The 111,975-nt window shown below is 68.6% G+C and carries 106 protein-coding genes and 3 pseudogenes (2 of these 109 only partly in view); 55 read left to right on the top strand and 54 right to left on the bottom strand.

Features of this window, described 5'->3' with window-relative positions:
* The 11 genes from LK409_RS19535 to LK409_RS19485 form a co-directional block, all read right to left on the bottom strand.
* Window positions 1-783, bottom strand: the 5' portion of a protein-coding gene (locus tag LK409_RS19535; protein ID WP_033446832.1) for an ABC transporter ATP-binding protein. Its footprint begins 30 nt before the window's first position; 783 of the gene's 813 nt are visible here — the first part of the coding sequence; it begins with the start codon at window positions 781-783; its stop codon lies beyond the left edge, outside the window.
* A 104-nt stretch (window positions 784-887) separates the two neighbouring features.
* The gene (locus LK409_RS19530) at window positions 888-1,511 is read right to left on the bottom strand and encodes an MlaC/ttg2D family ABC transporter substrate-binding protein (protein ID WP_003815780.1); all 624 of its coding nucleotides are present in this window, start codon (window positions 1,509-1,511) and stop codon (window positions 888-890) included.
* Window positions 1,512-1,544: 33 nt separating this feature from the next.
* Window positions 1,545-2,324, bottom strand: a complete 780-nt coding sequence (locus tag LK409_RS19525; protein ID WP_033448904.1) for an MlaA family lipoprotein — start codon at window positions 2,322-2,324, stop codon at window positions 1,545-1,547.
* A gap of 99 nt (window positions 2,325-2,423) precedes the next feature.
* Window positions 2,424-2,930, bottom strand: a complete 507-nt coding sequence (gene mlaD / locus LK409_RS19520) for an outer membrane lipid asymmetry maintenance protein MlaD (protein ID WP_010929466.1) — start codon at window positions 2,928-2,930, stop codon at window positions 2,424-2,426.
* Between the two features lie 12 nt (window positions 2,931-2,942).
* Window positions 2,943-3,728, bottom strand: coding sequence for a lipid asymmetry maintenance ABC transporter permease subunit MlaE (gene mlaE / locus LK409_RS19515; protein WP_003815775.1), 786 nt, complete (start codon window positions 3,726-3,728; stop codon window positions 2,943-2,945).
* Window positions 3,725-4,561 (bottom strand): ABC transporter ATP-binding protein, encoded by an 837-nt coding sequence (locus LK409_RS19510; protein WP_010931636.1) that lies wholly within the window; start codon window positions 4,559-4,561, stop codon window positions 3,725-3,727. The genes mlaE and LK409_RS19510 overlap by 4 nt, the downstream gene beginning before the upstream one ends.
* A 154-nt stretch (window positions 4,562-4,715) precedes the next feature.
* Entirely contained in the window at window positions 4,716-5,699 is a 984-nt protein-coding gene (locus LK409_RS19505; protein WP_010929465.1) for a Bug family tripartite tricarboxylate transporter substrate binding protein, read from the bottom strand.
* A gap of 81 nt (window positions 5,700-5,780) precedes the next feature.
* Window positions 5,781-6,419 carry an OmpW/AlkL family protein gene (locus tag LK409_RS19500; protein WP_003815769.1) on the bottom strand — a complete coding sequence of 213 codons (639 nt, stop codon included), beginning with the start codon at window positions 6,417-6,419 and terminating at the stop codon, window positions 5,781-5,783.
* Window positions 6,420-6,663: 244 nt separating this feature from the next.
* Complete coding sequence (locus LK409_RS19495) at window positions 6,664-8,130, bottom strand: glutamate synthase subunit beta (protein WP_010929464.1); 1,467 nt, start codon at window positions 8,128-8,130, stop codon at window positions 6,664-6,666.
* Between the two features lie 8 nt (window positions 8,131-8,138).
* The gene (locus tag LK409_RS19490) at window positions 8,139-12,878 is read right to left on the bottom strand and encodes a glutamate synthase-related protein (RefSeq protein WP_010929463.1); all 4,740 of its coding nucleotides are present in this window, start codon (window positions 12,876-12,878) and stop codon (window positions 8,139-8,141) included.
* A gap of 344 nt (window positions 12,879-13,222) precedes the next feature.
* Window positions 13,223-13,987: a hypothetical protein gene (locus LK409_RS19485; RefSeq protein ID WP_003815763.1), complete on the bottom strand. Its 765-nt coding sequence runs from the start codon at window positions 13,985-13,987 to the stop codon at window positions 13,223-13,225.
* Window positions 13,988-14,170: 183 nt separating this feature from the next.
* On the opposite strand from LK409_RS19485, the gene LK409_RS19480 reads away from it, so the two are divergent.
* From LK409_RS19480 to rpoH, 4 genes are all read left to right on the top strand, one after another.
* Window positions 14,171-15,277: an S-(hydroxymethyl)glutathione dehydrogenase/class III alcohol dehydrogenase gene (locus LK409_RS19480; protein WP_003815761.1), complete on the top strand. Its 1,107-nt coding sequence runs from the start codon at window positions 14,171-14,173 to the stop codon at window positions 15,275-15,277.
* Between the two features lies 1 nt (window position 15,278).
* A complete protein-coding gene (fghA, locus tag LK409_RS19475) occupies window positions 15,279-16,127 on the top strand; it encodes an S-formylglutathione hydrolase (RefSeq protein WP_003815759.1) in 849 nt (282 codons plus the stop codon).
* A gap of 60 nt (window positions 16,128-16,187) precedes the next feature.
* A complete protein-coding gene (locus tag LK409_RS19470) occupies window positions 16,188-16,877 on the top strand; it encodes a hypothetical protein (RefSeq protein WP_010929461.1) in 690 nt (229 codons plus the stop codon).
* 107 nt (window positions 16,878-16,984) lie between these two features.
* Window positions 16,985-17,908 carry an RNA polymerase sigma factor RpoH gene (gene rpoH, locus LK409_RS19465; protein ID WP_003815756.1) on the top strand — a complete coding sequence of 308 codons (924 nt, stop codon included), beginning with the start codon at window positions 16,985-16,987 and terminating at the stop codon, window positions 17,906-17,908.
* 359 nt (window positions 17,909-18,267) lie between these two features.
* Here the strand turns inward: rpoH and LK409_RS19460 are convergent, their stop codons facing one another.
* Complete coding sequence (locus LK409_RS19460) at window positions 18,268-19,488, bottom strand: ISL3-like element IS1001 family transposase (RefSeq protein WP_010927279.1); 1,221 nt, start codon at window positions 19,486-19,488, stop codon at window positions 18,268-18,270.
* 128 nt (window positions 19,489-19,616) lie between these two features.
* Entirely contained in the window at window positions 19,617-20,429 is an 813-nt protein-coding gene (locus LK409_RS19455) for a phosphodiesterase (protein ID WP_003815754.1), read from the bottom strand.
* Between the two features lie 177 nt (window positions 20,430-20,606).
* Between LK409_RS19455 and LK409_RS19450 the strand changes: the two genes are divergently transcribed.
* On the top strand, window positions 20,607-23,150 hold the full coding sequence (locus LK409_RS19450) for a cation:proton antiporter (RefSeq protein ID WP_010927217.1): 2,544 nt from the start codon (window positions 20,607-20,609) through the stop codon (window positions 23,148-23,150).
* 189 nt (window positions 23,151-23,339) lie between these two features.
* Here the strand turns inward: LK409_RS19450 and LK409_RS19445 are convergent, their stop codons facing one another.
* Window positions 23,340-24,173 (bottom strand): NUDIX hydrolase, encoded by an 834-nt coding sequence (locus LK409_RS19445; RefSeq protein ID WP_003818093.1) that lies wholly within the window; start codon window positions 24,171-24,173, stop codon window positions 23,340-23,342.
* Window positions 24,174-24,441: 268 nt separating this feature from the next.
* Between LK409_RS19445 and coxB the strand changes: the two genes are divergently transcribed.
* The 5 genes from coxB to LK409_RS19420 all read left to right on the top strand — a co-directional run bounded on the left by coxB (window position 24,442) and on the right by LK409_RS19420 (window position 28,650).
* Window positions 24,442-25,599 (top strand): cytochrome c oxidase subunit II, encoded by a 1,158-nt coding sequence (gene coxB / locus LK409_RS19440; protein WP_041937320.1) that lies wholly within the window; start codon window positions 24,442-24,444, stop codon window positions 25,597-25,599.
* Window positions 25,600-25,709: 110 nt separating this feature from the next.
* Complete coding sequence (gene ctaD / locus LK409_RS19435; RefSeq protein WP_003815745.1) at window positions 25,710-27,317, top strand: cytochrome c oxidase subunit I; 1,608 nt, start codon at window positions 25,710-25,712, stop codon at window positions 27,315-27,317.
* 34 nt (window positions 27,318-27,351) lie between these two features.
* Entirely contained in the window at window positions 27,352-27,474 is a 123-nt protein-coding gene (locus LK409_RS19430) for a cytochrome oxidase small assembly protein (RefSeq protein WP_003815743.1), read from the top strand.
* A gap of 13 nt (window positions 27,475-27,487) precedes the next feature.
* Entirely contained in the window at window positions 27,488-27,712 is a 225-nt protein-coding gene (locus LK409_RS19425) for a DUF2970 domain-containing protein (protein ID WP_003815740.1), read from the top strand.
* Between the two features lie 62 nt (window positions 27,713-27,774).
* Window positions 27,775-28,650 (top strand): cytochrome c oxidase subunit 3, encoded by an 876-nt coding sequence (locus LK409_RS19420; RefSeq protein ID WP_003815738.1) that lies wholly within the window; start codon window positions 27,775-27,777, stop codon window positions 28,648-28,650.
* 109 nt (window positions 28,651-28,759) lie between these two features.
* Here the strand turns inward: LK409_RS19420 and LK409_RS19415 are convergent, their stop codons facing one another.
* Entirely contained in the window at window positions 28,760-28,960 is a 201-nt protein-coding gene (locus LK409_RS19415; protein ID WP_003815736.1) for a twin transmembrane helix small protein, read from the bottom strand.
* Window positions 28,961-29,020: 60 nt separating this feature from the next.
* Here LK409_RS19415 and LK409_RS19410 point away from each other — a divergent pair, with 60 nt between their 5' ends.
* The 5 genes from LK409_RS19410 to LK409_RS19390 are packed head-to-tail and all read left to right on the top strand — an operon-like array spanning window position 29,021 to window position 32,973.
* On the top strand, window positions 29,021-29,767 hold the full coding sequence (locus tag LK409_RS19410) for an SURF1 family protein (RefSeq protein WP_041937319.1): 747 nt from the start codon (window positions 29,021-29,023) through the stop codon (window positions 29,765-29,767).
* 25 nt (window positions 29,768-29,792) lie between these two features.
* Window positions 29,793-30,413 carry an SCO family protein gene (locus tag LK409_RS19405; protein ID WP_010929457.1) on the top strand — a complete coding sequence of 207 codons (621 nt, stop codon included), beginning with the start codon at window positions 29,793-29,795 and terminating at the stop codon, window positions 30,411-30,413.
* A 2-nt stretch (window positions 30,414-30,415) separates the two neighbouring features.
* Window positions 30,416-31,447: a COX15/CtaA family protein gene (locus LK409_RS19400; protein WP_010929456.1), complete on the top strand. Its 1,032-nt coding sequence runs from the start codon at window positions 30,416-30,418 to the stop codon at window positions 31,445-31,447.
* A gap of 10 nt (window positions 31,448-31,457) precedes the next feature.
* A complete protein-coding gene (gene cyoE / locus LK409_RS19395; RefSeq protein ID WP_003815729.1) occupies window positions 31,458-32,351 on the top strand; it encodes a heme o synthase in 894 nt (297 codons plus the stop codon).
* A gap of 19 nt (window positions 32,352-32,370) precedes the next feature.
* On the top strand, window positions 32,371-32,973 hold the full coding sequence (locus LK409_RS19390) for an SCO family protein (protein WP_003815727.1): 603 nt from the start codon (window positions 32,371-32,373) through the stop codon (window positions 32,971-32,973).
* Window positions 32,974-33,144: 171 nt separating this feature from the next.
* Here LK409_RS19390 and LK409_RS19385 read toward each other — a convergent pair whose 3' ends face one another.
* Window positions 33,145-33,366, bottom strand: coding sequence for a DUF3717 domain-containing protein (locus LK409_RS19385; RefSeq protein ID WP_003815725.1), 222 nt, complete (start codon window positions 33,364-33,366; stop codon window positions 33,145-33,147).
* Between the two features lie 127 nt (window positions 33,367-33,493).
* Here LK409_RS19385 and LK409_RS19380 point away from each other — a divergent pair, with 127 nt between their 5' ends.
* The 8 genes from LK409_RS19380 (at window position 33,494) to LK409_RS19345 (ending at window position 42,099) form a co-directional block, all read left to right on the top strand.
* Entirely contained in the window at window positions 33,494-34,138 is a 645-nt protein-coding gene (locus LK409_RS19380; RefSeq protein ID WP_003815724.1) for a glycine zipper 2TM domain-containing protein, read from the top strand.
* Between the two features lie 215 nt (window positions 34,139-34,353).
* On the top strand, window positions 34,354-35,067 hold the full coding sequence (locus tag LK409_RS19375) for a PhaM family polyhydroxyalkanoate granule multifunctional regulatory protein (RefSeq protein ID WP_003815722.1): 714 nt from the start codon (window positions 34,354-34,356) through the stop codon (window positions 35,065-35,067).
* A gap of 74 nt (window positions 35,068-35,141) precedes the next feature.
* Window positions 35,142-36,515, top strand: a complete 1,374-nt coding sequence (gene glmU, locus LK409_RS19370) for a bifunctional UDP-N-acetylglucosamine diphosphorylase/glucosamine-1-phosphate N-acetyltransferase GlmU (RefSeq protein ID WP_003815721.1) — start codon at window positions 35,142-35,144, stop codon at window positions 36,513-36,515.
* Complete coding sequence (locus LK409_RS19365; RefSeq protein WP_010929455.1) at window positions 36,512-37,897, top strand: MFS transporter; 1,386 nt, start codon at window positions 36,512-36,514, stop codon at window positions 37,895-37,897. The genes glmU and LK409_RS19365 overlap by 4 nt, the downstream gene beginning before the upstream one ends.
* 111 nt (window positions 37,898-38,008) lie before the next feature.
* The gene (locus LK409_RS19360; RefSeq protein ID WP_010929454.1) at window positions 38,009-39,331 is read left to right on the top strand and encodes a UDP-glucose dehydrogenase family protein; all 1,323 of its coding nucleotides are present in this window, start codon (window positions 38,009-38,011) and stop codon (window positions 39,329-39,331) included.
* Window positions 39,328-40,389 carry a glycosyltransferase family 4 protein gene (locus LK409_RS19355; protein ID WP_010929453.1) on the top strand — a complete coding sequence of 354 codons (1,062 nt, stop codon included), beginning with the start codon at window positions 39,328-39,330 and terminating at the stop codon, window positions 40,387-40,389. The genes LK409_RS19360 and LK409_RS19355 overlap by 4 nt, the downstream gene beginning before the upstream one ends.
* A gap of 427 nt (window positions 40,390-40,816) precedes the next feature.
* Window positions 40,817-41,119 carry a helix-turn-helix domain-containing protein gene (locus LK409_RS19350; RefSeq protein ID WP_226376449.1) on the top strand — a complete coding sequence of 101 codons (303 nt, stop codon included), beginning with the start codon at window positions 40,817-40,819 and terminating at the stop codon, window positions 41,117-41,119.
* 98 nt (window positions 41,120-41,217) lie between these two features.
* A complete protein-coding gene (locus tag LK409_RS19345) occupies window positions 41,218-42,099 on the top strand; it encodes a DMT family transporter (RefSeq protein WP_010929452.1) in 882 nt (293 codons plus the stop codon).
* Here LK409_RS19345 and LK409_RS19340 read toward each other — a convergent pair.
* The 7 genes and pseudogenes from LK409_RS19340 to LK409_RS19310 all read right to left on the bottom strand — a co-directional run.
* Window positions 42,096-44,471 (bottom strand): molybdopterin-dependent oxidoreductase, encoded by a 2,376-nt coding sequence (locus tag LK409_RS19340; RefSeq protein WP_010927213.1) that lies wholly within the window; start codon window positions 44,469-44,471, stop codon window positions 42,096-42,098. The two genes, LK409_RS19345 and LK409_RS19340, sit on opposite strands and share 4 nt — an antisense overlap.
* A 19-nt stretch (window positions 44,472-44,490) precedes the next feature.
* A complete protein-coding gene (locus tag LK409_RS19335; RefSeq protein WP_003815714.1) occupies window positions 44,491-45,327 on the bottom strand; it encodes an IclR family transcriptional regulator in 837 nt (278 codons plus the stop codon).
* Entirely contained in the window at window positions 45,324-46,121 is a 798-nt protein-coding gene (locus LK409_RS19330; RefSeq protein WP_010929451.1) for a citryl-CoA lyase, read from the bottom strand. Before LK409_RS19330 ends, LK409_RS19335 begins: the two co-directional genes overlap by 4 nt.
* Window positions 46,118-48,307 (bottom strand): acetate--CoA ligase family protein, encoded by a 2,190-nt coding sequence (locus tag LK409_RS19325; RefSeq protein WP_010929450.1) that lies wholly within the window; start codon window positions 48,305-48,307, stop codon window positions 46,118-46,120. The genes LK409_RS19330 and LK409_RS19325 overlap by 4 nt, the downstream gene beginning before the upstream one ends.
* Window positions 48,308-48,358: 51 nt before the next feature.
* Window positions 48,359-49,345: a Bug family tripartite tricarboxylate transporter substrate binding protein gene (locus tag LK409_RS19320; RefSeq protein WP_003815708.1), complete on the bottom strand. Its 987-nt coding sequence runs from the start codon at window positions 49,343-49,345 to the stop codon at window positions 48,359-48,361.
* Window positions 49,346-49,426: 81 nt separating this feature from the next.
* Window positions 49,427-50,737 carry an acyl-CoA dehydrogenase family protein gene (locus tag LK409_RS19315; protein ID WP_226376448.1) on the bottom strand — a complete coding sequence of 437 codons (1,311 nt, stop codon included), beginning with the start codon at window positions 50,735-50,737 and terminating at the stop codon, window positions 49,427-49,429.
* 49 nt (window positions 50,738-50,786) lie between these two features.
* A pseudogene (locus LK409_RS19310) lies at window positions 50,787-51,230 on the bottom strand (DNA alkylation response protein); the annotation flags it as partial.
* A gap of 257 nt (window positions 51,231-51,487) precedes the next feature.
* Here LK409_RS19310 and LK409_RS19305 point away from each other — a divergent pair.
* Complete coding sequence (locus tag LK409_RS19305; protein ID WP_010929449.1) at window positions 51,488-53,605, top strand: 3-hydroxyacyl-CoA dehydrogenase NAD-binding domain-containing protein; 2,118 nt, start codon at window positions 51,488-51,490, stop codon at window positions 53,603-53,605.
* A gap of 29 nt (window positions 53,606-53,634) precedes the next feature.
* Window positions 53,635-54,819: an acetyl-CoA C-acyltransferase gene (locus LK409_RS19300; RefSeq protein ID WP_033451441.1), complete on the top strand. Its 1,185-nt coding sequence runs from the start codon at window positions 53,635-53,637 to the stop codon at window positions 54,817-54,819.
* 21 nt (window positions 54,820-54,840) lie between these two features.
* Here the strand turns inward: LK409_RS19300 and LK409_RS19295 are convergent, their stop codons facing one another.
* Window positions 54,841-55,329 carry an Lrp/AsnC family transcriptional regulator gene (locus LK409_RS19295; RefSeq protein WP_003815701.1) on the bottom strand — a complete coding sequence of 163 codons (489 nt, stop codon included), beginning with the start codon at window positions 55,327-55,329 and terminating at the stop codon, window positions 54,841-54,843.
* A 149-nt stretch (window positions 55,330-55,478) separates the two neighbouring features.
* Here LK409_RS19295 and glmS point away from each other — a divergent pair, with 149 nt between their 5' ends.
* Window positions 55,479-57,311: a glutamine--fructose-6-phosphate transaminase (isomerizing) gene (glmS, locus tag LK409_RS19290; protein WP_003815700.1), complete on the top strand. Its 1,833-nt coding sequence runs from the start codon at window positions 55,479-55,481 to the stop codon at window positions 57,309-57,311.
* Window positions 57,312-57,446: 135 nt separating this feature from the next.
* On the opposite strand, the gene LK409_RS19285 is transcribed toward glmS, so the two are convergent.
* A complete protein-coding gene (locus LK409_RS19285) occupies window positions 57,447-58,442 on the bottom strand; it encodes a LysR family transcriptional regulator (RefSeq protein ID WP_041937318.1) in 996 nt (331 codons plus the stop codon).
* Between the two features lie 111 nt (window positions 58,443-58,553).
* Here LK409_RS19285 and LK409_RS19280 point away from each other — a divergent pair, with 111 nt between their 5' ends.
* Genes LK409_RS19280 through LK409_RS19270 form a run of 3 tightly spaced genes read left to right on the top strand, consistent with a single transcriptional unit; the run spans window position 58,554 to window position 62,379 of the window.
* On the top strand, window positions 58,554-59,609 hold the full coding sequence (locus LK409_RS19280) for a Bug family tripartite tricarboxylate transporter substrate binding protein (protein WP_010929447.1): 1,056 nt from the start codon (window positions 58,554-58,556) through the stop codon (window positions 59,607-59,609).
* Between the two features lie 7 nt (window positions 59,610-59,616).
* Window positions 59,617-61,365, top strand: a complete 1,749-nt coding sequence (locus tag LK409_RS19275; RefSeq protein ID WP_010929446.1) for an acyclic terpene utilization AtuA family protein — start codon at window positions 59,617-59,619, stop codon at window positions 61,363-61,365.
* A 39-nt stretch (window positions 61,366-61,404) separates the two neighbouring features.
* The gene (locus tag LK409_RS19270; protein ID WP_010929445.1) at window positions 61,405-62,379 is read left to right on the top strand and encodes a tripartite tricarboxylate transporter substrate binding protein; all 975 of its coding nucleotides are present in this window, start codon (window positions 61,405-61,407) and stop codon (window positions 62,377-62,379) included.
* A gap of 10 nt (window positions 62,380-62,389) precedes the next feature.
* Here the strand turns inward: LK409_RS19270 and LK409_RS19265 are convergent, their stop codons facing one another.
* The 3 genes from LK409_RS19265 to LK409_RS19255 are packed head-to-tail and all read right to left on the bottom strand — an operon-like array spanning window position 62,390 to window position 64,776.
* On the bottom strand, window positions 62,390-62,845 hold the full coding sequence (locus LK409_RS19265) for a PaaI family thioesterase (protein ID WP_010929444.1): 456 nt from the start codon (window positions 62,843-62,845) through the stop codon (window positions 62,390-62,392).
* Window positions 62,846-62,857: 12 nt separating this feature from the next.
* Window positions 62,858-64,066 (bottom strand): CaiB/BaiF CoA transferase family protein, encoded by a 1,209-nt coding sequence (locus LK409_RS19260; RefSeq protein WP_010929443.1) that lies wholly within the window; start codon window positions 64,064-64,066, stop codon window positions 62,858-62,860.
* Window positions 64,067-64,068: 2 nt separating this feature from the next.
* Complete coding sequence (locus tag LK409_RS19255) at window positions 64,069-64,776, bottom strand: haloacid dehalogenase type II (RefSeq protein WP_010929442.1); 708 nt, start codon at window positions 64,774-64,776, stop codon at window positions 64,069-64,071.
* A 229-nt stretch (window positions 64,777-65,005) separates the two neighbouring features.
* Between LK409_RS19255 and LK409_RS19250 the strand changes: the two genes are divergently transcribed.
* A complete protein-coding gene (locus tag LK409_RS19250) occupies window positions 65,006-65,950 on the top strand; it encodes a LysR family transcriptional regulator (protein ID WP_010929441.1) in 945 nt (314 codons plus the stop codon).
* 15 nt (window positions 65,951-65,965) lie between these two features.
* Here the strand turns inward: LK409_RS19250 and LK409_RS19245 are convergent, their stop codons facing one another.
* Entirely contained in the window at window positions 65,966-66,934 is a 969-nt protein-coding gene (locus tag LK409_RS19245; RefSeq protein WP_010929440.1) for a Bug family tripartite tricarboxylate transporter substrate binding protein, read from the bottom strand.
* A gap of 365 nt (window positions 66,935-67,299) precedes the next feature.
* On the opposite strand from LK409_RS19245, the gene ctaD (LK409_RS19240) reads away from it, so the two are divergent.
* Both ctaD (LK409_RS19240) and LK409_RS19235 read left to right on the top strand, forming a co-directional pair.
* The gene (gene ctaD, locus LK409_RS19240; protein WP_010929439.1) at window positions 67,300-68,895 is read left to right on the top strand and encodes a cytochrome c oxidase subunit I; all 1,596 of its coding nucleotides are present in this window, start codon (window positions 67,300-67,302) and stop codon (window positions 68,893-68,895) included.
* A 27-nt stretch (window positions 68,896-68,922) separates the two neighbouring features.
* Window positions 68,923-69,468 carry a DUF2244 domain-containing protein gene (locus tag LK409_RS19235; protein ID WP_003815472.1) on the top strand — a complete coding sequence of 182 codons (546 nt, stop codon included), beginning with the start codon at window positions 68,923-68,925 and terminating at the stop codon, window positions 69,466-69,468.
* A 32-nt stretch (window positions 69,469-69,500) separates the two neighbouring features.
* On the opposite strand, the gene LK409_RS19230 is transcribed toward LK409_RS19235, so the two are convergent.
* Window positions 69,501-70,211 carry a GntR family transcriptional regulator gene (locus LK409_RS19230; RefSeq protein ID WP_003815471.1) on the bottom strand — a complete coding sequence of 237 codons (711 nt, stop codon included), beginning with the start codon at window positions 70,209-70,211 and terminating at the stop codon, window positions 69,501-69,503.
* Between the two features lie 198 nt (window positions 70,212-70,409).
* Between LK409_RS19230 and LK409_RS19225 the strand changes: the two genes are divergently transcribed.
* Both LK409_RS19225 and LK409_RS19220 read left to right on the top strand, forming a co-directional pair.
* Window positions 70,410-71,606: a pyridoxal-phosphate-dependent aminotransferase family protein gene (locus LK409_RS19225; RefSeq protein ID WP_059565505.1), complete on the top strand. Its 1,197-nt coding sequence runs from the start codon at window positions 70,410-70,412 to the stop codon at window positions 71,604-71,606.
* Window positions 71,607-71,614: 8 nt separating this feature from the next.
* Window positions 71,615-72,691 (top strand): serine hydrolase domain-containing protein, encoded by a 1,077-nt coding sequence (locus LK409_RS19220; RefSeq protein WP_010929437.1) that lies wholly within the window; start codon window positions 71,615-71,617, stop codon window positions 72,689-72,691.
* Between the two features lie 43 nt (window positions 72,692-72,734).
* Here the strand turns inward: LK409_RS19220 and LK409_RS19215 are convergent, their stop codons facing one another.
* A complete protein-coding gene (locus LK409_RS19215) occupies window positions 72,735-73,619 on the bottom strand; it encodes an MBL fold metallo-hydrolase (RefSeq protein WP_003815464.1) in 885 nt (294 codons plus the stop codon).
* Window positions 73,620-73,631: 12 nt separating this feature from the next.
* Window positions 73,632-74,627: a Bug family tripartite tricarboxylate transporter substrate binding protein gene (locus tag LK409_RS19210; protein ID WP_010929436.1), complete on the bottom strand. Its 996-nt coding sequence runs from the start codon at window positions 74,625-74,627 to the stop codon at window positions 73,632-73,634.
* Between the two features lie 104 nt (window positions 74,628-74,731).
* On the opposite strand from LK409_RS19210, the gene LK409_RS19205 reads away from it, so the two are divergent.
* From LK409_RS19205 to LK409_RS19195, 3 genes are all read left to right on the top strand, one after another.
* Complete coding sequence (locus tag LK409_RS19205) at window positions 74,732-75,688, top strand: LysR family transcriptional regulator (RefSeq protein WP_010929435.1); 957 nt, start codon at window positions 74,732-74,734, stop codon at window positions 75,686-75,688.
* 110 nt (window positions 75,689-75,798) lie between these two features.
* Entirely contained in the window at window positions 75,799-77,112 is a 1,314-nt protein-coding gene (locus LK409_RS19200) for a DUF3300 domain-containing protein (RefSeq protein WP_010929434.1), read from the top strand.
* The gene (locus tag LK409_RS19195; RefSeq protein ID WP_010929433.1) at window positions 77,109-77,939 is read left to right on the top strand and encodes a DUF2950 family protein; all 831 of its coding nucleotides are present in this window, start codon (window positions 77,109-77,111) and stop codon (window positions 77,937-77,939) included. Before LK409_RS19200 ends, LK409_RS19195 begins: the two co-directional genes overlap by 4 nt.
* Window positions 77,940-77,948: 9 nt before the next feature.
* Here LK409_RS19195 and LK409_RS19190 read toward each other — a convergent pair whose 3' ends face one another.
* From LK409_RS19190 to LK409_RS19175, 4 genes are all read right to left on the bottom strand, one after another.
* Window positions 77,949-79,091, bottom strand: a complete 1,143-nt coding sequence (locus LK409_RS19190; protein WP_010929432.1) for a GGDEF domain-containing protein — start codon at window positions 79,089-79,091, stop codon at window positions 77,949-77,951.
* A 94-nt stretch (window positions 79,092-79,185) separates the two neighbouring features.
* On the bottom strand, window positions 79,186-79,773 hold the full coding sequence (locus LK409_RS19185; RefSeq protein WP_010929431.1) for a methylated-DNA--[protein]-cysteine S-methyltransferase: 588 nt from the start codon (window positions 79,771-79,773) through the stop codon (window positions 79,186-79,188).
* Window positions 79,774-79,793: 20 nt separating this feature from the next.
* Complete coding sequence (gene alkB, locus LK409_RS19180; protein WP_010929430.1) at window positions 79,794-80,444, bottom strand: DNA oxidative demethylase AlkB; 651 nt, start codon at window positions 80,442-80,444, stop codon at window positions 79,794-79,796.
* Window positions 80,445-80,455: 11 nt separating this feature from the next.
* Complete coding sequence (locus LK409_RS19175) at window positions 80,456-81,181, bottom strand: 2OG-Fe(II) oxygenase (protein WP_010929429.1); 726 nt, start codon at window positions 81,179-81,181, stop codon at window positions 80,456-80,458.
* 144 nt (window positions 81,182-81,325) lie between these two features.
* On the opposite strand from LK409_RS19175, the gene LK409_RS19170 reads away from it, so the two are divergent.
* Window positions 81,326-81,826: a DUF523 domain-containing protein gene (locus tag LK409_RS19170; protein ID WP_010929428.1), complete on the top strand. Its 501-nt coding sequence runs from the start codon at window positions 81,326-81,328 to the stop codon at window positions 81,824-81,826.
* Between the two features lie 3 nt (window positions 81,827-81,829).
* Here the strand turns inward: LK409_RS19170 and LK409_RS19165 are convergent, their stop codons facing one another.
* From LK409_RS19165 to LK409_RS19120, 8 genes and pseudogenes are all read right to left on the bottom strand, one after another.
* Window positions 81,830-82,618: a heme ABC transporter ATP-binding protein gene (locus tag LK409_RS19165; RefSeq protein ID WP_010929427.1), complete on the bottom strand. Its 789-nt coding sequence runs from the start codon at window positions 82,616-82,618 to the stop codon at window positions 81,830-81,832.
* Window positions 82,619-82,632: 14 nt separating this feature from the next.
* Complete coding sequence (locus tag LK409_RS19160) at window positions 82,633-83,577, bottom strand: FecCD family ABC transporter permease (protein ID WP_010929426.1); 945 nt, start codon at window positions 83,575-83,577, stop codon at window positions 82,633-82,635.
* Window positions 83,578-83,620: 43 nt separating this feature from the next.
* Window positions 83,621-84,484, bottom strand: a complete 864-nt coding sequence (locus tag LK409_RS19155; RefSeq protein ID WP_010929425.1) for a heme/hemin ABC transporter substrate-binding protein — start codon at window positions 84,482-84,484, stop codon at window positions 83,621-83,623.
* A complete protein-coding gene (locus LK409_RS19150; protein ID WP_003815440.1) occupies window positions 84,481-85,527 on the bottom strand; it encodes a hemin-degrading factor in 1,047 nt (348 codons plus the stop codon). Before LK409_RS19150 ends, LK409_RS19155 begins: the two co-directional genes overlap by 4 nt.
* 57 nt (window positions 85,528-85,584) lie before the next feature.
* Window positions 85,585-88,197: a TonB-dependent receptor gene (locus tag LK409_RS19145; RefSeq protein ID WP_010929424.1), complete on the bottom strand. Its 2,613-nt coding sequence runs from the start codon at window positions 88,195-88,197 to the stop codon at window positions 85,585-85,587.
* Window positions 88,198-88,329: 132 nt separating this feature from the next.
* A pseudogene (locus LK409_RS22830) lies at window positions 88,330-89,165 on the bottom strand (DUF4880 domain-containing protein).
* Between the two features lie 35 nt (window positions 89,166-89,200).
* The gene (locus LK409_RS19125) at window positions 89,201-89,710 is read right to left on the bottom strand and encodes a sigma-70 family RNA polymerase sigma factor (protein WP_010929423.1); all 510 of its coding nucleotides are present in this window, start codon (window positions 89,708-89,710) and stop codon (window positions 89,201-89,203) included.
* Between the two features lie 173 nt (window positions 89,711-89,883).
* Window positions 89,884-90,054: a hypothetical protein gene (locus tag LK409_RS19120; protein ID WP_225665520.1), complete on the bottom strand. Its 171-nt coding sequence runs from the start codon at window positions 90,052-90,054 to the stop codon at window positions 89,884-89,886.
* A gap of 334 nt (window positions 90,055-90,388) precedes the next feature.
* Here LK409_RS19120 and LK409_RS19115 point away from each other — a divergent pair, with 334 nt between their 5' ends.
* The 4 genes from LK409_RS19115 to LK409_RS19100 are packed head-to-tail and all read left to right on the top strand — an operon-like array spanning window position 90,389 to window position 92,274.
* Complete coding sequence (locus tag LK409_RS19115) at window positions 90,389-90,706, top strand: 2Fe-2S iron-sulfur cluster-binding protein (protein ID WP_010929422.1); 318 nt, start codon at window positions 90,389-90,391, stop codon at window positions 90,704-90,706.
* Between the two features lies 1 nt (window position 90,707).
* A complete protein-coding gene (locus LK409_RS19110) occupies window positions 90,708-91,007 on the top strand; it encodes a hypothetical protein (protein ID WP_003815427.1) in 300 nt (99 codons plus the stop codon).
* Window positions 91,008-91,025: 18 nt separating this feature from the next.
* Window positions 91,026-91,331: a 2Fe-2S iron-sulfur cluster-binding protein gene (locus LK409_RS19105; protein WP_003815425.1), complete on the top strand. Its 306-nt coding sequence runs from the start codon at window positions 91,026-91,028 to the stop codon at window positions 91,329-91,331.
* 10 nt (window positions 91,332-91,341) lie between these two features.
* Window positions 91,342-92,274 carry an ornithine cyclodeaminase family protein gene (locus LK409_RS19100; protein ID WP_010929421.1) on the top strand — a complete coding sequence of 311 codons (933 nt, stop codon included), beginning with the start codon at window positions 91,342-91,344 and terminating at the stop codon, window positions 92,272-92,274.
* An 8-nt stretch (window positions 92,275-92,282) separates the two neighbouring features.
* On the opposite strand, the gene LK409_RS19095 is transcribed toward LK409_RS19100, so the two are convergent.
* Window positions 92,283-93,005 carry a GntR family transcriptional regulator gene (locus LK409_RS19095; RefSeq protein WP_003815421.1) on the bottom strand — a complete coding sequence of 241 codons (723 nt, stop codon included), beginning with the start codon at window positions 93,003-93,005 and terminating at the stop codon, window positions 92,283-92,285.
* Window positions 93,006-93,103: 98 nt separating this feature from the next.
* Window positions 93,104-93,847: a sulfite exporter TauE/SafE family protein gene (locus LK409_RS19090; protein WP_003815420.1), complete on the bottom strand. Its 744-nt coding sequence runs from the start codon at window positions 93,845-93,847 to the stop codon at window positions 93,104-93,106.
* A gap of 229 nt (window positions 93,848-94,076) precedes the next feature.
* Here LK409_RS19090 and LK409_RS19085 point away from each other — a divergent pair.
* From LK409_RS19085 to LK409_RS19045, 9 genes and pseudogenes are all read left to right on the top strand, one after another.
* A pseudogene (locus LK409_RS19085) lies at window positions 94,077-95,491 on the top strand (hypothetical protein).
* Window positions 95,492-95,610: 119 nt separating this feature from the next.
* A complete protein-coding gene (locus tag LK409_RS19080) occupies window positions 95,611-96,342 on the top strand; it encodes a TenA family transcriptional regulator (RefSeq protein WP_003815418.1) in 732 nt (243 codons plus the stop codon).
* 44 nt (window positions 96,343-96,386) lie between these two features.
* Window positions 96,387-97,847 carry an aldehyde dehydrogenase family protein gene (locus tag LK409_RS19075; protein ID WP_003815417.1) on the top strand — a complete coding sequence of 487 codons (1,461 nt, stop codon included), beginning with the start codon at window positions 96,387-96,389 and terminating at the stop codon, window positions 97,845-97,847.
* 24 nt (window positions 97,848-97,871) lie between these two features.
* Window positions 97,872-98,351 carry a GlcG/HbpS family heme-binding protein gene (locus LK409_RS19070; RefSeq protein ID WP_003815416.1) on the top strand — a complete coding sequence of 160 codons (480 nt, stop codon included), beginning with the start codon at window positions 97,872-97,874 and terminating at the stop codon, window positions 98,349-98,351.
* An 18-nt stretch (window positions 98,352-98,369) separates the two neighbouring features.
* Window positions 98,370-99,380 carry a 2Fe-2S iron-sulfur cluster-binding protein gene (locus LK409_RS19065; protein WP_010929420.1) on the top strand — a complete coding sequence of 337 codons (1,011 nt, stop codon included), beginning with the start codon at window positions 98,370-98,372 and terminating at the stop codon, window positions 99,378-99,380.
* A gap of 118 nt (window positions 99,381-99,498) precedes the next feature.
* The gene (locus LK409_RS19060; protein ID WP_003815414.1) at window positions 99,499-100,239 is read left to right on the top strand and encodes an ABC transporter substrate-binding protein; all 741 of its coding nucleotides are present in this window, start codon (window positions 99,499-99,501) and stop codon (window positions 100,237-100,239) included.
* Window positions 100,240-100,430: 191 nt separating this feature from the next.
* A complete protein-coding gene (locus LK409_RS19055; protein WP_003815413.1) occupies window positions 100,431-101,420 on the top strand; it encodes a YVTN family beta-propeller repeat protein in 990 nt (329 codons plus the stop codon).
* Window positions 101,404-102,210: a polysaccharide deacetylase family protein gene (locus LK409_RS19050; protein WP_010929419.1), complete on the top strand. Its 807-nt coding sequence runs from the start codon at window positions 101,404-101,406 to the stop codon at window positions 102,208-102,210. Before LK409_RS19055 ends, LK409_RS19050 begins: the two co-directional genes overlap by 17 nt.
* 2 nt (window positions 102,211-102,212) lie before the next feature.
* The gene (locus tag LK409_RS19045; RefSeq protein WP_010929418.1) at window positions 102,213-103,208 is read left to right on the top strand and encodes a sterol desaturase family protein; all 996 of its coding nucleotides are present in this window, start codon (window positions 102,213-102,215) and stop codon (window positions 103,206-103,208) included.
* 6 nt (window positions 103,209-103,214) lie between these two features.
* Here LK409_RS19045 and LK409_RS19040 read toward each other — a convergent pair whose 3' ends face one another.
* The 4 genes from LK409_RS19040 to LK409_RS19025 all read right to left on the bottom strand — a co-directional run bounded on the left by LK409_RS19040 (window position 103,215) and on the right by LK409_RS19025 (window position 107,322).
* On the bottom strand, window positions 103,215-103,730 hold the full coding sequence (locus LK409_RS19040) for an acyl-CoA thioesterase (RefSeq protein WP_003815410.1): 516 nt from the start codon (window positions 103,728-103,730) through the stop codon (window positions 103,215-103,217).
* A gap of 67 nt (window positions 103,731-103,797) precedes the next feature.
* On the bottom strand, window positions 103,798-105,216 hold the full coding sequence (locus LK409_RS19035; protein WP_010927153.1) for a DUF1254 domain-containing protein: 1,419 nt from the start codon (window positions 105,214-105,216) through the stop codon (window positions 103,798-103,800).
* Between the two features lie 149 nt (window positions 105,217-105,365).
* On the bottom strand, window positions 105,366-106,352 hold the full coding sequence (locus tag LK409_RS19030) for an MBL fold metallo-hydrolase (protein ID WP_010929416.1): 987 nt from the start codon (window positions 106,350-106,352) through the stop codon (window positions 105,366-105,368).
* 40 nt (window positions 106,353-106,392) lie between these two features.
* Window positions 106,393-107,322, bottom strand: coding sequence for a LysR substrate-binding domain-containing protein (locus LK409_RS19025; protein ID WP_010929415.1), 930 nt, complete (start codon window positions 107,320-107,322; stop codon window positions 106,393-106,395).
* A gap of 129 nt (window positions 107,323-107,451) precedes the next feature.
* Between LK409_RS19025 and LK409_RS19020 the strand changes: the two genes are divergently transcribed.
* The 4 genes from LK409_RS19020 (at window position 107,452) to LK409_RS19005 (ending at window position 109,300) form a co-directional block, all read left to right on the top strand.
* Window positions 107,452-107,718, top strand: coding sequence for a DUF2917 domain-containing protein (locus tag LK409_RS19020; protein ID WP_041937315.1), 267 nt, complete (start codon window positions 107,452-107,454; stop codon window positions 107,716-107,718).
* The gene (locus tag LK409_RS19015) at window positions 107,715-108,314 is read left to right on the top strand and encodes a 2-hydroxychromene-2-carboxylate isomerase (RefSeq protein WP_010929413.1); all 600 of its coding nucleotides are present in this window, start codon (window positions 107,715-107,717) and stop codon (window positions 108,312-108,314) included. Before LK409_RS19020 ends, LK409_RS19015 begins: the two co-directional genes overlap by 4 nt.
* 66 nt (window positions 108,315-108,380) lie before the next feature.
* On the top strand, window positions 108,381-109,145 hold the full coding sequence (locus LK409_RS19010; RefSeq protein ID WP_003815396.1) for an SDR family oxidoreductase: 765 nt from the start codon (window positions 108,381-108,383) through the stop codon (window positions 109,143-109,145).
* Window positions 109,142-109,300 (top strand): hypothetical protein, encoded by a 159-nt coding sequence (locus tag LK409_RS19005; protein ID WP_162835032.1) that lies wholly within the window; start codon window positions 109,142-109,144, stop codon window positions 109,298-109,300. The genes LK409_RS19010 and LK409_RS19005 overlap by 4 nt, the downstream gene beginning before the upstream one ends.
* 20 nt (window positions 109,301-109,320) lie before the next feature.
* Here LK409_RS19005 and trpC read toward each other — a convergent pair whose 3' ends face one another.
* The 4 genes in view from trpC to trpE are tightly spaced (at most 55 nt apart) and all read right to left on the bottom strand, a layout consistent with a single transcriptional unit that may run on beyond the window.
* On the bottom strand, window positions 109,321-110,109 hold the full coding sequence (gene trpC, locus LK409_RS19000; RefSeq protein WP_003815394.1) for an indole-3-glycerol phosphate synthase TrpC: 789 nt from the start codon (window positions 110,107-110,109) through the stop codon (window positions 109,321-109,323).
* Entirely contained in the window at window positions 110,106-111,137 is a 1,032-nt protein-coding gene (gene trpD / locus LK409_RS18995) for an anthranilate phosphoribosyltransferase (protein ID WP_003815392.1), read from the bottom strand. The genes trpC and trpD overlap by 4 nt, the downstream gene beginning before the upstream one ends.
* 18 nt (window positions 111,138-111,155) lie before the next feature.
* The gene (locus tag LK409_RS18990) at window positions 111,156-111,719 is read right to left on the bottom strand and encodes an aminodeoxychorismate/anthranilate synthase component II (RefSeq protein WP_003815390.1); all 564 of its coding nucleotides are present in this window, start codon (window positions 111,717-111,719) and stop codon (window positions 111,156-111,158) included.
* A gap of 55 nt (window positions 111,720-111,774) precedes the next feature.
* Window positions 111,775-111,975: the 3' end of an anthranilate synthase component I gene (gene trpE / locus LK409_RS18985; protein WP_041937314.1), read on the bottom strand. The gene runs 1,320 nt beyond the window's last position; 201 of the gene's 1,521 nt are visible here — the last part of the coding sequence; the start codon falls outside the window, past its right edge — the gene reads right to left on this strand; its stop codon occupies window positions 111,775-111,777.

The following is a 111,975-nucleotide window of genomic DNA, read 5'->3' as shown; positions in this document are numbered from 1 at the left end:
GCGCGGCTCGGCCGGGTCGTCCTGGTGCATGATGCGCACGAACGCGTCTTCGAGATCCACGCCGCCGACCCGCGCCAGCAGCGCCTGCGTGGTGTCCAGGGCGACGATGCGTCCCCCTTTGAGCATGGCGATGCGCGTACAGAGCGCTTCGGCCTCTTCGAGGTAGTGCGTGGTCAGCATGATGGTGTGGCCGGCCTTGTTCAGGCGCGAAATGAACTCCCACAGGGTGCGGCGCAGGTCCACGTCCACGCCGGCGGTCGGCTCGTCCAGCACGATGACCGGGGGGCGGTGCACCAGGGCCTGCGCCACCAGCACGCGGCGCTTCATGCCGCCCGACAGCGCGCGCATGTTGGTATCGGCCTTGTCGGCCAGGCCCAGGTTGAACAGGATTTCGTCGATCCAGTCGTCGTTGCGGCGCAGGCCGAAATAGCCGGACTGGATACGCAGCGTCTCGCGCACGGTGAAGAACGGGTCGTAGACCAGCTCCTGCGGCACCACGCCCAGGGCCCGGCGGGCGGTCTTGTAGTCGGCCACGACGTCGTAGCCGCACACGCTGGCGCGGCCGGTGGTGGCGTGCGCCAGGCCGGCCAGGATCGAGATCAGGGTGGTCTTGCCGGCGCCGTTGGGGCCGAGCAGGCCGAAGAACTCGCCGTGCTCGATCTGCAGGCTGACATCGTTGAGCGCCTGGAAGCCCGGGGCGGCCGGCTGGCCGAAAAGCTGCTTCCAGCCGCGCCGGCGCGGCTGGTAGATTTTTGAGACGTGTTCGAGGCTGACGGCTGACATAAAGCGGGAAGTGCCCGGAAAAAAGAGCGAATTCCCCATTATAGAGGGGGCCTCGCCGTTGCCGGGCAATGTCCCTGGCCAGCCGGGGTTTTGCCGTCGCGGCCTTACTGGTTGCGCTGGTTCAGCGCCTGGATCAGGCCGTCGATCCCGTTCTGGTTGATCTGCTGGGCGAACTGGTTGCGATAGTTCTCGATCAGCCAGATGCCCTCGACGTTCATGTCGTAGATGCGCCAGCCCTGCGGCGTCTTCTCGAGGCGGTAGTCGACCTGTACCGGCTGGCTGTTGCTCTGGCTGATCAGCGAACGGACCACGACGTCGTCGGCGTTGGGGTCGCCGCGAAACGGCAGCAGCTTGATGGTGGTGCCGTTGTCGACCTTGGTGAGCGCGCCGCTGTAGGTCCGCACCAGGGTGCCGCGAAACGCCTTGGCCAGCTCGGCCTTCTGGGTGTCGGTCGCCTGGCGCCAGTAGCGGCCGGCCGCCAGGCGGGTGGTTTTCTGGAAATTCACGAACGGCAGGATATGCGCGTCGACGACCTGGTTGATGTGCGCCAGGTTGCCGGCCTTGACGTTCTGGTCGCTCTTGAGGATGTCGATGGTCTGGGTGGCCGCGTCGAGCACGAACTTGTCGGGCGGGCCCATGGGGTCGGGCGCGGCCTGGGCGCCGGCGGCCAGGGCCAGGGCGCCGGCGAGGAACAGTCGATGCAGCAGCGAAACGATGGAAAAACGCATGAAATCTCCTTGCGAATCGGGCGGTGGCCGGCCTTACTGCGGCTGGGCGGCCGGCGCGGCGGGGGCCGCGTCGTCATCGCCCTCGTCTTCATAGGTGGGCAGCGTGTCGTCGCCCGTCTTGGTGCCGCGCACCATGGCGGCGCGGCGCTGCAGGTAGGCGTCGCGCACGAAGCTGTAGGGATCCAGCGCCACGCGGTCTACGGTGTCGGTGGTATCGAGCAGGCTGGCGCGCAGGTCGACGGCCTCCAGGCCCCACAGCGAGTTGCGCAGCGGCACGTTGTCGATCGCGCCGATGGTCGCGCCCTGGTTGCCGGTCCAGTCGCCGATCAGGCCGACGCCGTCGCGCAGGCTGCTGGCGCCCCAGATCGGCAGCACCAGGTACGGCCCCTGGCCGAAGCCCCAGACGCCCAGCGTCACGCCGAAGTCATTGGGGATCTTGCGCGCCCCGGTGGTCGACGCGACGTCGAAGCAGCCGCCGATCCCCATGGTGGTATTGAACAGGAAGCGGCCGATCGTGTTGACGAAATCGTGCCCGCGGCCTTGCAGGAAGCTGTTGGTGGCCGACCACAGGTCGCCCACGTTGCTGAACATATTGTGCACGCAGCTGCGCACCGGCTGCGGGGTGACGAAGGTATAGGCCTGGGCCACCGGCTTGAACAGCGCGCGGTCGACCGTGTCGTTGAACTTGTAGACGCCTCGGTTGAAGCCTTCCCAGGGATCGCGCGGATCGGGGTTCTTGGGCGCTGCGCAGCCGGCCAGCAGGACGCCTGCGGCGGCGATGGTGGCGATTCGAGCGGCAGAGTGCTTCGTCATGGCAAGGTCAACCTGTGGGGGCAACGCAACGGTGCCCGTTGTTGTTCTGGGCGCGGCGCCGGCTGCGATAGGCCGGCGCCCGCGGGTCTGTGTCAGCGATTATTGCTGAGGTTTGGGTTCCGCGCCCGTTTCCGGCGCTGCGCTGGAGCCCTGTTTCTCGGCGGTACCGTACAGGAACTGGCTGATCAGTTGTTCCAATACCACGGCGCTCTGGGTATAGCGGATCTTGCCGCCCTCGGCGAAATCCTCTTCCTCGCCGCCCGGCGCCAGGCCGACATATTGCTCGCCCAGCAGGCCCGAGGTCAGAATGGCGGCCGACGAATCGGTGGGGAATCGGTAGGCGGTTTCCAGGTCAAAGGTTACAACAGCCTGGAAGGTTTTGTCGTCGAAGGCAATCCTGGAAACCCGTCCGACCACCACGCCGGCGCTCTTGACCGGCGCGCGCACCTTCAGCCCGCCGATGTTGTCGAAATTGGCAGTCAGCTGATAGGTGGGCGCGAAGGAGAAGGTGCTGAGGTTGCCCGCGCGCAGCGCCAGGAACAGCAAGGCGGCCGCGCCCAGCAGCACGAAAAGCCCTACCCAGAAATCGGTTTTTTCTCGTGGCATGATGAATCCGTATCAATTGCCAAACATCAGGGCGGTGAGGATGAAGTCCAGTCCAAGGACGGCCAGCGAGCCGACCACCACCGTGCGGGTGGTGGCGCGGCCCACGCCTTCGGGCGTCGGCCGGGCCTGCCAGCCTTCGTAAAGCGCCACCAGGGTGACGGTCACGCCGAACACGAGGCTCTTGATCACGCCGTTGAGCACGTCGTCCAGCACATCCACGCCATTTTGCATCTGCGACCAGAAGGCGCCGGCGTCCACGCCTATCATCAGCACCCCGACGATCCAGCCGCCCAGGATGCCGACCATGGAAAACACCGCCGCCAGCACCGGCATGGCGATGATGCCGCCCCAGAAGCGCGGCACCAGCACGCGGCGCATCGGGTCCACGGCCATGACTTCCATGGCCGAGAGTTGCTCGCCGGCCTTCATGAGGCCGATTTCGGCCGTCAGCGAGGTGCCGGCGCGGCCGGCGAACAGCAGCGCCGTGACCACCGGCCCCAGCTCGCGGACCAGCGACAGCGCCACCAGCAGGCCCAGCGCCTCTTCGGAACCGTAGCGGTTGAGGGTGTAGTAGCCCTGCAGGCCCAGCACGAAGCCCACGAACAGGCCCGAGACCGCGATGATCAGCAGCGAATAGTTGCCGATGAAGTGAACCTGCTGCGACACCAGGCCGGGGCGGCGCACGGCGATGCCGCTGCGCGCCAGCAGCGCGCCCAGGAACCGCGTGAAATAGCCGATGCCGCCGATCTGGCCGCGCACCCAGCCGCCCAGGCCGCTCAGCGCCTTGTGCGCGCTCATGGCTTGCGTCCTTCTTGTTGTGCGAGCCAGGCACGGAAGGCCGGCGTTTCCGGATACTGGAACGCCACCGGCCCGTCCGGCTCGCCGTTCAGGAATTGTTTGACGTAGGGGTCTTGCGAGGCCGCGAGCTGCTGCGGCGTGCCGGCCGCGGCCAGCCGGCCCTGCCCGACCAGGTAGACCTGGTCGGCGATCGCGAAGGATTCCTGCACGTCGTGGGTGATCAGCACGGTGGCGCAGCCGAGGCGGTCGGCCAGGCTGCGGATCAGGCGCGCGGTGATGCCCATGGAAATCGGATCCAGCCCGGCAAACGGCTCGTCGTACAGGATGAGTTCGGGCTCCAGCACCACGGCGCGGGCCAGCGCCACCCGGCGCGCCATGCCGCCGGAGATTTCGGCCACCCGCAGGTGGGCGGCGGTGCGCAGGCCCACCGCGTCCAGCTTGTCGAGCACGCGCGCGGTGAGTTCCGCCTCGTCCAGCGCGGTGTGCTCGCGCAGCGGGAAGGCGACGTTCTCGAAGACGTTGAGGTCGGTGAACAGGGCCCCTTGCTGGAACAGCACGCCCATGCGCTTGCGCAGGGATTGCAGGCCGTCCTGGCTGACGCTGCCGACATCGGTGCCGAAGGCCTGGACCGAGCCGCGCTGGGCGACGATCTGGCCGGTGGCCGCGCGCAGCAGCGTCGTCTTGCCGGACCCGGAGCCGCCCATCACCGCCACGACCTGCCCAGCGTGCACCTGCATGGAGATGCCGTCCAGCACCGTGAAGTCGCCATAACCGAGCGCTACGTCTTCCAGGGACAGGGCGAGTTCCGAGCTATTGCGGGTATGAACGGGCATAGGCAGGGGTAAAAGGTTGGGGGCCGCCCACGGGCGGCCCGCGCCGGGCGAAACGGCCATTGTATCGCGAGCGCAATGGTCGCCGGCCGTTGGTGCGCAAATGGGAAAGTGAAGTCCGCCTATGGGTCAATATAATCAGGGACGCATCTATCCTTCATTGCAGCGAGATATTGCCCGCCTTGATGACCTTGGCCCATTTTTCCGTCTCGGACTTGATGAAAGCGCCAAATTCTTCAGGCGTTCCTCCGCCTGCCTGACTGCCGATATCGGCAATTGCCTTCACCATCTCGGGATCTTTCAGGATCTTATTGAACTCGGCGTTTAAGCGGGCAATGATGGGAGCCGGCGTGCCGGCCGGTGCGACGATGCCCTGCCAGTTGTAGGACTCGAAGCCCGGCAGCCCGGATTCGGCCATGGTGGGCACATCCGGCAGGACGTCCAGCCGCTTGAGCGAGGTGACCGCGATGGGATGGACTTTCTTGCTCTGGATGGACGGCAGCGCCGAATAGCCCATTTCGAACATCATGGTGATGTGGCCGCCCATCAGGTCGGTGGCCGCCAGGCTGCCGCCCTTATAGGGGACATGGACGATATCGATGCCGGCCTGCTCGCGGAACATCTCGCCGGACAGATGGTGCGCGCCGCCCACGCCGGACGAGCCGAAGGTCAGCTTGCCCGGTTCCTGCCGGGCCAGCGCGATCAGGTCCTGCAGGTTCTTGACCGGCAGCGTGTTGTGCACGCTGAGTACCAGCGGGCTGTTCTCGATCAGCACGACCGGGGCCAGGTCTTTCTGCGCATCGTAGGGGATGGCGGGCATGAGCGTGGGGTTGACCGCCATCGGCGCCAGGTTCCCGGTGCCGATGGTGTAACCGTCGGGAGCGGCCTTGGCGACCAGGTTGGTGCCGATGACGCCGCCGGCGCCGGCCTTGTTCTCGACCACGATGCTCTGCTGCAGCGATTCGCCCAGCTTGCGGGCCAGCAGGCGCACGCGCGTGTCGGCGAATCCGCCCGGGGCGTACGGCACGATCAGGGTGATGGGCTTGGAGGGCCAGCTGTCGGCCTGGGCGCGGGCCGGGCCGGCGGCGGCCAGCGTGGCGGCGGCGAGCAGCGCCGCGGCGAGGGGGCGGAAGGATTTCATGCGCGGGCTCCTCGTTGGTCTCATGGTCGCGTGAATCCCGCATTATGCCTTGCGCCCCTGCCGGCCCGGGGGGCGGGCGCCTCAGAAGCGGTAGCCCACCGCCACGGTGGCGACCCACGGGTCGATGCGGGCGGTGCCGATGCGCTGGCCGTCCAGTTTGACCTTGGACGAAATGTCGATGTAGCGCAGGTCCGCGTTGAGGAACCAGCGCTCGTTCAGCTTGACGTCCACCCCCAGCTGTCCCGCCAGGCCCCAGGAATCGCCCAGCCTGAGGTCCGAGCCCTCCAGCGCGCCGTGGGTCTTGGTGTCGAAGAAGGTGGTGTAGTTCAGGCCGACGCCGACATACGGCTGCACCGTGCTGTCCGGCAGGAAGTGCCATTGCACGCTGAGCGTGGGCGGCAGTTGCTTGGTGCTGGCGATGCGGCCCAGGCCGCTGCCGCGGATATCGTGTTCGAAAGGCCAGGCCGCCAGCAGTTCGATGCCGATGTTGCGGGTGGCCATGTAAGTGACGGTGAACGACGGCCGGACACTATTGTTGGCGTCGAGGTCCACCGACCCGTTCAGGACGCTGCCGTTGTTCGATTTGGGGCGGACCTGCGAGGCGCCGACCTTGAGCAGCCAGTCGCCGGCCTCGTGGGCCCGGGCCGGCGCGGCCAGCAGGCCGGCGGCGAGCAGTGCGGCGCCAAGGGTGGCGCGGCCCTGCCGGTAAAGCGTGTACATGCACGATCTCCATCTGCGTTGAGTGTGTGGAAATCGTGACAGTTCGGCCGCGCCGGCAGCTTGACCCAGGTCAAGCGGGCCGGACCGCGCGCACGGGTTGTTTGCGGTACGTCAAGGGATCGGACTACCTGTCCGCGCATGGTGACCGGCGTCTGCGCGTGTGCCTGTCCCCGCTGGGACAGGCACTCTTGCCGCAGGTGCCGCTCCCACGCGGGACAGGCACCCCGCCGGGACAGGCTCCCGTTCAACGCGGCAGCTCGGATGCGCCCATCAGGTACTCGTCGACCGAGCGCGCGCACTGGCGCCCTTCGCGTATGGCCCAGACGACCAGCGACTGGCCGCGCCGCATGTCGCCGGCGGCGAACACCTTGTCGACATTGGTTCGGTAATCGTCGGTGTTGGCGCGCACGTTGCCACGCGCGTCGCGGTCCACGCCGAACGCGTCGAGCACCGTGGCCACCGGCGAGACAAAGCCTATGGCCAGCAGGACGAGGTCGGCCGGGATTTCGAATTCCGAGTCTTCGACCTCGCGCATCTTCATCTGGCCGGTGGCTTCGTCCTTGAACCACTCGACGCGCACGCCGACCAGCTTCTCGACCTGGCCGTCGCTGCCGGCCAACGCCTTGGTGGCCACCGACCAGTCGCGCTCGCAGCCTTCATCGTGCGAGGACGAGGTGCGCAGCTTGAGCGGCCAGTACGGCCAGACCATGGGCTTGTCCTCGCATTCGGGCGGCTGGGGCAGCAGTTCGAATTGCGTGACCGAGGCCGCGCCGTGGCGGTTGCTGGTTCCGACGCAGTCCGACCCGGTGTCGCCGCCGCCGATCACGACCACGTGCTTGTCCTTGGCCAGCGTCTGGCCGCTCAGGCGATCGCCGGCGACGGCCTTGTTCTGCTGGCGCAGGAAGTCCATGGCGTAGTACACGCTGGACAGCTCGCGGCCCGGCACCGGCAGGTCGCGTGGGGTTTCCGAGCCGCCGGTCATGACGACGGCGTCGAAGTCCGCCAGCAGCGACTGCGGCGTACGCACCGTCAGCCCATCGGCGGCGGCGTCATCCGGGTTGCCGATGTAGGTCGAGGGAGCGAATTCCACGCCCTCGGCTTCCATCTGCGCGATGCGGCGGTCGATCTGCGACTTCTCCAGCTTGAAGTCGGGAATGCCGTAACGCAGCAGCCCGCCGATGCGATCGCTTTTCTCGAACAGGGTGACCGAATGGCCGGCGCGCGCCAGCTGCTGCGAGCAGGCCAGCCCGGCGGGGCCCGAGCCCACCACGGCAACCTTTTTGCCGGTCTTGCGCACCGGTACCTGCGGCGTCACCCAGCCCTCGGCCCAGCCCTTGTCGATGATGGCGTGCTCGATCGACTTGATGCCGACGGCGTCGCTGTTGATGTTCAGCGTACAGGCGGCCTCGCACGGCGCGGGGCAGATGCGGCCGGTGAATTCGGGGAAGTTGTTGGTCGAGTGCAGGACGTCCAGCGCGCGGCGCCAGTCCTGCCGGTAGACCAGGTCGTTCCAGTCGGGGATGATGTTGTTGACCGGACAGCCGTTGCTGCAGAACGGGATGCCGCAGTCCATGCAGCGCGCCGCCTGTTGCTTGGCCTGTTCGTCGTTCAGGTGCAGGACGAACTCGCGCCAGTGCTTGAGGCGCTTCTGCGGGGCCTCGGCGGCCTCCTGCAGGCGCTGGAATTCCATAAAGCCAGTGATCTTTCCCATGCTAATCCTCACGCAGCCATTTGTTGCGGGTTGGCTGCACGCCACAATTCACCCAATGCGCGGCGATACTCCGTCGGCATGACCTTGACGAACTTGCCGCGCGACGCTTCCCAGTCGCCCAGGATCTCGCGGGCGCGGAAGCTGCCCGTATAGCGGAAGTGGTCTTCGACCAGGCGGCGCAGAATGGTTTCGTCGGTACTGCGCTCGCCGCCGCGCTGCGCGCTGTGCCACGATTCGATCTCGTTGGCCGATTGCTGCTCGGCGTGCGGCAGCACCGGCTCGAGTTCGACCATGGCGCTGTTGCAGCGCTCGCGGAAGGTACGGTCCGGATCCCAGACATACGCCACGCCGCCCGACATGCCGGCGGCGAAGTTGCGGCCGGTGGTGCCCAGCACCACGACGGTGCCGCCCGTCATGTATTCGCAGCCGTGGTCGCCGGTGCCTTCGACCACCGTGGCCGCGCCCGAATTGCGCACCGCGAAGCGCTCGCCGGCCACGCCGTTGAAGAAGGCTTCGCCCGACAGCGCGCCGTACAACACGGTGTTGCCGGCGATGATGTGGTCCGGGCCGAAGCCGCGGAAGTCGTTGGGCGAGCGCACTACGATGCGGCCGCCCGACAGGCCCTTGCCCACGTAGTCGTTGGCTTCGCCCACCAGGTCCATCGTGATGCCGTGCGCCAGGAACGCGCCGAAGCTCTGGCCGGCGGTGCCGTTGCACTGGATGTGGATGGTGTCGTCGGGCAGGCCGTCGTGACCGTAGCGCGCGGCCACCGCGCCGGACAGCATGGCGCCGATGGTGCGGTTGCGGTTGCGCACCGGCACGATGAACGAGACTTTCTCGCCGCGCTCGAGCGCGGGCTTGCTGCGCTCGATCAGCTGGTGGTCCAGCGCGCCCGCCAGGCCGTGGTCCTGCTCTTCGGTCTGGCGCACGTCGGCGTCCGAGACGATCCGATGGAACACGCGCGAGAAATCCAGGCCTTGCGCTTTCCAGTGCTCGACGCTGGCGCGCATGTCCAGCAGGTCGGTGCGGCCGATCAGGTCGTCGAACCTGCGGATGCCCAGCTGGGCCATGATTTCGCGCACTTCCTCGGCGACGAAGAAGAAGTAGTTCACCACGTGCTCGGGCTTGCCCTGGAACTTCTTGCGCAGTTCCGGATCCTGCGTGGCCACGCCCACCGGGCAGGTGTTCAGGTGGCACTTGCGCATCATGATGCAGCCTTCGACCACCAGCGGGGCGGTCGCGAAGCCGAATTCGTCGGCGCCCAGCAGCGCGCCGATGATCACGTCGCGGCCGGTCTTCATCTGGCCGTCGGCCTGCACGCGGATGCGCGACCGCAGGCGGTTGAGCACCAGCGTCTGCTGCGTTTCGGCCAGGCCCAGCTCCCAGGGCGTGCCGGCGTGCTTGATGGACGAGACCGGCGAGGCGCCGGTGCCGCCGTCATGGCCGGCGATGACGACGTGGTCGGCCTTGGCCTTGGCCACGCCGGCGGCCACAGTGCCCACGCCCACTTCCGAGACCAGCTTGACCGAGACCGAGGCCCGGGCATTGACGTTCTTCAGGTCGTGGATGAGCTGGGCCAGGTCCTCGATCGAGTAGATATCGTGGTGCGGCGGCGGCGAGATCAGGCCCACGCCGGGCACCGAGTAGCGCAGCTTGGCGATGTACTCGGAGACCTTGTGGCCCGGCAGCTGGCCGCCTTCGCCGGGCTTGGCGCCCTGGGCCATCTTGATCTGGATCTGGTCGGCGCTGGACAGGTACTCGGCGCTGACGCCGAAGCGGCCCGAGGCCACCTGCTTGATGCGCGAACGCAGCGAGTCGCCGGCGCGCAGGGCCACGTCGGCCTCGACGCGGTCGTTGCCCAGCACCGAGGCGAGCGTGTCGCCGTCCTTGATGGCGCTGCCGCCCGAGCGCATCTCGGCGCGGTAGCGCAGTTCGTCCTCGCCGCCCTCGCCGGTGTTGGACTTGCCGCCGATGCGGTTCATGGCCACGGCCAGCACCGAGTGGGCCTCGGTCGAGATCGAGCCCAGCGACATCGCGCCGGTGGCAAAGCGGCGCACGATTTCCTTGGCCGGCTCGACGTCGTCCAGCGGGATGGCGCGGGTCGGGTCGAAACGGAATTCGAACAGGCCGCGCAGCGTCATGTGGCGACGGCTCTGGTCGTTGATGATCTGCGCGTATTCCTTGTAGGTGCGGTAGTTGTTCGAGCGCGACGCGTGCTGCAGCTTGGCGATGGAGTCGGGCGTCCACATGTGCTCTTCGCCGCGGATGCGGAAGGCGTACTCGCCGCCCGCATCCAGATCGTTGGCCAGCACCGGGTCGTTGCCGAACGCGGCGTGATGCATGCGCAGCGCTTCCTCGGCCACCTGGAAGATGCCGATGCCTTCGATGTTGGAGGCGGTGCCGGTGAAGTACTTGTCCACCAGCGCGCGCTGCAGGCCCACCGCTTCGAAGATCTGCGCGCCGCAGTACGACATGTAGGTGGAGATGCCCATCTTGGACATCACCTTGTTCAGGCCCTTGCCGATGGCCTTGATGTAGTTCTTGATCGCCTTGTCGGGGTCGGCCAGGTGGCCCAGCGACTCCAGCGCCAGGTACGGGTGGATGGCTTCGGCGCCGTACCCGCCCAGCAGCGCGAAATGGTGCACTTCGCGCGCCGAGCCGGTCTCCACCACCAGGCCGGCGTTGGTGCGCAGGCCGGCGCGGATCAGGTGCTGGTGCACCGCCGAGGTCGCCAGCAGCGCCGGGATGGCCACGCGGTCGGCGTCGACCAGGCGGTCGGACACGATCAGGATGTTGTAGCCGCTTTGCACCGCGTCGACGGCGCGCGCGCACAGCGCCGCCACGCGCGCCTCGATGCCTTCCGAGCCCCAGGCGGTCGGATAGGTGATGTCCAGCTCATAACTGCGGAATTTCTTGCCGGTGACCTGGTCGATGTCGCGGATCTGCGCCATGGCGGCGAAATCCAGCACGGGCTGCGTCACTTCCAGGCGCAGCGGCGGGTTGACGTTGTTGATGTCGAGCAGGTTGGGCTTGGGGCCGATGAACGAGACCAGCGACATGACCATCTGCTCGCGGATCGGGTCGATCGGCGGGTTGGTCACTTGCGCGAACAGTTGGCGGAAGTAGTTGTAGAACGGCTTGGAGCGGTTCGACAGCACGGCCAGCGGGGCATCGTTGCCCATCGAGCCGATCACTTCCTCGCCGCTGGCGGCCATGGGTTCGAGGATGAACTTGAAATCCTCCTGGGTCCAGCCGAACGCCTGCTGGCGGTCGAGCAGCGGCACGGCCGTCTGGGTGGCCGGCGAGGCGGTCCTGGGCGCGGGCAGCGATTCCAGCTTGACCTGCAGGCGTTCGATCCATTGGCGGTACGGGCGGCTGTTGGCCAGCTGCAGCTTGATCTCGCCGTCGTCGATGATGCGGCCCTGCTCCAGGTCGATCAGGAACATCTTGCCCGGTTGCAGGCGCCATTTCTTGACGATGCGGTTTTCCGGGATCGACAGCGTGCCCGCCTCGGACGCCATGATGACCATGTCGTCGTCGGTGATCAGGTAGCGCGCCGGACGCAGGCCGTTGCGGTCCAGCGTGGCGCCGATCTGGCGGCCGTCGGTGAAGGCGACCGCGGCCGGCCCGTCCCAGGGCTCCATCATGGCGGCGTGGTACTCGTAGAAGGCGCGCCGGCTTTCGTCCATCTGCGTGTGCTGCTCCCAGGCTTCCGGGATCATCATCATCATGGCGTGCGCCAGGGAATAGCCGGAGTTCACCAGCAGTTCGAGGCAGTTGTCGAACGTGGCGGTATCGGACTGGCCTTCGTAGACGATGGGGTACAGCTTCTTCAGGTCGTCGCCCAGCACCGCGGACTGCATCATGCCCTCGCGGGCCCGCAGCCAGTTGAAGTTGCCCTTGACCGTGTTGATTTCGCCGTTGTGGGCGATCATGCGGTACGGGTGGGCCAGCGGCCAGGCGGGGAACGTGTTGGTCGAGAAGCGCTGGTGCACCAGCGCCAGCGCCGATACCGTGCGCGGATCGGCCAGGTCGCGATAGTAGCGGCCGACCTGGTCGGCCAGCAGCAGGCCCTTGTAGACCACGGTGCGCACCGAGGCCGAGGGCACGAAGTATTCCTTGCCGTGCGCCAGGCGCATGTTCTGGATGGCGTGGCTGGCGGTCTTGCGGATCACGTACAGCTTGCGTTCCAGCGCGTCGGGCACCATCACGTCGGCGCCGCGGCCGATGAACAGCTGGCGGATGACCGGTTCGAGGCCGCGCACCGCGGGCGACATCGGCATTTCGACGTCCACCGGCACGTCGCGCCAGCCCAGCACGATCTGGCCTTCGGCGCGGACCGAGCGCTCCAGCTCCTGTTCACAGGCCAGGCGCGAGGCGGTTTCCTTGGGCAGGAACACCATCGCCACGCCGTATTCGCCCGGCGGCGGCAGGACGATGCCTTGCTGGGCCAGTTCGTCGCGGTACAGCGCGTCGGGAATCTGGATCAGGATGCCGGCGCCGTCGCCCATCAGCTTGTCGGCGCCCACGGCGCCGCGGTGATCCAGGTTTTCCAGGATCTTCAGGCCTTGCTGGATGATGGAGTGGCTCTTGCGGCCCTTGATATGGGCCACGAAGCCGACGCCACAGGCGTCGTGCTCGTTGTGCGGGTGATACAGGCCCTGGGGGGCGGGCAGGCCGATACGGCTTGCGTCGATGGGGGTCGCCGCGACCGGGCGACAGGAATCGGAAGACTTGGTATAGGGCATAACGCGCTCCGCAGTTGCCTGCGTCGAGAATGTTGCAGTGCAAAGGGACAATACTGCGCAGGATGTGCGCATGCAAGCCAAAAATATGGGGTATGACCCTAATTTAATCCATTGTTTCTCATAGATGGAATTATTGGGGACATATAATTGCAATGGCCGATCGCGGCGCCGGCCGGCCCGGATGCCCAGGAAAGCACGGCCTTGCCTCCCCCTTGAGGCCGTTCAGCCTTTATGCGTTCCCTATTGTTTCTGCGCCACGGAGCCGGCCCGGCGGGCGCAGCAAAATGCCCACGCGGCACAGGGGTCGGGTGGGCAGCATGCAACGCCCCGACCGGGGCGGCGCTTCAGTTCGAGGTATTCGGCGTGGTCGGTGTGTGGACCGTACCGGGGGTATCGGGGGTGTCGGCCGCGGCCGGCGCGGGCTTTTTGCGAGGCCGGCCGCGCTGGCCGGGGGCCACGCGGCGGCTGGCGGTGTGGGCCAGGCTGGCGATGAATGCCGGGCTGCCCAGCGCCCATTGGCCCGATACCGCCTGCTCGATGCGTTGCGTCTGTTCGCGCGACAGGCCGTCGTGCAGCAGGCGGCGGTAATTGGCCTGGCGGTCGAACGGCGTATTGCCGCAGGCCCAGTAATCGGCGTGATCAGATTGCCATTGCGCCGGGGGCGCGCCGGTGTTGCCGGTGTGGCTGCCGGCCGACGACCAGGGCCAGCCGTCCGGCTCCGTGGCGGCGCCGCTGCGCACCGGGTAGGTTTCCAGCCAGACTTGCGATGGCAGCACCCAGGCGCCCGGCTCGAGCAGCGCGGAGCGGTAGCGGCCGGCAAACACCCGGCCGCCGCGCAGGCGCGCGGCCAGATTGCGGCCCAGCGTCTGCATCAGGCGCGGCAGGCCTTCCTCGTCGGCCGGCGTGGCCAGCAGCAGGATCCGGTCATTGGCCAGCACCCATGCGTGCACGCCGACCCGATGGCGCTGGGCCGACTCGCCCAGCCAGCTTCCCAGCTGGTTGAGGATGTCTTGCGGCGCCGGCTGCGAGGGCGGCGCCAGCGGCTGGACGAAATTGGCCTGCACCAATTGGGGCAGCCCGGGGGCGTACAAGCGGGGCAGACGGGCCATAAGCTGGGGGCTTCGCACTAACGGGTTGGATGGAGTGCCACGGTTATATAAATAGTGCCGCTATCGCCTTCGGTCAAGCCTGTATGGGAAGCCAGTGGACAGATCAGGCTAGATTCACGCAGGTTAACATCCGAAGTCAAGGATCAATACCCGCAGGTTTCCCTAGGACATCAGGAGCAATATATGAAGACGAAAGCCGCTATCGCCTGGAAAGCTGGTGCCCCGTTGACGGTCGAAGACGTCGACCTCGAGGGCCCCAAGGCCGGAGAGGTCCTGGTGGAGATAAAGGCCACCGGCATCTGTCACACCGATTATTACACTTTGTCAGGTGCTGATCCGGAGGGAATTTTCCCGGCGATCCTGGGCCACGAGGGCGCGGGCGTGGTCATGGACGTGGGGCCGGGCGTGACCACGCTGAAAAAAGGCGACCATGTCATTCCGCTCTACACGCCCGAGTGCCGCCAGTGCAAATTCTGCCTGTCGCGCAAGACCAACCTGTGCCAGGCCATCCGCACCACCCAGGGCAAGGGCCTGATGCCGGACGGCACCTCGCGCTTCTCGATCGACGGCAAGCCCCTGTTCCATTACATGGGCACGTCCACCTTCGCCAACCACATCGTGGTGCCCGAGATCGCGCTGGCCAAGGTGCGCCCCGACGCTCCGTTCGACAAGATCTGCTATATCGGCTGCGGCGTCACCACCGGTATCGGCGCCGTGGTGTTCACCGCAAAGGTGGAGGCCGGCGCCAATGTGGTGGTGTTCGGGCTGGGCGGCATCGGCCTGAACGTCATCCAGGGCGCGAAGATGGTGGGCGCCGACAAGATCATCGGCGTGGACCTCAATCCGGCGCGCGAAGCCATGGCGCGCAAGTTCGGCATGACCCATTTCGTCAACCCGAGCGAAGTCGAGAACGTGGTCGACCACATCATCCAGATGACCGACGGCGGCGCGGACTATTCGTTCGAGTGCATCGGCAACACCAAGGTCATGCGCCAGGCGCTGGAGTGCTGCCACAAGGGCTGGGGCCAGTCCGTCATCATCGGCGTGGCCGAGGCCGGAGCGGAAATCAGCACCCGTCCGTTCCAGCTGGTGACCGGCCGCGAGTGGAAAGGCTCGGCGTTCGGCGGCGCGCGCGGCCGCACCGACGTGCCCAAGATCGTCGACTGGTACATGGAAGGCAAGATCAACATCGATGACCTGATCACGCACACCCTGCCCCTGGACCGCATCAACGAAGGCTTCGACCTGATGAAGCGCGGCGAGTCCATCCGCTCCGTCGTGGTGTACTGACATGGCGGTCCTGGAACTCGTATCGCAGCATCGCTGCTTCGATGGCTGGCAACGCTACTATCGCCATGCCTCGAAGGAGATCGGCCTGCCCATGCGCTTTTCGGTCTTCGTGCCGCCCCAGGCCGCGCGCGGCCCGGTGCCGGTGCTGTTCTACCTGGCCGGGCTGACCTGCACCGAGGAAACCTTCATGATCAAGGCCGGCGCGCAGCGCCTGGCCGCCCAGCACGGCGTGATGCTGGTGGCGCCGGACACCAGCCCGCGCGGCGCCGGCTTCCCGGGCGAGGACGAGCACTGGGACTTCGGCGTCGGCGCGGGGTTCTACCTCGATGCCACCGCCGAGCCGTGGCGCAGCCACTACCGGATGTACAGCTACGTGGTCGACGAGCTGCATGGCATCGTCACCGGCGAGCTGCCGGGCGACGCGGGCCGGGTGGGCATCTTCGGCCACTCCATGGGCGGCCATGGCGCCCTGGTGCTGGCCCTGCGCAATCCGGACAAGTTCCGCTCGGTCTCGGCCTTCGCGCCGGTCGTCGCGCCTGCCCAGGTGCCGTGGGGCCACAAGGCCTTCGAACGCTACCTGGGCCCCGACCGCCAGGCCTGGGAGGCCTATGACGCCAGCGCATTGATGCGCACGCTGCGCCAGCCCTATCCGGAAGGCATCCTGGTCGACCAGGGCCTGGCCGATGGTTTCCTGGTCGAGCAGCTGCGTCCCGAGCTGTTCGAGGCGGCGTGCCGCCACGCCGGCCAGCCGCTGACGCTGCGCCGGCACGAGGGCTACGACCACGGCTATTACTTCATTTCGACCTTCATCGAGGATCACATCCGGTTTCACGTCGAGCGGCTGGGGTAACAGGCCGGGCCCGGGCCGCTTTATATACTGGGCGGCCCGGATGCCCGCGCAAGGACCCCAGTGATCGACGCTCTTGCTCCTTTTGCCTGGATCGGCCTGGCGGCGCTGATCGTGCTGCTGCCGGGCCTGGCCATGTTGTTCGGACGCGGCGGCCCGCGCGACGAGGCCGGCCGCCGCGTGTTCCGGCTGCGGCCGGTGCGCCGGCTGTTCGGCCTACTGCTGCTGGCCCTGGCCGGCGTTTCGGGCCTGCTGGCCCTGTCGCTGGTGCAGTTTGTCCGCCTGACCGACGACAAGCCGGTGGCCGAGGTCATGGTGCGCCAGCAGGGCGATGGCCAGTTCCAGCTGGCCACGCGCACCCCCGACCAGCGGATGCGCGACTACACCCTGTACGGCGACCAATGGCAGATCGATGCCAAGGTGGTGCGCTGGCGGCTGCCGGCGCTGCTGGCGGGCGTCCCGCCGCTGTACCGGCTGGAGCGCCTGTCGGGGCGCTACCAGGACACGGCGCGCGAACGCTCGGCGCCCCGCTCGGTGCATGCCCTGGACGACTGGCCGGCGCTGGACCTGGCCCAGGTCAAGCGGCTGGTGCCCAACTGGCTGCCGTTCGTGGATGTCCAGTTTGGCAGCGCAGCATATATGCCCATGTTCGACGGCGCGCGCTACCAGGTGTACCTGGACCCGCGCGGCGCGCTGTTCATCCGGCCGGCGGACGCGGCCACGGCCGAGCGCCTGAAGCAATTGGGCTGGTAAATAAGGGATGCATGGGAAAATATCCTGCGTACTGGGAAATTCCGGAACTTTGGCGCGGCGCAGCAGTCGTATTAGCACTCGATTGCGTGGAGTGCTAACATCGTTCCATGCCTGTAGACAACCTTCCCCTGGAGGCCGCAAACATGACTCAACCCAGTAGTTCGTTGGCCCTTTCCGGCAACGCCCTGGCGTTGGCGGTGGCCAACCCGGGTGCGCTTGGCACCATCGATGCCTACATTTCCGCCGTCAACCGCCTGCCCATCCTGACCGCCGAACAGGAAGGCCAGCTCGCGCGCCGCCTGCGCGACGAAGGCGACCTCGAGGCCGCGCGCGAACTGGTCGTGTCGCACCTGCGTCTGGTGGTGTCGGTGGCGCGCCAGTACCTGGGTTACGGCCTGCCGCACGCCGACCTGATCCAGGAAGGCAATGTCGGCCTGATGAAGGCCGTCAAGCGCTTCGACCCCGAGCGCGGGGTGCGGCTGGTGTCGTTCGCCGTGCACTGGATCAAGGCCGAAATCCACGAATTCATCATCCGCAACTGGCGGCTGGTCAAGGTGGCCACCACCAAGGCGCAGCGCAAGCTGTTCTTCAACCTGCGCAGCATGCGCCCCGACGGCCAGACGCTGGATCCCGAGCAGGTCGACCACATCGCGCGCGAGCTCAATGTGCGCCGCGAGGACGTCAGCGAGATGGAAGTGCGCCTGTCCGGGCGCGACCTGTCGCTGGAAAGCCAGGACGACGATGACGACAGTTTCGCGCCGATCGCCTATCTGTCCGATGAGGGCCGGCAAGAGCCGAGCCGCGTGCTGGACCGCATGGCGCACGACGACCTGCAGGGCGCCGGCCTGGGCCGGGCGCTCGAAGCGCTGGACGCGCGTTCGCGCCGCATCATCGAGGCCCGCTGGCTGCAGGACGACGGCGGCCTGACCCTGCACGAACTGGCCCAGGAGTTCGGCGTATCGGCCGAGCGGGTGCGCCAGATCGAAGCAGCGGCGCTGAAGAAAATGCGCGGTGCGCTGACCCCCGCCTGACGCCGTACGCGGCGCCCGCGCATGCAAGACAGACCGCTACGGCGGTCTGTTTTTTTTGGGGCCCTTGCGGCAGGGTGTGCCTGTCCCCGCTGGGACAGGCACACCCTGCTACGCCATGACATGCGGGCCCCGACGGGGAACCCCGCATTTTTGATACGTTCAGATACAAAATACTTGTCCGCCACCCTGGCACGCTGGAAACTAAATCGCCGCTCGTGCGCCTAAACATACGTAGACCGCGAACTTGGCCATGCCAACGGTTGCAGTCTTGTCATCCGTCTCGGCTTCTCCTCTTTCCCCTCCCCTATGAGACGGATGCTTGCGGGGCACCTAGCATATCGGTGCCCCATTTTTTGGGTTCATCGCGCATTGCCGGGGAAGGCGGCACGGATTTTGAGGAAGAAGTATTCCTGGTCGCGGTAGCCGTAAGCGCGCCGCTTGATGACCTTGATAGTGTTGTTGATGCCCTCGACAATGCTGGTGTTCAGGGGATGTCGGCATCTGGCCAGGATGCCGTGCAGATAGCCTTTCAAGCGCTGAGCGAAGGTGTTCAAGGCGGCTATTCCGCTTTGCTCGGCCTGCTCGTACCAGTGGTTCCAGGCTTGTCTTGCCCAGGCAGGTCTTTGGTAGAACCAGAGCCGTTTGAGTTCGTCACGCAGGACATAGACCGTCAGCAGCGGCTGGTTGGCTTGCAGCAATTCGTCGAGCCGGACGGCCTGCTGCCGATCCAGGTTGTCACGGTTGCGCAGCAGCAGCCAGCGACTCGATTTGATGATCCTGCGTGCGGGACGATCCTGGCGTAGTTGATTGGCCTGATCCACGCGCACCCGATCAATGACCTCTCGTCCATACTTGGCCACGACATGGAACAAGTCATAGACGATCTCCGCCTGTGGGCTGTGGGCCTGGATCTCCAACTCGTAGGCGGTGGTCATGTCGATGGCAACGGCCTTGATGCGTTGGGCGGCCCCAGGCGGCAATTGTTCGAAGAACGCCCGGGCCGTCTCGCGTGAGCGTCCTGGGCCAATCCACAGCACCTGCCTGCCGATCGGATCGACCACCACTGTCGCGTAGCGATGCCCTTTGTGCAGGGCAAACTCGTCCATCGCCAAATACTCGATCTTGGACCAATCCGGTTCGCGCACCGACGCACGCAGCCGAGCCTTGTCCAGCGTCTTGACGGTATGCCAACCCAGCTCGAAGAACCTCGCCACCGCCTGCACGTTGCTCGATTGCAGCAATTGGCTGCAGGCCTGCGCCAGCCGATCCGTCACCCGTTGATATCGCCCCAGCCAGGCAAGCCGCTCCAGGCGCGGGCCGCCGCATTGCTCACACCACAAGCGTCGGCGCGGCACGTGCAGAACGACCCGATACTCGAATAACGGCAGATCTCGCACCCGTCGAACCGTGGTCTCATGCACCTGGCGACACCGCGCGCCGCACTGCTCGCACAGCATCACCTTGGCCGTTGGCTTCAAATAGATCGACAGCGTGCGCCCTGGGTCTTCGGGCCATTCCACGCGTTCGACGCCATAGCCCTGCCAGCCTCCCAGCGACTCCAGCAACTTGCGATCCAGCATCTCCCTGCACTCCTGATGGCAAATACCTGCCGTCAAGAATACGAAAACTTGCCAAACCCCTCCACGCTATTGCGCGATGAACCTTTTTTTTGCCTGCTCGTTGCGCAAGCCGCCCGCGGCGGCCCGGTTCAACCGGCGTTCTGGCGCAGCAAGGCGCGCCACCGGTCGCCGTCCAGGCGCCGCACGCCGGTCGCCAGCGATCCATCCGCATACAACTTCAGCCAGCGATAGCCCGGCGCGGCGTCGTCCACGCAATGCTTGCCGTCGCGCACGACGAACTGGAAACAGGTCGACGGCGTGGCCAGCATGCGCAGGTTGTGGCGGCGGCAGTCGAATTCCTGGTGCACGTGCCCCCACAGCAGCACGCGCGCCTGCGGCAGGCGCTGCAGGCGCTGGAAGAGCAATTGCGCGTTGTCCAGCATCATGGTGTCGTGCCAGTCGGGGTCGCCTTGCACCGGGTTGTGGTGCACGGCCACCAGCAGCGGGCGGTCGCCGGCGAGGCGGGCGGCGCGGCTGAGCAAGTCGAGCTGATCGTCTGCGAGATGCCCGCCGTTGGAGCCGGGCACCGTCGAATCCAGCAGCACGATGCGCCAGGCGCCCAGGTCGAGCACCGGGTCGCTCCACGCGCCCAGTTCCGCCCGCAGCGTGGCAGGTGCGTCATGGTTGCCGGGCAGGCAGCGCACCGGCAAGCCGGTCTGCGCCAGCAGGGCGTGCAGGCGCTGGTACGAGGCCGGCGAACCGTCCTGCGACAGGTCGCCGGTGAGCAGCAGCGCGTCGGGGTTCAAGCCATCCTCGCCGACTTGCCGCAGCACGGCCTGCAGGCTGGCTTCGGTATCCACGCCCAGCATCGCCGTATGCGGTTCGTCGAACAGGTGCATGTCGGTCAATTGCACCAGCACGGCGGGCGCGTCGGCGCGAACGGGGGCGGCGGAATCGGACAAGATGGCTCCAGGGCAAACGGGGTTTTCACCATACCGAAATTTCCCGGCACAGGCCGGGCGCGCCATGCCGGCCGCGTAACCAAGTGTGCGCCCGGCCGCCGGCCAGCGTCGGTTTTCCGGAAAAAAACGCTATTCTTGTTGCTCTTTATAAGGCAGCCAGGACAAGAAGTCGCGCCCATGGATATCGGTTTTCTCGTGTTTGGACTGGCTGGGCTGCTGACGCTGGTCTGTTTCATGCCGCCGCTTGCCGGCCGCCTCAAGCTGCCCTATTCGGTGCTGCTGGCGCTGGTCGGCTGCCTGCTGGGCATCGGCGTGCATTTGCACGGCTGGGCCCCGCCCGTGCTGGGCGACCTGCTCGACACCATCGAGCATTTCGAGATTTCATCCGAAACCTTCCTGATGGTGTTCCTGCCGGTGCTGCTGTTCGAGACCGCGTTGTCGATGAACGTGCGCCGGCTGATCGACGATATCGGTCCAATCCTGATGATGGCCATCGTGGCGGTCGTGGTGTGCACCCTGGTGGTGGGTTTCGCGGTCGACGCCGTTTCGTCGTATGGCCTGATCGTCTGCCTTCTGCTGGGCGCCATCGTGGCCACGACCGACCCGGCCGCGGTGGTGGGCATCTTCCGCGAAGTGGGCGCGCCCAAGCGGCTGACCACGCTGGTCGAGGGCGAGAGCCTGTTCAACGACGCGGCCTCGATCGCCTTGTATTCGGTGCTGCTGGCGGCGCTGGGCGGCAGCGGCGAGCTGTCGGTGGGCGCGGTCTTCAACGATTTCATTTTCCATTTCGTGGGCGGCGGGTTGGCCGGTTTCCTGATGGGGCGCCTGGCATGCGCGCTGTTTGCCTGGCTGCGCGGCTTTCCGACCGCCGAAATCACCCTGACGCTGACGCTGGCTTATCTGTCGTTCTTCATTTCCGAGCATTACCTGGGCGTGTCCGGGGTGGTGGCCACCGTGATCGCGGGACTGGTGGTGGGTTCGACCGGGCGCACGCGCATGTCGCCCACCACGTTCGAGTTCCTGTCCAGCGCCTGGGGGCAGTTCGGCTTCTGGGCCAATTCGCTGATCTTCCTGTTCGCGGCCATGCTGATTCCCAAGCTGATGGCCGAGGCGGACTGGCAGGAGCTGCTGCTGGTGCTGGTGGTGTTCGCCGCCACCCTGGCCGCGCGCGCCATCGTGGTGTTCGGCCTGCTGCCGCTGCTGCGGGTGGCGCGCATCGGCGCCGAGGTCAGCAACCCGTACAAGAGCGTCATGTGGTGGGGCGGCCTGCGCGGCGCCGTGTCGCTGGCGCTGGCCCTGGCGGTGACCGAGCAGAGTTCGGTGCCCGAGCAGGCGCGCCAGTTCGTGGCCGTGGCGACCACCGGTTTCGTGCTGATGACCCTGATGATCAACGGCGTGAGCCTGCGTCCGCTGATCCGCATGCTGGGCCTGAACCAGTTGTCCCCGGTGGAGCGCACCATCCGCAACCAGGTATTGGCGGCCGCGCTGGAGGACCTGCAGGGCCGCACCGAGGAGATCGCCAAGGTCGACCATGTCAATCCCGAGGCGCGCGACCGCATCCGGGCGGTGTTCGATGCCAGCCTGACCAGCGTGCACGACGGGCAGGTCGGCCAGATGACGCTGGACCAGCGGGTGGCGGTCGGCCTGTCCATCGTGGCCCGGCGCGAAGAGGAAATGTTCTTCGATATCCTGAAGGCGCAGATCGTCGACTGGCGCCTGGCCGAAGGCCTGCTGGCGCGCGCCGAGCGCCTGGAAGACGCGGTGCGCGCCGGCGGGCTGGCCGGCTTCGAGGCGGGCATCGTTGCCGACGTGCGCTATTCGCGGCTGTTCCGCATGGCCTTGCGGACGCACTACATGTTCGGCTTCCAGGGTTGGCTGGCGCGCGAGCTGGGCAAGCGTTTCGCCAGCCTGCTGACCAAGCGGTCGGTGGCGCGGGACCTGATGAAGTTCGCGCGCGAACAGGTGGCCCCCCTGCTGGGCGAAGAGGCCGCAGACCGCATCATCGCCGCGCACCAGCGCCGCCTGGACCTGATCGAGAACGCGCTGCAGGCGCTGACGCTGCAGTACCCGTCGTATTCGCTCTGGCTGCAGGAAAGCCACCTGGGCCGGGTGGCGCGCGAGCTGGAGCGCCGGCGCTATCGCGACATGCTGGAACAGTTCCTCATCAGCGGCGAAGTCTATGCCGACTTGATGGCGCAGTTGAAAGCCCGCTGGCAGCACATCGACAAGCATCCGCCACTGGACATCGAGCTGGGCTCGGCCGAACTGGTCAAGCGCGTGCCGCTGTTCGAGGGCCTGAGCCAGGATTCGCTGCGCGCGATCTGCCGCCTGCTCAAGCCGCGCCTGGCCCTGCCCGACCAGCATATATTGACCGAGGGCCGCCATGGCCAGGAGATGTGCATCGTGGCGTCCGGGGCCGTGGTGGTGCATCTGCCCGACCACACCACCATCGAACTGGGCAGCGGGGAGTTCTTCGGCGAGCTCGCCCTGCTGGGCGAGGAGCAACTGGTGCCCGATGTCACGTCGCTGGGCTACAGCAAGCTGCTGATGCTGTCGGCGCGCGATTTCCATGCCCTGCTGGCACGCGACGAGCACCTGCGCGAGCGCATCCAGACCGTTGCCAAGCAGCGCATGCGCGCCATCGAGGTGTGGAAGCAATACTCGCAAGCCGCGGCGGCGGCCGCCGCCAGCACGGCCTCGGAGGATTCGGCGCCGGCGTAGGCGGCCGAGTGGCATGGCGTACGGCAGTGTGCCTGTCCCCGCGGGGACAGGCACCGGGAAGTCGGCGGGTACCAGTCCCCCTGCGGGGACAGGCACACCGGGAAGTCGGCGGGTGCCAGTCCCCCCGCGGGGACAGGCACCGGGAAGTCGGCGGGTGCCAGTCCCCCTGCGGGGACAGGCACCCGGGGGTCAGGTTGTGCCTTCGGCTCTGCGTTGCATGATGTCCTCGACGATGACCAGCGCGGCTTCCAGGGTGAATTCGCCGGCTTCGATGCGGCGTACGGCGTGGTCGACGCTGGTGGTGGCGATTTCCATGACTTCGCCGTCGCGGTTGGCCGGCCGTGCGTCGGCCGGCAATACGCACGTGCTGGTCAGCAGGTCTTCGACCTGGTAGCCCTCGGGCAGTCGCCGGTGCATGCGCAGGATGGTGCGCAGCGGGGTGCGTTGTTCCAGCTGGTGCGGATCCAGGCCGGCTTCTTCGCCGCATTCGCGCACCAGCGCGGTTTCCAGGTTTTCGCCGCTGCCGGCCAGGCCGCCCACCAGGGTGTCCCACATGCCCGGATCGGTGGACTTCGTCATCGCGCGGCGGGCGATCCACAGTTCGCCTTGCGGCGTCCAGGCGTTCAGGTGCACGGCGCGGGTATTGAGCCCCAGCGGCCGCACCGCGGCGCGCTCGATGGCGCCCAGGCGCAGATCGCCGGCGCAGACGTCCAGCAATTCGTCGCGCCACCCACGCAGGCAACGGGCATCGCGTAAAGATTGCGCAACCTGGGCCAGCAAGGCGTCCAGCGTCGGGCCAGGCGCGAGATCGGCGCCGATGCGCAGGCCGTCGGCGTCGGGCTGCAGGTCGGCCAGGCCGCTGGCGCGCAGGGCGTCGCACGCGGCATGCGTGACCCAGCCGCAACAATGGCCGGCAATGTAGAGCGGCCGGGCCTGGTCGGGCGGCAGGGCTTGGGCGCGTTGGCCGAGCTCGGCATACAGCCTCGTGAGCCGCTGCTGGCTTGCATAGTGAGTGTCTGGCATGCGATGGATTTTAGTTCAGCCGCGCGCCGGGGACCCGATGGCGGGCGCACAGATGGGGGCGCTGCGGAACGAATTCAAGTGAGCAAAATTACATTCGTTTGCGCGTCCGCTATAATTCCGCGGTTTCTTTGTGAATTCGAGTGGGATCGACGGGGCTGCTTCTACCCTGCCTTGCCCTACCGTCTAATAAATCGCGCGTTTGCCCGCCTTTAGGACGGCCTGTACGGCGTATCAAGGAACGGGCATCGTGCCGTGTTTCGAGGTAAGCATGAAGAAGTGGAGAGGGATACTGGGCGCTTGTGCGCTGCTGATTGGCAGCGCGGCCGCGGCGCAAGTGCAAGACATGCCCGGGGGCCCAAGGGTCAATCAGCTAAACCTGCACGAAGGCATCACGCAGATCTCGCGAGACGTCGTGTGGCTGCATTGGATGATGCTCGCGATCTGTATCGTGATCTTCATCGGCGTGTTCGGCGTGATGTTCTATTCGATCTGGGCGCACCGGAAGTCGCGCGGGCACAAGGCCGCCACTTTCCACGAGCACCTGGGCGTGGAAGTCGCGTGGACGGTCATTCCTTTCCTCATCGTCATCGCCATGGCGCTGCCGGCCACCAAGACCGTGGTCGCCATGAAGGACACTTCCAGCGCCGACGTGACCGTCAAGGTCACGGGCTACCAATGGAAGTGGGGCTACGAGTACCTTGACGGCGAAGCCGCCGGCATCAAGTTCCTCTCCACCCTGTCCACGCCGCGCGCGCAGATCGAGAACCGCGAGCCCAAGGGCCAGTTCTACCTGATGGAAGTCGACAACCACATGGTGGTTCCGGTCGACAAGAAGGTGCGCGTGGTGCTGACCGCCGGCGACGTCATCCACTCCTGGATGGTTCCGGACTTCGGCGTCAAGCAGGGCGCGATCCCCGGCTTCCTGCGCGATGCCTGGTTCCGCGCCGAGAAGCCCGGCATCTATCGTGGCCAGTGCGCCGAACTGTGCGGCAAGGACCACGCCTTCATGCCCATCGTGGTGGAAGTGCTGGCGCAGCCCGAGTACGACAAGTGGGTCGCCGATCAGAAAAAGAAGATGGCGGCTTCGGCGGACGATCCCAACAAGGAATGGACGCAGGCCGAACTGGTTGCGCGCGGCGAGAAGGTGTTTGCCGCCAATTGCGTGGCCTGTCACCAGGCCAACGGCAAGGGCATTCCGGGCTCGTTCCCTCCGCTTGACGGCGATCCCGTCGTGCTGGGCCCCAAGGCCGCGCAGATCAATACCGTGCTCAAGGGCAAGCCCGGCACCGCCATGGCGGCGTTCGGCGGCCAGCTCAACGATGTCGAAGTCGCGGCGGTCATCACCTACACGCGCAATGCCTGGAGCAATGCAGGCAAGGGCCAGGACCCGGTGGTCCAACCCAAGGACGTGGTGGCGGCGCGCTGAAGCGCGCCCCGCTGCTGTTCCTGTAGTTGGCAGTTTCCACCGTTACGTTCGATCGAGATCCTTGCCGGCCTCCTGGACCGAGGCCGGCAATCAGCAGGAAGGAGTCCATCATGAGCAGCGTCACTGTAGACCACGTGTCGCCGGGCCACGGCCACGGTCACGATGACCACCACCACGCCATGCCGAGCGGCTGGCGCCGCTGGCTTTTCGCTACCAACCACAAAGATATCGGGACGATGTATCTCATCTTCTCGTTCTTCATGCTGATGGAAGGCGGCGTGCTGGCCCTGTTGCTGCGCACCGAGCTGTTCGAGCCCGGTCTGCAGTTCTTCCGCCCCGAACTGTTCAACCAGTTCACCACCATGCACGGCCTGATCATGGTGTTCGGCGCCGTCATGCCGGCGTTCGTGGGCTTCGCCAACTGGATGATCCCGCTGCAGATCGGCGCCTCCGACATGGCGTTCGCCCGCATGAACAACTTCAGCTTCTGGCTGCTGCCGGTCGCCGGCATCATGCTGACGGTGTCGTTCTTCGTGCCCGGCGGCGCCACCGCCGCCGGCTGGACGCTGTATGCGCCGCTGTCGGCCCAGATGGGCCCCGGCATGGACCTGGCCATCTTCGCGCTGCACATCATGGGCGCCTCGTCCATCATGGGCGCGATCAACATCATCGTCACGGTGCTGAACATGCGCGCGCCCGGCATGACGCTGATGAAGATGCCGCTGTTCTGCTGGACCTGGCTGATCACCGCGTTCCTGCTGATCGCGGTGCTGCCGGTGCTGGCCGCTGCCATCACTATGGTGCTGACCGACCGCCACTTCGGCACCGGCTTCTTCAACGCGGCCGCCGGCGGCGACCCGGTGCTGTACCAGCACGTGTTCTGGTTCTTCGGGCACCCCGAGGTCTACATCATGATCCTGCCGGCGTTCGGCATCGTGTCGGCCATCGTGCCGGCCTTTGCCCGCAAGCAGCTGTTCGGCTATGCGTCGATGGTGTACGCCACCGCCGCCATCGCCATTCTGGCGTTCATCGTCTGGGCGCACCACATGTTCACCACGGGCATGCCGGTGACCGGGCAGCTGTACTTCATGTACGCCACCATGCTGATCTCGATCCCGACCGGGGTGAAGGTGTTCAACTGGGTGGCCACCATGTGGCGCGGCTCGATGACCTTCGAGACGCCGATGCTGTTCTCGGTGGGCTTCATCTTCGTGTTCACCATCGGCGGCTTCACCGGCCTGATCCTGTCGGTCGCGCCGATCGACATCCAGGTGCACGACACCTACTACGTGGTGGCGCACTTCCACTACGTGCTGGTGGCGGGCTCGCTGTTCGCGCTGTTCGCCGGCACGTACTACTGGCTGCCCAAGTGGACCGGCCGCATGTACAGCGAGAAGCTGGGCAAGCTGCATTTCTGGTCGTCGATGATTTCGTTCAACATCACCTTCTTCCCGATGCACTTCCTGGGCCTGGCCGGCATGCCGCGCCGCTACGCCGACTACGCCGCGCAGTTCACCACCTTCCACCAGCTGGCCACGATCGGCGCGTTCTGGTTCGGCCTGTCGCAGCTGATCTTCCTGTGGGCCGTGCTGCGCTGCTACCGCGGCAAGGGCGAAGTGGCCTCGGCCAAGCCCTGGGAAGGCGCCGAAGGCCTGGAGTGGACCGTGCCGTCGCCGGCGCCGTTCCATACCTTTGAAACCCCGCCCGAAGTAAAGTAAGGTCATCGCACCCCCTACGTAGCAAGGCAGTAACATGACTCCTGAACAACGCCGCCGCAATCGCAACGTCGCCCTCATCCTGTTGGCGCTGGTCGCGGCGGTGTTCGTCTGGACTTTTATCCGCGGCGCCGTGCTGTTTGCCGGCGTGACGGGCTGACGGAGGGCATGACATGACCGACGACCTGCACAAGCTCAGCCAGCGCAAGCTGAGCTTTTTCCAGACCATGAAAGCCGTGCTGTGGGGCTTTTTCGGGGTGCGCAAGGGTGCGGGCTACCAGGACGACATCGCCAGGCTGAATCCGGTGCATGTCATCGTGGCCGGCCTGCTGGCTGCTGCAATTTTCGTGATCGCCCTGGTGGCGATCGTGCGCTGGGCCGTCGCCGGCCTGGCATGAAGCAATAATTCAACAATCTGTACCAGGGAGAAGACCATGAGTGCGAGCCCAGGGAGAAGACCATGAGTGCGAGCCACTCGGTTCAAGGCAAAGAGGCCCCGTACTACTACGTGCCTGCAGATTCCGGGCACCCCGTGCGGACCGCCTTGGCACTGTTGGCCATGGGCCTGGGCGCGGCCGGTTGGGTCAATGGCGCCGTGTGGGGCAAGTGGGTGGTGCTGGCCGGCGTGATCGGCCTGTTCCTCACCCTGTACTTCTGGTTCGGCGACGCCATCCAGGAGTCCGAGAGCGGCTTGTACAGCAAGCGTATCGACGCGTCGTACCGCTGGGGGATGAGCTGGTTCATCTTCTCGGAAGTGATGTTCTTCGCCGGTTTCTTCGGCGCGCTCTGGTATGTGCGCACCATCACCACGCCCTGGCTGGGTGACCTGGACCACAAGCTGCTGCTGTGGCCCGACTTCAACGCCACCTGGCCCAACTTCGGCCCGGCCGGCGTGGTCGAGCACTTCCAGACGGTCGGCCCGTTCTGGCTGCCCACCATCAACACCGCCCTGCTGCTGTCCTCGGGCGTGACGCTGACCATCGCGCACCACGCGCTGCGCGAGAACCTGCGCGGCAAGGCCATCTTCTGGCTGTTCGCGACGGTGACGCTGGGCTTCATCTTCGTGGCCTGTCAGGCCGCCGAGTACATCCATGCCTATGCCGACCTGAACCTGAAGTTCAATTCGGGCGCGTATGGGTCGCTGTTCTACATGCTGACGGGCTTTCACGGCTTTCACGTGATCGTGGGCGCCACCATGCTGACCGTGATCCTGATCCGCCTGATCCGCGGCCACTTCACCGCCGACAACCATTTCGGCTTCGAGGGCGCGGCCTGGTACTGGCACTTCGTCGACGTGGTGTGGCTGGGCCTGTACCTGTTCGTGTACTGGTTCTAGACCCGCCGCCGCAGCGAGCCTTGACGACGAATGCCCCCGCAAGGGGGCATTCGTTCGCCGGCAGGGCTATCATGCAGGGCGCGGCCGCGGGAACTCGCGCCGCCGTGCGCTATCTCAATCCCGTGCTTTCTATCCAGCCCAGGTGATGGGCCAGCAGCACGAACAGGAACAGGGCAACCGACAGCCCGATGCGCACCGTCAGCGCATTGACCGTGCGGTTGGTACTGCCTTTGTCCTTCATCAGGTAGACCAGGGCGGATGCCAGGCTGGCGAGAATACCGATGAAGGCCACTATGACTATGACGCGCATGCAGGCCTCCGGCGCAAAACGGAAATTATTGCAGACATGGCTCGACCGCACTCGTGGAAATTGACCTTGGCAGCCTTGTTGCTGTTGGGTATCGCGGCCGCCATTCTCGCATCGTTGGGACGCTGGCAGCTGCATCGCGCCGACGAGCGCCGCGCCGTGCTGGCCGCCATCGAGGGCGGGCGCGCGCTGGCGCCGCTGCCCCTGGCGCCCGATACGCCGGCGCCGCAGCTGACCGCATGGCGCGCCGCCAGCGCCGAGGGCCAATGGCTGCCGCAGTTCAGTGTACTGCTGGAGAATCGCAACCATGGCGGGCGGCCCGGTTACTGGCTGGCCACGCCGCTGCGGCTGCACGCCGGCGGGGCGGCCGTGCTGGTGTTGCGCGGCTGGCTGCCGCGCGCGCTGGGCGCCGGCCAGACGCTTTCGGTGCCGGCGCCGCCGGCCGGCCCGCAGGCGGTCACCGGCGAACTGATGCCGCGCGTGCCCAGGTTGTTCGAATTGTGGTCGTTCGGCGACGCGCGCGCCGGCAAGCTGCCCGACACCTTGCCGGCATCCGGGGCGCTGCCGCCGGTGGTGCAGAACCTGCAGCTCGACGACTACGCGCGCGCCAGCGGCCTGACGCTGCTGCCGACGGTGCTGATGCAGACCGGCGAGCACAACGACGGCCTGGCGCGCGACTGGCCGCAGCCCTCGGTCGATTACAACCAGAACATCGGCTATGCCATGCAATGGTTCGCGTTTGCCGGCATCGCCGCCATCGCCTGGCTGGTCGTGGCCGCGCGCGCCTGGCGGCGCCGGCGCCAGGCTTGATCCCTCCCGATACAGGAAAACATACGTGGCCCGCTCTTTTGCTCCTTCCGCGCCCAAGCGCTCGATGCTGCCCCTGGTGCTGGTGTTCCTGTGCGCGCTGGCCCCCGTGCTGGCGGCCGTCATCGTGTACAACAATCCCCAGTGGTGGCCCGAGGACAGCAGCAACTACGGCACGCTGGTGCAGCCGCAGCGGCCCATGCCGACGGCGCAGCAGCTGCAGCTGACCACCCTGGACGGCAAGCCGTTCGACCCCGCCGGGCTCAAGGGCAAGTGGCTGCTGGGCGTGGCCGACCAGGCCGCCTGCCCCGAATCTTGCGCCCGCAAGCTGTTCATCACCCGCAACAGCCACGCCAGCCAGGGCAAGAACGTCGACCGCGTGCAGCGCGTCTGGTTCATCACCGACGACGGGGAGGTGCCGCAGAAAGTGCTGGACGCCTATCGCGGCACCCTGATGCTGCGCGCCCGTCCCGAACAGCTGGGTCGCTATCTGCTGGGGCAGGACGCCGCCGCGCCGGCGGCCCTGCTCGGGCCCATGTGGGTCATCGACCCGCTGGGCAACCTGATGTTGCAGTTCCCTCCCGACGTCGATGGCGTCAAGGTGCGCAAAGACATCAGCAGGCTTCTGTACAACTCGCGCATCGGCTGACCATGGACCGCACCAAGCAGCGCTATCGCAAACTCGTCTTCTTCACCTGGTTCCTGACGCTGGACCTCATCATGTTCGGCGCCTTCGTGCGCCTGACCGATTCCGGGCTGGGTTGCCCCGACTGGCCGGGCTGTTACGGCAGCGTGACTCCATTGGGCGCCATGTCCGACATCCATCAGGCCGCCAGCAGCATGCCGTTCGGGCCGGTCACTCTGTCCAAGGCCTGGATCGAGATGATCCACCGCTACGTCGGCGCCTTCCTGGGCATGCTGATCATCGCCATCGTCTGGATGGCCTGGCGCTACCGGCGCGAGCTGGGCCGCTCGCCGGCCCTGGCCGTCGGCGCGCTGATCGCGGTGTGCGTGCAGGGCGCGTTCGGCGCCTGGACGGTGACCCACAAGCTGATGCCGGTGGTGGTGACCGCGCACCTGGTGTTCGGCCTGCTGGTGCTGTCGCTGATGACCTGGCTGTCGGCGCGCGAACGGCCGCACGCGCCCCTGTCGCCGCAGGCACGGCGCTGGCGGCCGTGGATGACGGTCGGGTTTCTGCTGCTGCTGGCGCAGATCACCCTGGGCGGCTGGGTCAGCACCAATTACGCGGCGCTGGCCTGCATGGACTTCCCGACTTGCCATGGCCAGTTGCTGCCGGAGATGGATTTCCATGGCGGTTTTTCGCTGATTCGCGCGTTGGGCGAGCTGCCCTCGGGGGAAATGATTTCCCAGCACGCGCTGACCGCCATCCACTGGACGCATCGCAATTTCGCTTTCGTGGTGTTCGCCTACGTCGGCGTGCTGGCCTGGCGCCTGCGCGGCGAGCCGGGCCTGCGCGGGCCGGCCACGCTGATGCTGGCGCTGCTGGCGGCCCAGCTGTTCACCGGGCTGACCACCATCTTCTTCCAGTGGCCGCTGCTGATCGCGGTGTTGCACAATGGCGGGGCGGCCGGGCTGACCCTGGCCGCCGTGGTCATCCTGGTGCGCCTGGCCGACGCGCCGCAAGCCGCCGGGGTGGTCCGGCCCCAATTCGATCGCGTTTAGAATAGCGACCATGTCCAGTCTTGCTGCCCCCCAAACCGGATTGCTGCGCCAATACCTCGTCCTGACCAAGCCGCGTGTCACGCAGCTGGCGGTATTCTGCGCGGTGATCGGTATGTTCCTGGCCGCGCCTGGCATGCCGGATCTGAGCCACGTGGTGTTTGGCACCCTGGGCATCTGGCTGCTGGCCGCCGCGGCATTCGCCATCAACTGCCTGATCGAGCAGGAGGTCGACGCCCGCATGCTGCGCACCGCGCGGCGCGCGACGGCGCGCGGCACCATCTCCGACATCCAGGTGCTGAGCCTGTCGGGCCTGCTGGGCGGCGCGGGCATGCTGGTGCTGTACCACCTGGTCAACCCGCTGACCATGTGGCTGACCTTCGCCACCTTCGTCGGCTACGCCATCATCTACACCGTCATCCTCAAGCCGCGCACGCCGCAGAACATCGTGATCGGCGGCCTGTCGGGCGCCATGCCGCCGGCCCTGGGCTGGGCCGCGGTGGCCGATTCCGTGCCGGCCGAGGCCTGGGTCCTGGTGCTCATCATCTTCATCTGGACCCCGCCGCATTTCTGGGCGCTGGCGCTGTACCGCAACAACGACTACATCAAGGCCGGCCTGCCCATGCTGCCGGTGACGCACGGCCAGCAATTCACGCGGCTGCATATCCTGCTCTACAGCTTCGCCCTGCTCGCCACCACCTTGCTGCCGTACGCCATCCGCATGAGCGGCGCGCTGTACCTGGCCAGCGCGCTGGCCCTGGGCGGCATGTTCGTCTGGTATGCCTGGCGCCTGTATCGCGAATACAGCGATGCGCTGGCGCGCCGCCTGTTCCGCTTCTCGATCCTGTACCTGGCGCTGCTGTTCGGCGCGCTGCTGATCGATCACTGGGTCGGCCTGCTGCGCTGACTGTAGGAGGGTTGTTTCGATGTTCGCCTTTACTTCCGCACGCCGCCGTGCGCTGCAAGCCGTAGCCGCGATGGGCGTGGCCGCGCTGCTGGCCGCCTGCGGCGAAAGCGCGCCGGCCTTCAAGGGCAGCGATATCACCGGCACGCAACTGGGCAAGAAGCTGGCGCTGGTCGACCACAACGGCAAGCCGCGCACCCTGCAGGACTTCGCCGGCAAGGCGGTGGTGGTGTTCTTCGGTTTCACCCAGTGTCCCGACGTCTGCCCGACCTCGCTGGCCGAGCTGTCGCAGGTCATGAAGCAGCTCGGGCCGGACGCCGACCGCGTGCAGGTGCTGCTGGTCACCGTGGACCCCGAGCGCGACACGCCCGAAATACTCAAGCAGTACGTGACGACGTTCGATCCGCGCTTCCTGGGCCTGACCGGCACGCCCGAGCAGATCAAGCAGGCCGCCGCGTCGTTCAAGGCCTATTACGCCAAGGTCCCGACCCAGGACGGGGCCAACTACACCATGGACCATACCGCCGCCTTCTACCTGTTCGACGGCAAGGGCGAATCGCGCGTACTGGCCACCAATACCGCCGGCGCCGAAGCGCTGGCGCACGACATCAAGGCCTTGCTGTAGACGCGGGGTGTCCATCCCCGCATGAGGACTGACATCTGTGGCAGGGTGTGCCTGTCCCCACTGGGACAGGCACACCGCGCTACGTCATGAACGGTTGACTGCCAAGACGGTATCTGTCCCCGCATGGGGGGGCCGATACCCGTGGACGCCCAAAGCGCCCGGCCGCGCGCCTTATTTCCGGCTGTCCAGCCACGCCTGGTAGGCGGCGCGGGCGGCTTGGCTCAGCTCGGCGGGGGTGATGTCGCGGCGATGGCCGATGATCATCAGCGCATAGGGGGTGGCTAGCGCGGCGGCCTGGGCGCAAAGGCGGGACTCGTCGCCCTGCGAGGGCGCGCGGTGGCGCCAGTAGTTGATGGCTTGTTCCAGCTCGGGCAGGGTGATCGGCGTATCCATCGTGGCATTGTCCCAGAATTGCCAGCGCGGCGAATGGCGTATTCTTTGCAAAGGGTCACCATCGCAATACGCGGAAACGCGGCGGCGGTGCTATACAACGGGCCGTAGTTGTTGCCGGAGAACCGACATGAATCGTCCCTCAGAATCCGCGCCCAGGCGCAGGCTGCACCCGTTGCTGGGCGCCGCGGCCGTTTCCGTCATCATTCTCAGCGCCGTCGCCGTGGCGGCCATGACGGGGGTCTTGCCCAACCTGTCGGCCGGGTCGTCGCCGCAGGCGGCCGCCTCGGCGCAAGAGGCCGCGCTGGCCGGGCCGGAGGCCGCCAATGTGGCTTCCGCGCCGCAGCAGGCGCCCAAGCAGGCCCAGAAGCCGGCCCAATCGGCGCAACCTGCCCAGCAGCCCGCCCAGGCGGGCGCGCCGGCCTGTGCCACCTGCGGCGTGGTCGAGGGCATCCGCACCGTGCAGGTGCCGGTGCGCGATGACAGCAACCATCTGATCGGCACGGTCGCCGGCGGCGTGGTCGGCGGCGTGGTGGGCAACCAGTTCGGCGGCGGCCACGGGCGCGACGCCCTGACCGTGCTGGGCGCGGTGGGCGGCGCGCTGGCTGGCCGTGAAGTCGAGCGCAATATCCGTGAGCAACAGACGGTGACGCATTATGAGCTGACCGTGCGCATGAGCGATGGCAGCCGGCGCCAGTTCCGCAGCGCCCAGCCCTTCGCGTTCGCCTCGGGCGACCGGGTGCGGGTCGAGAACGACCAGCTGCTGCCGGGTTGAGCGCGCGGCCGGCGCGCCCGGATACAGGTGCAAAGAATTCGCAGCATGGCGAGCGGCCGTTCCGTGGCAGACTTGCGGCCAGCGGCGTAGGTCATCCGGCGTTTTGGCAGGGGCTGGAATCGAGCGTAATATCGGGCAGCGATAATGCGGGTCGCATACCGGCCCGCCGCATGTCGATAACGGGCCGGCGCGCCCCAGCCATCGCAGGAGACCGAATGAGCGACTCGCACACCAATCCGTTCGTGCTGCCCGGGATGGGCCAGAATTCGGATCTGTCCGGCAATCCCCTGTTGGCGAGCATGGAAATGATGCGCCAGGCGTGGGCCGGGCTGGCGGGCCCGGGCGGCCTGACCCAGGCCTTGCCCATGGCGGTGCCCATGAACCTGGAAGACCTCGACCGCCGGATCAACGAACTGCGCAGCGTCGAGAACTGGCTGCGCCTGAACCTGTCGATGCTGTCGAGCTCGATCCAGGGGCTGGAGGTGCAGCGTGCCACCATTGCCACCTTGCGCTCGTTCGTCGACAGCGTGTCGTCGGTCGGCGCCGACGAGGCCGCGGGCGGCGCTTCGCCGCTGGAAGTGGCGCTGGGCCTGAAGCCGGCGCCGCAGGGCGGCGGCGCGCCGACCGGCCAAGCGGGTGGTCAGGCCGCCGCGCCGGCTGCGGAAGCTGGCGCCGTTCCTCCCTCCATCAACGCGGCGGCCCAGTCGGCGTCGCAGGCCTGGTGGGACCTGATGCAGCAGCAATTCAACAACCTGGCCGCGGCCACGGCCGCGTCGATGCAGGCCCCGGCGGGCGAAACGCCGCCGCCGGGCGCGGCGGATGCCCCGCCCGCCGCCGCCGGCAAGCCCAAGGCGGCGCGCAAGAGCGCCGCCAAGCCGCGGGCGCCGCGCAAGCGGGCGCCCGCCAAGGGCGCGGCGGACAAGCCGTAGCGCGCCGGCACGCCCTGGAATCGTCGAGCTTATCGAACCTTCGCGTTTACTGACTTTGGATATCTCAGATTTCTATGCTTAATGTAGTGATACTCGCCGCCGGACTGGGCAAGCGCATGCAGTCCGATCTTCCCAAGGTGCTGCATACCCTGGCCGGCCGGCCCATGCTCGATCACGTCATCGGCAGCGCGCGGCAGTTGCAGCCGGCGCGCATCATCGTGGTGGTCGGACACGGCGCCGATCGCGTCAAGGCGGCCTTCGAGGGCCTGCCCGGCCTGCAGTTCGCGCTGCAGCAGCCGCAGCATGGCACCGGCCATGCCGTGCAGCAGGCGGTGCCGCAATTGCTGGAAGGCGATGGCGAGGACGACGTCACCCTGGTGCTCTATGGCGACGTGCCGCTGGTGCAGCCGGCCACCTTGCAGAACCTGCTGCAGGCGCGCGGCCGCGGCGTCGCCGTGCTGACCGAGGTGCTGGCCGATTCGACCGGCTACGGCCGCATCGTGCGCGATGCGCAGGGCCAGGTGTGCCGCATCGTCGAGCACAAGGACGCCAGCGAGGCCGAGCGCGCCATCAAGGAAGTCAACACCGGCATCCTGGCCGCGCCCACGGCGCGCCTGAAGGACTGGCTGGGCCGCATCACCAATGACAACGCCCAGGGCGAGTACTACCTGACCGACGTGATCGGCCTGGCGGTGGGCGACGGCGTGCCGGTGGGCGCCGCGCAGCCTGGCGCCAGCTGGGAGACCCTGGGCGTGAACAGCCGCGTGCAGCAGGCCCAGCTGGAGCGCGCCTGGCAAAGCGAGCTGGCGCGCCGCCAGCTGGAGGCCGGCGTCACCCTGGCCGATCCGGCCCGCTTCGACGTGCGCGGCACGCTGAGCTGTGGCCGCGACGTGTTCATCGACGTGGGGTGCGTGTTCGAGGGTACGGTTACGCTGGGCGACGGCGTGCGGGTGGGCCCGCACTGCGTGCTGCGCGACGTGGCCGTGCAGGCCGGCGCGCGCATCGAGGCATACTCGCACCTGCAGCAGGCCAAGGTGGGCCAGGAAGCCGTGGTCGGCCCGTATGCGCGGCTGCGTCCCGGCGCCGACCTGGGCGAGCGCTCGCATGTGGGCAACTTCGTCGAGATCAAGAACAGCGTGCTGCAGGCCGATAGCAAGGCCAACCACCTGGCCTATATCGGCGATGCCGACATCGGTGCGCGCGTCAATGTCGGCGCGGGCACGATCACCTGCAACTACGACGGCGTGAACAAGCATCGCACGGTGATCGAGGACGATGCCTTCATCGGTTCCGATACCCAGCTGGTGGCCCCGGTTCGGGTGGGCAAGGGCGCGACCCTGGGGGCCGGCACGACGCTCACCAAGGATGCGCCGGCCGGGCAGTTGACGATTTCGCGGGCGCGCCAGAGCACCATCGAAGGCTGGAAGCGCCCGGTCAAGAAATCGTGATCGGCGAGGATGCGTCCGCCGCCCGGTGCGGCTCCCGCAACTCGCCGCCCGACGGGCTGCCCACGCCGCGCCGGTATTGGGCCGCCGCCACGGTCCTGACCGGCATGAGCCTGGCGGTGCTCGATGCCACCATCGCCAACGTGGCGCTGCCGACGATCGCGCGCGACCTGAATGCCGCGCCTTCCGATGCCGTGTGGGTGATCAACGCCTATAACGTCGCGGTGGTGGTCATGCTGCTGCCCATGTCGGCGCTGGCCGAGCGCGTGGGCTTCCGGCGCATGTTCACCTTCGGCCTGCTGCTGTTCACCCTGTCGTCGCTGGCCTGTGTCTTCGCCGGGCAGCTATGGCACCTGACGCTGGCGCGGGTCTGCCAGGGCGTGGGGGCGGCGACGCTGATGTGCATGTTCGGCGGGCTGGTGCGCAACATCTACCCCCTGCGCATGCTGGGCCGCGGCATCAGCATCAACGCCACGACGGTGGCCGTCATGTCGGTGCTGGGGCCGACGCTGGGTTCGCTGATCCTGTCGGTGGCGTCGTGGCGCTGGATTTTCGCCGTCAACCTGTCCATCGGCATCGTCATCATGTGCGGCCTGCGTTTCCTGCCCGAGGTGCCGCGCAACAAGATGCCGCTGGATTGGCTGAGCGCGCTGCTGGCCATGCTGACGCTGGGCATTTTCATTTCCGGCGTGGACCTGCTGGGGCACGACGTGCTGCGCGGCATCGGGATGATCGCCGTGGCCGTGGCCATCGGCTGGCTGCTGGTGCGGCGCGCCAGCGGCCAGACGGCGCCGCTGGTGCCGGTGGACCTGTTGCGCATCCAGGCGGTGGCGTACGCCGTGGCCGCCTCGGCCTGTACCTTCGCCGCGCAGATGGCCTCGTACGTGGCGCTGCCCTTCTATTTCCAGCAGGTGCTTGAACGCCCCTACCTGCAGATCGGCCTGCTGATGGCGGCCTGGCCGGTGGGCACCGCCGTGGTGGCGCCGGTGGCCGGGCGGCTGTCCGACCGTTACGCGGCCTCGACGCTGAGCGGCGCGGGGGCCGGCATCATGGCGCTGGGCATGGCCTGCCTGACCCTGCTGCCGACCACGGTGTCCAACCCGTGGATCATGGCCGGCATGTTCCTGACCGGGCTGGGGTTCGGCCTGTTCCAGACGCCCAACAACCGCGCCATGCTGTCGTCGGCGCCGCGCCAGCGCAGCGGGGCGGCCGGCGGCGTGCAGGCCACCACCCGGGTGTTCGGCCAGAGCTTCGGCACCGCGCTGGTGGCCATCGCCTTCAGCGTCTATCCCCAGCACGGGCCCACGCTGGCCCTGGCGCTGGGCACGGTATGCGCCTCGCTGGGCGTGGTGGTCAACGTGGTGCGCCGCCGCGCCGAGGCCTAGGGGCCGCCCAGGGCGGGCGCCGGCCCGGGCGGGAGCGGCGCTCCACTACTTCTATAATGCCCGCAGTGCGGCGGATGGTCCGCTGACGCCGCGTATTGCGAGGTTGCAGGCATGAAAATCACAGTCGTTGGTACCGGCTATGTCGGGTTGGTGTCGGGCGCGTGCCTGGCCGATATGGGCAACGAGGTGCTGTGCCTGGACACGGACGCCGCCAAGGTGGCGATGCTGCGCGAAGGGCACATACCCATCTACGAGCCGGGCCTGGAAGACCTGGTCAAGCGCAACGTGGCGGGCGGCCGCTTGCAGTTCACCGACGACATCGCCGCCAGCGTGGCGTTCGGCGACGTCCAGTTCATCGCCGTGGGCACGCCGCCCGGCGAGGACGGCTCGGCCGACCTGCAGTACGTATTGGCGGCGGCGCGCAGCATCGCCCGCCACATGACGACCCGCAAGGTGGTGGTGGACAAGTCCACCGTGCCGGTGGGAACCGCCGACAAGGTGCGGGCGGCCATGCAGGAAGTGCTGGCCGAGCGCGGGGTGGAGGTGCCGTTCAGCGTGGCCTCCAATCCCGAGTTTCTCAAGGAAGGCGCGGCGATCAACGACTTCATGAGCCCCGACCGCATCATCGTGGGCGCCGACGACGAGCACACCATCGACACCATGCGACGCATCTATGCGCCGTTCCAGCGCACCCACGAGCGCGTGATGGTGATGGACGTGCGCTCGGCCGAGCTGACCAAGTACGCCGCCAACGCGATGCTGGCCACGCGCATCTCGTTCATGAACGAGATGGCCAACCTGGCCGAGGCGCTGGGCGCCGACATTGAACAGGTGCGGCGCGGCATCGGGGCCGATCCGCGCATCGGCTACCACTTCCTGTACCCGGGCATCGGCTATGGCGGCTCGTGCTTCCCCAAGGATGTGCAGGCGCTGATGCGCAGCGCCGGCGAGCACGCCCTGCCCATGCGCGTGATCGAGGCCGCCGAGACGGCCAACCAGGCGCAGAAGCTGCGGCTGGCGCACAAGGTGGTCGCGCGCTACGGCGCGGACCTGCAGGGCCGCACGTTCGCGCTGTGGGGCCTGGCCTTCAAGCCCAATACCGACGACATGCGCGAAGCGCCCAGCCTGAGCACCATCGCCGACCTGACGCGGCGCGGCGCGCGCATCCGGGCCTACGACCCGGTGGCCATGCCGCAGGCCGCCAAGGTGCTGGACGACAACCCCGCGGTCGAACTGGTCGACGACATGTACCAGGCGCTCGACGGCGCCGACGGCCTGCTGATCACCACCGAGTGGAAGGTGTTCCGGGCTCCCGACCTGACCCGCGTCAAGCAGATGCTCAAGGCGCCGCTGATCATCGACGGGCGCAACCTCTATGTGCCGGCCGACATGCGCGCGCAGGGCTTCGACTACCAGGGCATAGGCCGCGCATGAGGATACTGCAGCTCAACTTCGAGAAAGGCTGGCGCGGCGGCGAGCGCCAGACGCTGTACTGCATGCGCGCCTTCCGCAAGGCCGGCCACGATGTCGAGCTGCTATGCCGCGCCGGCGGGCCCTTGCAGGCGCGCGCCGCCGAGGAAGGCTTCGTCACGCACGGCCGGCGCAACGTGCCCGGCCAGCTGGGTTTCCTGGCCAGCGCCGGCGCAAGCTACGACATCATCCATGCCCAGACCGCCAACACCGTGACCTGGGCCGTGCTGACCAAGGCGCTGCACCGCCGGCCGGTGGCGTTCTCGCGCCGCACTTCGTTCGTGGTCGAACCGGGCGAGGAGTGGAAGACCGGCTTCAAATGGCGCCGGATCGACCTGTTCGTGGCGATCAGCGAGATGGCCGCCGGCGAGCCGCGCCGCCTGGGCATCGAACCGGTCATCATCCGCAGCGCGGTCGAGCCGCACGTCATCGATCCGGCCAACGTCGAGCGGCTGGCGCGCGAGTTCGCCCTGCAAGGCAAGAAGGTGCTGGCCACCTCGGCGGCGCTGATCCACGACAAGGACCCGCTGACGCTGGTGCGGGCGGTCGGCGAGCTGGCGCGCCAGCGGCAGGACTTCGTGTTCCTGCATTTCGGCGCGGGCGGCGACCGCGAGGCGCAGGCGCGCGCCGAGGCGCAAGCCCTGGGCCTGGACGGCGTGTACGTGTTCGCGGGTTTTCGCAAGGGCGTCGAAGACTTCTACAGCATCATGGACGTATTCGTCATGAGTTCGCTCGAAGAGGCGCTGGGCAGCAGCGTGCTGGATGCCTTCCTGCAACGGGTGCCGGTGGTATCGACCGACGCCGGCGGCCTGAAGGAAAGCCTGGCCGACGGCCGCGGCGTCCTGTGCGCCGTGGGCGATCATCATGCGCTGGCCGCCGGCATGGCGCGCTGCCTGGACGACGCGGCGTTTCGCGCCGACGTCACCCAGCGCGCCTACGATTACGTGCGCACCGAACACGACGTCACGGAAATGGGCCGGCGCTACCTGGCCCGATTCGAGCAATTGCTGGCGCGGCGCTAGCCGACGCCCTGGAGCGCTGCGATGGAAACGGCCAGATTCGGATTGCGGTCCTATCGCGGCGAAACCAGCCGCCACGCCCATCCCTGCCATCACCAGCTGATCCTGCCGCGCGGCGGCGGCATGCTGCTGTCGGCCGCCGGCCGCGAAGGGCGCGTGACCGGCGCCTGGGGGGCGCTGGTACCGGCCGGCGAGTCGCACGCCTTCCAGGCCGATACCGGCGCCGCTTTCCTGGTGCTGGACCTGCCCGCCGCCGCCAGCCCGTTCGATACCGATACCTTGCACCGCCTGGGCGAACAGGTGTTCTTCCCGCTGCCGCCGGCGGCCTGGCATCTGGCCGAAGCCGCCGGCGCGCAGGCGGCGCATGCCCCGCATCGGCTGGCCGACGGTTGGCGCGACTGGGCGGCGCTGCTGGGCCAGGCCCTGGGCGATGCGCGCCTGTGTCGAGGCCGAACTGGCCCGCCCGCTCACGGTCGCCGAACTGGCGCGCCGCGCCGGCGTCAGCGAGCGCACGCTGCAGGCGGTCTGCCGCGCCGAACTGGGCGTGGGGCCGCATGGCTATGTCATGCAGCGCCGCCTGGCGCGCGCCCGCGCGCTGCTGGCGCAGACCGCCTTGCCGCTGGCCGAGGTGGCCGCGGCGGCCGGCTATGCCGACCAGAGCGCGCTGGCGCGCGCCGTGCGCGCCGGCTGCGGCATGACGCCGCTGCAGTACCGGCGCGGCCAGCGCGGCTGAACGCTTCGCGGGTTTTGCCTAAACCCGCGCCATTGCTTCAAGACAGGGCGTGCGCGGGCGGGTAGCGTGGCGCGACCAACCTGATTGGAGCGCCTTCCATGCACGTTTCCGCCCTGCCCGGCGCGCAACCGGCGCGCCATGCCGCCAATGGCGCCGGCGTTGCGGCCATCCTGCTGTGGGCGTCGCTCGCCCTGATGACCGCGACGGCGCAGGGCCTGCCGCCGTTCCAGTTGCTGGCCGCCAGTTTCGGCGTGGCTTTCGCGCTCAGCGCCGTCCTGCTGACCGCGCGGCGCGCCTGGGGGCGGCTGCGCGCGCCGGCCGGCGCCTGGCTGCTGGCCGTCGGCGGCATCTTCGGCTACCACGCGCTCTACTTCTACGCGCTGGGCAACGCGCCGGTGGCCGAAGCCAGCCTGATCGCCTATCTCTGGCCCCTGCTGATCGTGCTGTTCGCGCTGCGCGGGGCCGGCGGCGCGCGGCGCTGGCGCGCGCTGGCCGGCGCCGCCCTGGGTTTCGCGGGCACCGCGCTGCTGGTCTGGCAGCGCGCCGGCGGCCCGCCCGGGGCGGACGCGGGCGCCGATGGCTATCTCGCCGCCCTGGGCTGCGCGTTCGTCTGGTCGGGATACTCGGCGCTCAATCGCCGCTATGCCGACGTGCCCAGCGACATGATAGGCGGCGTGTGCGGCGTGGTGGCGCTGGCCGGCGGGCTTTGCCATCTGGCCTTCGAGCAGACCGTCGCGCCGTCGGTAGCGCAGTGGTGGGCCATCCTGGGGCTGGGCATCGGTCCGGTCGGGCTGGCCTTCTTCGCCTGGGATTACGCCACCAAGCGCGGCTCGCTGCCGCTGCTGGGCGCGCTGTCATACCTCGCGCCGCTGGTCTCGACCCTGCTGCTGATCGCCACCGGCGCCGCCGCGGCCGGCTGGGGGCCGGTATTGGCGGCCCTGGCCATCATCGGGGGAGCCTGGCTGGCGACGCGGCGCTAGCCGGCTGGCGGCGCAAGCGGGCCCGGCGGTCCGGGCCGCGTGGCGATGGCCGGCGGGCAATAGGCGCGAACATCCCTGAGCGGGCCCAGGTACTTTTCGATCTGCACCGCCGTCAGCTGCCCCGAGCAGCCCTGGGCCAGGGACGAGGTGCCCGCGTCGCGGGTCACGGCATTGGGATTGCCGTGCACGCACATGGGCAACCCGCGCTCGTCCTGCTCCGGGTCGTACCAGGCGCCGGTAGGCAGGCGCACGACGTCCTCGCGGATATCCGTGGACAGGGTCGCCGCCGCGAGGCACGATCCGCGCGGGCTGTAGATGCGCACGATGTCTCCCTCGCCGATCTCCCTGGCGCGCGCGAGCGCCGGATGCAGCGTGCAGACCTCGCGGCCCTCCCGCTTCGATGCCTGGCTGTAACCGCCGTAGTCGAACTGGCTGTGCAATTTGTTGGCAGGCTGGTTGGCGACGAGATAGAGCGGGTAGGCCGCCGAGACGGGGTCGGCGGGAGGCAGCCAGGCCGGGTGCCCGGGGCAATCGTCATAGCCGAACGCCGCGATCTGTGCCGAGGCGATCTGTATCCGGCCGCTCGGCGTGGGCAACGGGTGTGCCGCAGGGTCCAGCCGGAATGCCCGTTGCGCGCCGCCATCGTCCGGGCGCTGGGGCAGCCTGAGCTCGCCCTTCTCCCAGAACGCGTCGAACGACGGCGCGTCGAGGCCTTTGGCTGCCAGCTGCTCGCGGGTTGCCGCGTAGATCCATTGCAGCCAATCGGACGCCGAGCGCCCTTCGGTCATTGCGGCGCCGCAACCCATGCGCTGCGCCAGGTCGCTGAAAATATCGTAATCGTTCCTGGCATCGGCGTAAGGCGGGACGACCTGCTGCATCGCGACCATCAGATCGTCGGTCGGCGAGGCGCCGATATCGTCGCGCTCCAGTGTCATGGTGCAAGGCAGGACGATGTCGGCATGCCTGGCGGTCGCGGTCCAGCCGATTTCGTGGACGACGAAGGTGTCGAGCCGCTGGAATGCCTGGGCCAGGCGGCCGAGGTCCTGGTGATGGTGGAAGGGATTGCCGCCGGCCCAGTACGCGAGCCGGATATGCGGGTAGCGCAGCGTCCTGCCGTTGTATGGGAACGTCTCGCCTGGCGAAAGCAGCATATCGGCGATGCGCGCGCAGGGGATGAAGCGTTTCTCGTGGTTGGCGCCTTGTGGCAGCGCCGCGATCGATACGGCATTCTTGCGCCGCCCGTACTTGGAGATCGAGCCCAGCGCATAACTGTATCCGCCGCCTTCCAGTCCCACTTGCCCCAGCAGCGCGGCGAGCACCAGGCCCATCCAGACCGGCTGTTCGCCATGGTCTGCGCGCTGCAGGGAGTGGGCCACGGTCACGAGGACCCGTTTGCCCGCCAGTCCCAGTGCGAGCTCCGTGATGGCCGCAGCGTCGATGCCGCACAGGGCGGCTGCCCATGCCGCGTTCTTGGCCAGGCCATCGGCGCGGCCGAGCAGATAGTCTTCGAATACCGGCCAGCCGTCGCAGAAATCGACGACGAAATCCCGGTCATGCAGGCCCGCTGCGACCAGCGTGTGCGCGATGCCCAACATCAGCGCGACATCCGTGCCCGGCACCACCGGCAGCCAGGTCGCGGCCGCCTCCGTGGGCAGATCGTCCCGTTGCGGGCCTATCGTATAGAAGCGGCAGCCGCGTCCGGCGGCCTGCGCCATGGCCTGGCGTTCGATGTGCCGGCTGACGCCGCCGGCGGCCACGCGCGAGTTCTTCAGCGCCATGCCCCCAAATGCCAGCACGACGTCGGTATGCCGGGTGATCTGTTCCCAGGAGACATTGCACAGCGTGACTTCGTCGAAGCCGCCAACCACGTGCGGAAGCACCACCTGCGCGGCACCCGAACTGTATGAATGGACCGAGCGGACATAGCCGCCCAACGCGACATTGAGAAAACGATGCAGCTGGCTTTGCGCATGGTGGAAGCGCCCCGCGCTGGACCATCCGTATGAGCCGCCAAACACGCCGGCGGTGCCATGGTGATCGACCACGCGGCGCAATTCACGGGCAAGACGATCCAGTATCTCGTCCCACGACATCGGCACATAGTCGTCGCTGCCGCGCCGGGTGTCCGGCCCGGGGCCGTCGCGCAGCCAGCCCAGCCTGACCATCGGTTCCGGAACGCGCACGCCATGGCGGATGGCGTCTGGCAGATTCTCGATGAGGCGGTTCGGATCGGGATCGCCCGCAAACGGACGGACCTTCAAGCGGTCGCCGGTGTGCGCGGCGTCGAAGACTCCCCAGTGCGAGCTGTGCCGCCGCCATTGCACAGGTGGCTCGCCATCCGGACGAGCCGCGTTCGTGTCGCGTTCTTTCATGGACGTATCCTTGGCGGAATTACGATTGGTCGCCTGCGTTGCCCAGGTGCGGGAGATACTGCCCGATGCCCTCCCTGAGCAGCGACGCAAGTTCGGCGGTGCGCGCGCGTATCGTCACGCTGGGGCCGCCGACGGCCACCGCCATGGGCCGGGTGCCTTCGCGTTCCGGCAGCAAGGCCGCGATGATGCCTACCCCTGGCACGAGCCGGTCTAGCGATGTGGCATAGCCGTTCTTGCGTATCTGGGTGGCGTCGCGCGTGACGGTGGACAGATTGATCTCGGGCTCGTTGGCGCCGCGCAAGGCGTTGTGCCGGAATACGGCGCGCCGCACCTGGTCGGGCTCCATCGTCGAGACGAACAGCCTGCCGGTTCCGGAGGTCAGCAAAGGGCGTACGTCTCCGACGTTGACATGCAGGCGTACGCGCTGCGTCGAGGGAATGATGTGGATGTAGCGGGCGCCGGCATCCACTTGCAGGGCCAGGATGATGGTTTCGCCCGTTGCCTTGGACAAATGGCTCATCAGCGCCATCAGGGGGCCGTCGTGGGCGAGCAGCGGGTCGATCCAGCTGCCCAGCAATGTCACGCGCGGGGTCGGACGATAGAGCCGTTGCTCGTCCTGGACCAGGTAGCTGAGCCGCTGCAGGCTGCGCAGGATGCCGGCCGTGCTGGATGCCGGGAAACCCAGTGCGCGCGAAATCTCCAGTACGCCGGCCTCGCGGCGCACGGTGTCGAAGTATTCGAGGATCTGGATGACACGGACGGCCGATTTGACTTCGTTGGTCATGGTTTGGAGACCCGAAAGAACGAACGCCGCGGCGCGCGAACCAGGGCAGGCATGTCGCAGCGCGCCGATCATGACGGCATGGGCCCGGTGTAGTGCACGCACTCCTGGGGGACATGACGCCACTTCGTATTCTGCCCCTTTTCTTCCAGGTAGTGCGTCAGGACGCTGAACTTCCTGGCGATCATCACCAGCGCGGCGGCGCAGCCGTCGGGCAATCCCAGGTCGAGTGCCAAGGCCGCCACGATGCCGTCGATGTTGATGGGGATATCCCTGCCCTTGGCGGCGGCGAGATGGCGTTCGGCCGCGAGCAGCAGTTCGCAGTGGATGCCCGCGGTGCCGGCGCGGCGCGCTACCTCCAGCAGGACGCGCGGGCGCGGATCCCTGGCGTGCGGCGGATTGCCGAAGCCGGGCATGCGCCCGCCGGCCCGCAGGGCCGCGGCGACCAGGTTCCCGGCGGCGGCATCGACGTCGTGCTCGCCGGGTGCGCCGTTGCGCGCGCCGGCGTCGGCGATGGCCTGCTTCATCATGGCAGCCAATGGGTCGCCGACGCCGCCGGCCACGTCGCCGTACAGCAGCGCCGCGCCCACCATGGCCTGGGCGATGGGCGCCCCGTAGGAGGCGAAGGTGCGGCCGATGGCCGCCGCCGGCGTCACGCCATGGTCCACGCACGCGGTCAGCACGGCATCCAGCGTACGCGCTTCGCCCGCGTCGGGCAGCCGGCCGGTCAGGAGCAGGAAGGCCGATGCCACGAACGGCTGTTCGCGAATGAGGTCGGACAGGCGATGTCCGCGGATGATGGTCTCTTCTTCCTGTGGCGTGCTGACGATCTTCGAGATGGCGGTCGTGAAGTGATGCATGTCGTTCATGAGTGCGCTTCCTGTGCAGGACAAACCGTCGCTTCGCCGGGCTCCGTCGGATGCCGTACGGTCGTGGCCAGCGCATCCAGCGCCACGACGCCCTGGCCCGCGGGAAGTACCCGCAATGGATTGATCTCCAGGCTTTCGATGTGGCGACGATTGGCATGCGCGTAGACCGAAAGCAGCGCAACGGCCTGCGCCAGGGCATCGGTGTCGGCGCGTGGCATGCCGCGCGCACCGTCGAGCAGCGGCGCGCCTTTGAGCTGCGCGATCATCGAGCGGGCCGTCGCGGCGTCGAAAGGCGCCCGCCGGATCACGGCATCGGCAAGGATCTCGGTGTAGACGCCATCGCTGCCCAGCATCAGGCAGGGCCCGAAGGTCGGGTCCTGGATGCAGCCCAGGATCAGATCCACGCCGGGACGCGCCATCGGGGCTATCGCGATGCCGTCGATGCGCGCTTGCGGACAGTTGCGCCGCACTCGCGCCATCATGGATGTGTAGACGGAGCGCGCCTCGTCGGCTGTCTGCACGGCGAGCTGCACGCCGCCGACGTCCGATTTGTGGAGAATCTCGGGCGACACGATTTTCAGCGCCACCGGAAAGCCCAGCTCGGTGGCGATTGCCGCGGCTTGGGCGGGATCCTGCGCGATACGCTCGGGCAGGGTCTGGATGCCGATCGACCGTACCAGGCGCTTGGCCTCGGTCTCGCTGTATTGCATGCCGGGCGTGACGGCATGGGCGGTATCGGGTAGCCGCGGCAGCGTCCGCGCCGGGCGCGCCTGCGCCTGTGCCGCCGCAATCTCCATCAAGGCCGCCACGGTGCGGATAGCCCGGGTCGGATCCTCGAACACACTGAAGCCCAGGGCCTCCAGTTCCTGGCGCACCTCGTCGCAGGCCAGCAGGCAAGCCACGCGCACCTGAGGGTCCGGCCGCTTCGAGAGCGCAGTCAGGGCTGGCATCAGGCGCCGCATCATCGCGGCGTTCAGCCCGAGGTGGGACAGGAAAAGCAGCAAGGAGCCGACCGTCCCGGAGGCCAGCAGCGCGTCGAGCATGGGCCCCAGAATCTCCGGCGTGTTGGTGATCTGCGCGGTGACGTCGACCGGATTGCGCGTGCCTGCATAGGGCAGCAATTCACGGATGCGAGCCTGGGCGATCGCGGGCAACTCCGGCATGTCCACGCCCAGCCGCTCGGCTTCGTCGGCCAGCAGCACGCCTACCCCGCCCGACGTGGTAACGACGGCCAGCGAGCGGCCGCGGGGGCTCTGGTGCACGGTCAGTGCATAGGCGACGTCGAACATGTCTTCGATCGAATGCGCGCGGTACACACCGAACTCGCGCAGCACGGCGTCGAAGACCTGATCGGAGCCCACCATCGATGCCGTATGCGACGCCGCGGCGGCCGCGCCGATCGGCGACGATCCTACCTTCATCATCACGATCTGCTTGCCGTGCGTGCGCGCCAGTTCCAGCGCCTCGATCAGGCGGCCGGCGTCGCGCACGCCCTCGATGCAAGCCACGATCACGTGGGTGCCCGGGTCGGTCGCCATGTAGGCAATCAGCTCGGCCACATCGATGTCGCTTTCGTTGCCGCTGGTCGCCCAGACGCTGAAGGCGATGCCGCGGCGTTCGGCCAGCACCAGGCAGTGGGCGCCCAGTGCGCCGGACTGGCTGGCCAGCCCTATGGATCCGGGCCTCGGGGGAGCATGTCCCACCGCGCCGCTGAACGTGGCGATCAGCTTGCTGCGGGTGTTGATCACGCCCAGGCAGTTTGGCCCCAGTACGCGCACGCCGCTGGCGCGCGCCCGGGCCGTCAATTCGGCCTGTACCTTGACACCCTCGGCGCCGATTTCGGCAAAGCCGGAGGTGTAGACAATGGCCGCGCGCGCGCCAGCCGCAACGACGTCGTCGAATGTGGCCAGGACATGCGCCGCCGGCACCGCGACGATGGCCAGATCCGGCCGAGTCGGCGTTTCGGTGATACGGGCGTAGGCGTCCAGTCCCTGCACCACGCTGCGCGCGGGATTGACGGGGTAGATCGGTAGCGCGAAGCGCGCCGCCTTCAACAGGTGCAGGGGGCGGCCGCCGATTTTCGACGGATCGTCCGATGCGCCCACGACGGCGACCGAGCGGGGCTCGAACAGGGCGGTCAACGTGTGCCCGGAACCGGGACGGCGGGATTGGGATGGGGTCGGCATGCGGCAGGGGCGTTGGATGAGTCGGAGTCGTCGCGGGTGGGTAGGGACTGGCTATTTGGCCGGCTTGAGGCCGGCGGCCTTGACCGTTGCTCCCCAGTCGGCCATCTCGGAGGCGATGAACTTGTCGTAGGCGTCGGGGCCGAGTCCGGCGACGGTCATCCCGAGGTTCTCGAAACGGGTTTGCATGGCAGGTTCGGCCAGTTGGCCCAGGATCTCCGCCGCCACGGCGTCGATGGCTGCGCGCGGGGTGCTGCGTGCCGCCGAAATGCCGAACCAGGAGAAGACGTCGAAATTCTCGATGCCGGACTCCTGGATGGTGGGGACGTCCGGGAAGTTGGGCGAGCGCTCGGCGGTGGATACGGCCAGCAGCCGCAGGCGCCCTTCCTTGACCAGGGCCGCGAAGGTGGGAATGTTCTCGATGGTGAAGAACACATCGCCCTGCAGCAGGCCCAGCATGTTGCCCGCGGCGCCCTTGAAGGGAATGTGCAGCAGATCGATGCCCAGGCGCTGGCCCAGCATCACGCACGAAAGGTGCGAGGTCGTGCCGATCGCCGCGGAGCTGAATACGCGTTTTTCGGGATCCTTGCGCAGCGTGTCGAACAGCTGCTGCGCGCTGGTGATGCCGGTATCCGAGCGCACGAACAAGCCGTTGGGCAGCGTGCAGCACCGCGCCACGCCCGGCAGGTCGGTATGCCAGTCGAACGGCACTTTCTCGTACAGCAGCACACTCAGTACGTTGGAGGCCAGGTTCGAGACGAAGAAGGTGTGGCCGTCGGTGGCCCGCGCGGCGTTGCCGGCGCCGATCAGGCCGCCGACCCCCGGCATGTTCTCGATCACCACGGACTGTCCGAACTTGCTTTGCAGCGGTTCCTGCAGGTTGCGCGCCACGATGTCGCTGGTGCCTCCCGCGGCGCCGCCGGAGATGAAGCGCAGATGGCGGGTCGGCCACGCCGGCCCCTGGCCGAAGGCCTGTCCGGCCAAGGCCGGGAACGCACTGGCGCCAAGCAGGGACAACAGCGCTCTACGTTTTTTCTGCATGGATGGCTCCTGATCGGAAAATGGGTGCGGCGGAAATCTCGTGGGCCAACGGGTGGCTGCTGGCGATGCGTTTGCAGGCGTTCATGCGGCGTTGGCGTCGAGCATGCCGGTCACGGCGTGCAGGGCTTCCAGCGTCACGGGTCGGTCGACGTCCAGCAGCAGGTCGGCGGCGCGCGACTCGCGCCGGGCATGCTCGCCATCGAATGGCTCGGCATGTTCGATGCGATGCATCAGCACCATCCAGCTCAGGAGCAGCCTGCGGGCATCGCCGGTCCTGGCGGCCAGCATGGCGCCTTCGTGGGCGAGCAGCACGGCGGTCATCACGTGATAAAGACGCGAGGAGGCCGACCGCGCAAGGTGTTCGAGCTGTGGATCGGCGGCGATCGCGGCGATACGTGCGACGGCTTCCTCTACGGCCTGCGTCAGCGCCGCGCCGTGGCGTGGCGGCACGCGGGCATCGCGAGCCAGCTCCATGAGGCGCTGGCGCAACGCCTCATGGGCGGCATCCCTGGCCACCGCGCGGGTGACGATGTCGAGCGCGTTGATGTTGCTGGTGCCTTCCCACAGCAGCCCGGTCTGGGCATCGCGCACCAGACGAGCATTGATCCATTCTTCGATGTAGCCGCTGCCGCCGCGCACTTCCATCGCTGCGGTGGCGACCGTCGCGTTGTCGCGGCAGGCTCGGAACTTCAGCAGCGCGGTGGCCAGCCGCACGATCTTCCTGTCCCGCGGATCGTCCGCGCCGGCGCGGTGCATCGTCGAGGCAACAAACATGCATGCCGACAACGCCTGCTCGGTGGGCACCATGATCTTCAACAGGCTGCGTTTCATCAGCGGATGCGCGATCACCGGTTTGCCGAAGGCGGCGCGACGGCGGGCGAAATGCAGGGATTCGTTCAGGCACCGGCGCATCATGCCGGCTGCGCGCACGCCGTGCGAGAGCCGCGAGGCGTTGATGGGCAGGGCGGCGTACCGTATGCCGTCCCTGCCCTGGCCGATGGCATGGGCGAGGGCGCCGTCGAAGACGACCTCGCCGGTGGCCATCGAACGGGTGCCCAGCTTGTTCTTGAGCCGCGCGATGCGGTAGCGATTGCGAGTGCCGTCTTCCAGCAAGCGAGGGACGACGAACATGCCAAGGCCGCGCGTTCCCGCCGGGGCGCCTTCCGGACGCGCCAGCACCAGCACGTAATCGGCGTCGATGGCGCTGCAGAACCATTTCTCGCCATATATCTTCCATGCGCTCCCGTCGAACCGGGCATGGGTGCCGATCCCGGCGAGGTCGGAGCCGCCGGTGCGCTCTGTCATGAAATGGCCAATTTTCAGCAGGGTACGCATATCCTGGCTGAGCATGCCGGCCATGCGTTGCTTGAGTGTGTCGTCGGCGTAACGCATGGATCATGCCGACCGCCGCATCGTTGCCATTGACGGGGCACAGCAAGCCGAACTCCGCCTGCGAGAACAGGTAGGTCAGCGTGTACTTGACCAGTGGCGACGCGTGGCCAGGCCAGCCGAGCACGCCGGGCTTGTGGCCGATCGCGGCCATGCCGAACTCGCTGAACGCGATCCGCTCCATTTCCCGGTATGCCGGGTGGTAGTCGATGCGGTCGACGTCGCGGCCGTGGCGGTCGCGCGGCGCCAGCGTCGGCGGATGCTTGTCCGCGGCGTCCGCCAGTTCGTCCAGCGTGTTGCCGGCCAGCTCGCCGAGCCGGTCGAAGTGCGGCGTGAAATGGCGCAACTCTTCGGTATCGGCGCAAAGCGCCAGCAGTTGGCGCAGCGATGGATCGAGGCGCCAGAAGTTCTGGCCCCGGCAGTCGTTCGGAATCGATTCGGCCGCGTCCGCGGTGCGGGGCCGTGATGGTGAAACTTCATGATTCGCCAGCGGCATGCGTGTTGTCTCCGTGTATGCGACCGGCTTCGAGGTATGCGCCAGTTCTGATGGAACGAAGAGTACCCAGGCCGCGAACATCGAATCAACGGCTGAGCGCAGTATTCATGCTTATGAATGAACAATTCGAATATGCGAATACTTGGCCTGATTGCGGCGAGGTTAGGCGTGTAGATTTCATGCTGTCCACGTTGCCCAGGCCAACGTGGCGATTTCGCTACACGTAGCATTTCCAACCAGCTGGAGGCAGGTCGAGAATGACGAACCCGGACTTCGAACACATCAAGCCGGTGGTGAGCGTTGCCCGGCATCGGAACGTAGCCGTCCTGAGCGTCGACAATCCGCCGGTCAACGCACTGTCGGATACGGTACGTGCCGGCCTGTGCTCGGCGCTGCGCGAGGCGGAAGCGGACCCCGCAGTGCGGGCGGTGGTGTTGGCGTGCGAGGGCAACACGTTCGTCGCCGGCGCGGATATCCGGGAGTTTGCGCGTGCGAAGGGCGCTGCCGAGGCAATCGATGTGCCCGCCGTGATCGAATCGTGCCGCAAGCCTGTCGTGGCGGCGCTGCATGGCCAGGCGCTCGGTGGCGGACTGGAACTCGCGCTTGCATGCCATGGCCGCGTCGCGCTGGCGGGATGCCGGCTCGGACTGCCGGAGATCACCCTGGGGCTGATTCCTGGCGGAGGCGGCACGCAGCGCCTGCCCCGTCTCATCGGATTGGAGGCGGCCGCCGAACTCATCCTGTCCGGCGCGACGATCGATGCCGAGACGGCGCGCGAGTCGGGCCTGCTCGACGCTGTCTGGCCGGACAGGCTGCGTGAACGGGCCATTGAATTCGCGGCATCCCTGGCCGATAGTTCTGCAGGCGTGCGCCGTGCCAGCACGTTGGCGCATCCGCCCATGTCGCCGCAGACCGGGCAGGACCTGCGCAAGATTGCCGAGTCCCGTCCTGCCGCGTTGCGCGCACCCCAGGCGGGCGCGCCGGCCGTGGAGGCCTTGTCGGCAGCGGCGCAGCCGGACTTTGCCCGCGGCCGGGCGCTCGAACGCGAGCTGTTCGCCCGATTGCGCGACGGCGAAGAGTCGCGCGCGTTGCGCGCGCTGTTTTTCGCCGAGCGTTCAGCCAGGCGCGTCGGGCTCGATGACGCCACGTCCGCGCCGCCGATGGCGCACGATGCCGCCGTGGTCGGCGCGGGGACGATGGGCCGGGGCATCGCCATCGCGCTGGCCGATGCGGGATTGCGCGTGCGATTGATCGATGTCGAGCAGGCCAGCCTGGACAGGGCGCTTGAAGCGATTCGCGCGCATTACCGGTCGCTTGCTGCGCGCGGCCGCATGACGGAGGCGGCGGCACGGGATGCCGTGGCACGGATCTCGCCTGCCAGCGACATGCAGGCGGCAGCCGAGGCCGACGTGGTGGTCGAGGCCGCCTTCGAGGATCTCGCGATCAAGCAGGCGATTTTCCGCCAGCTCGATAGCATTGTGCGGCCCGGGGCTGTCCTGGCGACCAACACGTCCACGCTCGATGTCGACGCGATCGCCGCCGCGACCCGGCGGCCGCAGGATGTCGTGGGCACCCATTTCTTCAGCCTGGCCAACGTGATGCGCCTGCTGGAGGTGGTGCGCGGCGCGCGCACCGCGCCACGGACGCTGGGAGCGGTGCTGGCATTGGGCCGCCGCATGGGCAAGGTATGCGTAACGGTTGGCGTATGCGATGGATTCGTCGCCAACCGCATGTCGGCCCACCGCGCCCGTCAGATAGAGTTGCTGCTGCAACACGGCGCGTTGCCGCAGGACATCGACCAGGCCGCGCGCGAGTTCGGGTTCAGCATGGGGCCGTGCGCGGCCACCGACCTGGCGGGCCTGGACATCAGTTGGCGCATCCGGCGTGGCAAGGGAGCACGCTCCCCCATTGCCGATGCCCTGTGCGAACTTGGCAGGTTTGGCCAGAAGGTTGGCCGCGGATATTTCTCCTATGCGCCTGGCAGCCGCGTCGCCGTCCCGGACCCCGAGGTCGAAGCGCTGATCCGGCGCATGGCGGAACAACTGGGCATACGCCGCCAATCGTTCGATCTCGCCACGATTACCGACCGGCTGATCCTGCCGGTGATCAACGAAGGCGCGCGTGTATTGCAGGATGGCGTTGCGCGGCGGGCTAGCGACATCGACCTGATCTGGGTCCACGGCTTCGGCTGGCCGGCACGGCGCGGCGGGCCCATGTTCCATGCCGAACGGGTAGGGTTGGCCAGCGTGTGCGACCGGCTCGCCCGCCTGGCCGACGCCCTGGAGGACGCTTCGTTGCAGCCGGCGCCGTTGTTGCGCGATCTCGCTACCCGCGGTGCCGGGTTTGCCTCGCTGCATGCCGCGCGCCAGGCATGACCGGCACATTCTCGACAGGAGACTCGAAGATGCTTGATGCAGTCATCGTATCGACGGCCCGCACGCCGATCGGCAAGGCCCGCCGCGGGGCGCTCAATCTGACGCACGGCGCCGACCTTGGCGCCCATGCCATACGCCATGCCGTCCTGCGGGCCGGCCTGGAGGCGGGCGAGGTCGAGGATGTCATTCTCGGATGCGGCTACCCGGAAGGCGGGACCGGCAGGAACGTCGCCCGGTTGAGCGCGCTGCGGGCCGGCATGCCGGTCACGGTTTCGGGCATGACGGTGCAGCGCGCCTGCAGCTCCGGCCTGCAGGCGATCGCAATCGCGGCCGGCCGGATCCGTACCGAAGGCGTGCCGGCGATCGTGGCCGGCGGTGTCGAGTCGGTCAGCCTGGTGCTGGACCATATCAACAGGTCGTCGCACCGCAACGAATGGCTGTCGGCGCACTTGCCGGGCATAGACATGACCATGATCGAGACGGCGGATCTGGTCGCGCAACGCTACGGTATTACGCGCGAGGCCCAGGATGAATACGCGTTGCGCAGCCAGCGCCTGACCGCGGCCGCGCAAGAGGCTGGCAGATTCGAGCACGAGATCGCGCCGATCCGCACGACCATGCGCACGATCGACCCGGCCACCGGCGAGGCCGTGCTGCGACAGGTGGAGTGCGCGCGGGACGAGGGCGCTCGTCCGGATACCTCGCTCGACAATCTTGCCCGGTTGGCGCCTGTGCGTGGCGACGGGCAATTCGTGACCGCAGGCAACGCCAGCCAGTTGTCCGATGGGGCCGCGGCCTGCGTCCTGATGTCCGGCCGCGAGGCTGCCCGACGCGGCCTGGAACCGCTGGGGGTGTTCCGCGGCTTCGCCACCGCCGGATGCGAGCCGCAGGAAATGGGTATCGGGCCCGTGCTGGCGGTGCCCAGGCTACTCGAACGCCATGGCCTGACGGTCGACGACATCGATCTGTGGGAACTCAACGAGGCCTTTGCCTGCCAGGTGCTTTATTGCCGGGACCGGCTGGGTATTCCCGACGCCCGCCTGAACGTCGACGGCGGCGCGATCTCGATCGGCCATCCATTTGGCATGAGCGGCGCCAGGATGGTCGGCCACGCACTGATCGAGGGCCGCCGCCGGGGGGCGCGCTACGTGGTGGTGACCATGTGCGTGGGTGGCGGCATGGGGGCGGCCGGCCTGCTGGAAGTCCAGCAGTGATTGGTACGGCCGGCCCGTGGCCTACCCGCCGATCCCGATGCGCGTCTCGAACTTGGCGCGGTGCACCGAGAAAAAGGTGCGCACGTTGCGCACATTGGCCTGGGCGGTGAACACCCGGTGGGCCAGGGCGTGGTAGGCCGGCATGTCGGCCACCTGTACGATCACCACGAAGTCCGGGCCGGGCGAGACGCGGTAGCACTGCAGCACCGCCGGTTCGTCCAGCAGGCTGGCCTCGAATTCGGCCAGGCGTTCGGCCGCCTGCACGTCCAGCGTGATTTCCACGATGGCCGTCAGCGTGCTGCCCACCTTGGCCGGCGCGACGATGGCCACCTGCTTTTCGATCACGCCTTCGTCCACCAGGCGGCGCACCCGGCGCAGGCAGGTCGGCGGCGAGGCGTGCACGCGCGCGGCCAGTTCCTGGTTGGTCAGGGCGCAGTCACGCTGCATTTGGTCGAGGATGCGGCGGTCCAGGTCATCCAAAGGGACGGAAGGATTAGGCGTGTTTTGCATGATTAATTCAAAATAACGCTCCGGAAGAAATTATATTTAATCATGTTTCTGTAAGAAAATAACCTTCCAAAATTCGTAGAATTAAGAAATCTAATTTCTTGGCGGGCAGCGCACAATGCGTCCGAACCTGAATTCTTAGGAGTCCACCCATGTGCGGCATTGTTGGCGCCGTCGCCCAGCGCGACATTACCCCGATCCTGATTGAAGGCCTCAAGCGCCTCGAGTACCGCGGCTACGATTCGTGCGGCGTCGCCCTGTATATGGACGGCCACCTGCGTCGCACGCGCAGCACCAAGCGCGTGGCGGAACTGTCCGAGCAGGTCGCCGAAGACAAGCTGGGCGGCTTCACCGGCATCGCCCACACGCGCTGGGCCACGCACGGCATTCCCGCCACCTACAACGCCCACCCGCATTTCTCGGCGCAGGGCAAGGACGAGCCGCGCATCGCGCTGGTGCACAACGGCATCATCGAGAACCACGAAGAGCTGCGCCAGGAGCTGCAGGGCGTGGGCTACGTGTTCGAAAGCCAGACCGACACCGAGGTCATCGCGCACCTGGTCAACCACCTGTATGCGGGCGATCTGTTCGAGGCGGTGCAGCAGGCCGTGCGCCGCCTGCAGGGCGCCTACGCCATCGCCGTGTTCTGCCGCGACGAGCCGCACCGCGTGGTCGGGGCCCGCCAGGGTTCGCCGCTGGTGGTCGGGCTGGGCCAGAACGAGAACTTCCTGGCCTCCGACGCGCTGGCCCTGGCCGGCACGACCGACCAGATCATCTACCTGGAAGACGGCGACGTGGTCGACCTGCAGCTGGCCCGCGTGTGGATCGTCGACCAGGCCGGCAAGCAGGTCGAGCGCAAGGCGCACACGGTGCAGGTGCACACCGGCGCGGCCGAGCTGGGCCCGTACCGCCACTTCATGCAGAAAGAGATCTTCGAGCAGCCGCGCGCCGTGGGCGACACGCTGCAGGACATCGAGTCGATCACGCCCGAGCTGTTCGGCGACGGCGCGTACAAGGTCTTCAAGGAGATCGATTCGCTGCTGATCCTGGCCTGCGGCACCAGCTACTACGCCGGCCTGACCGCCAAGTACTGGATCGAGTCCATCGCCCGCATCCCGGTGGCGGTGGAAATCGCCAGCGAGTATCGCTATCGCGACAGCGTGCCCAACCCCAATGCGCTGGTGGTCACCATCTCGCAGTCGGGCGAAACCGCCGACACCCTGGCCGCGCTCAAGCATGCGCGTTCGCTGGGCATGCAGCACACGCTGACGGTGTGCAACGTGGCCACCAGCGCCATGGTGCGCGAGTGCGAGCTGGCGTACATCACCCGCGCGGGCGTCGAGATCGGCGTGGCGTCGACCAAGGCCTTCACCACGCAGCTGACCGCGCTGTTCCTGCTGACGCTGGCCCTGGCGCAGACGCGCGGCCGCCTCACCGAGGAGCAGGAGGCCGAGCACCTGAAGGCCTTGCGCCACCTGCCCGCGGCCATCGGCGCGGTGCTGGCGCTGGAGCCGCAGATCATGGCCTGGGCCGACCGCTTCGCGTCCAAGGAAAACGCGCTGTTCCTGGGGCGCGGCATGCACTATCCGATCGCGCTGGAAGGCGCGCTCAAGCTGAAGGAAATCAGCTATATCCACGCCGAGGCCTATCCGGCCGGCGAACTCAAGCACGGCCCGCTGGCGCTGGTGACCGAGCACATGCCGGTGGTCACGATCGCGCCCAAGGACGCGTTGCTGGAGAAGCTGAAATCCAACATGCAGGAAGTGCGCGCGCGCGGCGGCGAGCTGTATGTGTTTGCCGATGCCGACAGCAAGATCGCCAACGCCGAGGGCATGCATGTGATCCGCATGCCCGAGTACTACGGCGCGCTCTCGCCCATCGTGCACACGATCCCGCTGCAGCTGCTGTCGTACCACACGGCGTGCGTGCGCGGCACCGACGTGGACAAGCCGCGCAACCTGGCCAAGAGCGTGACGGTGGAGTAAGCGGGAAAAGCCGGCGGCCGGTTAGGGAGGCTGTCCCCGCATGGAGACCGGCGCCTGCGGCATGGTGTGCCTGTCCCCGCGGGGACAGGCACACGCACGGGCAGGTGCCAGTCCTCATGTGGGACAGGCACCCCGTCATACGCCAGAGCGGTTGACGGTCAAGACGGTGTCCGTCCCCGCATGGGGGCCAGGCACGCCGAGCAACGGCCAGGCGACCGATGCCGCATGTTCGACCAGGTAGTCGTGGAAGGCGGCGGTGGCGGGCGAGGGCGTGCGCCCCGGCGGCGTGATCACGCCGATCTCGCGCAGCGCGGCCGGCCGCAGCGGCAACAGGCGGCAGGCGCCCAGGTCCAGCCCGTACAGCGAGCTGCGCGGCTGGATGCTGACGCCCATGCCGGAGGCGGCCAGCGCGACCAGCGAGGCCGTGCCGGTCAGCTCCTGAGCCGGCGCGGCGGCGATGCCGGCGGCGCGAAACAGGGTTTCGAGCCGTTCGCGCAGGTCGACGCCGCGCGGGTTGAGCAGCAGCGGCCGCCGCGCCAGCAATTCCAGGCTGGCGCTGGCGCGCCTGCGAAACAGCGCATCGGCGGCGGGCACGACGGCCAGCAGCGGCTCCTCGAACAGGGGCTGAAACCCGACCTCCACGTTGCGGGGGCTGCGCGAGGTGACGGCGATGTCCACCGCGCCCTGCTGTATCTGTTCGTGGGCGCGGCGCGAGTCGGCGTCGTGCATGCGGATGCGGATGCCCGGAAAGCGCGTCTGGAAGGCCCGCATCAACGGCGGCAGGAAGGTCGCCGCCAGCGAGGGCAGCACCGCCAGGACGATGGCGCCTTTCTGCAGGCGGCCTTCGTCGCGCAGTTGCGCCAGCACCCGCGCCAGTTCGCGCCCGGACAGCGAGAACACCTGTTCCAGGCGCCGGCCTTCGTCGGTCAGCCGTACGGTGCGGGTATCGCGGTGCAGCAACTTGACGCCCAGCGCGGCCTCCAGCTGCTGCACCTGTACGCTCAGCGTCGATTGCGAAATATGCAGCTGCGCTGCGGCGGCGCGGAAGCTGCCGCGGTCGGCGACCGCCGCGAAGCTGGCCAGCTGATTCAGATTGATGCGCCGCAGTACACCCAGCCAGCTTTCGTCCACTGATCGTCTCCGGTTATCAGTCGTTGCAAATATACCGTTTGTGGGCATGCCGGGGGCGTGCCTAACATGCCTTCGCAGCGCGCATCGACGCGCATTGAGGAGACTGAGGCCATGACATCCCGTGACGGCGCATGCCGCCCGCAGGTGGTATCGACGCGCGCCCTGAAAGGCGGGCTTTCCCTGGCGCGGCGCCGCGTGGCGCGCGCCTGCCTGCTGGCCACGGCGGGCCTGCTGGCCTGGCCGGCTGCGCAGGCGGCGGGCCCGGCCGGGGCGTATCCGGCCAAGCCGGTCACCATCATTGTTCCGTATGGGGCGGGGTCCAGCACCGACATCCTGACCCGGGTGCTGGCCAAGCACGTCTCGGCGCAGCTGGGCCAGCCTGTCATCGTCGAGAACAAGGCGGGCGCGGGCGGGGCGGTGGGCAGCGCGCAGGTGGCGCACGCCGCGCCCGACGGCTACCAGCTGGTGATGGGAACGATTTCATCGCACTCGATCAACCAGTCGATGATGAAGAACCTGCCGTACGACGTGCTGCGCGACTTCGCGCCCATTTCCCTGGTCGCCTATTTTCCCAACCTGCTGGCCGTCAACCGCGACCTGCCGGTCTCGAACCTGGCCGACGTGGTGAAGCTGGCCAAGCAGCGCGGCGGCCTGAACTTCGCCACCGGCGGCATCGGCTCGTCGGGCCAGATGGGCGGCGAGCTGCTCAAGCTGCGCACCGGCGCGCCGCTGAACCATGTGCCCTACAAGGAAGTGGGGCAGGCGGTGGCCGATACGGTCGCCGGCCACGTGCCGCTGCTGTTCTACCAGGTGCCGGCGCTGGTCTCGCAGATCCAGGGCGGCCAGCTCAAGGCGGTGGCGGTGCTGGCGCCCGAGCGCACGTCCCTGCTGCCGGACGTGCCGACCTCCACGGAGCAAGGCATCACGGATTTCGACGCCACGGCCTGGATGGGGCTGTTCGCGCCGGCCGGCACGCCCGCGCCGGTGGTGGAGCGGCTCAACGCGGCCGTCGCCGCCGCCGCGCGCGACCCGGCGCTGCAAAAGCAGCTCGCGCCGCAGGGATTCACGATGGTGGGCAACTCTTCCGAGGAGTTCCGCGCCTTCGTGCGCAAGGATATCGACAAATGGGCGGAGGTCGTCAAGGCGACCGGCGCCAGCATTCAGTGAGGCAGACTTGTCCGGCTACCAGACGATGGCATTGAGGGAGGTCGCGCATTCGCGATCGGGCGAGAAGGGCAACAGCAGCATGGTGTCGGTCATCGCCTATGACCCCGCCGACTACGAACTGCTGCGCGAACAGGTTACGGTGGAGCGCGTGCGCGAACTGTACGGCCCCATCGTCAAGGGCGGCATCGCGCGCTACGAGGTGCCGCGCATCGGCGTGCTCAATTTCGTCATGGACGAAGTGCTGGAAGGCGGCCGTTCGCGTACGCTGGCGTTCGAGGAATCGGGCAAGGCCCTGTCGTCGCTGATGCTGTCGCTGCCGGTGCGGGTGCCCGACGGCTACGTCGGCCGCGCCGCCCGCAACCAGGACAGTCCGCCGGCGCCCGGCGCAGGCGCGCGCGGCGGCCGGTCGGTCCGCCTGGGCTCGGCCACGGCGTGGTCGCGCGACCGCTTCGAGCCGGCGCTGGACCTGGTCGAGCGCGGCAAGGTGGATTACCTGTGCTTCGAAACCATGTCCGAGGTGACGATGAGCGCGGCGCAGGTCGCGCGCCTGGATGCGGACAGCACGGCAGCCTACGATCCCTACCTGGTGGCCCGGCTCGAGCCGGTGCTGGCGGCCTGCAAGGCCAAGGGCATACGCATCATCAGCAACCAGGGCTGGCTGGACCCGCGGGGCGCGGCGCGCCGGATCAAGGAGCTGGCCGCGCAGCTGGGCATCGCCGACCTGAAAGTGGCGGCGGTCAGCGGCGGCGAGCTGAGCGGACGCATCGCCGACCTGGGGCTGCGCTACAGCGAGGACGGCGAGCCGGTCGAACGCAGCCGCGACCGCATCGTCTCGGCCGAAGCCTATCTGGGGTGCGAAGGCATCGTGCGCGCGCTGGCCGACGGCGCCGATGTGGTGCTGACCACGCGCGTGGCCGACGCCTGCCTGTACCTCGGGCCGCTGGCGTTTGAGTTCGGCTGGTCGCTCGACGACCACGAGCAGATGGCGCGCGGCATGGTCATCGGCCATCTCATGGAGTGCGGCGCGCAGCTGTCGGGCGGCTATTTCGCCGACCCGGGCTACAAGGAGGTGCCCGGGCTGGAGCGCCTGGGCAACCCCATCGCCGAGGTGTCCGAGCAAGCCATCACGCTGAGCAAGCTGCCGGGCTCGGGCGGACTGCTCACGCCGGCCACGTGCAAGGAGCAGCTGCTCTACGAAGTGGCCGATCCGTCGCGCTACCTGGCGCCGGACTGCGTCACCAACCTGGGCGCGGTGGATTTCGTGCAGACGGCGCCCGACGAGGTGGCCGTGCTCATCCATGGCGAGGCGGGCCAGCCGCGTCCGCCCACGCTCAAGGCCCTGGTGGGCCTGCGCGAAGGCTACATGACCGAGGAGATGGTCATCTTCGCCGGCCCGGGGGCGCTGCGGCGCGCCCGCATGACGCAGGACATCCTGGAGCGGCGCTTCCAGGCCATCGGCCTGGACGCGCAGGAACTGCGCTTCGACTACCTGGGCATGAACGCCGTGCACCGCGAGGCGACCCCGGCGCCGGCCTGCGAACCCTACGAGGTCATCCTGCGCGTGGCGCTCAAGACGCGCGAGCGGCAGGAGGCCGAGAAGCTGCGCAAGGAGATCGATCCGCTGGCCGTCAACGGCGTGTCGGGCACCGGCAAATGGGCCACCAGCGCAAGCGGCTCGCGCGTGCGTTCGGTCATAGGGCTGAATTCCTGCCTGGTGCCGCGCGAACTGGTCGACATGCAAGTCACCCTCTATTGATACCAACCACTATCCGCCGACGCGGAGAGGATCCGTAACATGCGACCCATCGCTGCTGCATTCGTACTTGGCCTGCTGGCGTTTCACGGCGCGGGCGCCGCGGCCGGGGACGGCTGGCCGGCCCGCAAGGCGCTGACCATGGTGCTGCCGGCCGGCGCCGGCGGCTCGTCCGACCCGCTGGCGCGCCTGCTGGCGCTCGAAATGGGCCAGCGGCTGGGCCAGACCATCGTGGTGCAGAACCGGCCGGGCGCCGGCGGCAACGTGGGCATGGCCCAGGCGGCCCGGGCGCAGCCCGACGGCTACACCATGGTGATCTCGTGGACCGGCCCGCTGGCGACCAACCTGGCGCTGTACAAGGACGTGGGCTATGACCCGCGCGCCGACTTCGCGCCGGTGGGCATGGTGGGCTGCACGCCCAACGTGCTGGCGGTCAGCGGCGACTTCCCGGCCAACAGCCTCGCGGAGTTCGAGGCCTACGCCAAGACGAGAAAGAGCAAGCTGAGCTACGGCACCACCGGCGTGGGCAGCTCCTGGCACATCGCCGGCGAGATGCTCAGCCGCGAGATGGACAACGGCCTGGTGCACATTCCCTACCAGACCCCCGGCGCCGCGTTGACGGACATGAAGGCGGGCCGGCTCGACGCCATCTTCCCGGTGGTGCCGATGACGGTCGGGCACGTGCGCGCCGGCGACATGAAAGTGCTGGCGGTGTTTTCCAAGGAGCGCGCCTCGGTGCTGCCCGACGCGCCGGCCACGGTCGAGCAAGGCCGCGCCGACCTGATCAGCGACACCTGCTTCGCGCTGCTGGCGCCCAAGGGCGTGGACGCCGCCGCGCTGGCGGCGATGAACAAGACGCTTAACGAAGTGCTGCAGGATCCGGGCGCGCGGCCGAAGATCGAGGCCATGGGCATCCAGATCCGGGCGGGCGAGCCGGCCGCCCTGGCGCAGTACCTGGATTCGGAAATTCCGCGCCAGGCCCGGCTGGTGCAGGCCTCGGGCGCGACCGCGCAGTAGCGTCCCGGGGCTAGCGCGCCGCGGCGTCGACGCCCGGCGCGCGCGCCGGCGACAGCGCCTTCCAGGTGGAGGTGGCCATGGCCAGCGGCTCGCCTTGCGCGTCGGTCAGGGTCGACTTCAGGAACGAGACGCTGCGCCCGCGCTGCAGGAACTCGCCGCGGCAGTACACCGTGCCCTGGTGTACGGCCTTCAGGTATTGGGTCTTCATTTCCAGCGTCAGGCCGGCGCCCTGCACGTGGTTGAGCAGGTGTCCCATCGAGATGTCCATCACGGTGGCGATGATGCCGCCGTGCAGGCTGCCCTGCGGATTGAACAGGAAATCCTGGGGTTCGAAGACGATCAGGCACTGGCCGTCGGGGTAGCTGATGTCCAGGCCCAGCAGGCGGGCCAGGAAAAACTGTCCGAACTCGGGGCGCTGGGTGCGCAATGCGTCCTGGAAGGCGCGCAGGGCGGCGCTTTCGTCCATCGATGATTCTCCTCAGTTGCTGGTGGCGTGGGTGCGTATGATGCCGCGCGCGGCCAGGTCCGCCACGCGTTCGGGCTGCAAGCCGGCATGTTCGCACAGGATCGCCGCCGTGTGCTCGCCCAGCAGCGGGGGCGCGCGATGCGCCGCCGTCCCGGCCCCGTCGAAGCGGAACGGGCTGGCGATGTTGCGCACCTGTCCGGCGCTCGGGTGCGGCATGTCGAACACCATGCCGCGCGACACCAGTTGCTCGGCCTCGCAGACCTCGGCCACCGAGCGTATGTCGCCGCACGGCACGCCGGCTTCGCGCAGCGCGGCGATCCAGTATGCGCGCGGTTTCGCGGCGATCAGGGCGGCGATGCGCGGCACCAGTTCGGCGCGCAGCGCGACGCGGTCGGCGGCGCGCGCGTAGCGCGGGTCGTCGGCCAGGTCGGGGCGCGCGATCACGCCGCAGAACAATTGCCAGAACTTGTCGTTGGCCACGCCGATGTTCAGCCAGCCGTCGGCGGCCTGGAACGTCTCGTACGGCGCGATGGTCGGGTGCGCGTTGCCGCGCCGCGTGGGGCTGGCGCCGGTGGTGAAGTAGATGCCGGCGTTGAAGGTCAGCAGCGACGCCATGCAGTCGAGCATGGCGATGCCGACGTGGCGGCCCTGTCCGCTGGACGCGCGTTCCAGCAGCGCCGCGGTGATGGCCTGGGAGGCGAACTGGCCGGTGATCAGGTCGGCGATGGAGGTGCCGATCTTGGTCGGCAGGCCGGCCGGGTCGCCCGTGATGTCCATGATGCCCGATTCGCCCTGGATGATCAGGTCATAGCCGGGCCGCTGCGCATCGGGGCCGCTGTCGCCGAAGCCGGTGATCGAGCAGCTGACCAGGCGCGGGTTGGCGGCCCGCAGCGCGTCGTATCCGAGGCCGAGCCGCGCCATCGTGCCGGGCCGGAAGTTGTCGATGACGACGTCGCTGGCGCGCGCCAGCGCGCGCAGCAGCTCCTTGCCTTCGGGCTGCTTGAGGTCGATGGCGCAGCTGCGCTTGTTGCGGTTTACCGAAAGGAAATAGGCGCTTTCGCCGCCGCTGAACGGAGGCCCGAAGGCGCGGCTGTCGTCGCCATGGACCGGCTCTTCTATCTTGATGACCTCGGCGCCCAGGTCGCCCAGCAGCATGGTGCAGAACGGGCCGGACACCACCCGCGTCAGCTCCAGGACGCGTATTCCGTGCAGCGGCGACATGCTTAGCCCACCATCGCGTCGGCCAGCGACTTCATGTCGTCGACCCACAGGTCGGGCTGGTGCGGCGTGCCGCCGAACGGACGCTTGCGGCGGTCGATGAAGGCGCTGTGCATGCCGGCCGATTTGGCGCCCAGGCAGTCGAACGCGTGGTTGGCCACGAACAGCACCTCATCCATGCGCACGCCTTCGATTTCGGCGGCCTTGGCGTAGGTGGCCACGTGCGGCTTGAACGAATTGGCCTCGGCCACCGAGATGACGTTGTCGAACGGGATGCCGTGATGGCGCTTGGCGGTTTCCAGCATGTCGCGGTCGCCGTTGGACAGCGCCACGATGCGGTAGCGGGTCTGCAGGCGCGCCAATGCCTCGGGCACGTCCGGGAAGGGCTTGAGCTGTTCGATGCAGCCGACCAGGTAGCGCACCTCCTCGGCGGTGTGCGCGATGCCGGCGCGCTCCAGCGTGTAGGCCACGGCGCGGTGGCCGATTTCGCGGTACGGCGTGTGTTCCTGGTGCAGCAAGGCGTCGATCATCGAGTTCTCGAAGTGCGTGCGGCGCCACCAGGTCACGAACGAATTGGGGTTGCCGGTCCAGCCCTTTTCCTTGAGGTAGGGGGCGGCGATCTCCACCAGCCCTTTCTGCATGTCGACCACCGTTCCGTACTGGTCGAACATGACTACCTTGATCTTTTGCTTGAGAGTTTCTGCGGTCGCCATGTGGTTTCTCCTGGTTGGCGTGAAAGCGCGTGTGTCGCGGCCCTGCCATGTTCGGTTCCGGCTATATATTCGTCCAATGGATAGTCATTATGGAATTATTCTTTATGTCAATAATTCGCCTGGACAGGCGTGAAATAACGCTGGTCACGAGGAATCGTTGCGACAGAACGCGCCGGCGCGGCGTCGCCTGCATTAGAATTCGGCAGTCTTTTCCGCTACGGGAACTGTCATGCGCGCCGCCGTCAATCTGCGATCGGTCGATCTGAACCTGCTGGTGTTTTTCGACGCGCTCATGACCGAGCGCCATGTTACCCGCGCCGCCGACCGCATCGCGGTCAGCCAGCCCGCGATGAGCAACGCGTTGTCGCGGCTGCGCATGGTGTTCAAGGACGAGCTGTTCGTGCGCACGGCCAAGGGCATGGAGCCCACGCCGCGCGCGCTGGAGCTGGGCGAGAGCGTGCACGCCACGCTGCAGCAGGCCGCGCGCCTGATGACCAGCGACATCCAGTTCGATCCATCCAGCACGCAGCGCCAGTTCACCCTGCGCATGTCGGACCTGGTGGGCACGCTGGTCCTGCCGGCCCTGATGGCGCGGGTGGACGCGGCGGCGCCCGGGCTGGCCATCGATACCGTGCATCTTTCGCCCGAGCAGACCATCGAGGCGCTGGAGGCCGATCGCCTGGACCTGGCCGTCAGCATGGAGCTGCAGCACACCAGCGCGATCCGCGCCGAGGCCCTGTTCAGCGACAGGATGGTGTGCGTGCTGCGCAAGGGGCACCCGCTGGCCGGGCGCCGGTTGACGCTCAAGCAGTTCCTCGCGTACCGCCATGTGCGCGTTTCGATGAGCCCTACCGACATCCGCTTCGTCGACAGCGTGCTGGCCGGCCAGGGCCTGCGCCGCGAGGTGGCGCTGAACGTGACGCACTGGCTGCTGGTGCCGGCCGTGCTGCGCGACACGGACCTGCTGGCGGTGATGTCCGAGCGGGCGGCGCAGCGCATCGCGGGGCCGGACACCATGATCCGGCCCTTGCCGTTCGCCACGCCCGGCTTTCAATGGGCCTTGTACTGGCATCGGCGCTACGAGCACAGCCGCGCCCATCAATGGCTGCGCGAGCAGGTGCGGGCGGTGGCGCCGCAGGGCCAGGGCCTGTCCACGCCCGGCGCGGCGGGGTGAACAGGCCGCCGGCGGTCAGCCGATCTTGATGCCCAGTTCGCGCACCGCTTTCTGCCAGCGCTGGTTCTCGGCGCGCACGTAGTCCTGCAGGGCGGCCGGCTCCATGGCCGGCGGGACTTCGGCGCCCTGGCTGCGCCAGGCCTCCAGCACCGCCGGCGCCTTCAGCGATTGCGCGATGCCGGCGCGCAGGCGCGCCAGCACGTCGGCCGGCGTGCCCGCCGGCGCCCACCAGGCATACCAGATCGATGCATCCATCGCCGGTCCTCCGGCCTCCTTGAGCGTGGGCGCATCGGGAAAGGCCGGGCTGCGGGCGTTGGACGTGACGGCCAGCAGCCTGATGTTGCTGGTCCTCACCTGTGGCGCGGAGGTGCCCAGCCCGTCGAACATCAGGTCGCACTGGCCGCCGATCAGGTCCTGCATGGCGGGCGCGGTGCCGCGGTACGGAATGTGCGTCATGGAAACGCCGGCCAGCTGGCTGAAGGTGGCGGCCACGATGTGTTGCGCGGTGCCGCTGCCCGACGAGCAATAGTTCAGCTTGCCGGGGTTCTTCCTGGCATATGCGATCAGTTCCTCGACGTTGCGAAACGGCGCCTTGTTGGTGACCACCAGCACGTTGGGCACTTTGGCCACCAGCGCCACCGGCACGAAATCGCGGTCCATGTCGTAGCCGCGGTTCGGGTAGAGGCCCTCGGCCATCATCTGGTGCACGCCGCCGGCCAGCAGGTGATAGCCGTCGGGCGGCGCGGTGGCGGCGCGTTGCACGCCGATGGTGCCGCCGGCGCCCGGGCGGTTGTCCACCACCACCGTCTGGCCCAGTTCCTCTCCCAGCTTGGCGGCCACCGGGCGCGTGAACGTATCGACGCCGCCGCCCGGGTTGTACGGCACCACGACTTGCACGGGCTTGTCGGGCCAGGCCGCCGTCGCCGCCGCCGTGGCGCAGGCCAGCGCGAGGATGCCGGCCGCTTGGCATACCTTCTTCTTCATCTCGTTGTCTCCTTTGTGCCGGCCCGCCGGTGTGCAGGGGGGTGGTCCGGCCGCGCGCGCGCTTGGCGCTGGCGGTCCGGGCGGGCCTGACAAAATGGTAGGTAGCCGGCGCAGATACGACTAATGGATAGTTGGTATGGATATATTGACGGCGTCAATGATGCGGCGCGGCCGCGCGGTGCGCGCGGCATGCCTTATGGGGCCGCATCAAAGACCATGCTGGCGGTGTGCTTGCGGTGGCGCAGCGGCGCCATAAGGCGTACAACTGAGCGCTGGAGCCGATCCGGCTCCCGGCCGCCACCCTGGCGGCGGGCTCGGCAGCATAGGCCCGGCCGGTGGCGCCGCCATGTTCCCGGAGGCGCGACATGAGTACCATTGTCCACGATCACAGTCCTTCGGCCGGCCATGCCGACCATCACGCCGCGCCCAGCGGGTGGCGACGATGGTTGTTCGCGACCAACCACAAGGACATCGGGACGATGTACCTGATCTTCTCGCTGGTGATGCTCATGGTGGGCGGCGTGCTGGCGCTGGCCGTGCGTACCGAGCTGTTCGAGCCGGGCCTGCAGTTCTTCCGCCCCGAGCTGTTCAACCAGTTCACCACCATGCACGGCCTGATCATGATCTTCGGGGCCATCATGCCGGCGTTCGTGGGCTTCGCCAACTGGATGATCCCCTTGCAGATCGGCGCCTCCGACATGGCGTTCGCCCGCATGAACAACTTCAGCTTCTGGCTGCTGCCGGTGGCTTCGGTGCTCCTGCTCAGTTCGTTCTGGGTCGACGGCGGCGCCACCGCCGCCGGCTGGACGCTGTACGCGCCGCTGTCGCTGCAGATGGGCCCGGGCATGGACCTGACCATTTTCGCGGTGCACATCATGGGCGCCTCGTCCATCATGGGCGCGATCAACATCATGGTGACCATCCTCAACATGCGCGCGCCCGGCATGACGCTGATGCGCATGCCGCTGTTCTGCTGGACCTGGCTGATCACCGCGTTCCTGCTGCTGGCCGTGATGCCGGTGCTGGCGGCGGGCATCACCATGCTGCTGACCGACCGCCATTTCGGCACCGGCTTCTTCAACGCGGCGGCGGGCGGCGACCCGGTGATGTACCAGCACGTGTTCTGGTTCTTCGGGCATCCCGAGGTCTACATCATGATCCTGCCGGCCTTCGGCATCGTATCGGCCGTGGTGCCGGCGTTCTCGCGCAAGAAGCTGTTCGGCTATGCATCCATGGTGTACGCCACGGCGTCGATCGCGGTGCTGTCGTTCCTGGTGTGGGCGCACCACATGTTCACCACGGGCATCCCGGTGGTCGGCCAGCTGTTCTTCATGTACGCCACCATGCTGATCTCGATCCCGACCGGCGTGAAGGTGTTCAATTGGGTGGCCACCATGTGGCGCGGCTCGCTCAGCTTCGAGACGCCGATGCTGTTCGCGGTGGGTTTCATCTTCGTGTTCACGGTCGGCGGCTTCACCGGCCTCATCCTGGCGGTGGCGCCGATCGACATCCAGGTGCACGACACCTACTACGTGGTGGCGCACTTCCACTACGTGCTGGTGGCGGGCTCGCTGTTCGCGCTGTTCGCCGGCGCGTATTACTGGCTGCCCAAATGGACCGGCCGCATGTACGACGAGAAGCTGGGCAAGCTGCACTTCTGGTCCACCATGATCTCGTTCAACGTGACCTTCTTCCCGATGCACTTCCTGGGCCTGGCCGGCATGCCGCGCCGCTACGCCGACTACGCCGCGCAGTTCACCACCTTCCACCAGGTGGCCACCATCGGCGCGATCTGGTTCGGCCTGTCGCAGTTCATCTTCGTCTGGGCGGCGCTGCGCTGCTACCGCGGCAAGGGCGAGGTGGCCACGGCCAAGCCGTGGGACGGCGCCGAGGGGCTGGAGTGGACCGTGCCGTCGCCCGCGCCGCATCATACGTTCGTGACGCCGCCCGAGGTCAAGTAGGCCCCGGAACCCCCAGGCTGGCAGGCCATGCGCGACACGCTTTCCCATCCTCTTCTGCCGCAGGCCGGCGCGCAGGGCGCCGCGCCGTGCCGCTGGAGCCTGCGGCGCAGCAGCGTGGCGCCGGCCCAGTTCATGGCCGGCATGGGCATCATGGCGGCCATCGCCGTGCTGGTGGGGCTGGCGGGCGCGGCCTACGGATTGTGGGCGATCACCGCCTGGTGCGTGGTCGAGCTGGCGTTCATCGCGCTGGCCGGCTGGCATTTCGCGCGCCATGCGCGCGATGGCGAGGACATCGAACTGCGGGCCGACGGCACGCTGGTCGTCGAGGTCCACGACGGCGAACGCGTGTCGCGCCATGTCTTCGACCGCGGCCGCGCGCGCGTCATCCGCCACCGCGCCTGGTCGGCCGCGGACGAATCGCTGTGGCTGCATTGCGGCCGCCGCCAGGTGCGGCTGGCGCGCTACCTGGACCGGCGCCGCACCTGTGCCTTCGAGACCGACATCCGCCAGGCGCTGGGCACGGGCCCATCCAGGGCGCCGCGCCTGGGCGCGGCCGACACGCTGTTTGAATGAGCAGGATCCTGGCGCCGCGGGGACCGCGGCGATCAACGGATCCCGGACGCCGCCGCCAGGCTGCGCAGCGCCGCCTCGCACTTGCGCCGCAGGTGGCCGCGCATGAGGTCGGCCAGCCGTTCGGCGTCGCGCGCCTGCAGGGCGTCGGCCATCGCCATGTGCTCGCGCATCGCCTGGTCCCATTTGTGGCGGTCTTCGTTGGAAACGTAGCGCAGGTTCTGGATGCGCGCGTTCTGCGCGTCGTACAGCTGCTTGAGCAGGGCGTTGCGCGCGGCCAGGCCGATGCGCTCGTGGATGGCGCGGTTGGCGCGGAAGTACGACGGCAGGTCGCGCCGCGCGTGGCTGGCCATCATCTCGTAGGTCAGCGCGCGGATCTCGGCGATCTCCTGGTCGGTGGCGCGCGCGCAGGCCAGGCGGCACGACATCTCCTCCAGCCCGCCGATGACTTCGAAGGCTTCGCGGATATCGGCGGCGGACAGGGCCACCACTTGGGCGCCGCGTTTCGGTTCGATGCGCACCAGGCCCTCGGCGGCCAGCGCGCGCAGCGCCTCGCGCAGCGGCGTGCGCGATACGCCGAGCTGGTCGCACAGCGCGCGTTCGTTGAGCCGCGCGCCGGGCGGGAAATCACCCTGGATGATGCGTTCGCGCAGGCGGGCGGCCACGGTGGCGGGCAGGGTGCCGCCGCCCGCGGCGCCTTCGGCGCAGGCGCTGGCCGAGGGCGGCAGGCTGACTTCGAGGCTCATTGGTATACCAGGTTTCGGGGGTCTGCCCACGACTATACGTGCCTCGATCGCGTCGCGATCATGCGTGAATACCCTAGGCCATCGCGCCAATTCAATAGGCTAGAGTGGCACGAGCCCGGCGCGGGATGGCCGGGCCCGTATCGCCCGCCCGCGTCGCGGCTTGAGTTGGTATACCAATAATCCAATGCGAGGCCCCGTATGTTCGCCCTGAACCCGCATCCGTCCGGTCGCCACTTCCTGCAGATTCCCGGCCCCACCAATGTGCCGGATCGCGTGCTGCGCGCCATCGACCAGCCCACCATCGACCATCGCGGCCCCGCGTTCGGCCAGTTGGGGCTGGCGGTGCTGGCCGGACTGAAGCACGTGTTTCGCACCGAGTCGCCGGTGCTCATCTTCCCCGCGTCCGGCACCGGCGCCTGGGAGGCCGCATTGGTCAATACGCTGTCGCCGGGCGATACCGTGCTGATGGCCGAGACGGGCCATTTCGCCAGCCTGTGGCGCCGGCTGGCCGGCCGCCTGGGCCTGGAGGTCGATTGCCTGGAAAGCGACTGGCGCCATCCGGCCGACCCGCAGGCCATCGGCGCCAGGCTGGCGCAGGACACGCAACACCGCATCAAGGCCGTGTGCGTGGTGCACAACGAAACCTCCACCGGCGTCACCAGCGACATTGCGGCGGTGCGCGCGGCCATCGACCAGGCCGGGCACCCCGCCTTGCTGATGGTCGATACGATTTCCTCGCTCGGCTCGATCGATTATCGCCACGACGAATGGGGCGTGGACGTAACCGTGGCGGGCTCGCAGAAAGGCCTGATGTTGCCGCCCGGGCTGTCGTTCAACGCCATCGGCCCGCGCGCGCTGGCCGCTGCCGGGCAGGCCCGCCTGCCGCGTTCGTACTGGGACTGGCGCGAGATGCTGGCGGCCAACGAGCGCGGCTACTTCCCGTACACGCCCGCCACCAACCTGCTTTATGGCCTGCACGAAGCGCTGGCGATGCTGCGCGAGGAAGGCCTGCCGCAGGTCTATGCGCGCCACCGCCGCCACGCGCACGCCACGCGGCTGGCGGTGGCCGCCTGGGAGCTGGAGCTGCTGTGCCTGGATCCGGCGCAATGCAGCCCGGCGCTCACGGCGGTACTGATGCCGGGCGGCCACAGCGCCGATGCATTCCGCCAGCGGGCGCTGGAGCGCTTCGATATCTCGCTGGGGCAGGGCCTGGGCAAGCTGGCCGACCGCGTATTCCGCATCGGCCACCTGGGTTATTTCAACGACTTGATGCTGTGCGGCACGCTGGCCGGCGTCGAGATGGGCCTGGCGGCCGCGGGTGTGCCGCACCGCGCCGGCGGCGTGCAGGCCGCCATGGCGTTCCTGGCCCAGACCCCGTCCGGGCAGCCTGCCTGAACCGCATCATGGAGAGGATAGCGATGAACCCCCTCATGCAGCAGGCGATCCAGTTCGCCAACGATCACGAAACCGCCTGGGACCGCAGCGTCCAGGGCAACTTCGGCGTGCACCTCGATGATCCGCCGCCCTGGAACCGCCTGCTGGGTCCGGTGCACGATCGCGGCCCGGTCTCGGGCGTGGTCGTGGTCGACGGCCAGACGCTGGCGTCGTGGGGCGAGCCCGAGCGCGCCGACCTGACCTTCAGCGTGGCCAAGCTGTACCTGTCCATCCTGGCCGGCGTGGCGCACGACCGCGGATTGTTGCCGGACGTGGACGAGCCGGTGGGCCGGCGCGTGCCGGGCATCGGTTTCGACGCCGGCCGCAATGCGCGGATCACCTGGCGCCACTTGCTGCAGCAGACCAGCGAATGGGAGGGCGAGCGCTTCGGCGTGCCCGACCAGGCCGACCGCTACCGCGCGGTGGCCTTCGGCATCCCGCCCGACGGCAGGAAGGGCGACGCACGGCCGCTGCAGGAGCCCGGCACCTACTGGGAATACAACGACGTACGCATCAACCAGCTTTCGTATGCGCTGCTGCATCTGTTTCGCCGGCCCTTGCCCGAGGTGTTCCGCGAGGCGGTCACGAGGCCGCTGGGCGCCAGCGAGGACTGGCAGTGGGTGGGCTACGACAATGCCTGGGTGGATATCGACGGCGTGCGCATGCCGTCGGTGCCGGGCGGCACGCACTGGGGCGGCGGCATGTCGATCAGCGCGCGCGACCAGGCGCTGATCGGCCGCATGCTGCTCGACGAAGGCCGCGCGGCCGATGGCCGGCAGGTGCTGTCGCCGGCCTGGATCCAGGCGATGCGCACTCCCTGCGACATCGCGCCCTACTACGGCTACCTGATCTGGCTCAACCACGAAAGGAAGGTGTTTCCCAGCGTGCCGGCGTCCAGTTTCTTCGGCATCGGCGCGGGCAGCTCGTTCACCTGGGTCGAGCCCGAGCGGCGCATGGTGGTCATCGTGCGCTGGCTGGATGCCGCCTACGCGGACGCGCTGTTCGGCCGGATCCTGGCGGCGGTCGACGCCCATCGGGCCGGGTAGGCGCGGGCGGGCGCGGCGCCGTTTCGTTCCGGCGCCGCCGCGTTCAATCCAGCCGGGTCTGGCGCGGACCGGCGAAGGGAATCTCCATGCCGTCCTCGCCGAAGAAGATATTGCCCCGGTAGATTTCCCCGACTTCGCGCACGATCCGCTCGCGCATGCCGGGGTGGTCGAACTGTTCGGTCACGTGCGAGATGACCAGGTTGCGGACGTTGGCCTCGGCGGCCAGCTCGGCCAGCTCACGGTGCCCCATCGTGAACGCGGCGAAGGTCTTGCTGGGGGCGGTGCCCGAGACGTAGTGGCACATATGGACCAGCACGTCGCAATCCTGGGCCAGCTCGCGCAGCGCGCGGCTGGGGCCGGTATCGCCGGAATACACGAAGGACTGTCCGTCCGCGTCCAGGCGGTAGCCATACGACACCAGGTGCGGCGCGAAGTGGTTCACGGGCGCCACGCGCACGGTCCAGCCCGGCGTGCGCACCACCGCATCCGCGGCCAGTTCGTGCAGGCGGGGCTGCGGGCGGGCGCGCATGCCCGTGCCGCCGCGCGCCTGGTACACGTCGATGCTGCACTGGTTCTCCGTGCGCGAGATCAGGTCCGGGCCGAAGGCGCCGTCGTCGCCGATCAGGCGCTCGGTGATCAGCTTCAGCGGCGGCGGTCCGTAGACGTCCATGTCGTCGACCCTGCCCACGCCCTGGTCCCAGCGGGTCAGCAGCAGGCGCGGATAGTCGCCCATGTGATCGTAATGGTGATGGCTGAAGAAGGCGTGCGAGACCTGGGTGGCGCGCACGCCCAGTTCGAGCATGCGATGGTGCGCGCCGAACCCGTGGTCGAAGACCAGGTATTCGTCGCCGACGCGCACGAGATAGCCCGAACACATGCGCCGCAAGGACGGCGTGGGCGTTCCGGTGCCCAGTAACCACAGATTCATGCTTGTTCCTCGTTATTCGGCCGCGATGCCGAGTTCGTCGATGAAGCGCGCGTACTTCTTCTGTTCGGCGGCCACGAAGTCGCCGAAGGCCTGCGCGCTCATCGGCCGGGTTTCCACGCCCTGCACGGCCAGCGCCTGCCTGATGTCGTCGGCGGCCAGGGCGGCGGTGATGCGGTCGTGCAGCGCGGCCTGCACCGGCGCCGGCACCTCGCGCGGCGCGAAAAAGCCGAACCAGCCGGCCAGATCCAGCCGCGGGTAGTCCTGCGCGGCCAGCGCCGGCACATCGGGCAGGGCGGGGCTGGGCTGGCGGGCGGTGACGCCCAGCGCGGTCAGCTTGCCGTTCTTGACGAACGGAACCGCCGGCGGCATGCCCGAGAAGTAGATGCTGACCACGCCGCCCACCGTGTCGGTGACCGCCTGGCTGCCGCCCTTGTATGGGACGTGCAGCAGCTGTATGCCTGCCTCGCGCGCCAGCAGCGCGCCGGCGATATGGGCCGGGCTGCCGGGGCCTGCCGAGGCATACGAAAGGCGATTGGGCCTGGCCTTGGCCAGCGCGACCAGCTCGGCGATCGAGTTGGCGCCGACCGTCGGGTTGGCCACCAGCAGCAGCGGCGTCGAACCCGCCATCGCCACGGGCGCGAAGTCGCGCGCCACGTCGTAGCTCACGCCTTTTTGCACGATGGGGTTGATGACCATCTCGGAGGTGTAGCCCAGCAGCAGGGTATTGCCGTCGGCCGCCGCGCGGGCCACGGTCGACGCGCCGATCGAGCCGGCCGCGCCGGGCTTGTTCTCGACCACGACCGATTGCCCGGATTGCTCGCCCAGTTTCTTCGCGACCAGCCTGGCGATGACGTCGCCGGTGCCGCCGGGGGCGTAGGGGACGACGATGCGCAGGGGCTGGTCGGACGGCGCGGCGCCGGCCTGCGCCGGCACGCCGGCCAGCGCGAACGCGGTGGTGATGATGGCTATCGCGCCCATGAGCCGCGTAGGTCTGTGTAGATGCTGCATGGCATTCCCCGTATGGTGGTTTTCCTGAGTTGCATGATTTTCGTGTGATTCAGTTGTTTGAAGTGATACCATTTTTGTTATGCAAAACCCAGGGTTTACCCGTAATGTACGATTCCGCCCCTAGCGACCCGGTTCCGTTTGCCCGGCTGCGGTTTCGCGATCTGCAGTTGCTGCGCGAGATCGCCGCGGCCCGCTCCCTGACCGCCGTGGCCGAACGGCGCGGGCTCACGCAGCCGGCGCTCAGCCGTACCTTGCGCGACATCGAGGCGGAACTGGGCGCCCAGGTGTTCTCGCGCGAGCGGGGCGCGCGGCTGGCGCCCACCGCGGTGGGCCGGCACATCCTGGCGCGCGTGGACCTGCTGATGGCCGACGCCGGCGCGCTGCACAGCGAGTTGCGCGCGTTCGAGGAAGGGCGCGGCGCCCACCTGCGCCTGGGGGTGATTCCGTTCGTGTCCAACGCCCTGATGCAGGAAGTGCTCAAGACCCTCACGGGCGAGCCCTTGCGCATGTCGGTGAGCACCTTCGAAGGAGCCACGGACCAGTTGGTGCTTGCGCTGCGGCGCCAGGAGCTCGACATCGTGATCGGGCGGCTTTCGGCGGACGCCGGCGCCGACACGCTGGCGCAGGAGGGCCTGTTCTCGCAGACCGCGTCGATCGTGATGAGCGAGGCGCTGTACGAGCGGCGCGCCAGCCTGACGCTGGCGTCGCTGCACGGCCATCCGTGGGTGCTGCCGCCCGCGTCCAGCCCGACGCGCATGGCGTTCGTGGAGGCCTTCGTCAGCCGCAATGCCGTCGCGCCGGTGGCGCGCATCGAAACCACTTCGGCGCGCCTGGTCCACTCGGCCATCAGCAGCAATATGGCGTCGCTGGGCCTGCTGCCGCTCGATATCGGACAGGAGCTCGAGCGCTGGGGCGGCGTGCGCTGCAAGGCGTTTCCCGTCCCGTTCCGCATGCCGACCGTGGGCCTGATCGTGCTGGCCGAACGCCGGGCGCGGGCCATGAACCGGGTGGTGCGCGATGTGTTGCATCGCTGCATTGCGCGGGTGGCGGCCTACGCCTGAGCGCCACGCGCCGCTTCTCAAATTGCGCGCCAGCCGTTACGCTGGCAAACGGCGTTCCCCGGACCCGGGGGCCGCTGGCCGTCCGACGGGCAAACTCCTGGGAGTGGGATATGTTGCGATTGCGCTATCTGCTTGTGAGTCTGCTGTATCTGGGGGCGATATGGGCCGGTTCCGCGCAGGCGCAGGCCAAGCTGGACAACGCCCGGCTCGACCAGTTGCTGGCGCCGGTGGCCCTGTATCCCGATTCGCTGCTGTCGCAGGTGCTGATGGCCGCCACCTATCCCGACGACGTGGCCGCCGCGGCCAAATGGTCCGCCGATCATCCCAAGGATTCGGGCGACGCCGCCGTCAAGGCCGCCGAAGGCCAGCCGTGGGATCCCAGCGTCAAGTCCCTGGTGGCGTTTCCGTCGGTCATGGATCTGATGGGGCGCCAGCCGCAATGGGTCAAGTCGCTGGGCGATGCCTTCCTGGCGCAGCCCGACGACGTCATGGATTCCGTGCAGCGCCTGCGCACCGAAGCCAGGAAGGCCGGCACGCTGACCAGCAACAAGCAGCAGAAAGTCACCACCACCGAAAGCGCCGGCAAGACCGTCGTGGTGGTCGAGCCGGCCGATCCGCAGGTGGTCTACGTTCCCAGCTACAACCCCACCGTGGTGTACGGCGCCTGGCCGTATCCGGCCTATCCGCCCTATTACTATCCGCCGCCGCCCGGCTCGGCCTTCGCGACCGCCCTGGTCGGCGGCATCGGCTTCGGCCTGGGCGTGGCGGCGGTCGACGCCATGTGGGGCGGCTTCGACTGGGGACACAATGACGTCGATATCGACGTCAATCGCTACAACAACGTCAACATCAACCATCGTATCGACACCAGCAACACGCGGGTGGACTGGCAGCACAACGCCGCCAATCGCGGCAGCGCGGCCTACGCCGACAGCGCCAGCCGCCAGCGCTTCGACGCGCAGCGCCAGGCCGGCCAGCAGCGCCGCGCGCAGGCCGGCCAGCGCGCGGGCGGAGGGTCGATCGACGCCGAGCGGCAGCGCGCCGCGCAGGCGTTCGAAGGCCATACCGGCCATGCCGTCGCCGGTTACGGCGGTCCCGGGCATGGCGGCGAGCGCGCCGGGGCGCCTGGGCGCGACGCCCGGCCGAGCGGCAGCCGGCCGGGCCAGGCGGGCGCCGGGCAGCGCCAACCGGGCCAGCACAATCCGGCTCACGCGGACGGCATGCAACGCCAGCACGCCGACCAGGCCGCGGCGCGCGAGCGAGCCGAGCAATTCAACCGCACGCCGGCGCTGCACGACGCCGGCGACGGCGCGCGCATGCGCCAGCAGACCCAGCGCGGCGACTTCGCGCAACAGCGCGGCGGCTTTGGCGGCCGCGGCGGCATGGGCGGCGGCGCCCACCATTTCGGTCATGGCCGGAGATGAGCATGCACAACAAGCATCCGATGGTCCGGCGCGTCCTGGGCGCCCTGGCGCTGACCTGGGCGACCGCCGGCGCGGCCATGGCCCAGGCGCCTTACCCCACGGCCCAGGCCGCCGGCGATGCGCTGGTCGACGCCATCGCCACGTCCGACGACACGGCGCTGGCGCGCGTGCTGGGCGCCAATTACCGCCAGGTGTTCCCGGCCGGCGATCACACGCAGGCGATCTACCGTTTCCTGGCCGCGTGGGCCGACCGCCACGACATCCAGAGCGAGGGCGACCGGCGCGCCTGGCTGGCGGTGGGGCTCTCGGGCTGGACCTTTCCGGTTCCGATGGCGCGCGGCGGCCAGGGGCAATGGCGCTTCGACCTGCAGGCGGGCGTGGCCGAAATGCGCCGGCGCACCATCGGGCGCAACGAACTGGCCGCCATCGACGGCGTGAGGCAACTGGCGCAGGCGCAGGCGCGCTATGCGCAGGGGCCGGGGCAGGGGCGCTACGCAAGCCGGCTGGTCAGCCGGCCCGAGCATCGCGACGGCCTGTACTGGCCGGCGGCGGACCAGGCCGACGCGCCGCCCTTCGGGCCCGACGCCCTGGCCATGGGCGCGGATACGCCGCTCGACCAGGCGTATGCCGGCTACCGGTTCCGGGTGGAGGCTGCGCCCGACGGCAAGGATTTCCGCGTGGTGGCCTGGCCGGCCCAATACCGGCGCAGCGGCGTGTACACCTTTGCCGCCGACACCAGCGGCCAGGTGCTGCAGCGCGACCTGGGCGGCGCGGGCGCGGTGGGCATGCGTACCGACCTGGCCGGCTGGCAGCCGGTCGCGCAGTAGCCTGGCCGCTCAGGCGGCCAGCGCGGTGCGCGACTTGCCGGCCGACTTGGCCAGGTACAGCGCCCGGTCGGCGGCCTTGAGGATGGCCGTCATCTCCTGGCCATGGCGGGGCACCAGCGCGATGCCGACGCTGCCGCCAATGCGGACCGGGCGCGGCGTCCCCAGGTCGTAAGGCTCGCAGATCCGCGCCACGATGCGATCGTCCAACGCGGTGGCGCAGGCCTCGTCGCAATTCCGCACCAGCAGCACGAACTCGTCGCCGCCGATGCGCGCGATCGCCGCGTCGGCCGGCGCCAGCTCCGTCAACCGCGCCGCCACGTCGCGCAGCAGCCGGTCGCCGGCGGCATGGCCGTGGGTGTCGTTGACCGACTTGAAACCATCCAGGTCCAGGTACAGCAGGGCGAACTCGTTTCCGTCGCGGCGCGTTGCCGCCACGGCGCGCTCCAGCGCGAAGCCCAGGCCGAAGCGATTCAGCAGCCCGGTCAGCGCATCGCACCGCGCCAGCCGGTCGCTGTCGCGTTCGGCCTGCATGGTCGCCACCAGCATGCGATTGAAGCGGTACGCCGCCACCGTCATGCTGGCCAGGTAGAGCGGCAATTGCACGCTGACGATCCACAGACTGTGCTCGCCGGTGAACCAGGGCAGGGTGGTGCAAGGCCCCAGGCTCACGCAGATCATCAGCGCGGTCAGGCGCGGCGCGCTGAAATTGCGGAAACAGATGCCGCCCACCATGGCGGCGGCGGACAGGCAGGCCAGGATCGCCGCGACCCAGTCGCCGCTGGCCACGCTGATGAGCGTGCCGTAGCCCACGCTGCACGCCCACAGCACGGTCAGCACGATATAGGCGTCGGTATGGGTGGGCCGGCCGGCCGCGGCGGCGCGGCGCGCCGACACCAGCACGACGGCGCGCGCCAGGCAGCAGGCCAGCTCGAACGCCAGCCATGCGATGAACGGCGCCTGCGGCAGGCGGATGGCGATGATCAGCGCCACCAGCACGCTGTTGAGCACGCCGCCCACGAAGATCGAAATCGTGCCGAACAGGCCTGCGAGCAGCGCCTGGCGGATGTCGTCCGGCACGTTCCGTCCGGGATCGGCCAGCCAGCGGGTTACAGGCCAGGCAGGGGGGCTGTAGAGGCGGTCGGTGCGGTACATGCGGCGGGCGCCAGGATGCGGGAGAAGAAGTTCCGCGACGGTACAACGTCCTTGCCCGCTTGTATATGGCGCCGTTGCCGGCGTTGCAAACGGCTCAGCCGGCCTCGCGCAACAGCCCCGCCGCGGCGTTCTCGTGCGCCAGCAGCCAGCGCTTGCGCTCCAGCCCCCAGGCATAGCCCTTGAGCGCGCCATCCTTGCCGATGACGCGGTGGCACGGCACGATGAGGGCGATGGGGTTGGCCGCGTTGGCGCCGCCGATGGCGCGCGCGGCCTGGCGGTCGTCATGCCCCAGTTGCCGCGCCAGCGCGCCGTAGCTGGTGACCTCGCCGACCGGAATCCGGCGCAGCGCCTGCCAGACCCGCTGCTGCAGCGCGCTGCCGCCGGTGGCGGTGGCAATGCCGTCCAGCGCGTCGCACTGCCCCGAGAAGTAGTGCGCCAGCGCCGCGGCGATGGCCGCCGGGGCCGGCGCCTCGCGCAGGGTGCATGTCCCGTAGTGCAGGTGCAGCAGCCGCCGCAGGCGTTGCGGCGAGTCGGCGAACTCCAGCGCGCGTACCTGCTGCCGGTCGTCGGTGACCAGGCTCAGGGCGCCGAGGGGCGATTCGAGTTGGGCCTGAAAGAAATGCATGATGCGCTCCTGGTTTGATGGCGCCTTGACTGTATGCGGCGCGCGCGTGCCGCGCATCCCGGCGCTTGCGGCCGAATTCAGGCGCCGGCGCGGCGCAGCGTGAAGTTGATGCGCTGGCGGCCCAGCAGCGGATGTTGGCCCTCGGCCAGCGGCATCACGCCGTGGTAGCGCAGCCGGTCCACGCCACCCCATACGGCCACGTCGCCGTGCAGCAGCGGTATGCGGGCGGGCCGCTCGTCGCGCCGCGCGCCGCCGAACAGGAACATGGCGGGCAGGCCCAGCGACACCGACACGATGGGCGCGCCGAAGTCGCGCTCGTTCTTGTCCTGGTGCAGCGACATGCGCGCGCCGGGCGCATAGCGGTTGACCAGGCAGGCGTCGGGATCGAAGCCGGCAAAGCCCGCCTGCGCCGCCGCCTCGCGCGTCAGTTGCGCAAACGCCTGTGGCATCGGCGGCCACGGCAAGCCGGTCTGCGGATCGTCGGGCCGGTAGCGGTAGCCGTGCGCGTCGGTGGTCCAGCCCAGCGCGCCGCAATTGGTCAGCGCCACCGACATGGTGAAACCGCCTGGCGTGGCCATATGGCGCAGCGGCGCCTGCGCGATGACCGCGCGCAAGGCGGGCAGCAAGGCGTCCAGCCAGGGCAGGGCGAAACCCCGCAGCACCCACGCCTGCTCGCCCAGGCGCGTGCGGATGCCGGTTTGCTCGGCGTCGAAGAGGTCGGCTTGCATGGCGCTGCGTCTCAGGTGGCGTCGTGGAAGATGATGCCTATCGTATTATAGCGTTGGCCGGCCCGCAGTTCGCTCACCCCATGGCGCAGGCTGGCCTGCACCAGCCCGCGCGCGCCTTGCGCCGGCCGCCGGTTGACCGCGAAAACCAGCGCGCCGCCCTGCGCCAGCGGCATGACCTCGGCGCGCGCCGCGTGTCCGGAGCGCTGCTCGGTCATCACGAACTCGCCGCCGTCGAAGTCGCGGCCGGGCCGCGACAGCAGGATGGCCACCTGCAAGGGGAACACCCGTTCGCCGTACAGGTCCTGGTGCAGGCAGTTGTAATCGCCCGGCCCATACTTGAGCAGCAGCGGCGTGGGGCGCGCCTGGCCGGCCTGGTGGCAGGTATGCAGCCAGTCGGCATGCCGCGCCGGATAGCGCATGGGGTCGCGCAGCGCCGCATTCCAGCGGTTGGCCACGGCCGCCAGCGGCGGATAGAACGCCGTGCGCAGCTGCGCCACCAGCGGCGGCAGCGGATAGGCGAAATACTGGTACTCGCCGCGGCCGAAGCCGTGCCGGGCCATGACGATGCGGCTGCGGAACAGCCGCGGCTGTGTGTACAGGGCGGCCAGCTCGCCGCATTCGCGCGCATCCAGCAGGCCGTGCGCGACGGCGGCGCCGCGCGCATCGAGCGCGGTTTCCAGGGCCGGCCAGTCCAGCGCGCCGATGCGCGCCTGCACCGTGTTCGGGCAAGTATCCATACCGGCCAGTCTAGCGCCGCGCGGCCGCGCCGGCCTCCGGCGGCTTGCGTCCGAATTCGGCCGTACCCCCGCGCCCGCGCCGGGGGCGGCGCGACAGCGCTACAGTAGCGGCTGTGGCGCCCGCCGGGCGCCGGGAGAGCCGCGATGGAATGGGTCTTGGTCAGTGCCTGCCTGCTGGGCCGGCCGGTGCGCTACGACGGACGTGATGCCGCGACCGGACATCCGGTGCTGGCGCGCTGGCAGGCCGAGCGGCGCGTGGTGGCGGTGTGCCCGGAAGTCGCCGGCGGATTGCCCACGCCGCGTCCGCCGGCGGAAATCGCCGCCGGCGCCGGGGGCGCCGCGGTGCTCGACGGCCTGGCGCAGGTGCGCGAGGCCTCGGGCGTCGACGTCAGCGCCGCTTTCGTCGAGGGCGCGCGGCAGGCGCTGGCGCTGGTGCGCGAGCGCGGCATCCGCGTTGCCGTGCTCAAGGAGGGCAGCCCGTCGTGCGGCAGCGGGTACACGTACGACGGCAGTTTCAGCGGCGCGCGCATCGCGCGCGAAGGCGTGACGGCGGCTTGCCTGACGCGCGTCGGCGTGCGCGTGTTCAGCGAGCACGAGCTCGACGCCGCCCAGGCCTGGCTGCGCCAACTCGAAACCGGCGCTTGAGGCTCAGCGCGCCAGCACCAGCAGGCGGCCGGGCAGGGTGGGATGCGCCAGCACATCGGCCTCGATGCCATAGACGCGCCGCATGTGGTCCGGCGTCAGCACGTCGGCGGGCGGCCCCAGCGCGGCCAGCCGGCCATCGGCCAGCAGCGCCAGCGTGTCGCACCAGCGCGCCGCCTGATTGATGTCATGCACGATCACCAGCACGCCCATGCCGGCCTCGTGGGCCAGCGCCCGCGCCGTGGCCAGCAATTCCATCTGGTGCCTGGGGTCCAGATTGGAAATGGGTTCGTCCAGCATCAGGTAGCGGGTCTGGCCGGGCGCGTGCATGGCATGGCACTGCGCCAGCACGCGCGCGAACTGCACGCGCTGCTGCTCGCCGCCGGACAGCTGCGGATAGCGCCGCTGCGCCAGGTGGGTCACGCTCGCCTGCTCCAGCGCGTCGCGCACCAGCTGGCGCACGGCGGCCGGATCCAGTTCCGGAAACGGATAGGCGCCCATGCCGACCACGTCGCTGACACCCAGGTCGAACGACAGCGAGGGTTTTTGCGGCAGCACGGCGCGGCGGCGCGCCAGCTGCCGCGCGTTCAACGTCGCCAGGTCCGCATCGCCCAGGTAGACCTGGCCCGAGCGCGGCGCCAGTTCGCCGGCCAGCGCCGCCAGCAGGGTGGACTTGCCGGCGCCATTGGCGCCCAGCAGCCCCACCAGCGTGCCGGGCGCCAGCGTCAGCGACACGTCGGTGAGGATGGGCGCGCCGCCGCGCGCCAAGGTCAGATTGCGGGCTTGCAGGGTCATGGGCGTTGCTGCGGTCAGAGACGGCGGCCGCGCGCCAGCAGCCACAGGAAAAAGGGGCCGCCCACCAGGCTGGTGACCAGTCCGATGGGCAGTTCCGCCGGCACGATGACCACCCGCGCCAGCCAGTCCGCCAGCGTCAGGGCCAGGGCGCCGGCCAGCATCGAGGCGGGCAGCAGCCAGCGGTGGTCGGCGCCCAGCGTCATGCGTATCAGGTGGGGCACGACCAGGCCGACAAACCCGATGCCGCCGGTGGCCGCCACCAGGGGGCCGACGATCAGCGCGGTGGCCAGCACCAGTTGCCGCCGTACCGAGCGCAGCGCGAAACCGAGGTGGTGCGCCTCGCGCTCGCCCATTAGCAGGGCATTCATGGCGCGCCACTGGCGCATCAGCCACCACGACCACAGCAAGGTCCAGGGCGCCAGAAACGCCAGCAGCGACCAGCGCGCGCCGGCCAGGCTGCCCATGCTCCAGAACGTGAGGTCGCGCAGTTGCGCGTCCGAGGCCATGAAGGTCAGCAGGCCGATCACGCTGCCGGCCACCGTGTTGATGGCGATGCCGGCCAGCAGCAGGCCCGCCACGCCATGCGCGCGGCGTCCCAGCACGTAGGCGCAGCCGGTAGCCAGCAGGCTGCCGGCGAAGGCCGCCGGCGCCGTGATGGCGAAGCCGCCGGAAGTCAGCACGATGGCTAGCACCGCGCCCATCGCGCCGCCGGCCGAAATGCCCACCAGCCCGGGCTCGGCCAGCGGATTGCGAAACAGCGCCTGCATGGCCGCGCCGCAGATCGCCAGCGCCGCGCCCGCGGTGGCCGCGAACAGCACGCGCGGCAGGCGGATGTCGAACAGCACGTTGCGCCACAGCGCATCGCGCGGCGTACTGTCGCCGCCGATCAGGCGCGCCAGGTCGGCCAGCGGAATATGCACCGCGCCGCTGGCGGCGGCGAGGACGGCCACCGCCAGCAAGGCAGCGCCCAGCGCCAGCAGCAGCGCGACCGGATGGCGCCGGCTAGCGGGCGGGCGGGGTGCCGTGGCCAGCGACACAAGGCGTCTCCTTGAGTTGGCGGATCGCCTGCGGCAGGCGCGGGCCGGTTCCCAGCGCCAGCAGGTCGTCCATGACCACGATGCACTGGCGTTGCGCGGCGGGCGTGGCGGCGATTCCTGGTTGCGCGCGCAGCTTCTCCAGGCCGCCCGATGCCGCCAGCGAGGCCGCGGTCACCACGATGACCTCGGGCGCCAGCGCCCCGAGCGCTTCGGCCGACACGGGCTTGTAGCCCTCCTGGCCGGCCAGCGCGTTGGCCAGCCCCGACAGGCGCAGCAGCAGGTCCGCCGCGGTGTCGCGCCCGGCGCCCAGGGGCGTGCCGGTGCGGTTCATCAGCAGCAGTGCGCGCGCGCCCGAGGCCGGCAGCGCCTCGGTCCGGGCCAGCTCGGCATCGAGCTGGGCGGCCAGGCGCTCGCCCTCGGGCACGGCATCCAGCGCCTGGGCGATGGCGCGTATGCGCGCATGCAGCGACTGCACCGACGCCTGGTCGGAGACGACCGCGACACGGACGCCCACCGCCTTCAGGCGCTCGATGGCGTCGGGCGGTCCGGCCTGTTCGGAGGCCAGCACCAGGTCGGGTTCGAGCGCCAGCACGCCCTCAACCGGCACCGCCCGGTAGTAGCCGATGCGCGGCAGTTGCGTGGCCGCCTGCGGGTACAGGCTGGACAGGTCGTCGCCGACCAGGCGGCCGCCCTGGCCCAGCGCATAGACGATTTCGGTAACGGTGCCGCCCAGCGTGACGACGCGCCGCGCCGGCGCGCCCTGCGCCGCGGCCCCGGCGCAGGCCATCGCCAATAGCCATGCCAGCAAGCGCTTCATGGCCTGCCTCACTCGGCCAGCGGCTGGCCGCACAGGCCAGACAGCAGTTGGCGCCAGGCGGTCAGTTCGGGCTTGCCGGGCTTGCGCTCGCCGAAGAACTGCACGATCAGCTCGCCGCCGGCCGTGTACAGCTCCAGCGAGGTGACCCAGCCGTCGCTGGTGGGCTTGCTGACCACCCAGGCCGAATCGACGGTCTCGGTGTTCAGGTGCAGGTTGAAGCGCGGGTCCAGCACGTTGTACCAGGGGCCGGTACGGCGCAGCTTCTCGACCGGACCGGTGTGGATCTGGATCATGCCGCGGTTGCCGACGAAGCACATGATGGACAGGCCGCTGGCCGCGGCCTGCGTCAGCATGCGCTCGACCGTCTCGGCCGGCACCTGTTGCGCCAGGTCGGCGCCGGCGGCCTTCAGGGCCGCCAGCCGCCCGACCTTCAGCCTGCGCAGCAGCGGGAAGAACTCGTGCGTGTCCTGCATGGCCAGCCAGTCACGCCGCAGCGCGGCCGGATCGTCCACGGCGGCGGCGTCGTCGGCGGGCGGATAGGGCTGCGGCTCGGGCCATTCGGGCTCGCCCGCGTAGCGGGCGACCAGCGCCTCCCAGGCCGCGCCGTCGGTCGCTTCGGTGCGGTACACCTTGTGCACCGCCACGCCCGCGCCGTCGAAGAATTGCAGGCTGGTGTGGCCGTCCTGTTCGACGGCCCAGGCGCTGGCCCAACAGTTGAAGAACACGCGCAGGTCGATATCCGGCCCCAGCACCAGGCCCACCGGCCCCTCGGCCTGGATGTCCTCGTAGCGGCCGTGCCGTTCATGCACGCACCAGTCGTTGCGGGTGAGGGCCATGACTTCGCCCAGCTCGCCCAGGTCGCGGAAGATGGCCTGCGGCTTGCCGCGCAGCGCGGTGACGCGCGCGCCGTTGCAGCCGGCCGCGATCCATTCGGCTTCCGAGACGCCGAGCGCCTGGGCCAGGTTGCGGGCGCGCTGGCCGGGCTGGCTGGCGGCCAGCTCGTCGTTGCGCTGGCGCAGCGCCGCGGCGCGGGTGGCAAAGGTCGGTTCGGTCATTGCATTCTCCAGGGTATGGTTCTGGCGCGGCGGCCCGGCGGCCGCCGCGCGCCGGGTTCAATACTGGTAGGTCAACGATACGCGCACGCTGCGGCCTGGCTCGGTGTACCAGTCTAACGGTCGCGGAATCGCAATGGCGCCCGCCGTGGGCACGTTGATGGCTTCCCAGTATTTCTTGTCGAACAGGTTGAACACGCCCGCCTGCAGCTGCAGGCCCTTGACGGCGGCCGGGCGCCAGTAGGCGGACAGGTCCACCACGCCGTAGCCCGGGGCCTGGAAATCGGCGTAGCGCGCGCTGGCGGAGGCCTCGGGGTATTGCACGTCGTCGCGGCGCGTGGCGGCCGTCAGCATGGCGTCGATGCCCCATTCGTCGCGCTGGTAGCCCAGGCCGAGGATGGCCTTGAGCGGCGGCACCGAATTCAGGTGCTGGCCGGTGTTTTCGTCCTTGCCCACGGCCCAGGCCAGCGAGCCCCAGGTGCGCCAGTTGGGCGCGAACCGCCAGTGCGCCGAGGCTTCGGCGCCATAGATGCGCACGCGCGCCCGGTTGGCCAGCCCGGTGACGCCCAGCGGGTACTGGCCGTCCCAGGCCGGCTGCCATTGCGGCGAACCCTTGCCCAGCGGCACGTTCTTGTCGATGAAGTTCTGGTAGCGGTTGTCGAACAGCGACACGGCGCCGCCCAACTGATCGTCGCCCAGGCGGGCGCCCAGCTCCCAGCCCTTGCTGGTCTCGGGCTTCAAGGAGGGATTGCCCACGCGCAGATAGGTTCCCGGGCCGCCGTAGTTGGTGTACAGCTCGGTGGCCGACGGCGCCCGGTAGCCGAAGCCGTATTGCGCATACAGCGTCAGCGCCTCGCGCGCCTTCCAGGTGCCCAGCAGCTTGGGCGAGAAGCGGCCCCCCGACGACGGCGGCGGCAGCGTGCCGGCGTTGGGGTTGTTCTGGTAGCCGCCGCCTTGCTGCGGCTTCTGCTCGTAATGGTCGTAGCGCAGTGACGGGGTCAGGATGTAGCGCCCGTCGGCGAAGGCGATTTCGTCCTGTGCCCAGATGGCCCACTGGCTGCCCTTAACCCGGGGCATGTCGGCCTGGTTGGTATGCAGCATGTCGCACAGGCGCGGCCCCATCGGCGCGGGCGTGCCGGGCGGGATGGCGGGGCAGTTGTCGTAGCCGTCCGAATACTGCTCGGTGCGGTTGCCGTACCATTCGCCGCCTATCGTCACGCGCTGCGACACCATGCCTTCGAAGCGGCTGGAGAGCTCGCCGTTGACGCCGAGGATCGATTCCTGGATCGAGTTGCTGCGTCCGTAGGGGCCGCTGGGATAGCCGTAGAAGTAGGGGTCGCCGGGGCGGGCGTAGGCGCGTCCGTCGCGCGTGCGGCGGGCGTCCTGCGAACTGTCCAGCCGCAGCCGCTGCCAGTACACCATGGCCCGGGCGCTGTCGATCGCGGCGCCGGCCTGCGGGGCGTTGTACTGGTAGTCCAGCGAGACGCGCTTGCGCGTGGTTTCCTCGTGGGTGCGGTTGGCGCCGTACTGGTAGCTGGTGCCGGCGCCCTGCTGGTACATCTGGTCGAGGTCGGCGCGGCGCTTGAAGTATTCGCCCGTCAGGCCGAGGCGATGGCCGCCGTCGATGCGCTGCTGCAGCTTGAGCAGGAAGTTGTTCTGGGCGTAGTCCTCGGGGCTGGGCTGGCTGCGCTTGCTGCCGTAGCCGCCCGTGTCGGCGCGGTTGTCCAGGTCGTGGCCATTGCGGGTGCCCGCCTGCAGCAGCCAGCTGGTGTCGTCGTGGACCTGCCCGGCCAGGGCCGCGTTCAGGCCCCAGCTGGCGTCGGCCGAGTCATAGTCGGACTTGGCGAGCGCGCCGAAGCGGCGCCCGTCGCGCAGCAGGTCGGCGGGTTCGAGCGTGCGCAGGTCGGCCAGGCCGCCCAGCGCGCCGGAGCCGGCCGCGCTGGAGTCGGCGCCGCGCACGACGTCCAGGCGCGACAGGGTGTTGAAGTCCACCGCGTTCAGCCCGCCCTGGATGCCGCGCGCGCCGTCGTCGAGCCAGGGCAGGCGGATGCCGTCGATGCGTGTGACCACGCGGTTTTCGTCCAGGCCGCGGATGTTGATGCTCTTGGTGCGGCGGTTGTAGTTGACGCCGGGATCGACGCGCTTGCCGATATCGTTCCAGTCGAGCACCTGGCGCGCGTCGAGTTCGCGGCGCGTGGCGGTGCGGGCCCAGGCGGGATCGGCGCGCACGCCGTCAGCCTCGATGGTGACCGGCGCCAGCTGGGCGACCGGGCCGGCGGGCAGCGCCTGCAGCACGTAGGTGCCGGCGCCGCGCTGGCGCGCGTCCAGGCCGCTGCCATCGAGCAGGCGCGCCAGGCCGTCGGGCACCGAGTACACGCCTTGCAGGCCGGCGCTGGCGCGGCCGCGCACCGCGGCGGGGTCGTACAGCAAGGTAATGCCGGCCTGGTCGGCAAAGCGCGCCAGGGCCTCGCCCAGGGGGCCGGCGTCGATGTGCCAGGCGCGCGCGCCCGCCGATGCGGGCGCCGCCGCCGGCTGCGCGGCGGCGGGAGCGGCCGCCAGCGTACCGGCCAGTGCGCATGCCGCCAGCGCGCCGCGCATGGCCAGTGCCGTTTGGGGGCGCCTTGGCGGCGCGGGACGGGCGCGGCGGGCGCCCTGATCGCAAGCGTAAACCATGATCTTCCTTTCCCATCGAGAGCAGGCACGAGCGTGCTTGTGCTGTCGATGACCACCGGCGCGTCGAAACCGGACAGGGAACAGGCATTTTTTTTGCCGAGGGACGTTCTTCGCTCATGGCTGGCCGCTTGTTCACGTCGTGGCGCCGGCGGGCCGGGGCCCGACGGTGATCCAGTACGGCGTTACATAGGACAGTTGCACCGGCAGCAGCGCCGGCAGGGCGCGCAGGATGTCGTCGGTGTGGGCCAGCTGGAACACGCCGGACAGACGCAGGCCGGCCACCCTGGGGTCGCAGAGCAGCGTACCCGGGCGGTAGCGGCTCAGTTCGCGCAGGAAGTGGTCCAGGCGCATGGCATCGGCGCGCAGCACGCCGCGCAGCCAGTCCGGCGAGCCATCCAGCGTTTGCGCCGCACCCTGCAGGGCGCCGTCGTGCCACGCGATGCGTTGTCCGGCCGCGACCGAGTGGGTGCGGTTGTCGGCGCCCTGCCAGAAGGCCAGCCCGGCCACCACGCCGAGCAGGCCGTCGGCATCGTCCTGGCGCAGCCAGAGGTGAGCCGCCTCCGTGCGGATCGGTCAGCACGCGGCAGGGGCGGTCGGCTTCGAGGTAGATTTCGCCGCGGTGCAGGCGCAGGCTGAGCATGCCGGAACCGTCGTCCAGGCTGACGGCGGTGCCGGTATTCAGGCGCAACTGCGTGCCCGGGCCCAATGCCACCGTGCGGGTTTCGCCGGTGCCGGTGCGCAGGTCGGCCAGCCAGCCGCTGTTCCGGGCGCCCCGCAGCGCGGCCCAGGGCGGCCTGGCCCACGGCCGGCGGGATGCGGTCGAACATGCTCGTCAGCCGGCGGGCGCGCTGCCAGGCGCGTTCGTGCTCGGCATGGCTGGCGCGCCAGTGGTCGCAGGCCTGGATTTCGTCGGCGCTGGCCTGGCCGGAGCCCAGCCGCACGAGCCAGCGGGCGGCCTCGCGCGCCACCCGGCGCTCGATCGGCGCGTCGTCGCCGGGCGGATTCAGGGGGCCAGCAGGATGCATTGCTCGTAGCCCTGCGCGATGTAGCGCTGCACGGTGCGCACCGATACCTGCAGGCGCCGGGCGATGTCCGCATAGGGCAGGCGTTCCAGCTGGGCCAGCAGGAACGCCTGGCGCACTTTCGGGGCCAGGCTGTGCAGAAAGGCATCGATCTGGTCCAGGGCTTCCAGGATCAGGGCGCGTTGTTCGGGCGAGGGGGCGTGCGCCGGCGGCAGGCTGGCCAGGGTCTCGAGGTAGGCCCGTTCGAGCGAGCGGCGCCGGTAGTGGTTGACGACCAGCCGGCCGGCGATGGTCAGCAGGTAGGCGCGCGGCTCGCGCAACGTGGCGAGTTCGGCACGGTGGCGCAGCACGCGCACGAAGGTGTCTTGCGCCAGGTCGGCGGCGTCGTAGGCATCATTCAGCTTCTTGCGCAGCCAGCTTTGCAGCCAGCCGTGATGTTCGCGGTACAGCGCGTGGACGGCGTCCTGGGGGGCGAGGGAGGTGAGGGGCACGGTAGGCAGGCGCGATGATAATGCAAACCACTATCATTCTAGATAAAAACCGTGCGCATGCAACCGGTGCCTGCCGGCGCGCCAGCGCCGACGGCCCGCCGCCGGGCAGGCGCGGGCCAGGTCATGGCAGGGGAATGGGCCGGGGCGCCGGGCCAGGCCGGCCGGCCTGGCGCTCAGCGGGCGTCGAGCGCGGGCTCGTCGGAGCCGGGGCGGTTGGCGGCCTTGCGGCGCAGCGGGGCCAGCAGTTCGGCCAGCGTGAACGGAAACAGCGGGATCGTGCGGCGCAGTTCGGCGCGCTGGGCGAAGTGCGGCAGCAATTGCTGGCCGATACGGGTGTGTTGCATACGGGGCGTAACGGTTTTCATGGTTAGTACCTATTGCTTTATCTACCAAGCAATTGTACATCGAATACCGTTTCGATGCAGTCTTGGCCCGCTTTGCACAACAATGGCCGTGGTTTTTGCCGTCCATATGCCTGATTCAATAGACTAATCAAGCAATTGGCGCGGTTTGCAGGCGCGCGATGCGGAACTGTGCTCCTATCGGTGAATTCCCTAGGCCGGCATAAACTGCATACGATATACAATGTTCATAACGGCTGCCGAGTATCGGCGCCGGTACGAGCGGGGCCGCCCATGGCGGCCCGGCATTCCAGGACATTGTGAGCGCGAATCGGCCATGCCTATCGTTGTATTCCACAAGGGCGACGAGACCTTTGCCGATGAGGTGAAGGACAACACCAATCTGGTGGTGCGCGCCGGGATCAAGCAGTTTCCCTATCCGAACCTGCGCTACCAGTGCGGGATGGGCAAGTGCGCCACCTGCGCGTGCCGCATCCTCGCTGGCGGCGAACACCTGCCCGAGCCGAACTGGAAAGAGAAAAAGCAGCTGGGAGACCGGCTGGCCCAGGGCTATCGCCTGGCTTGCCAGCTGTGGATTACCCACGATATAGAGCTGCGCCAGGACGCGGCGGCGCCGGCCGGCGGCGGAGACTGACATGTACGTGATCCTGACCAACAAGCCGGGCCAGTTCCATACCGAGGCGGGGCCCGAGTTCGAGGTGGTGGAGGAGTACGACTATCTCTTCTATGGGCAGCGCAAGGCCATCTACCAGATCGCCACCCTGCGCGGCGAGGCCAAGGTGGCGATCGTCGAGGAAGGACCCGGCGCGGTGGTCAACCACGTGCCTTCCAAGTTCCTGGAGAAATTCGAATCGCTGCAGGGCGCGCGCGACGCGCTTACCGATCTGACGCGCTTTGGCAGCATGCAGGCCGAACTGGTTCGGCGCGACGCCTGAGCCGCCGACAACCCAATCGTGAACACCATGGTCGAAATCACCTTCATCACCAACGGCGGCAAGGTCGTCACCGCGCCCGAGAACAGCAATCTGCTGCGCGTTTCCCTCAAGGAGCAGGGCGGCATTCCCTTCAAGTGCGGCGGCGGGCTGTGCGGGACCTGCAAGTGCCTGATCGAATCGGGGCTGGAGCATACCGACGCCATCAAGCCCAAGGAGCGCCGGCACCTGACGCCGGAAGATTTCGAGCGCGGCTACCGCATGGCGTGCCAGACGTTCGTCAACGGCGACATCAAGGTGTCGTGGCAGAAACCCAAGCCCGTTTGAGGGAGCGCGCATGCTGCACATCGACGACGCAATGATCGAGGACGCGGTCACCCCGCAGGCCGCGCAGGAGGTGCTGCACGCCGCATTCCTGGACTTCGGCCGGGGCTCGGCCGCCATGCAGCGGCGCGTGCGCACCGAAGCCGGCGGCGTGAAGCTGTCGACCCTGGGCGCGGTGATTCCCGGCCAGGGCGTGGCGGGCGCCAAGGTGTACACCACGATCAAGGGGCAGTTCCAGTTCGTGATCCTGCTGTTCTCGGCCGCCGACGGCCGGCCGCTGGCGACGTGCGACGCAGGCACGCTGACGCGCAAGCGCACCGCGGCGTGCACGGTGCTGGCCGCCGGCGCGCTGGCCCGTCTGCGTTCCAGCGTGCTGGGGCTGTTCGGCGCCGGCACCCAGGGCGTCGAGCATGCGGCGCAGCTGAGCGCGCGCTTTGCCCTGGAGGCCATCCTGGTCCATGACCCTCATGCCTCGCCCGAGGTCGTGGAGCGCATCGGCCGGCGCTGCGGCGTCCCGGCGCGCATGGCCGCGCCCGCCGACATTGCCGCGCAGGCCGATATCGTGGTGACCGCAACGCGCTCGGCCACGCCGCTGTTTGCCGGGCAGGCATTGCGCGCGGGCGCGTTCGTGGGGGCGATCGGGTCCAGCCTGCCGCATACGCGGGAACTGGACGACGAGGTCTTGCGCCGCGCGCGGGCGGTCGTGGTGGAGTGGCGCGAGCAGACGCTGTCCGAAGCGGGCGACCTGGTGCTGGCCGCGCCGGATACCGGCCTGGACGCCAAAGTGGTCGAACTGGCCGATGTGCTGGCCGGGCGGGCGACGGCGCGCCAGGCCGATGAAGATATCGTGATCTACAAGTCGGTGGGCGTGGGGCTGGAGGACGTGGCCCTGGCCGGGTACGCCTACCGCCGCCTGGCCGCCCAGCGCGGCTGGCCGGCGCCCTAGCGCGGCGCTCAGGCCGCCGAGGGCTGGTTCTGTTGCTGCGCCTCGGTGTAGGCGCGCGCCGCATTGTGGACGTGCTGGGTGGCCAGCAGCGAGGCCAGTTCGCCGTTGCCGGCGATCACGGCATTGAGGATCTGCGCGTGTTCGTCCCAGTTCTGCTTGGCGCGTCGCATGTTGCTGGGCGCGAACAGCAAGGCGGTGCGGTCGCGCAGCGAGCGCATCAGGTCGGTCAGCACCACGTTGCCGGCGATGGTGGCCAGCATCTCGTGGAACTGCGAGTTGAGCGCCAGGAATTGCTGCAGGTCGTCGCTGCGCGCCGCTTCGGTCCCATCGTCGAGGAACTTGCGCAGCCGCGTCACGGTGGCGTCGTCGCGGCGCTGCGCGGCCAGCTTGGCGTTCAGGCCTTCGAGCGTGGCGCGGACTTCGACCATGTCGTAGGCGATGGCCTCGGACAGCACCGCCACCGATGCGCCGCGGCGCGGCTCGATCGTGACCAGGCCTTCGGCGGCCAGGGCGCGCAGGGCTTCGCGTACCGGGATGCGCGACACACCCATGTCGTCGGAGAGCCGGCCTTCGATCAGCCGGTCGCCCGGCGTGAACTCGCCGCTGAGGATGCGTTCGCGCAATTTGTCACGGATGACGGCGAACAAAGGCGTGTGCTGCTCGCCGATTTTCAGCGAAGGGGCGGAATGGCCGGCGTCGAGCGGATACGTGCTGGGACCAGAAAGTGCCATGGCGTTGTGCGAGCAGATGGGACAGTGAATACAGTGTCCATTGTATTACTCTGCTACACCGTCCGTGCAAGCCGCCCGGCGGCGGCCCGGCCGCGCCTTCAGGCGCCCAGCGCGGCGCGCGCCAGCACGACGAGCGCGCCGATGGCGCAGATGCCCAGCAGGATGCGGCGCACGGTAGCCGGCCGCATGCGCTCCTTCAGGCGGCTGGAGCAGGAGAAGCCGAGCAGCAGGAACGGCAGCAGGCCGACGCTGAGCAGGAACTCGTTGACGCCGTAGCGGTCGGCCAGCGACAGCATAGTCAGCGAGAAAGACGCCCCGATGAACAGGATCAGCCCCAGCGTGGCGCGCAGGCGCGGCGGCGGCGAATGCTGCATCATGATGGCCAGCGGCGGCGCGCCAACCGAGGTGATGGTGCCCATGACGCCCGAGGCCAGGCCGGCGCCCGACATCTGGGCGGGCGAAGCGCTGATGCGCACGCCAGCCACGCTGATGCCCACCGCGGCCAGGATGGACACGGCAAACAGCACCGATAGCAGCTGCGGGGCGAAGCGGGTCAGGGCATAGACGGCCACCAGGGTGCCGGCGAAGCGTCCGACCAGCGTGTAGCCGACCGTAGCCCAGTCGATGGCCGCCCGTTCGCGCAGGGCGGTCAGCAGCGACACGAAGCCGCCCAGGGTAAGCAGCGGCCCGGGCGCCAGTTGCGGAAAGAAGATTCCCGCCACGGGCGCGGCCAGCATGGCGAAGCCCACGCCGCCTATGCCTTGCGCCACCGCGGCAACGAAAACCGTGGCAGCCATGGCGGCGAACAACCAGGGGTCGGGGGCGTAGGCAAGCCAGGGCATGGTCGATGTTTATTAGTATACGATATGCAATCATAACGGCACGACCTGCCGCCGGCAAATCAATGCAGGGGTTTTTACGGGTTATCCCTCGAAAAACAGCCTCTGTTTGGTAGGCGGCGCTATGGTATTCCCTAGTTTTTCCGGCTTTCCGCTTTGACGGCAATCAAACTAAATATAGTATACAGTTTGAGCGTGGGCCTCAGCCCGTGCGTGGACAAGGGGAAGCGGTATGCAGTCGGATGTCGTGCTGGGCGCCGCCCATTGGGTGTACCTGCTCAGTGTGGTGGCCATCATTCTGACGATGGTCTTGCGGGCCAATGTCGTGGTTCCGTCGGTGCTGGGCACCTTCCTGGTCGTGCTGGCGTTCACGGGCAGTCCCATCCAGGCGCTGGTGGGCATTTTCACCGCCAGCTTCGTGGCGGCCAAGGAGCTGTTCAATATTTTCCTGGTGATCACCTTCATGACGGCGCTGCTCAATGCGCTGAAGGTGCTGCAGGCCGACGTGCGCATGGTGCAGCCCTTGCGCCGCGTCATGACCAACGGGCACGCTTCGTTCCTGATCCTGGCCGGCTGTACCTATGGCCTGTCCCTGTTCTTCTGGCCCCCGCCGGCGGTGCCGCTGGTGTGCGCCATCCTGCTGCCGGCGGCGGTGGCAGCCGGCCTGCCGCCGCTGGCGGGCGCGGCGGTGAGCGCCGCGGTGGTGGCCGACCGGGCGCTGGTGCTGTCGGTCATCACGGGCGCGATCGCCCTGGTGATGACCTACCTGTTCATGCGCAAGCACATTGTGCCGGGCGATACGGCGCTGCTGGCGGCCTGGCAGGCGCGCGCGCAGGATGGCGAGCTGGAGCGCATCGAGGGTTCGGGCTCGTTCGACAAGGCCGAGCTGGCGCGCGGCGCCAGCCAGCCGGTCAAGGGCGGGGCCGAGGCGCGCCTGGCTGGCTGGTCGCGCGCGTTTGCGCTGATCACGCCCATCGCTTTCCTGGGCGTGATCGCGCTGATGGCCTTGCCGCGGCTGGTGCCCGGCCTGCCGGCGCTGCGCGGCGGCGACGCGGCCGCGCTGGTGGGCGGGGTGGCGTTCATGCTGATGATGCTGGCCACGCTGGCGGCCGAAGGGCCGCGCCGCATGCTTGATGTCTGCCCCGAGCATGTCACCGACGGCTTTGTGTTCGCGTTCCGCGCCATGGGCTCGGTGCTGCCCATCGCCGGCTTCTTCTTCATCGGCGCGGCCGAGACCGCCGCGCCCATCCTGGGGCTGGAATCCGGCCATGCGCCGGGCCTGCTGTTCGACCTGATCAGCGCCGCCCAGCACCTGATTCCCGAAAACCACTACCTGGTCGCTTTCGGCGTGCTGCTGGTGGGCATGGTGACGGGCATCGACGGCTCGGGCTTCGCCGGCCTGCCGCTGACCGGCACCCTGTCCGGCGCCCTGGGCCCGGTGGTGGGCATCGACCCGGCGACCCTGGCCGCGGGGGCCAGATGGGCGCCGTATGGACCGGCGGCGGCACGCTGATTGCCTGGTCCTCGCTGATCGCGGTGGCCGGCTTTGCCCGCGTGCACGTGCTGGACATGGTGCGCGCCCTGATGCTGCCGGTACTGCTGGCCCTGAGCGTGTCCACGATTGCCGCCATCCTGATCTGGTCCTGAGGCGGCGTCGGGCCCGGGATGCGGGTTTTCCCGGGCTTTTATTTAGTGCTTACAGTATACAATATCCAAACATTCTCGCCAGCGCGCTTCGCGCCAGCGCTATCTACAAGGAGCAGACCATGTCGGATTTGATGAGCCGAGAAGAATTCCGCAGTGCGTTGGAAAACGCCATCAAGGGCAAGAGCGCCAACGCGTCGCCGTTCAGCATCGCCTGGGCCAGCGGCCAGCTCAGCCGCGAACACCTGGCGCGCTGGGCCGAGAACCACTACCACTATGTCGGCCCGTTCGCCGATTACCTGGCCTATATCTATGGCCGTACGCCCGATACCTATACCGAGGCCAAGGACTTCCTGCTGGCCAATATGTACGAAGAGGAAATCGGCGGCGACCGCCATACCGACCTGCTGATCCGCTTCGCCGAGGCCTGCGGCACCACGCGCGAGCGCGTGGTCAGCCCCGACAACATGTCGCCCACCACGCGCGGCCTGCAGAGCTGGTGCTATGCCGTCGCCATGCGCGAGGACCCCATCGTGGCGGTGGCGGGCCTGGTGGTCGGCCTGGAGTCGCAGGTGCCGTCGATCTACCGCAAGCAGACGCCCACGTTGCGCGAGAAGTACGGCTTTACCGACGAGGAAGTCGAGTTCTTCGACCTGCACATCGTCTCGGACGAGATCCACGGCGAACGCGGCTACCAGATCGTGCTCGAGCACGCCAACACGCCCGAGCTGCAGCAGCGCTGCCTGCGGATCTGCGAAGTCGGCGCCCAGATGCGGCTGCTCTATACCACCGCCCTGTATACCGACTATGTGCAGCACGAGCTGTCGCTGGACAAGCTGAAGCTGGCCGCCTGAACCGCGCCGCCGCGAGGCGGCGCCCGCAACCTGAAAGGTCTGATGTGGAAGATCTCCGGAACCACGAGTTCAAGAACTATATCGGCGGGCAATGGGTCGCCTGCGCCGCGGGCAAGACCTATCCCAACGTAAACCCGGCCGACACCGACGACATCGTGGGGCGCTTCCAGGCCTCGCAGGCCGAGGATGCGGCCGCGGCGGTGGCCGCCGCGCAGGCCGCCTTCGACGGTTGGCGCAACCTGGCCGTGTCCAAGCGCGCCGCGCTGATGCAGCGCGCCGCCGACTACCTGGAGGCGCACGCCGAGCAGTTCGGCCGCGAGCTGACGCGCGAGGAAGGCAAGGCGCTGAACCTGGCCAAGGACGAAGTCCTGCGCTCGGCGCAGACCATCCGCTTCTACGCGGCCGAGGGCCAGTCGTTCAGCGGCGAAACCTTTGTCAACGACGATCCGGACATGGTCGTGTACAGCCAGCGCGAGCCGCTGGGCGTGGTGACGGTGATCTCGCCGTGGAACTTCCCGGTGTCGATCCCGGCGCGCAAGATCGCCCCGGCGCTGATCACCGGCAATACCGTGGTGTTCAAGCCTTCCTCGGATGCGCCGCTGTCCGGCCTGCGCCTGGTCGAGGCGTTCGAGCAGGCGGGCCTGCCGCCCGGGGTGCTGAACCTGGTGACCGGCAGCGCCTCGGCCATCGGCGCGGCGATCACCCAGGCGCCGCAGGTGCGCGCGGTGTCGTTCACCGGCTCGACCGCGGCGGGCGAGCAGATCCACCGCTCGGTGGACATGACCACCCGCACGCAAATGGAGCTGGGCGGCAAGAACCCGCTGATCGTCATGGCCGATGCCGACCTGGACCGCGCCGTGGACCTGGTCGTCAAGGGCGGTTTTTCGCTCAGCGGCCAGGCCTGCACGGGAACCAGCCGCGTGCTGGTGGACGCGCCGGTCAAGGCGGCCTTCACCGAGAAGCTGCTGGCCAAGGTCAAGGCCCTGAAAGTGGGCAACAGCCTGGAAGGCAGTTTCGACCTGGGTCCGCTGGCCACCGCCAGGCAGCTCGAATCGGTGATGCGCTACATCGAGGTGGGCAAGCAGGAGGCCCGGCTGCTGTATGGCGGCGAGCGGCTGGACGGTCCGGGCTACGAACGCGGCTACTACCTCACTCCGGCGGTCTTTGCCGACGTCACGCAGCAGATGCGCATCGCCCGCGAGGAGATCTTCGGGCCGGTCATCGCGCTGATCGAGGTCAATGGCTATGAAGACGCCATCGCCAAGGCCAACGACACCGAGTACGGCCTGGCCGCGGCCATCGCCACCACCAATGCGCAGTACGCGCACCGTTTCGCGCGCGATATCCAGGCCGGCACGGTGAAGATCAACCGCACCACCACGGGCAACCTGATCAATGCGCCGTTCGGCGGCCTGAAGCGCTCCAGCACCTCGACGTTCCGCGAGTCGGGCCGCATCGGGCTGGAGTTCTATACCCAGATCAAGACGGTCTACCGCGCCGGCTGAACCCCACACGTTTGAAGGGACGACATGAAACAGATCTATCGATTGGAATTGGAAGAAGCACGCGTCATGATCCAGGCCGCGATCGCCAAGTCGGAGGAAATCGGCGTGCTGGAATCGATCTGCATCGTCGATGACGGCGGCTATCCCATCGCGCTGGAGCGCATGAATGGCGCGCGCATCACCGGTCCGCAGATTGCCTGGAACAAGGCGTTCACCGCCGCCGGCCACAAGCGCTCGACGCACCTTTTCAACACGCCGCCCAACGGCCCGGCCTTGCCGGGCAACGAAGCCTTCGGCATCCAGTGGAGCTTCGAAGGCAAGTTCGCCGTGTTCGTGGGCGGGTTTCCCATCGTGGTCGATGACGAGGTCATCGGCGGCGTCGGCCTGAGCGGCGGCAACGGCGAGCAGGACACCAAGGCTGGCGTGGCGGCGCTGCAGGCGCTGGCCGACATGCTGGCCGAGCGCGGCATGAAGGTGATGGTCGCCGCGGACATCAAGAAGTAGACGCACGACGGAACCGCCATGGCTTATCGCATTCATCTGATGGAAACCGGCGAGCAGTTCTGCGCCGAGCCCGGCGAGTCGGTGCTGGACGCCGCCACGCGCGCCAACGTCCGGATGGCGCACGAATGCACCTTCGGCGGCTGCGGCACGTGCCGCGTCAAGCTGCTGGAGGGCAGGGTCGAATACGAAGAGCAGCCCATGGCGCTGAGCGAGGAAGAGGCGGCGTGCGGCTATGCCCTGGTGTGCCAGGCGCGCGCCTGCTCCGACCTGGAGATCAGCGTGGCCAGCGGGCCGTCCTTCGCCGAGCCGCGCCGCATCGCCGCCCGCGTGGCGCACATCGCGTCGCTGTGCAGCGATGTGACGCACCTGGCGCTGGAGGTCGATCCCGACCAGTGGCCGGACTACCGAGCCGGGCAATACATGAACATCGTGCTGCCCGATGGGCAGACACGCAGTTTCTCGATGGCCTCCGATCCGCGCCGTGGGCGGCTGGATTTCCACGTGCGCCGCATTGCCGGCGGGCGCTTCACCGACCGCTGGCTGGCCGCCGCGCAGGCGGGCGCCCCGCTGGAGATCGAGGCGCCGCTGGGCACTTTCTGCTACCACGAGCAGGATTACCGGCCGCTGGTGATGGTGGCCACCGGCACCGGGCTCGCGCCGATCAAGGCCATGCTGGAATCCCTGCTGGACGACGACGAGTGTCCGCCGGTCAGCCTGTACTGGGGCATGCGCACCGAAGCCGACCTGTACCTGCGCGACGCCATCGCGTCATGGCAGGGCCGGTTGTACGAGTTCGATTTCGTGCCGGTGCTGTCGCGCCCCGACGCCGGCTGGCGGGGCCGCAGCGGCTATGTGCAGGATGCGGTGCTGCAGGACTTCGACGACCTTTCCGAGCACGCGCTCTACCTGTGCGGGTCGCCGACCATGATCGCGCAGGCCAAGCACCGCTTCGCCGAGCGCGGCGCCAGCCTGGACCATCTGTACGCAGACAGCTTCACCTTCCAGCATCCGCTGGCGGCCGCGGCCTGACGGGCGGGTGCCCGGGGTGCCTGTCCCAGCGGGGACAGGCACCCGAGTAGATAGAATAGGCGTTCGACCTCAATCCGGCCGCGCCCTGGCGGCGCGGCCCCGTCCTGCGAGCGCCGCCATGATGATCGACCCCGAATTGCGCCCGGCCTTCCTGCCTGCCGGCAAGTTGCGCGCCGCCATCAACCTGGGCAACCCCATCCTGGCCGGCACCGATGCGGCCGGCCAGGCCGTCGGCGTGTCGGTCGACCTGGCGCGGGAATTCGCCCGGCGCCTGAACGCCGGCATCGAACTGCGGGTGTTCGACACCGCCGGGCAGTCGGTCGACGCCGTCACCCGGGAAGAAGCCGATATCGGTTTTTTCGCCATCGATCCGGCGCGCGGCGCGGGCATTGCCTTCACCGGCCCCTATGTATTGATCGAAGGGGCCTATCTGGTGCGCGACGACTCCCCGCTGCAGGCCAACGAAGACGTCGACCGAGCCGGCACGCGCGTCACCGTGGGCAAGGGCAGCGCCTATGACCTGCACCTGACGCGCGCCCTGCAGCATGCCGAGATCGTGCGCGCGGCCAGCTCGCAGGCGGTGGTCGACACCTTCCTGGCCCGGCGGCTGGATGTGGCCGCCGGCGTCAAGCAGCAGTTGCAGGCCGACGCGCGGCGCGTGGGCGGCGTGCGGCTGCTGCCGGGACGCTTCATGGTGATCAGGCAGGCGATGGGCCTGCCCAAGGCGCGCGGCGAAGCGGCCGCCGCCTGCCTGGATGCCTTCGTCGAGAGCATGAAGGGCAACGGTTTCGTGGCCCAGGCGCTGGCGCGCCATGGCATCCAGGGCGCTTCCGTGGCGCCGCCCGGCCGGGACGGCTGAGGCGTCCGGCCAGGCCGGCGATGGGGCCGCGCCGCCCACGCTGTTGCCGGCCCGCAACAAGCGGCGGGGTTTGCCGGCGCGGCCCGCGGCGGCGCGCTTTTCGGCATGCCGCTATGCCACAATAGCGCCGGACCGCCTGACGATGCAGCCGGTCGTGCCCCGTCGATTATTCCTTTTGCGGTCGAGCGATCTTGAACCCCCTGCATATGGTCCGTTGCGCCCTCGCCGGCGCAGGGTTGGCCTGCTGTGTCTCGGCGATGGCGACGCCGATTTTCGTGCTCAATTCGCTCAATGCGGATGTCAGCATCATCGATTCGCAGACCTATGCCGAAATGCGCCGCGTGCCGACCGGCAAGGAACCGCACCATCTGTACCTGACGCCGGACGAGCAGTCCCTGATGGTGGCCAACGCCATGAGCGACACCATCACGCTGCTCGATCCGCGTACCGGCGCGGTGCAGCATACCCTGACCGGCATCGTCGATCCCTACCATCTGCGTTTCTCGCCGGACATGAAGTGGTTCGTCACGGCGGCCAACCGGCTTGACCATATCGATATCTACAGCTGGGAACGGCGGCCCGAGGGGTTCGACCTGAAGCTGGCCCGCCGCATCCCGGCCGGCAAGACGCCCAGCCATATCGCCATCGACAGCGGCAGCCGCGTCGCCTATGTGACGCTGCAGGACAGCGACCAGTTGATCGCCATCGACCTGGGCACGCAGGCGCCGCTGTGGACCATCCCGGTCGGCAGGACGCCCGCCGACGTGTTCGTCACCGGCGACGACAAGACCCTGCTGGTGGCGCTGACCGGCGACAGCTATGTCGAGGCCTATGACCTGACTGCCAGCCCGGCGCGGCTGGTCAGGCGCATCAAGACCGGCGCCGGCGCGCATGCGTTCCGCGCGCAGGGCGACGGCCGTCATCTGTTCGTCAGCAACCGCGCCGCCAACACCATCAGCCGCATTGATATGCAGACGCTGGAAGTGGTGGACAGCTATCCGGCGCCGGGCGGCCCCGATTGCATGGATGTGCTGGCCGACGGCAAGACACTGCTGGTGACCTCGCGCTGGGCCGGCAAGCTGACCGTGATCGACCTGGAGACCAAAAAGGTGAGCCAGCAGGTGCGTGTCGGCAAATCGCCGCACGGTGTGTGGACGCTCGGCCATGCGGCGGCGCGCTAGCCTGCTGGGCGGATTGGCCGCCGCGCTTGGCGCGGTGGCCGCCAGCGCGGCCCCTGTCGCGGGCGAGCCGGCCGCGGCCTGCGCCAAGCCGGTGTACCTGACCTTCGATACCGGGCACATGGGCGTGGCCGACCTGGTGGCCGAGGTGCTGGCGCGCCATGGCGTGCGCGCCACCTTTTTCCTGGCCAACGAGCGCACGCTGGATGGCGGCGGCAGCCTGGACGGGCAATGGGCCGCGTGGTGGCGCGCCCGGGCCGCCGAAGGGCATGTGTTCGCCTCGCACACCTATGACCATGTGTATTGGCAGCGCGACCTGCCCGATGGCGGGTTCCGCGTGCGGCCCAGCGCCGGCCCGCGGGCCGGCGTCAGCCAGGACTGGAGCGCCGCGCAATACTGCGCGGCGCTGCGGCAGCCGGCGCAGCGCCTGCGCGAGATGGCGGGCGCGGCCATGCTGCCGCTGTTTCGCGCGCCCGGCGGCAAGACTTCGCCGGCGCTGCTGCAGGCCGCGCGCGCCTGCGGCTACGCGCACGTGGGCTGGGCGCCGGCGGGCTTCCTGGGCGACGAACTGCCCAGTGACAAATACCCCAACCCGGCGCTGCTGCGCCAGGCGCTGCAAAATATCCGTCCCGGCGATATCCTGTTGGCGCACCTGGGCATCTGGTCGCGCAAGGATCCCTGGGCGCCGGCCGTGCTGGAGCCGCTGATCACCGGGCTGCAGGCCAAGGGGTTCTGCTTCGCCACGCTCGATACCCATTCGGCCTATCGGCCATGGATTGCCTCGCATCGCTGATCATGGACACCTTGACTCAATGGTTCTCGCAATGCCAGCAATGGCTGTTCGAGGCCCTGGTGCAGCCGGCGCTGTTCCACCTCGGGCTGGCCGGTTTCACCGAGGACGCCTATGACGCGACGATGTGGCTGCTGGTGGGCCTGCTGCAACTGCTGGTGCTGATCGCGGTGTTCGGGCCGCTGCAGCGCTGGCGGCCGGTCGAACCCGTGCGCGACCGCGGCCAGGTGGCGGTGGACGTGCTCTATACCCTGGTGCATCGCCTGGGGCTGTTCCGCCTGGCGCTGTTCTTCACCATCGATCCGCTCTGGGATGCCCTGTTCGGCCAGATGCACACCTGGGGCCTGGCAACCTGGCACCTCGACCAGATATGGCCCGGCGTGACCGACCTGGCCTGGGTCAGCCTGGTCCTGTATCTGCTGGTCTTCGACGCCGTCGACTACGCCTGGCACCGCGCCCAGCATCGCGTGCACTGGCTGTGGGCGCTGCATGCCGTGTACCACAGCCAGCGCCAGATGACGATGTGGAGCGACAACCGCAATCACCTGCTGGACGACTTCCTGCGCGATGCCGTCATCGTGCTGGTGTCGCAGCTGGTCGGCGTGCCGCCGGCGCAGTTCGTGGCGGTGGTGGCGATCATGCAGCTGGCCGAAAGCCTGTCGCACGCCAACGTGCGGCTCAGTTTCGGCGCGCTGGGCCAGCGCCTGCTGGTCGATCCGCGCTTTCATCGCCGGCATCATTCCATCGCGTACGATGCCTCGCAGCCCGGCCCCACCGGCGGCTACAACTTCGCCGCCCTGTTCCCGCTGTGGGACATGCTGTTCGGCACGGCGCGCTTTGACGGCGACTACGGGCCGACGGGCATCCATGACCAGTTGCCGCAGGCCGGCGGGCGCGATTACGGGCGCGGCTTCTGGGCGCAGCAGTGGCTGGGGCTGCGGCGCATGGCCGGACGCGCCGACACGCCGGCGCCCGCCGTGCCGCGCGACGCGCAGGCCTGAGGCGTCCTAGGGCTTGGGGTCCGGATGCGGGTCGTCGTGGGCCTGCTTCTTGATGGCGTGGTGGCGCTTTTCCAGTTCCTGGCGCAGCAGGCGGCGCTGCTTGGCGGCCTCGAAGCGCTGCTTTTCTTCCAGGCTGCGCAGCTCCAGCGACGGCACGGCGGTGGGCTGGCCGTTGTCGTCGACCGCCACCATCGTGAAGTAACAGCTGTTGGTATGGCGCACCAGCTTGCGGCGGATGTCCTCGGTGACCACCTTGATGCCGATTTCCATCGAGGTGCGGCCGGTGTAGTTGACCGAGGCGAGGAAGGTCACCAGTTCGCCGACATGGATGGGCTCGCGAAAGACCACCTGGTCTACCGACAGCGTGACCACATACTGGCCCGCATAGCGGCTCGCACAGGCATAGGCGACCTGGTCCAGGTACTTGAGAATGGTGCCGCCGTGCACATTGCCCGAGAAGTTCGCCATGTCCGGCGTCATCAGGATGGTCATCGACAATTGGTGGCTGAAGGCGTCTTCCATGGCAAGGCCGGGTGTGTTGCAAACGCCTCATTATCTCAGGCCCGGGGCGCCGGCGGTACGGCGGCGGCTAGTCGTCCGCCGCCTCGACGCGGCGCGCCGCGGGCGGCACCCAGCGGCCGGCGAGCACGCTGGCTTGCGGCAGGTAGATGCGCAGGATCACGCCGGGCGCGCCTTCGCCGGTGGGCAGCCAGTTGGCCTGGTCATCGGGGCCAGGCGGATCGCGCTGCAGGTACAGCTCCAGCGATCCGTCCGGGTTGTAGCGCACCGGGTCGCGGTCGCCCAGCGCGTAGCGGTTGAAACCGTTGCCGACCGGGTAGCCCTGGGCGTCGTACGCGTTCAGCGACCACAGCGCGCCGGCGGGCGGCAACTGGTCGGCCTCGAAACGCAGCACGTAGCGCTGCCCGCCTTCGAGCGGGCGGCCGGCGGCGTCGGCCAGCAGCAGCATGGCGGTCACGTCTTCCGGCAGGCTGGCGCCCAGGCGGGCCTGCGTCGTCACGGCACGGCGCAGGTAGGCATTGCCGTAGACGCCGGCGCCGTCGGCATCGGCCTGCCAGCCATTGGCCAGCGATCCCGTCGCCGGCAGGCTGTCGCGCAGGGCCTGGGGGCCGTTGCGCACGGCGTGGCGCAGCGCCTGCTGGACGGTGGTGGGCAGGCGGGCGAAGGCCAGTTGCTGGCCGGGCGCGATCCCCAGGCGGCGCAGCCGCGCCAGCATAGGCTGGTCGGTGGCGTGCGGCGCATGCTTGCGCAGCAGTTCGGCGGCGTAGCCAAAGTAGTCTTCGGCGTTCATGCCTTCCACTTGCTGCTGCGCCGGCGTGAGCGCGTCGAGGTCCGGGTCGGAGCGCAGCCGCACCGACTGGGCCTGCTGGTTCCATTCGGCCAGCGGGGTCAGGATGAAGCCGTCCTGCACGGCGTGCACGCCTGGGTATTCGGACGAGCCTCCAGTCTGCACGTACAGCCGGGCCTGGACCTGCGCGGTGGGGGCGTCGATGCGGTGCATGCCGCGCGGCAGGACGCCCGTCCAGCCCGGCGGCACGATGGCGTGATTGCCGCGCGCCGTGCCGGTGGTGCGCTTGCCCAGCACCGCGAATATGTCGGTCCACATGTCCAGCACGGACAGTGTGTACAGGCGGCCATGGGTCTCGGGCGTCGAGATCACCACCGGGCCGGTCGACAGGTCCAGCCAGGCCGACGAACGCAGCATGTCGAAGTTGGGCCGCGGCAGGCGGCGGAAGTCGGCCTGCGGCAGGCGGCGCTCGTGCGCGAAGGTGTTGGCGGGGGCGTGGCCGGGGCCCTTGCCGCCGGTATCCTGGCGCCGGCTCAGGTCCATCACGACCAGGGGGTAGACGTACACGTAGGCATCGAGCGCGATGCGCTGCGCTTCATCGCTGGCCAGGACGGCGGCGGGCGCGGGCTGGCCGTGCGCCGGCGCGGTGGCCAGCAGGCTGGCGGCCACCAGCAGGGGGGCCAGGAATCGGTTGCGGCGCATGGGGCGCTCCACGAGGGCGGCGCGGCGCCGTACGGTGAGGGCGCGCCGCGCGGACGATGGACAAGGCGGCCATCGTAGCAGCGGCGCGCCGTGGCCCAAGCGCCGAACAGGCGAAGTTCCGGCCGCCTAATCCGCCGCTAGGGCAGGCCTCATGGCCGCGGCGGCGTGCGCAGGGGGCCGTACTCGGCCGGCACCCACGCATAACCCTGGCCATCCACGTTCACGTGGCCCAGGCCCAGAAACGGCATATGGGCGCCGGCCACCCACAGGCGGTCGCGCGCCGCGTCGGCGAAGATCTTCTTGCGCGTGGTCACGGCCTGCGCGCCATCGACGTCGAACTCGATGGCGATTTCCGGACGGGCCAGCTGCACCGCATGGTTGTGCACGATATCGCCCCAGACCAGCAGGCTGTGCTGCGACGATTCGAACAGGTACGAGGTGTGGCCGGGCGTGTGGCCCGGGCTGGGCACGACCTGGATGCCGGCCGGCAGCGCGTCGCCGTTGGCGTAGGTCAGGAAGCGGCCTTCGACCTGGTAGGGCGCCACCGCATCGCGCGCCATCTTGAAGAAAGGCTGCGCATCGGCGGGGGCCTGCGCGGCGGCCGCCGCGCTTAGCCAGAAATCGGCTTCGGCGCGGGCCGCGTACACGTCGGCATTGGGAAACAGCTTGCCGCCCTGGGCGTCGAGCAGGCCGCAGGCATGGTCCGGATGCAGGTGGGTCAGCAGCACCAGGTCGACCTGGTCCGCGCGGTAGCCGGCCGCGCGCAGGTTGGCGTCCAGGCGGCCCAGCGTGGGGCCGAAGCAGGCGCCCGCGCCGGTGTCCACCAGCACCAGCTGCTTGCCGGTATGGACCAGATAGCCGTTGACGGCCGTCTGCATGCCGCTGGCGCGGTACGCGAACATGCTGGCCAGCAGCGTCTGGATATCCTGGGCGCTGGCGCCCTTGAGTATTTTGGGGTCCAGGTCGACATAGCCGTCGTACAGGGCGGTGACGACATAGTCGCCGACCTGCATGCGGTGGAAACCGGGGGCCTGCTCGGTCAGCACCGGGGCGGTGGCGAGGGCGGGCTGTACGCCGGCGGCGGTCAGCGCGGCGGCCAGGGCGAGGCGGCGGAGGAGGCGGACCGGGGTCGACATGGAAATCTCCGGAGAAAGTAGGGCGCGGGCGCCGGGGGTGTCAGGATAGCGCGGATACGGGCAGGTCGCGCGCCGTCTGGCCGGCCTGCTCCCGCAGCCAGCGCGCCACGGTCCCGACATCGGACGAAGGGCGCCGCGTATTGACGACCAGCCAATAGCCCAGCTGGGCCGCGCTGGCCTGCTGGGCGCCCAGCGGCACCAGCCTGCCGTCGGCCAGCATGGGCGCGATCAGCGCCAGCCGGCCCAGCGCGACGCCGTGGCCGGCCAGCGCGGCCTGCACGATCTGGTCGTACTGGTTGAAGTGCAGCATGCCCTTGGGACGCGCCCGCCCCAGGCCCTGCGTGCCCAGCCAATCGGCCCATTGCAGCCATGGCCGGGTGGGATCGTCGAACTCCAGCAGCACCTGGCCGGCCAGCGCCGCGGCATCCAGGCGGGCCACGCCCAGCGCGGGATGGGCAACCGGAACGACGGTCTCGCCGAACATCCAGGCCGCGCCTTCGGGCGCGGCGTCGCGCGGACAGTAGCGGATGGCGATATCGACCTGCTCGCGGTCCAGGTCCAGCACGCGGTTGTCGGCCGCCACCCGCACGTCGATGCTGGGGTGCGCCTCCTGGAACCGGCCCAGCCGCGGCAACAGCCACAGCGACGCCACGCCGATGGTGGACGTCACCGTGACGGGCGTGCGCCGCTCGGGCGCGCGCCATTGCGCGGCCAGCTCGCCCAGTTCGATCAGCCAGCGGTCGGCCATGCGGAACAGCTGCGCGCCTTCGGCGGTGAACGAGACCGAGCGGAACCCGCGCGACAGCAGCGCCACGCCCAGGTGCGCCTCGAGGGCGCGGATCTGGCGGCTGACGGCCGATTGGGTGAGGTGCAGGTCTTGCGCGGCCAGGGTGATGCTCATGCGCCGGCCGACCGCCACGAAGCCGCGCACCAGGTCCAGAGGGGGAAGTTTCGCCAGGGATAATGACATGACTGTAGATCATGCGAAAACCGCGTAGAAGTCGCTTGAGCAATATACCGCGATGGGCGTCCAATAGCATGACGACGGCTGTGTATCTTGTTTTTTTCCAGGCACGCCCGTAGCGATGGCGTATCGGACATGGTTTGCCCCAGCATCGAACTCTCTTGCACCGAAGGAATGTCATTTGCGCTGGGCGCCGGCTCGACTATGCTGTTGAGGCGCGCCGCCGGCCTGCGCATTGCCTGCCTGTCGGGCGCGGTGTGGCTGTCGGAGTACCGTTGCGCGCAGGACAGCATCCTGGCGCCGGGCGCTTCGGTGGTGGTACAGAGCGATCACGACGTCGTACTCAGCGGCCTGCCGTACGGGCAGGTCGCGCTAATTCCTTCCACGGAGCCAGACCGATGAATGCCCCGCCGCCCAACGCATCCCCCGTCGAGATGTGGTTCGACTTCGCCAGCCCCTACAGCTACCTGGCCATGGCCAGGGTAGGCGGGCTGGCGCGCGAGGCGGGCGTGCGCCTGGCGCTGCGGCCTTTCCTGCTGGGGCCCATCTTCCAGGCGCAGGGATGGAACGATTCGCCGTTCCGGCTGTTTCCGGGCAAGGGCGCGTACATGATGCGCGATATCGCCCGCCTGGCCGACAAGTACGGCGTGCCGTACAGCCGCCCGGCGGTATTTCCGCGCATGGGTGTGCTGCCGGCGCGCGTCGCGCTGCTGGGCCAGGGCCAGCACTGGGGCGTCGATTTCTGCCTGAATGTGTTTCGCGCCAATTTCGCCGAGGATCGCGAGATCCAGTCCGAGGACGTGGTGCGCGATCTGCTGCGGGCCCAGGACCTGGATGCCGATGCGCTGATCGCGCAGGCGCGCCAGGAGTCCACCAAGGAGGCGTTGCGCAAGCAGGTCGACCGGGCCCGCGCTCTGGGCATTTTCGGCGCGCCGACCTTCATGGTCGATGGCGAGATGTTCTGGGGCAACGACCGGCTCGAAGACGCGTTGGCCTGAGCCGCCCGCCCGCAGCCGGCCGGGGCCTGATCCCATCCGCTTTTCCTGCCGACGGAGAACCCTCGCATGATCGACCACTTGTCTCCCAACAAAGTCATGATCGTCACGGGCGCGGCGCGCGGCATCGGCGCCGCCGTGGCGCTGCTGGCGGCGCGCCGCGGCTACGCCGTCTGCGTCAACTACCGGTCGCGCGGCGACGCCGCCGAGCAGGTGGTGCAGGCCATCCGCGACGAAGGCGGACGAGCCCTGGCCGTGGCCGCCGACGTGGCCGACGAGGCCCAGGTCGTGCGGATGTTCGAAACCGTCGACCGCGAGCTGGGCCGGGTCGACGCGCTGGTCAACAATGCCGGCATCCTCGAGGCGCAGATGCGCGTCGAGGAGATGGACGCGGCCCGCATCACTCGCATACTCGCCACCAACGTGGTGGGCGCCTTCGTCTGTTGCCGCGAAGCCGTGCGCCGCATGGCGCCGCGCCATGGCGGACGCGGCGGCGCCATCGTCAACGTGTCTTCGGTGGCCGCGCGGCTGGGCTCGCCGGGCGAGTATGTCGATTACGCCGCCTCCAAGGGCGCGCTGGATACGCTGACCATCGGCCTGTCGCGCGAGGTGGCCGCCGACGAGATCCGCGTCAACGCGGTGCGTCCGGGCACCATCTACACCGATATGCACGCCAGCGGCGGCGAGCCGGGGCGCGTCGACCGGCTCAAGGACGGCATTCCGTTGCGGCGCGGCGGCACCGTGCAGGAAGTGGCCGGCGCGGTGATGTGGTTTTTTTCCGATGAGGCCGGCTACACGACCGGGTCGTTCATCGAGGTTTCAGGCGGCAAATGAAAAACAGCAGCAGCGCCCAGCGCGGCGCGCCCATGCCGGGCGGCCGTTCGCAAGTGCAGTTTCGCGCCGCGCGCATCCGGCGCGTCGCGTTTCACTGGCATCGCAAGGAAGAAGCGGGCGGCGCGCCGGCGCCGGCGCGCGGCAGCGGCCGCTGAGGCCGGGTTGGCGCGGCGGCTCAGGCCACCAGCCGCGCCAGTTCGACGCCCGGGTCGTTGGCGCGCATGAAGGCCTCGCCGACGAGGAAGGCCTGTACGTCGTGCTCGCGCATCAGCCTGACATCCTCGGGCTTGAGGATGCCGCTTTCGGTGACCACGCGCTTGCCGGCCGGAATCATCGGCAGCAGGTCCAGCGTCGTCTGCAGGGTGGTCTCGAAGGTGCGCAGGTTGCGGTTGTTGATGCCGATGAGCGGGGTGCGCAGCGCCAGCGCGGCGTCTAGCTCCTTGGCGTCGTGCACTTCCACCAGCACGTCCATGCCCAGGTCGATGGCCAGGGTTTCCAGATCGCGCAGCTGCGCCGGCGCCAGCGCCGCGACGATGAGCAGGACGCAGTCCGCGCCCATGGCGCGCGCCGAAATGATCTGGTAAGGATCGATGATGAAGTCCTTGCGCAGCACGGGCAGCGAGCAGGCCGCGCGCGCACGGCGCAGGTTGTCGTGCGAGCCCTGGAAGAACTGCACGTCGGTCAGCACCGACAGGCAGGCCGCGCCATGCATGGCATAGGACGCCGCGATCTCGGCCGGGTCGAAGTTTTCGCGCAGTACGCCCTTGGAAGGCGAGGCTTTCTTGATTTCCGCGATGACGCCCGCCTTGCCCTGGCTGATCTTGTCCTCGATGGCCTGGGCAAAGCCGCGTACATCCTGGCGCGCCTGGGCTTCGCGCAGCAATTCGGCCTCGCTGCGCATCTGCCGTGCGGTAGCCACTTCCTCGGCCTTGACGGCGAGGATTTTCGCAAGAATATCGTTCATTTCTGGAATTTCCGGGTATATGCGCAGAATTCTTCCAGCTTGGCGCGGGCCGAGCCGTTAGAAATCGTTTCAAATGCCAGGGCCAACGCTTCGGGGATGGAATCCGCCTTGTTGCCGGCGTAGATGGCCAGGCCCGCATTCAGGGCCACGATGTCGCGGGCCACGCCATCGACATTATCCAACGCTTCGATGACAAGTGCGCGAGACTCCTCGCGATTGGACACCTTGATGCCGCGGTTGGACATCATGGATAGCCCGTAATCCTCTGGATGGATCTCATACTCGCGTACGACCCCATCTTTGAGTTCGCCCACCATGGTCGCCGCGCCGAGCGAGGCTTCGTCCATGCCGTCCTTGCCGTGCACCACCAGCACGTGGCGCGAACCCAGGCGCTCCAGCACGCGCACCTGGATGCCCACCAGGTCCGGGTGGAACACGCCCATCAGCTGGTTGGCGGCGCCGGCGGGGTTGGTCAGCGGCCCCAGGATGTTGAAGATGGTGCGCACCCCCAATTCCTTGCGCACCGCGGCAACGTTCTTCATGGCCCCATGGTGGGCCGGCGCGAACATGAAGCCGATGCCGGTGGCGGCCACGCACTCGGCCACTTCCTCGGGCGTGAGCTGCAGGTTCGCGCCCAGGGCTTCCAGCACGTCGGCGCTGCCCGACGACGAGGACGCGCTGCGGTTGCCATGCTTGGCGATCGGCACGCCGGCCGCGGCGGCCACGAACATGGCGGTGGTGGAGATGTTGAAGGTATGGCTGCCGTCGCCGCCCGTGCCGCACATGTCCAGCAGGTCCTGCGGGTTGGGCGTGACGACGGGGGTGGCGAATTCGCGCATCACCTGCGCGGCGGCGGTGATCTCGCCCACGGTTTCCTTCTTGACGCGCAGTCCCATCAGCAGCGCGCTGGCGATCTGCGGCGACAGCTCGCCGCGCATCAGCAGGCGCATCAGGTGCAGCATTTCGTCGTGGAAGATCTCGCGGTGTTCGATGCAGCGGGTCAGTGCTTCGGCGGCGGCAATGGTCATGGCGATGCTCCTAGGGGTTCAGCGGGTCAGGAAGTTGCGCATCAGCGCATGGCCGTGCTCGCTCAGCACGGACTCGGGATGGAACTGTACTCCGTACAGCGGCAGGGTCTTGTGGCGCACGCCCATGATGTCGCCGTCGGGCGCGGTCGCGGTCACTTCCAGGCAGTCCGGTAGGGTGGCCGGGTCTATGGTCAGCGAGTTGTAGCGGATGACGGTGCAGGGCGAGGGCAGTCCGGTGAAGATGTCCGTGCCCGTATGCGTGATGGCGATGGTCTTGCCGTGCATGATCTGCTGCGCCCGCACGATGTCGCCGCCATAGGCCGCGCCGATGGCCTGGTGGCCCAGGCACACGCCCAGGATGGGCAGCTTGCCGGCGAAGGCCTGGATCACCGGCACCGAGATGCCCGCCTCGGCCGGCGAGCAGGGGCCGGGCGAGACGCAGATGCGGTCCGGCCGCATCGCGGCGATTTCGTCCAGCGTGATCTGGTCGTTGCGCGCCACGCGCACTTCTTCGCCCAGTTCGCCGAAATATTGCACCAGGTTGTAGGTGAAGGAATCGTAGTTGTCGATCATCAATAGCATGTTCGGTTCTCCGGCCGGGCGCGCGGCCCGGCGTAGGTCTGCGCAATGGGGGGGCTCAGATGGGTTCGTCCAGGCCGTGCTGGACCTGCTCGGCCGCGCGCAGCACGGCGCGCGCCTTGGCCTCGGTCTCGGCCCATTCGGCTTCGGGGCTGGAGTCGGCCACGATACCCGCGGCGGCCTGCACGTACAGCGCGCCGTTCTTGATCACCCCGGTGCGGATCGCGATGGCCACGTCCATTTCGCCGCCGTAGCTCAG

Origin of the sequence: Bordetella parapertussis (assembly GCF_020735925.1) — a bacterium.
In the GTDB taxonomy this organism is placed as follows: Bacteria; Pseudomonadota; Gammaproteobacteria; order Burkholderiales; family Burkholderiaceae_B; genus Bordetella; species Bordetella pertussis.
This window is presented reverse-complemented; position numbering and strand designations above follow the sequence as displayed.

Coding starts and splice junctions, on each gene's coding strand:
- LK409_RS19530 (WP_003815780.1), bottom strand. CDS start 1,511: ATGCGTTTTTCCATCGTTTCGCTGCTGCATCGACTGTTCCTCGCCGGC.
- LK409_RS19525 (WP_033448904.1), bottom strand. CDS start 2,324: ATGACGAAGCACTCTGCCGCTCGAATCGCCACCATCGCCGCCGCAGGC.
- mlaD (WP_010929466.1), bottom strand. CDS start 2,930: ATGCCACGAGAAAAAACCGATTTCTGGGTAGGGCTTTTCGTGCTGCTG.
- mlaE (WP_003815775.1), bottom strand. CDS start 3,728: ATGAGCGCGCACAAGGCGCTGAGCGGCCTGGGCGGCTGGGTGCGCGGC.
- LK409_RS19510 (WP_010931636.1), bottom strand. CDS start 4,561: ATGCCCGTTCATACCCGCAATAGCTCGGAACTCGCCCTGTCCCTGGAA.
- LK409_RS19505 (WP_010929465.1), bottom strand. CDS start 5,699: ATGAAATCCTTCCGCCCCCTCGCCGCGGCGCTGCTCGCCGCCGCCACG.
- LK409_RS19500 (WP_003815769.1), bottom strand. CDS start 6,419: ATGTACACGCTTTACCGGCAGGGCCGCGCCACCCTTGGCGCCGCACTG.
- LK409_RS19495 (WP_010929464.1), bottom strand. CDS start 8,130: ATGGGAAAGATCACTGGCTTTATGGAATTCCAGCGCCTGCAGGAGGCC.
- LK409_RS19490 (WP_010929463.1), bottom strand. CDS start 12,878: ATGCCCTATACCAAGTCTTCCGATTCCTGTCGCCCGGTCGCGGCGACC.
- LK409_RS19485 (WP_003815763.1), bottom strand. CDS start 13,987: ATGGCCCGTCTGCCCCGCTTGTACGCCCCCGGGCTGCCCCAATTGGTG.
- LK409_RS19480 (WP_003815761.1), top strand. CDS start 14,171: ATGAAGACGAAAGCCGCTATCGCCTGGAAAGCTGGTGCCCCGTTGACG.
- fghA (WP_003815759.1), top strand. CDS start 15,279: ATGGCGGTCCTGGAACTCGTATCGCAGCATCGCTGCTTCGATGGCTGG.
- rpoH (WP_003815756.1), top strand. CDS start 16,985: ATGCCTGTAGACAACCTTCCCCTGGAGGCCGCAAACATGACTCAACCC.
- LK409_RS19460 (WP_010927279.1), bottom strand. CDS start 19,488: ATGCTGGATCGCAAGTTGCTGGAGTCGCTGGGAGGCTGGCAGGGCTAT.
- LK409_RS19450 (WP_010927217.1), top strand. CDS start 20,607: ATGGATATCGGTTTTCTCGTGTTTGGACTGGCTGGGCTGCTGACGCTG.
- LK409_RS19445 (WP_003818093.1), bottom strand. CDS start 24,173: ATGCCAGACACTCACTATGCAAGCCAGCAGCGGCTCACGAGGCTGTAT.
- coxB (WP_041937320.1), top strand. CDS start 24,442: ATGAAGAAGTGGAGAGGGATACTGGGCGCTTGTGCGCTGCTGATTGGC.
- ctaD (WP_003815745.1), top strand. CDS start 25,710: ATGAGCAGCGTCACTGTAGACCACGTGTCGCCGGGCCACGGCCACGGT.
- LK409_RS19430 (WP_003815743.1), top strand. CDS start 27,352: ATGACTCCTGAACAACGCCGCCGCAATCGCAACGTCGCCCTCATCCTG.
- LK409_RS19425 (WP_003815740.1), top strand. CDS start 27,488: ATGACCGACGACCTGCACAAGCTCAGCCAGCGCAAGCTGAGCTTTTTC.
- LK409_RS19420 (WP_003815738.1), top strand. CDS start 27,775: ATGAGTGCGAGCCACTCGGTTCAAGGCAAAGAGGCCCCGTACTACTAC.
- LK409_RS19415 (WP_003815736.1), bottom strand. CDS start 28,960: ATGCGCGTCATAGTCATAGTGGCCTTCATCGGTATTCTCGCCAGCCTG.
- LK409_RS19400 (WP_010929456.1), top strand. CDS start 30,416: ATGGACCGCACCAAGCAGCGCTATCGCAAACTCGTCTTCTTCACCTGG.
- cyoE (WP_003815729.1), top strand. CDS start 31,458: ATGTCCAGTCTTGCTGCCCCCCAAACCGGATTGCTGCGCCAATACCTC.
- LK409_RS19390 (WP_003815727.1), top strand. CDS start 32,371: ATGTTCGCCTTTACTTCCGCACGCCGCCGTGCGCTGCAAGCCGTAGCC.
- LK409_RS19385 (WP_003815725.1), bottom strand. CDS start 33,366: ATGGATACGCCGATCACCCTGCCCGAGCTGGAACAAGCCATCAACTAC.
- LK409_RS19380 (WP_003815724.1), top strand. CDS start 33,494: ATGAATCGTCCCTCAGAATCCGCGCCCAGGCGCAGGCTGCACCCGTTG.
- LK409_RS19375 (WP_003815722.1), top strand. CDS start 34,354: ATGAGCGACTCGCACACCAATCCGTTCGTGCTGCCCGGGATGGGCCAG.
- glmU (WP_003815721.1), top strand. CDS start 35,142: ATGCTTAATGTAGTGATACTCGCCGCCGGACTGGGCAAGCGCATGCAG.
- LK409_RS19360 (WP_010929454.1), top strand. CDS start 38,009: ATGAAAATCACAGTCGTTGGTACCGGCTATGTCGGGTTGGTGTCGGGC.
- LK409_RS19355 (WP_010929453.1), top strand. CDS start 39,328: ATGAGGATACTGCAGCTCAACTTCGAGAAAGGCTGGCGCGGCGGCGAG.
- LK409_RS19350 (WP_226376449.1), top strand. CDS start 40,817: ATGCGCGCCTGTGTCGAGGCCGAACTGGCCCGCCCGCTCACGGTCGCC.
- LK409_RS19345 (WP_010929452.1), top strand. CDS start 41,218: ATGCACGTTTCCGCCCTGCCCGGCGCGCAACCGGCGCGCCATGCCGCC.
- LK409_RS19340 (WP_010927213.1), bottom strand. CDS start 44,471: ATGAAAGAACGCGACACGAACGCGGCTCGTCCGGATGGCGAGCCACCT.
- LK409_RS19335 (WP_003815714.1), bottom strand. CDS start 45,327: ATGATCGGCGCGCTGCGACATGCCTGCCCTGGTTCGCGCGCCGCGGCG.
- LK409_RS19330 (WP_010929451.1), bottom strand. CDS start 46,121: ATGAACGACATGCATCACTTCACGACCGCCATCTCGAAGATCGTCAGC.
- LK409_RS19325 (WP_010929450.1), bottom strand. CDS start 48,307: ATGCCGACCCCATCCCAATCCCGCCGTCCCGGTTCCGGGCACACGTTG.
- LK409_RS19320 (WP_003815708.1), bottom strand. CDS start 49,345: ATGCAGAAAAAACGTAGAGCGCTGTTGTCCCTGCTTGGCGCCAGTGCG.
- LK409_RS19315 (WP_226376448.1), bottom strand. CDS start 50,737: ATGCGTTACGCCGACGACACACTCAAGCAACGCATGGCCGGCATGCTC.
- LK409_RS19305 (WP_010929449.1), top strand. CDS start 51,488: ATGACGAACCCGGACTTCGAACACATCAAGCCGGTGGTGAGCGTTGCC.
- LK409_RS19300 (WP_033451441.1), top strand. CDS start 53,635: ATGCTTGATGCAGTCATCGTATCGACGGCCCGCACGCCGATCGGCAAG.
- LK409_RS19295 (WP_003815701.1), bottom strand. CDS start 55,329: ATGCAAAACACGCCTAATCCTTCCGTCCCTTTGGATGACCTGGACCGC.
- glmS (WP_003815700.1), top strand. CDS start 55,479: ATGTGCGGCATTGTTGGCGCCGTCGCCCAGCGCGACATTACCCCGATC.
- LK409_RS19280 (WP_010929447.1), top strand. CDS start 58,554: ATGACATCCCGTGACGGCGCATGCCGCCCGCAGGTGGTATCGACGCGC.
- LK409_RS19270 (WP_010929445.1), top strand. CDS start 61,405: ATGCGACCCATCGCTGCTGCATTCGTACTTGGCCTGCTGGCGTTTCAC.
- LK409_RS19265 (WP_010929444.1), bottom strand. CDS start 62,845: ATGGACGAAAGCGCCGCCCTGCGCGCCTTCCAGGACGCATTGCGCACC.
- LK409_RS19260 (WP_010929443.1), bottom strand. CDS start 64,066: ATGTCGCCGCTGCACGGAATACGCGTCCTGGAGCTGACGCGGGTGGTG.
- LK409_RS19255 (WP_010929442.1), bottom strand. CDS start 64,776: ATGGCGACCGCAGAAACTCTCAAGCAAAAGATCAAGGTAGTCATGTTC.
- LK409_RS19250 (WP_010929441.1), top strand. CDS start 65,006: ATGCGCGCCGCCGTCAATCTGCGATCGGTCGATCTGAACCTGCTGGTG.
- LK409_RS19245 (WP_010929440.1), bottom strand. CDS start 66,934: ATGAAGAAGAAGGTATGCCAAGCGGCCGGCATCCTCGCGCTGGCCTGC.
- ctaD (WP_010929439.1), top strand. CDS start 67,300: ATGAGTACCATTGTCCACGATCACAGTCCTTCGGCCGGCCATGCCGAC.
- LK409_RS19235 (WP_003815472.1), top strand. CDS start 68,923: ATGCGCGACACGCTTTCCCATCCTCTTCTGCCGCAGGCCGGCGCGCAG.
- LK409_RS19230 (WP_003815471.1), bottom strand. CDS start 70,211: ATGAGCCTCGAAGTCAGCCTGCCGCCCTCGGCCAGCGCCTGCGCCGAA.
- LK409_RS19225 (WP_059565505.1), top strand. CDS start 70,410: ATGTTCGCCCTGAACCCGCATCCGTCCGGTCGCCACTTCCTGCAGATT.
- LK409_RS19220 (WP_010929437.1), top strand. CDS start 71,615: ATGGAGAGGATAGCGATGAACCCCCTCATGCAGCAGGCGATCCAGTTC.
- LK409_RS19215 (WP_003815464.1), bottom strand. CDS start 73,619: ATGAATCTGTGGTTACTGGGCACCGGAACGCCCACGCCGTCCTTGCGG.
- LK409_RS19210 (WP_010929436.1), bottom strand. CDS start 74,627: ATGCAGCATCTACACAGACCTACGCGGCTCATGGGCGCGATAGCCATC.
- LK409_RS19205 (WP_010929435.1), top strand. CDS start 74,732: ATGTACGATTCCGCCCCTAGCGACCCGGTTCCGTTTGCCCGGCTGCGG.
- LK409_RS19200 (WP_010929434.1), top strand. CDS start 75,799: ATGTTGCGATTGCGCTATCTGCTTGTGAGTCTGCTGTATCTGGGGGCG.
- LK409_RS19195 (WP_010929433.1), top strand. CDS start 77,109: ATGAGCATGCACAACAAGCATCCGATGGTCCGGCGCGTCCTGGGCGCC.
- LK409_RS19190 (WP_010929432.1), bottom strand. CDS start 79,091: ATGTACCGCACCGACCGCCTCTACAGCCCCCCTGCCTGGCCTGTAACC.
- LK409_RS19185 (WP_010929431.1), bottom strand. CDS start 79,773: ATGCGCGGCACGCGCGCGCCGCATACAGTCAAGGCGCCATCAAACCAG.
- alkB (WP_010929430.1), bottom strand. CDS start 80,444: ATGCAAGCCGACCTCTTCGACGCCGAGCAAACCGGCATCCGCACGCGC.
- LK409_RS19175 (WP_010929429.1), bottom strand. CDS start 81,181: ATGGATACTTGCCCGAACACGGTGCAGGCGCGCATCGGCGCGCTGGAC.
- LK409_RS19170 (WP_010929428.1), top strand. CDS start 81,326: ATGGAATGGGTCTTGGTCAGTGCCTGCCTGCTGGGCCGGCCGGTGCGC.
- LK409_RS19165 (WP_010929427.1), bottom strand. CDS start 82,618: ATGACCCTGCAAGCCCGCAATCTGACCTTGGCGCGCGGCGGCGCGCCC.
- LK409_RS19150 (WP_003815440.1), bottom strand. CDS start 85,527: ATGACCGAACCGACCTTTGCCACCCGCGCCGCGGCGCTGCGCCAGCGC.
- LK409_RS19145 (WP_010929424.1), bottom strand. CDS start 88,197: ATGGTTTACGCTTGCGATCAGGGCGCCCGCCGCGCCCGTCCCGCGCCG.
- LK409_RS19120 (WP_225665520.1), bottom strand. CDS start 90,054: ATGCAACACACCCGTATCGGCCAGCAATTGCTGCCGCACTTCGCCCAG.
- LK409_RS19115 (WP_010929422.1), top strand. CDS start 90,389: ATGCCTATCGTTGTATTCCACAAGGGCGACGAGACCTTTGCCGATGAG.
- LK409_RS19110 (WP_003815427.1), top strand. CDS start 90,708: ATGTACGTGATCCTGACCAACAAGCCGGGCCAGTTCCATACCGAGGCG.
- LK409_RS19100 (WP_010929421.1), top strand. CDS start 91,342: ATGCTGCACATCGACGACGCAATGATCGAGGACGCGGTCACCCCGCAG.
- LK409_RS19095 (WP_003815421.1), bottom strand. CDS start 93,005: ATGGCACTTTCTGGTCCCAGCACGTATCCGCTCGACGCCGGCCATTCC.
- LK409_RS19090 (WP_003815420.1), bottom strand. CDS start 93,847: ATGCCCTGGCTTGCCTACGCCCCCGACCCCTGGTTGTTCGCCGCCATG.
- LK409_RS19080 (WP_003815418.1), top strand. CDS start 95,611: ATGTCGGATTTGATGAGCCGAGAAGAATTCCGCAGTGCGTTGGAAAAC.
- LK409_RS19070 (WP_003815416.1), top strand. CDS start 97,872: ATGAAACAGATCTATCGATTGGAATTGGAAGAAGCACGCGTCATGATC.
- LK409_RS19065 (WP_010929420.1), top strand. CDS start 98,370: ATGGCTTATCGCATTCATCTGATGGAAACCGGCGAGCAGTTCTGCGCC.
- LK409_RS19060 (WP_003815414.1), top strand. CDS start 99,499: ATGATGATCGACCCCGAATTGCGCCCGGCCTTCCTGCCTGCCGGCAAG.
- LK409_RS19050 (WP_010929419.1), top strand. CDS start 101,404: ATGCGGCGGCGCGCTAGCCTGCTGGGCGGATTGGCCGCCGCGCTTGGC.
- LK409_RS19045 (WP_010929418.1), top strand. CDS start 102,213: ATGGACACCTTGACTCAATGGTTCTCGCAATGCCAGCAATGGCTGTTC.
- LK409_RS19040 (WP_003815410.1), bottom strand. CDS start 103,730: ATGGAAGACGCCTTCAGCCACCAATTGTCGATGACCATCCTGATGACG.
- LK409_RS19035 (WP_010927153.1), bottom strand. CDS start 105,216: ATGCGCCGCAACCGATTCCTGGCCCCCCTGCTGGTGGCCGCCAGCCTG.
- LK409_RS19030 (WP_010929416.1), bottom strand. CDS start 106,352: ATGTCGACCCCGGTCCGCCTCCTCCGCCGCCTCGCCCTGGCCGCCGCG.
- LK409_RS19025 (WP_010929415.1), bottom strand. CDS start 107,322: ATGTCATTATCCCTGGCGAAACTTCCCCCTCTGGACCTGGTGCGCGGC.
- LK409_RS19020 (WP_041937315.1), top strand. CDS start 107,452: ATGGTTTGCCCCAGCATCGAACTCTCTTGCACCGAAGGAATGTCATTT.
- LK409_RS19015 (WP_010929413.1), top strand. CDS start 107,715: ATGAATGCCCCGCCGCCCAACGCATCCCCCGTCGAGATGTGGTTCGAC.
- LK409_RS19010 (WP_003815396.1), top strand. CDS start 108,381: ATGATCGACCACTTGTCTCCCAACAAAGTCATGATCGTCACGGGCGCG.
- LK409_RS19005 (WP_162835032.1), top strand. CDS start 109,142: ATGAAAAACAGCAGCAGCGCCCAGCGCGGCGCGCCCATGCCGGGCGGC.
- trpC (WP_003815394.1), bottom strand. CDS start 110,109: ATGAACGATATTCTTGCGAAAATCCTCGCCGTCAAGGCCGAGGAAGTG.
- trpD (WP_003815392.1), bottom strand. CDS start 111,137: ATGACCATTGCCGCCGCCGAAGCACTGACCCGCTGCATCGAACACCGC.
- LK409_RS18990 (WP_003815390.1), bottom strand. CDS start 111,719: ATGCTATTGATGATCGACAACTACGATTCCTTCACCTACAACCTGGTG.